The organism is Neobacillus niacini (assembly GCF_031456445.1).
GTDB classification, from domain to species: Bacteria; Bacillota; Bacilli; order Bacillales; family Cytobacillaceae; genus Neobacillus; species Neobacillus niacini_I.
Genome location: NZ_JAVDUQ010000015.1, coordinates 1 through 101,419, shown reverse-complemented (window position 1 = coordinate 101,419; position 101,419 = coordinate 1). Strand labels below are relative to the sequence as shown.

At 39.3% G+C, this 101,419-nt stretch carries 106 protein-coding genes, 1 other RNA gene, 2 pseudogenes and 2 other annotated features; of the genes and pseudogenes, 15 read left to right on the top strand and 94 right to left on the bottom strand.

The window, feature by feature from the left end; translation table 11 throughout:
- Positions 1–325 precede the first annotated feature (325 nt).
- A pseudogene (locus J2Y67_RS14190) lies at positions 326–848 on the top strand (transposase); the annotation flags it as partial.
- Between the two features lie 241 nt (positions 849–1,089).
- Positions 1,090–1,245, top strand: coding sequence for a hypothetical protein (locus tag J2Y67_RS14185; RefSeq protein WP_310175082.1), 156 nt, complete (start codon positions 1,090–1,092; stop codon positions 1,243–1,245).
- 100 nt (positions 1,246–1,345) lie between these two features.
- Here the strand turns inward: J2Y67_RS14185 and J2Y67_RS14180 are convergent, their stop codons facing one another.
- Both J2Y67_RS14180 and J2Y67_RS14175 read right to left on the bottom strand, forming a co-directional pair.
- Positions 1,346–2,239 (bottom strand): deoxyribonuclease IV, encoded by an 894-nt coding sequence (locus tag J2Y67_RS14180; RefSeq protein WP_310175080.1) that lies wholly within the window; start codon positions 2,237–2,239, stop codon positions 1,346–1,348.
- A 21-nt stretch (positions 2,240–2,260) separates the two neighbouring features.
- Entirely contained in the window at positions 2,261–3,577 is a 1,317-nt protein-coding gene (locus J2Y67_RS14175) for a DEAD/DEAH box helicase (RefSeq protein ID WP_310175078.1), read from the bottom strand.
- Between the two features lie 263 nt (positions 3,578–3,840).
- Between J2Y67_RS14175 and vrrA the strand changes: the two genes are divergently transcribed.
- Positions 3,841–4,608, top strand: coding sequence for a VrrA/YqfQ family protein (vrrA, locus tag J2Y67_RS14170; protein ID WP_310175077.1), 768 nt, complete (start codon positions 3,841–3,843; stop codon positions 4,606–4,608).
- 136 nt (positions 4,609–4,744) lie between these two features.
- On the top strand, positions 4,745–5,686 hold the full coding sequence (locus J2Y67_RS14165; RefSeq protein ID WP_310175075.1) for a 4-hydroxy-3-methylbut-2-enyl diphosphate reductase: 942 nt from the start codon (positions 4,745–4,747) through the stop codon (positions 5,684–5,686).
- Positions 5,687–5,720: 34 nt separating this feature from the next.
- On the opposite strand, the gene J2Y67_RS14160 is transcribed toward J2Y67_RS14165, so the two are convergent.
- The 19 genes from J2Y67_RS14160 to yqfC all read right to left on the bottom strand — a co-directional run bounded on the left by J2Y67_RS14160 (position 5,721) and on the right by yqfC (position 23,608).
- Positions 5,721–6,836, bottom strand: a complete 1,116-nt coding sequence (locus J2Y67_RS14160; RefSeq protein WP_310175072.1) for a Nif3-like dinuclear metal center hexameric protein — start codon at positions 6,834–6,836, stop codon at positions 5,721–5,723.
- Complete coding sequence (locus tag J2Y67_RS14155) at positions 6,814–7,545, bottom strand: tRNA (adenine(22)-N(1))-methyltransferase (protein ID WP_310175070.1); 732 nt, start codon at positions 7,543–7,545, stop codon at positions 6,814–6,816. Before J2Y67_RS14155 ends, J2Y67_RS14160 begins: the two co-directional genes overlap by 23 nt.
- Before the next feature lie 78 nt (positions 7,546–7,623).
- Complete coding sequence (gene cccA, locus J2Y67_RS14150) at positions 7,624–7,992, bottom strand: cytochrome c550 (RefSeq protein ID WP_310175068.1); 369 nt, start codon at positions 7,990–7,992, stop codon at positions 7,624–7,626.
- Positions 7,993–8,484: 492 nt separating this feature from the next.
- A complete protein-coding gene (gene rpoD / locus J2Y67_RS14145; protein ID WP_310175066.1) occupies positions 8,485–9,612 on the bottom strand; it encodes an RNA polymerase sigma factor RpoD in 1,128 nt (375 codons plus the stop codon).
- 42 nt (positions 9,613–9,654) lie between these two features.
- Positions 9,655–11,463, bottom strand: a complete 1,809-nt coding sequence (dnaG, locus tag J2Y67_RS14140) for a DNA primase (protein ID WP_310175065.1) — start codon at positions 11,461–11,463, stop codon at positions 9,655–9,657.
- Positions 11,464–11,506: 43 nt separating this feature from the next.
- Positions 11,507–11,710, bottom strand: coding sequence for a hypothetical protein (locus J2Y67_RS14135; RefSeq protein WP_310175063.1), 204 nt, complete (start codon positions 11,708–11,710; stop codon positions 11,507–11,509).
- A 319-nt stretch (positions 11,711–12,029) separates the two neighbouring features.
- A complete protein-coding gene (locus tag J2Y67_RS14130; RefSeq protein ID WP_310175061.1) occupies positions 12,030–12,839 on the bottom strand; it encodes a pyruvate, water dikinase regulatory protein in 810 nt (269 codons plus the stop codon).
- A gap of 35 nt (positions 12,840–12,874) precedes the next feature.
- A complete protein-coding gene (locus J2Y67_RS14125; RefSeq protein WP_310175059.1) occupies positions 12,875–13,504 on the bottom strand; it encodes a helix-turn-helix transcriptional regulator in 630 nt (209 codons plus the stop codon).
- A gap of 126 nt (positions 13,505–13,630) precedes the next feature.
- On the bottom strand, positions 13,631–15,013 hold the full coding sequence (locus J2Y67_RS14120; RefSeq protein ID WP_310175058.1) for a glycine--tRNA ligase: 1,383 nt from the start codon (positions 15,011–15,013) through the stop codon (positions 13,631–13,633).
- Between the two features lie 58 nt (positions 15,014–15,071).
- Positions 15,072–15,261, bottom strand: a binding site (T-box leader).
- A 51-nt stretch (positions 15,262–15,312) separates the two neighbouring features.
- Positions 15,313–16,065, bottom strand: a complete 753-nt coding sequence (recO, locus tag J2Y67_RS14115; RefSeq protein WP_310175056.1) for a DNA repair protein RecO — start codon at positions 16,063–16,065, stop codon at positions 15,313–15,315.
- A gap of 33 nt (positions 16,066–16,098) precedes the next feature.
- Complete coding sequence (locus tag J2Y67_RS14110; protein ID WP_310175055.1) at positions 16,099–16,242, bottom strand: YqzL family protein; 144 nt, start codon at positions 16,240–16,242, stop codon at positions 16,099–16,101.
- Between the two features lie 158 nt (positions 16,243–16,400).
- The gene (gene era / locus J2Y67_RS14105; RefSeq protein WP_310175052.1) at positions 16,401–17,324 is read right to left on the bottom strand and encodes a GTPase Era; all 924 of its coding nucleotides are present in this window, start codon (positions 17,322–17,324) and stop codon (positions 16,401–16,403) included.
- Positions 17,314–17,715 (bottom strand): cytidine deaminase, encoded by a 402-nt coding sequence (locus tag J2Y67_RS14100; RefSeq protein WP_310175050.1) that lies wholly within the window; start codon positions 17,713–17,715, stop codon positions 17,314–17,316. Before J2Y67_RS14100 ends, era begins: the two co-directional genes overlap by 11 nt.
- Positions 17,716–17,891: 176 nt before the next feature.
- Positions 17,892–18,281: a diacylglycerol kinase family protein gene (locus J2Y67_RS14095; protein WP_310175048.1), complete on the bottom strand. Its 390-nt coding sequence runs from the start codon at positions 18,279–18,281 to the stop codon at positions 17,892–17,894.
- Positions 18,259–18,729 carry an rRNA maturation RNase YbeY gene (gene ybeY, locus J2Y67_RS14090; RefSeq protein ID WP_310175047.1) on the bottom strand — a complete coding sequence of 157 codons (471 nt, stop codon included), beginning with the start codon at positions 18,727–18,729 and terminating at the stop codon, positions 18,259–18,261. Before ybeY ends, J2Y67_RS14095 begins: the two co-directional genes overlap by 23 nt.
- The gene (locus tag J2Y67_RS14085) at positions 18,726–20,888 is read right to left on the bottom strand and encodes an HD family phosphohydrolase (protein WP_310175045.1); all 2,163 of its coding nucleotides are present in this window, start codon (positions 20,886–20,888) and stop codon (positions 18,726–18,728) included. The genes ybeY and J2Y67_RS14085 overlap by 4 nt, the downstream gene beginning before the upstream one ends.
- Before the next feature lie 262 nt (positions 20,889–21,150).
- Positions 21,151–22,119 (bottom strand): PhoH family protein, encoded by a 969-nt coding sequence (locus J2Y67_RS14080; RefSeq protein WP_310175043.1) that lies wholly within the window; start codon positions 22,117–22,119, stop codon positions 21,151–21,153.
- The gene (yqfD, locus tag J2Y67_RS14075) at positions 22,116–23,309 is read right to left on the bottom strand and encodes a sporulation protein YqfD (protein WP_310175041.1); all 1,194 of its coding nucleotides are present in this window, start codon (positions 23,307–23,309) and stop codon (positions 22,116–22,118) included. Before yqfD ends, J2Y67_RS14080 begins: the two co-directional genes overlap by 4 nt.
- Positions 23,306–23,608, bottom strand: coding sequence for a sporulation protein YqfC (gene yqfC / locus J2Y67_RS14070; RefSeq protein ID WP_310175040.1), 303 nt, complete (start codon positions 23,606–23,608; stop codon positions 23,306–23,308). Before yqfC ends, yqfD begins: the two co-directional genes overlap by 4 nt.
- 107 nt (positions 23,609–23,715) lie before the next feature.
- On the opposite strand from yqfC, the gene J2Y67_RS14065 reads away from it, so the two are divergent.
- A complete protein-coding gene (locus J2Y67_RS14065; RefSeq protein WP_310175038.1) occupies positions 23,716–25,353 on the top strand; it encodes a recombinase family protein in 1,638 nt (545 codons plus the stop codon).
- A 572-nt stretch (positions 25,354–25,925) separates the two neighbouring features.
- Here the strand turns inward: J2Y67_RS14065 and J2Y67_RS14060 are convergent.
- The 8 genes from J2Y67_RS14060 to rpsU all read right to left on the bottom strand — a co-directional run bounded on the left by J2Y67_RS14060 (position 25,926) and on the right by rpsU (position 30,193).
- Positions 25,926–26,372 carry a hypothetical protein gene (locus J2Y67_RS14060; RefSeq protein ID WP_310175036.1) on the bottom strand — a complete coding sequence of 149 codons (447 nt, stop codon included), beginning with the start codon at positions 26,370–26,372 and terminating at the stop codon, positions 25,926–25,928.
- Between the two features lie 41 nt (positions 26,373–26,413).
- Positions 26,414–27,400 (bottom strand): flotillin-like protein FloA, encoded by a 987-nt coding sequence (gene floA / locus J2Y67_RS14055; protein WP_310175034.1) that lies wholly within the window; start codon positions 27,398–27,400, stop codon positions 26,414–26,416.
- Between the two features lie 18 nt (positions 27,401–27,418).
- The gene (locus J2Y67_RS14050) at positions 27,419–28,054 is read right to left on the bottom strand and encodes an NfeD family protein (RefSeq protein ID WP_310175033.1); all 636 of its coding nucleotides are present in this window, start codon (positions 28,052–28,054) and stop codon (positions 27,419–27,421) included.
- 278 nt (positions 28,055–28,332) lie between these two features.
- On the bottom strand, positions 28,333–28,791 hold the full coding sequence (locus J2Y67_RS14045; protein WP_310175031.1) for a hypothetical protein: 459 nt from the start codon (positions 28,789–28,791) through the stop codon (positions 28,333–28,335).
- A complete protein-coding gene (locus tag J2Y67_RS14040; RefSeq protein WP_310175029.1) occupies positions 28,788–29,117 on the bottom strand; it encodes a hypothetical protein in 330 nt (109 codons plus the stop codon). Before J2Y67_RS14040 ends, J2Y67_RS14045 begins: the two co-directional genes overlap by 4 nt.
- Positions 29,118–29,150: 33 nt before the next feature.
- Positions 29,151–29,414 carry a hypothetical protein gene (locus tag J2Y67_RS14035; RefSeq protein ID WP_310175027.1) on the bottom strand — a complete coding sequence of 88 codons (264 nt, stop codon included), beginning with the start codon at positions 29,412–29,414 and terminating at the stop codon, positions 29,151–29,153.
- Between the two features lie 143 nt (positions 29,415–29,557).
- Entirely contained in the window at positions 29,558–30,004 is a 447-nt protein-coding gene (locus tag J2Y67_RS14030) for a GatB/YqeY domain-containing protein (protein WP_310175025.1), read from the bottom strand.
- A 15-nt stretch (positions 30,005–30,019) separates the two neighbouring features.
- Positions 30,020–30,193, bottom strand: a complete 174-nt coding sequence (gene rpsU / locus J2Y67_RS14025; RefSeq protein ID WP_026572407.1) for a 30S ribosomal protein S21 — start codon at positions 30,191–30,193, stop codon at positions 30,020–30,022.
- A gap of 228 nt (positions 30,194–30,421) precedes the next feature.
- Here rpsU and J2Y67_RS14020 point away from each other — a divergent pair, with 228 nt between their 5' ends.
- Complete coding sequence (locus J2Y67_RS14020) at positions 30,422–31,348, top strand: Na/Pi symporter (protein ID WP_310175020.1); 927 nt, start codon at positions 30,422–30,424, stop codon at positions 31,346–31,348.
- Positions 31,349–31,583: 235 nt separating this feature from the next.
- On the opposite strand, the gene deoC is transcribed toward J2Y67_RS14020, so the two are convergent.
- The 12 genes from deoC to gpr all read right to left on the bottom strand — a co-directional run bounded on the left by deoC (position 31,584) and on the right by gpr (position 45,367).
- Positions 31,584–32,258, bottom strand: coding sequence for a deoxyribose-phosphate aldolase (gene deoC, locus J2Y67_RS14015; protein WP_310175018.1), 675 nt, complete (start codon positions 32,256–32,258; stop codon positions 31,584–31,586).
- 92 nt (positions 32,259–32,350) lie between these two features.
- The gene (mtaB, locus tag J2Y67_RS14010) at positions 32,351–33,721 is read right to left on the bottom strand and encodes a tRNA (N(6)-L-threonylcarbamoyladenosine(37)-C(2))-methylthiotransferase MtaB (RefSeq protein WP_310175016.1); all 1,371 of its coding nucleotides are present in this window, start codon (positions 33,719–33,721) and stop codon (positions 32,351–32,353) included.
- Positions 33,722–33,727: 6 nt separating this feature from the next.
- A complete protein-coding gene (locus J2Y67_RS14005; protein WP_310175014.1) occupies positions 33,728–34,477 on the bottom strand; it encodes a 16S rRNA (uracil(1498)-N(3))-methyltransferase in 750 nt (249 codons plus the stop codon).
- A gap of 108 nt (positions 34,478–34,585) precedes the next feature.
- Positions 34,586–35,527: a 50S ribosomal protein L11 methyltransferase gene (prmA, locus tag J2Y67_RS14000; protein ID WP_310175012.1), complete on the bottom strand. Its 942-nt coding sequence runs from the start codon at positions 35,525–35,527 to the stop codon at positions 34,586–34,588.
- 17 nt (positions 35,528–35,544) lie between these two features.
- On the bottom strand, positions 35,545–36,669 hold the full coding sequence (gene dnaJ, locus J2Y67_RS13995) for a molecular chaperone DnaJ (protein ID WP_310175010.1): 1,125 nt from the start codon (positions 36,667–36,669) through the stop codon (positions 35,545–35,547).
- A gap of 155 nt (positions 36,670–36,824) precedes the next feature.
- Entirely contained in the window at positions 36,825–38,657 is a 1,833-nt protein-coding gene (gene dnaK / locus J2Y67_RS13990) for a molecular chaperone DnaK (RefSeq protein ID WP_310175008.1), read from the bottom strand.
- Positions 38,658–38,687: 30 nt separating this feature from the next.
- The gene (gene grpE, locus J2Y67_RS13985; protein WP_396954078.1) at positions 38,688–39,299 is read right to left on the bottom strand and encodes a nucleotide exchange factor GrpE; all 612 of its coding nucleotides are present in this window, start codon (positions 39,297–39,299) and stop codon (positions 38,688–38,690) included.
- 108 nt (positions 39,300–39,407) lie between these two features.
- A complete protein-coding gene (gene hrcA / locus J2Y67_RS13980; protein WP_310175006.1) occupies positions 39,408–40,439 on the bottom strand; it encodes a heat-inducible transcriptional repressor HrcA in 1,032 nt (343 codons plus the stop codon).
- Positions 40,440–40,553: 114 nt separating this feature from the next.
- Entirely contained in the window at positions 40,554–41,693 is a 1,140-nt protein-coding gene (gene hemW, locus J2Y67_RS13975) for a radical SAM family heme chaperone HemW (protein ID WP_310175084.1), read from the bottom strand.
- 74 nt (positions 41,694–41,767) lie between these two features.
- The gene (gene lepA, locus J2Y67_RS13970; RefSeq protein WP_310175004.1) at positions 41,768–43,603 is read right to left on the bottom strand and encodes a translation elongation factor 4; all 1,836 of its coding nucleotides are present in this window, start codon (positions 43,601–43,603) and stop codon (positions 41,768–41,770) included.
- A gap of 185 nt (positions 43,604–43,788) precedes the next feature.
- A complete protein-coding gene (locus J2Y67_RS13965; protein ID WP_310175000.1) occupies positions 43,789–44,115 on the bottom strand; it encodes a DUF3679 domain-containing protein in 327 nt (108 codons plus the stop codon).
- Between the two features lie 124 nt (positions 44,116–44,239).
- On the bottom strand, positions 44,240–45,367 hold the full coding sequence (gpr, locus tag J2Y67_RS13960; RefSeq protein ID WP_310174998.1) for a GPR endopeptidase: 1,128 nt from the start codon (positions 45,365–45,367) through the stop codon (positions 44,240–44,242).
- 193 nt (positions 45,368–45,560) lie between these two features.
- On the opposite strand from gpr, the gene rpsT reads away from it, so the two are divergent.
- Complete coding sequence (rpsT, locus tag J2Y67_RS13955; RefSeq protein WP_310174997.1) at positions 45,561–45,821, top strand: 30S ribosomal protein S20; 261 nt, start codon at positions 45,561–45,563, stop codon at positions 45,819–45,821.
- Between the two features lie 143 nt (positions 45,822–45,964).
- Here the strand turns inward: rpsT and holA are convergent, their stop codons facing one another.
- Positions 45,965–46,981 (bottom strand): DNA polymerase III subunit delta, encoded by a 1,017-nt coding sequence (holA, locus tag J2Y67_RS13950; protein ID WP_310174995.1) that lies wholly within the window; start codon positions 46,979–46,981, stop codon positions 45,965–45,967.
- A gap of 344 nt (positions 46,982–47,325) precedes the next feature.
- On the opposite strand from holA, the gene J2Y67_RS13945 reads away from it, so the two are divergent.
- Positions 47,326–47,460, top strand: a complete 135-nt coding sequence (locus tag J2Y67_RS13945; RefSeq protein ID WP_310174993.1) for a YqzM family protein — start codon at positions 47,326–47,328, stop codon at positions 47,458–47,460.
- A gap of 85 nt (positions 47,461–47,545) precedes the next feature.
- Here the strand turns inward: J2Y67_RS13945 and J2Y67_RS13940 are convergent, their stop codons facing one another.
- The 3 genes and pseudogenes from J2Y67_RS13940 to J2Y67_RS13930 all read right to left on the bottom strand — a co-directional run bounded on the left by J2Y67_RS13940 (position 47,546) and on the right by J2Y67_RS13930 (position 51,153).
- Positions 47,546–49,873 (bottom strand): DNA internalization-related competence protein ComEC/Rec2, encoded by a 2,328-nt coding sequence (locus tag J2Y67_RS13940; RefSeq protein ID WP_310174991.1) that lies wholly within the window; start codon positions 49,871–49,873, stop codon positions 47,546–47,548.
- Between the two features lie 81 nt (positions 49,874–49,954).
- A pseudogene (locus tag J2Y67_RS13935) lies at positions 49,955–50,395 on the bottom strand (ComE operon protein 2); the annotation flags it as partial.
- 104 nt (positions 50,396–50,499) lie between these two features.
- A complete protein-coding gene (locus tag J2Y67_RS13930; RefSeq protein WP_310174987.1) occupies positions 50,500–51,153 on the bottom strand; it encodes a helix-hairpin-helix domain-containing protein in 654 nt (217 codons plus the stop codon).
- Positions 51,154–51,240: 87 nt separating this feature from the next.
- Here J2Y67_RS13930 and comER point away from each other — a divergent pair, with 87 nt between their 5' ends.
- The gene (gene comER / locus J2Y67_RS13925; RefSeq protein ID WP_310174985.1) at positions 51,241–52,065 is read left to right on the top strand and encodes a late competence protein ComER; all 825 of its coding nucleotides are present in this window, start codon (positions 51,241–51,243) and stop codon (positions 52,063–52,065) included.
- A gap of 66 nt (positions 52,066–52,131) precedes the next feature.
- Here comER and J2Y67_RS13920 read toward each other — a convergent pair whose 3' ends face one another.
- The 8 genes from J2Y67_RS13920 to J2Y67_RS13885 are packed head-to-tail and all read right to left on the bottom strand — an operon-like array spanning position 52,132 to position 57,148.
- The gene (locus J2Y67_RS13920) at positions 52,132–52,872 is read right to left on the bottom strand and encodes a class I SAM-dependent DNA methyltransferase (RefSeq protein ID WP_310174983.1); all 741 of its coding nucleotides are present in this window, start codon (positions 52,870–52,872) and stop codon (positions 52,132–52,134) included.
- Entirely contained in the window at positions 52,869–53,225 is a 357-nt protein-coding gene (rsfS, locus tag J2Y67_RS13915) for a ribosome silencing factor (RefSeq protein WP_310174981.1), read from the bottom strand. Before rsfS ends, J2Y67_RS13920 begins: the two co-directional genes overlap by 4 nt.
- A gap of 3 nt (positions 53,226–53,228) precedes the next feature.
- Positions 53,229–53,795 carry a bis(5'-nucleosyl)-tetraphosphatase (symmetrical) YqeK gene (gene yqeK / locus J2Y67_RS13910; RefSeq protein ID WP_310174979.1) on the bottom strand — a complete coding sequence of 189 codons (567 nt, stop codon included), beginning with the start codon at positions 53,793–53,795 and terminating at the stop codon, positions 53,229–53,231.
- Positions 53,782–54,354: a nicotinate-nucleotide adenylyltransferase gene (locus J2Y67_RS13905; RefSeq protein WP_310174977.1), complete on the bottom strand. Its 573-nt coding sequence runs from the start codon at positions 54,352–54,354 to the stop codon at positions 53,782–53,784. The genes yqeK and J2Y67_RS13905 overlap by 14 nt, the downstream gene beginning before the upstream one ends.
- A 21-nt stretch (positions 54,355–54,375) precedes the next feature.
- On the bottom strand, positions 54,376–54,666 hold the full coding sequence (gene yhbY, locus J2Y67_RS13900) for a ribosome assembly RNA-binding protein YhbY (protein WP_310174975.1): 291 nt from the start codon (positions 54,664–54,666) through the stop codon (positions 54,376–54,378).
- Positions 54,653–55,501, bottom strand: coding sequence for a shikimate dehydrogenase (gene aroE / locus J2Y67_RS13895; protein ID WP_310174974.1), 849 nt, complete (start codon positions 55,499–55,501; stop codon positions 54,653–54,655). The genes yhbY and aroE overlap by 14 nt, the downstream gene beginning before the upstream one ends.
- A 21-nt stretch (positions 55,502–55,522) precedes the next feature.
- Positions 55,523–56,629 carry a ribosome biogenesis GTPase YqeH gene (yqeH, locus tag J2Y67_RS13890; protein ID WP_310174972.1) on the bottom strand — a complete coding sequence of 369 codons (1,107 nt, stop codon included), beginning with the start codon at positions 56,627–56,629 and terminating at the stop codon, positions 55,523–55,525.
- A gap of 3 nt (positions 56,630–56,632) precedes the next feature.
- Positions 56,633–57,148, bottom strand: coding sequence for a YqeG family HAD IIIA-type phosphatase (locus tag J2Y67_RS13885; protein ID WP_310174970.1), 516 nt, complete (start codon positions 57,146–57,148; stop codon positions 56,633–56,635).
- A gap of 382 nt (positions 57,149–57,530) precedes the next feature.
- Here J2Y67_RS13885 and J2Y67_RS13880 point away from each other — a divergent pair, with 382 nt between their 5' ends.
- Entirely contained in the window at positions 57,531–57,671 is a 141-nt protein-coding gene (locus J2Y67_RS13880; protein WP_310174968.1) for a sporulation histidine kinase inhibitor Sda, read from the top strand.
- A 79-nt stretch (positions 57,672–57,750) separates the two neighbouring features.
- Here J2Y67_RS13880 and J2Y67_RS13875 read toward each other — a convergent pair whose 3' ends face one another.
- Positions 57,751–58,533 (bottom strand): phosphatidylserine decarboxylase, encoded by a 783-nt coding sequence (locus J2Y67_RS13875; RefSeq protein ID WP_310174966.1) that lies wholly within the window; start codon positions 58,531–58,533, stop codon positions 57,751–57,753.
- Positions 58,534–58,661: 128 nt separating this feature from the next.
- On the opposite strand from J2Y67_RS13875, the gene pssA reads away from it, so the two are divergent.
- Positions 58,662–59,201, top strand: coding sequence for a CDP-diacylglycerol--serine O-phosphatidyltransferase (pssA, locus tag J2Y67_RS13870; protein ID WP_310174964.1), 540 nt, complete (start codon positions 58,662–58,664; stop codon positions 59,199–59,201).
- 44 nt (positions 59,202–59,245) lie between these two features.
- Here the strand turns inward: pssA and J2Y67_RS13865 are convergent, their stop codons facing one another.
- A complete protein-coding gene (locus J2Y67_RS13865; RefSeq protein ID WP_310174962.1) occupies positions 59,246–61,045 on the bottom strand; it encodes a M3 family oligoendopeptidase in 1,800 nt (599 codons plus the stop codon).
- 183 nt (positions 61,046–61,228) lie between these two features.
- On the opposite strand from J2Y67_RS13865, the gene J2Y67_RS13860 reads away from it, so the two are divergent.
- A complete protein-coding gene (locus tag J2Y67_RS13860) occupies positions 61,229–62,203 on the top strand; it encodes a F510_1955 family glycosylhydrolase (RefSeq protein WP_310174960.1) in 975 nt (324 codons plus the stop codon).
- Positions 62,204–62,409: 206 nt separating this feature from the next.
- On the opposite strand, the gene sigK is transcribed toward J2Y67_RS13860, so the two are convergent.
- The 31 genes from sigK to cymR form a co-directional block, all read right to left on the bottom strand.
- Complete coding sequence (gene sigK, locus J2Y67_RS13855) at positions 62,410–63,126, bottom strand: RNA polymerase sporulation sigma factor SigK (RefSeq protein ID WP_026572373.1); 717 nt, start codon at positions 63,124–63,126, stop codon at positions 62,410–62,412.
- A gap of 673 nt (positions 63,127–63,799) precedes the next feature.
- Complete coding sequence (locus J2Y67_RS13850) at positions 63,800–63,940, bottom strand: YrzI family small protein (protein WP_310174958.1); 141 nt, start codon at positions 63,938–63,940, stop codon at positions 63,800–63,802.
- 201 nt (positions 63,941–64,141) lie between these two features.
- On the bottom strand, positions 64,142–64,279 hold the full coding sequence (locus J2Y67_RS13845) for a hypothetical protein (RefSeq protein ID WP_310174957.1): 138 nt from the start codon (positions 64,277–64,279) through the stop codon (positions 64,142–64,144).
- A 597-nt stretch (positions 64,280–64,876) separates the two neighbouring features.
- Positions 64,877–65,017: a hypothetical protein gene (locus tag J2Y67_RS13840; protein WP_310174955.1), complete on the bottom strand. Its 141-nt coding sequence runs from the start codon at positions 65,015–65,017 to the stop codon at positions 64,877–64,879.
- Positions 65,018–65,187: 170 nt separating this feature from the next.
- Positions 65,188–65,460 (bottom strand): hypothetical protein, encoded by a 273-nt coding sequence (locus J2Y67_RS13835; protein ID WP_310174954.1) that lies wholly within the window; start codon positions 65,458–65,460, stop codon positions 65,188–65,190.
- 135 nt (positions 65,461–65,595) lie between these two features.
- Positions 65,596–65,853 carry a YrhC family protein gene (locus J2Y67_RS13830; protein WP_310174952.1) on the bottom strand — a complete coding sequence of 86 codons (258 nt, stop codon included), beginning with the start codon at positions 65,851–65,853 and terminating at the stop codon, positions 65,596–65,598.
- A gap of 127 nt (positions 65,854–65,980) precedes the next feature.
- On the bottom strand, positions 65,981–67,114 hold the full coding sequence (locus tag J2Y67_RS13825; protein WP_310174950.1) for a bifunctional cystathionine gamma-lyase/homocysteine desulfhydrase: 1,134 nt from the start codon (positions 67,112–67,114) through the stop codon (positions 65,981–65,983).
- A gap of 1 nt (position 67,115) precedes the next feature.
- Entirely contained in the window at positions 67,116–68,039 is a 924-nt protein-coding gene (locus tag J2Y67_RS13820) for a PLP-dependent cysteine synthase family protein (protein WP_310174948.1), read from the bottom strand.
- A gap of 20 nt (positions 68,040–68,059) precedes the next feature.
- Positions 68,060–68,755, bottom strand: a complete 696-nt coding sequence (gene mtnN, locus J2Y67_RS13815; protein ID WP_310174946.1) for a 5'-methylthioadenosine/S-adenosylhomocysteine nucleosidase — start codon at positions 68,753–68,755, stop codon at positions 68,060–68,062.
- A 13-nt stretch (positions 68,756–68,768) separates the two neighbouring features.
- Positions 68,769–69,407: a class I SAM-dependent methyltransferase gene (locus tag J2Y67_RS13810; protein WP_310174944.1), complete on the bottom strand. Its 639-nt coding sequence runs from the start codon at positions 69,405–69,407 to the stop codon at positions 68,769–68,771.
- 124 nt (positions 69,408–69,531) lie between these two features.
- Positions 69,532–70,197, bottom strand: a complete 666-nt coding sequence (locus J2Y67_RS13805) for a YrrS family protein (RefSeq protein ID WP_310174943.1) — start codon at positions 70,195–70,197, stop codon at positions 69,532–69,534.
- A gap of 89 nt (positions 70,198–70,286) precedes the next feature.
- A complete protein-coding gene (locus J2Y67_RS13800) occupies positions 70,287–72,047 on the bottom strand; it encodes a peptidoglycan D,D-transpeptidase FtsI family protein (protein WP_310174941.1) in 1,761 nt (586 codons plus the stop codon).
- Between the two features lie 63 nt (positions 72,048–72,110).
- Positions 72,111–72,587, bottom strand: a complete 477-nt coding sequence (gene greA / locus J2Y67_RS13795; protein WP_310174938.1) for a transcription elongation factor GreA — start codon at positions 72,585–72,587, stop codon at positions 72,111–72,113.
- Positions 72,588–72,754: 167 nt separating this feature from the next.
- Positions 72,755–73,387, bottom strand: a complete 633-nt coding sequence (gene udk / locus J2Y67_RS13790) for a uridine kinase (RefSeq protein WP_310174937.1) — start codon at positions 73,385–73,387, stop codon at positions 72,755–72,757.
- Position 73,388: 1 nt separating this feature from the next.
- On the bottom strand, positions 73,389–74,660 hold the full coding sequence (locus J2Y67_RS13785) for a peptidase U32 family protein (RefSeq protein WP_310174935.1): 1,272 nt from the start codon (positions 74,658–74,660) through the stop codon (positions 73,389–73,391).
- A gap of 17 nt (positions 74,661–74,677) precedes the next feature.
- Positions 74,678–75,607, bottom strand: a complete 930-nt coding sequence (locus J2Y67_RS13780; RefSeq protein ID WP_310174933.1) for a peptidase U32 family protein — start codon at positions 75,605–75,607, stop codon at positions 74,678–74,680.
- Positions 75,604–76,284, bottom strand: coding sequence for an O-methyltransferase (locus J2Y67_RS13775; RefSeq protein WP_310174931.1), 681 nt, complete (start codon positions 76,282–76,284; stop codon positions 75,604–75,606). Before J2Y67_RS13775 ends, J2Y67_RS13780 begins: the two co-directional genes overlap by 4 nt.
- Before the next feature lie 120 nt (positions 76,285–76,404).
- On the bottom strand, positions 76,405–77,541 hold the full coding sequence (gene mltG, locus J2Y67_RS13770; protein WP_310174929.1) for an endolytic transglycosylase MltG: 1,137 nt from the start codon (positions 77,539–77,541) through the stop codon (positions 76,405–76,407).
- 174 nt (positions 77,542–77,715) lie between these two features.
- Positions 77,716–78,006, bottom strand: coding sequence for a DUF1292 domain-containing protein (locus J2Y67_RS13765; protein ID WP_310174927.1), 291 nt, complete (start codon positions 78,004–78,006; stop codon positions 77,716–77,718).
- A gap of 13 nt (positions 78,007–78,019) precedes the next feature.
- The gene (gene ruvX, locus J2Y67_RS13760; protein ID WP_310174925.1) at positions 78,020–78,436 is read right to left on the bottom strand and encodes a Holliday junction resolvase RuvX; all 417 of its coding nucleotides are present in this window, start codon (positions 78,434–78,436) and stop codon (positions 78,020–78,022) included.
- A gap of 3 nt (positions 78,437–78,439) precedes the next feature.
- A complete protein-coding gene (locus tag J2Y67_RS13755; protein ID WP_071354028.1) occupies positions 78,440–78,706 on the bottom strand; it encodes an IreB family regulatory phosphoprotein in 267 nt (88 codons plus the stop codon).
- 75 nt (positions 78,707–78,781) lie between these two features.
- Complete coding sequence (alaS, locus tag J2Y67_RS13750; RefSeq protein WP_310174922.1) at positions 78,782–81,415, bottom strand: alanine--tRNA ligase; 2,634 nt, start codon at positions 81,413–81,415, stop codon at positions 78,782–78,784.
- A gap of 336 nt (positions 81,416–81,751) precedes the next feature.
- Positions 81,752–82,831: an AI-2E family transporter gene (locus J2Y67_RS13745; protein WP_310174921.1), complete on the bottom strand. Its 1,080-nt coding sequence runs from the start codon at positions 82,829–82,831 to the stop codon at positions 81,752–81,754.
- 85 nt (positions 82,832–82,916) lie between these two features.
- On the bottom strand, positions 82,917–83,051 hold the full coding sequence (locus J2Y67_RS13740) for a YrzQ family protein (protein WP_310174919.1): 135 nt from the start codon (positions 83,049–83,051) through the stop codon (positions 82,917–82,919).
- Positions 83,052–83,110: 59 nt separating this feature from the next.
- The gene (locus tag J2Y67_RS13735) at positions 83,111–83,302 is read right to left on the bottom strand and encodes a hypothetical protein (protein ID WP_310174917.1); all 192 of its coding nucleotides are present in this window, start codon (positions 83,300–83,302) and stop codon (positions 83,111–83,113) included.
- Positions 83,303–83,314: 12 nt separating this feature from the next.
- Complete coding sequence (locus J2Y67_RS13730; protein ID WP_310174913.1) at positions 83,315–83,791, bottom strand: PRC-barrel domain-containing protein; 477 nt, start codon at positions 83,789–83,791, stop codon at positions 83,315–83,317.
- 32 nt (positions 83,792–83,823) lie between these two features.
- Positions 83,824–86,235 (bottom strand): SF1B family DNA helicase RecD2, encoded by a 2,412-nt coding sequence (gene recD2, locus J2Y67_RS13725; RefSeq protein ID WP_310174911.1) that lies wholly within the window; start codon positions 86,233–86,235, stop codon positions 83,824–83,826.
- 43 nt (positions 86,236–86,278) lie between these two features.
- On the bottom strand, positions 86,279–86,932 hold the full coding sequence (locus J2Y67_RS13720; RefSeq protein ID WP_310174910.1) for a tetratricopeptide repeat protein: 654 nt from the start codon (positions 86,930–86,932) through the stop codon (positions 86,279–86,281).
- A gap of 94 nt (positions 86,933–87,026) precedes the next feature.
- A complete protein-coding gene (gene mnmA / locus J2Y67_RS13715; protein ID WP_310174908.1) occupies positions 87,027–88,145 on the bottom strand; it encodes a tRNA 2-thiouridine(34) synthase MnmA in 1,119 nt (372 codons plus the stop codon).
- 39 nt (positions 88,146–88,184) lie between these two features.
- On the bottom strand, positions 88,185–89,327 hold the full coding sequence (locus J2Y67_RS13710; protein WP_310174907.1) for a cysteine desulfurase family protein: 1,143 nt from the start codon (positions 89,325–89,327) through the stop codon (positions 88,185–88,187).
- A 45-nt stretch (positions 89,328–89,372) separates the two neighbouring features.
- A complete protein-coding gene (gene cymR / locus J2Y67_RS13705; RefSeq protein ID WP_310174905.1) occupies positions 89,373–89,792 on the bottom strand; it encodes a cysteine metabolism transcriptional regulator CymR in 420 nt (139 codons plus the stop codon).
- A gap of 341 nt (positions 89,793–90,133) precedes the next feature.
- On the opposite strand from cymR, the gene J2Y67_RS13700 reads away from it, so the two are divergent.
- The gene (locus tag J2Y67_RS13700) at positions 90,134–91,408 is read left to right on the top strand and encodes a replication-associated recombination protein A (protein ID WP_310174903.1); all 1,275 of its coding nucleotides are present in this window, start codon (positions 90,134–90,136) and stop codon (positions 91,406–91,408) included.
- 19 nt (positions 91,409–91,427) lie between these two features.
- On the opposite strand, the gene J2Y67_RS13695 is transcribed toward J2Y67_RS13700, so the two are convergent.
- From J2Y67_RS13695 to J2Y67_RS13685, 3 genes are read right to left on the bottom strand one after another with little or no spacing between them, the layout of a single operon-like run.
- Positions 91,428–91,595 (bottom strand): hypothetical protein, encoded by a 168-nt coding sequence (locus J2Y67_RS13695; protein ID WP_310174902.1) that lies wholly within the window; start codon positions 91,593–91,595, stop codon positions 91,428–91,430.
- Complete coding sequence (locus J2Y67_RS13690; RefSeq protein WP_310174900.1) at positions 91,582–92,532, bottom strand: ABC transporter permease; 951 nt, start codon at positions 92,530–92,532, stop codon at positions 91,582–91,584. The genes J2Y67_RS13695 and J2Y67_RS13690 overlap by 14 nt, the downstream gene beginning before the upstream one ends.
- Positions 92,529–93,452, bottom strand: a complete 924-nt coding sequence (locus J2Y67_RS13685) for an ABC transporter ATP-binding protein (RefSeq protein ID WP_310174898.1) — start codon at positions 93,450–93,452, stop codon at positions 92,529–92,531. The genes J2Y67_RS13690 and J2Y67_RS13685 overlap by 4 nt, the downstream gene beginning before the upstream one ends.
- Before the next feature lie 267 nt (positions 93,453–93,719).
- Between J2Y67_RS13685 and J2Y67_RS13680 the strand changes: the two genes are divergently transcribed.
- The gene (locus J2Y67_RS13680; protein ID WP_310174896.1) at positions 93,720–94,250 is read left to right on the top strand and encodes a Gmad2 immunoglobulin-like domain-containing protein; all 531 of its coding nucleotides are present in this window, start codon (positions 93,720–93,722) and stop codon (positions 94,248–94,250) included.
- Positions 94,251–94,375: 125 nt separating this feature from the next.
- Here J2Y67_RS13680 and J2Y67_RS13675 read toward each other — a convergent pair whose 3' ends face one another.
- The 5 genes from J2Y67_RS13675 to J2Y67_RS13655 all read right to left on the bottom strand — a co-directional run bounded on the left by J2Y67_RS13675 (position 94,376) and on the right by J2Y67_RS13655 (position 99,209).
- Positions 94,376–95,143 carry a tRNA threonylcarbamoyladenosine dehydratase gene (locus J2Y67_RS13675; RefSeq protein ID WP_310174894.1) on the bottom strand — a complete coding sequence of 256 codons (768 nt, stop codon included), beginning with the start codon at positions 95,141–95,143 and terminating at the stop codon, positions 94,376–94,378.
- Between the two features lie 156 nt (positions 95,144–95,299).
- A non-coding RNA gene (ssrS, locus tag J2Y67_RS13670) (6S RNA) lies at positions 95,300–95,498 on the bottom strand.
- Positions 95,499–95,564: 66 nt separating this feature from the next.
- The gene (aspS, locus tag J2Y67_RS13665) at positions 95,565–97,334 is read right to left on the bottom strand and encodes an aspartate--tRNA ligase (protein ID WP_310174892.1); all 1,770 of its coding nucleotides are present in this window, start codon (positions 97,332–97,334) and stop codon (positions 95,565–95,567) included.
- Positions 97,335–97,346: 12 nt separating this feature from the next.
- Positions 97,347–98,618, bottom strand: coding sequence for a histidine--tRNA ligase (hisS, locus tag J2Y67_RS13660; protein ID WP_310174890.1), 1,272 nt, complete (start codon positions 98,616–98,618; stop codon positions 97,347–97,349).
- Positions 98,619–98,730: 112 nt separating this feature from the next.
- Positions 98,731–98,971: a binding site (T-box leader), on the bottom strand.
- Between the two features lie 61 nt (positions 98,972–99,032).
- Positions 99,033–99,209, bottom strand: coding sequence for a hypothetical protein (locus J2Y67_RS13655; protein ID WP_310174888.1), 177 nt, complete (start codon positions 99,207–99,209; stop codon positions 99,033–99,035).
- 192 nt (positions 99,210–99,401) lie between these two features.
- On the opposite strand from J2Y67_RS13655, the gene J2Y67_RS13650 reads away from it, so the two are divergent.
- Complete coding sequence (locus tag J2Y67_RS13650; protein WP_310174886.1) at positions 99,402–100,919, top strand: SH3 domain-containing protein; 1,518 nt, start codon at positions 99,402–99,404, stop codon at positions 100,917–100,919.
- Positions 100,920–101,419: the final 500 nt, after the last annotated feature.

Genomic DNA, 101,419 nt, shown 5'->3' with positions numbered 1-101,419 from the left:
GGTTTGGTGTTCCACTAAACATCCTAACCAAATTAACCTACGTATTTACGAGTAGGAGCTAGTTTCGTTCATGATAACTCGTCGCTTCGCTCCTGCGGGGTCTCTCCTGCCCCGTACTCCCGCAGGACATTGAATTGCTTCCTCGAATCCGCCCACGCACGAAGGAAATGCGATAGCATTTCCGAGGAGTCTTCGCGCCTTCCGCTCCAATCAACTCTGCGGTATTCAATAAAGAATTTCCTCTAAACTAATAAAATAAAAATAAGTGGTGAAATTAATGTTTTAGCCAAAAGGGTTTAATCAGAGTGAATATGAATTTGTTTCTATTGATGTACTAGTTCCGGACGATCACCTTCTGCGTTTGATTGATAAATATATAGATTTTTCATTTCTTATAGAAAAAGTTCGTCCTTTTTATAGCGAGGATAACGGCCGACCATCCTATCCCCTCATTCTTTTTTAAAATGATGTTCATTGGATATCTTTTTGGTATTCGTTCTGAAAGACAACTTGGATGAGAAATTAAAATGAAAATTGCCTACCGTTGGTTATTAGGTTTAAAATTCCATGATCCAGTTCCACATCATTCGACGATTAGTTGGAATCGTCGAAACCGTTTTAAAGAAACCGATATTTTTCAGGATATTTTTTATGAAATTGTTCTCCTAGCAATGAATCACCAAATGTTTGGGGGACGTGTTCTATTTACGGACTCTACTCATTTAAAGGCAAACGCCAATAAACATAAGTTTACAAAAGAAGAAGCGGAAATAGAGACTCGCGAATATTTTGATGAATTAAATAAAGCAATAGAAGAGGTTAGAATCAAGTCTGGGAAAAAGCCGTTATAGGAAAGGGACCTCATCTGAATCGAGAAAAATGCTTTATAAATTTAGAAAGGAAAAAATTGAGCGAAGCTTCGCAGACTCAAAAGAGCTATGGGCTTCGCTACTGCTGGTTTACGGGGATTGAAGAATGTAAGTGAACAGGCTCACCTAACTGCAGCCTGCCAAAATATAAAAAAGATTGTCACACACTTAGCCAGGCAAGAAAAAGTGTGTGGCAATTTATTAGGTTGATTCTCCCCTGTTGATTGGAGCGGAGGGTGCGAAGACTCCTGCGGGAGTACGGGGCAGGGGAGACCCCGCAGGAGCAAAGCGACGAGGAGGCTCCCCGGCACGCCCGCGGAAAGCGAAGCACCCGGAGCGGAAATCAACAGGCCAGTTAGCAGGTACAAATATTTAATGAAAAAGCGGTAGTTTAGATTCAGACATAATAAAAAAATTGCCGAGAAAAATACCCTTTCTCGACAATCTGAAGCTTTGTCTGCTGCTCAGCTTTTTCCTTATGCTTGCATGATTTCATCCAGAAGATTGTCATTGAACCTCTGTTCACGAAGCATTGCAATTTCAAATTTATAGGGAGCCTTTTTATTATTTTTGTCCTCACCAACAAATGGGGTTTCTAAGATTTTGGGAATATCGGTAAGCTGTGGATGGTGGATAATGTAGTTCAGTGCATTAAACCCAATATGCCCAAATCCAATATTTTCATGGCGGTCCTTTCTCATCCCGACAGCATTTTTACTGTCATTAATATGCAGAACCTTTAAGCGGTCTATTCCAATCATTTTATCAAATTCATTTAATACACCATCAAAATCCTCAACAATATTATAGCCGGCATCATGGGTATGGCAGGTATCAAAACAAACCGAAAGCTTGTCACTGTAGGTAACCCCATCGATAATCATCGCAAGCTCCTCAAAAGATTTCCCGCATTCAGAGCCTTTCCCTGCCATTGTTTCCAACGCTATTTGCAAGTTTTCTTTTCCTGTTAAGACTTCATTTAATCCTTCAATAATTTTTTTAATTCCTGCTTCCGTTCCTTCGCCGACATGCGCACCAGGATGGAGCACAATTTGTTTTGCTCCGATTGCTTCTGTCCGTTCAATTTCTGATCGAAGGAATCTAACACCTAATTCATAGGTATCGGGATTTGTCGTATTCCCAATATTAATGATATAGGGGGCATGAACAACAATTTCGGAAATGCCGTTCTCTTCCATATGTCTTCTTCCTGCTTCAATGTTCAAATCCTCAATCTTTTTTCTTCTTGTGTTTTGCGGTGCACCTGTATAAATCATGAACGTATTTGCACCATAAGATACAGCTTCTTCACTTGCAGCCAATAGCATTTTCTTTCCGCTCATGGAAACGTGAGATCCAATTTTCAGCATTCTTCCCTCTCCATTCACACGTTATTTTTTTCTCTGATTTAATTTTCGCTGACGTTTTTTAATTTTATCCATTTCCCATTGCATTTTCTTTTTATAGCCCGGTTTAACCTTTTGCGGTTTTTTAATCATTGACTTTGCAATTTTATCCGCCGCGTCCTCTTGTTTTACCCGTGTTTTCCGTCTATTTCTGTCCTCTATCACAACAAATTCATCATTTTTAATGTCTACATATTTAAACTGTATCCCCATTTTTTCTAAACGGTTAAGGGCATCTTCATCAGAAAGGTCGTAGATGGTGAGAGCAATTCCCGAATTTCCGGCTCTTGCCGTTCTCCCTACCCGATGAACATAAAAATCTAAATCTGTTGGCAGTTCATAGTTAATGACATGGCTGACCCCTTCGATATCAATTCCTCTTGCTGCCAAATCGGTAGCAACAATATATTGGAATTCCAGGTCTTGAATCTGCTTCATCATTTTTTTACGCTCACGTGGGTTTAAATCACCATGAACCCTTCCAACCTTTAATCCTTTTTCAATTAAAAAACCGGCAACTTCTTCCGCCATTTTTTTGGTATTCGTAAAAACAATTGCTAAATAAGGATTGTATGTGACCAATGCATCATAAACCAATTGTTTTTTATTTCGATGCCTTGATGGTAAAAGAAAATGCTCTAAATTGACTGCTGCTCTTTGTTTTGAATCGATTTGAATAATCTTAGGATTTTCCATATATTTTTTGAGGAACGGTTTCAGCTTTTCGGGAATAGTTGCAGAAAATACCAACATTTGTAATTTATCCAGCATCTTCGCTGCAACCTGATCCAAATCTTCAATGAAACCCATATCAAGCATCATATCCGCTTCATCGACAACGAGAAGGTCCGCTGTATGAACAAATAAGGCCTGTTCAGTCATAAGATCCTTAATTCTTCCCGGTGTCCCTACCACAATATGAGGCTGGACCTTTAATTTATCAATTGTCCGCTGCTTGTCCGTCCCACCAATGTAGCACCTTGTCATGATTGATTGGTCTGGACTGCAATGTTCAGTCATTTTTAATATTTGATGATAAATTTGCGAGGCCAGTTCCCTTGTAGGGGCCGTAATCACTGCTTGAACCTGTTGAACCTCCGGCTTGATTTTTTCAAGAATAGGTAAAATGAAAGCATGTGTTTTACCGGTCCCAGTTTGTGATTGTCCAATAGCGCTTTCTGATTTTAAAACCAGTGGAATCATCTTTTCTTGAATTTCAGTTGGCTGATAAAAACCGAGTTGATTTAATGCTTCTATTATAAAAGGTTGAAATTTAAAACGATCAAATTGATTTTCCTTCATTTAATTGCTCCTCATAATAAATAATCTGTTTTTTTAGGAATCGTTTTCTTGCTTTTACAAGAGTTTCCGCTTTTCTTCCATCATGCAATTATAGTAAATATTCATCCAAAACTCCAGTAATCTTTTTTCTATTATCATCTTTTACCTTTTATCTGCTTTTAAATCAGAAATTTTCCTGTTCGTCCTGTGCATTAGACCTAAACCAAAATTAGTTATAAGCATATTTTAAAGCATGAAGACGTTTTTGGGGGGGAGGTATAGAGATGCAGCCAGGACCTATGAACGGAATGCAAGGGGGAATGGGACCCCGAATGATGGGACCCGGTTCAAATCCATTTGGCGGAGGCGGCCCCATGATGAACCCGTTTGGCGGCAGAAGCCCTATGGGAGGATCAGGTGCTAATTTGTTTGGCGGCAGAAATCAGATGGCGGGCCCAGGTGCTAATATGTTTGGCGGCGGTAATCCAATGATGGGCGGAGCCGGGCAAATGGGAAGAGGCGGCGGAGGACTGCTTTCAAGGATATTAGGAAGGGGCAATCCGGCAGGCGGAATGGGTGGACTAGGTACCATGCAGGGCGCCGGCAGGGCAGCTTCCGGTGGAGGAGGACTCCTGCAGTCCTTAAGTAATCCGGGTGGTATCAGTGGTTTTTTAAATAACACCCAGCAAGTGTTAAAAACAGCTCAAACCATTGGCCCGATGATTCAACAGTACGGCCCGCTCGTCAAAAATCTGCCCGCGATGTGGAAATTATACAGGGGCTTAAAAAATGCTCCAGATAGCACGGGAGATGCAGCAAAAGTTGACGAGAGCACAGGGAAAAAAGAAACATTGAAGGATGAATCGAGTTCAAGAACTACTTCTAACACTACAAAAAGAAGTAAAAAACGAACTCAGCCAAAAAACCAGCAGACATCCGGAAAACATTCAAGCAGCCATAATTCAGTACAAAAACAAACATCAAGGAAACATTCAAACCGACAAGAAACACATCGTCAGAGGGGTACATCGGTCCCTAAACTCTATATTTAAACCAAGAATGCTGGGAACAGCATTCTTTTTACTTTTCTATTGTGGAAAAAATGTATCTTTGTTTTATTTCTATTAGTTTTATATAATAAATACATAGATTGTGAATTTCATGTTCTTTTTTAGGAGGACTTTGTATATGGAAATAATAAAAATATCGCCACGCGGTTATTGTTACGGTGTTGTCGATGCCATGGTTATCGCTAGAAATGCTGCATTAGATAAAACATTACCACGCCCGATTTATATTCTCGGGATGCTCGTTCATAATAAGCATGTAACTGATGCTTTTGCCGAAGAAGGAATTATTACGCTTGACGGAGAAAATCGCAAAGATATCCTTGATAAAGTTGAATCAGGTACAGTTATTTTTACTGCCCACGGTATTTCTCCAGAGGTTCGGCAGATTGCTAAAGAAAAAGGCCTTGTTACCATTGATGCTACATGTCCCGATGTAACAAGGACCCATGATTTAATACATGAAAAAACAAAGCAGGGATACCAAACCATCTATATTGGAAAAAAAGGACATCCGGAACCAGAAGGTGCTGTCGGCGTTGCCCCTGGACTTGTCCACTTAGTACAGACTCCTGAGGATGTAGAAGCATTAAATATTGACTGTGACAAACTCATTGTTACAAATCAAACAACTATGAGCCAATGGGACGTCGCAGATACAATGAAGAAGGTTCAGGAAAAGTATCCGCATGTGGAAGTCCATAATGAAATCTGTCATGCTACGCAAATTCGTCAAGAAGCGGTAGCTGGGCAAGCGACTGAAGCAGACGTGACGATTGTCGTTGGTGATCCAAAAAGTAATAATTCAAATCGTCTTGCACAGGTTTCAGAGGAAATTGCCGGAACAAAGGCTTATCGTATTGCAAATATCGAGGAATTGGAAATTGATTGGATAAAGGATGCAAAAACGGTTGCAGTCACTTCTGGGGCATCTACACCAACACCGATAACCAAGGAAGTCATTACATTTCTTGAACAATTCGATCCAAATAATGTAACAACCTGGGTTCGGAAAAAAAGTATCCCATTAAACAAGATATTACCAAAAGTGAAAAAAGATTAATAAAAGAACCGGTCACCATGACCGGCTCTTTTGTTTATATAAATTGAAACGGATCAGTATTAATTTCTGAAGGAAAAATCTCAACTTGGTAGCCTGATTCTTTACACATTTTTTGAAGTACGGCGGTAACACCTTTTTTCATTACTTTTTCTACGTTATGACCCGGATCAATCATATTCAATCCCTGCATCATTGCATCATGTGCCGTGTGGTAATATATATCTCCCGTAACATATACATCTGCACCATTAAACTTAGCATGTGTGAAATATTTATTTCCGTCGCCGCCCAACACAGCAACTTTTTTTACTTTAGCGTTTAAATCACCAACAACCCTTACTTTTTCTACCTCAAGTGAGGTCTTAGCCTTCTCGGCAAATTCCTTTAATGTCATCTCTTGAACCGTTCCAATTCTGCCTAATCCAAGTACCTCTCCAGTATTGTCAACCGGATATACATCATAGGCGGCTTCTTCATATGGATGAGCTTTAATTATGGCTGAAAGGGCTTTTTTCAACAGCGGTTCAGGAATAATGGTTTCAATCCGAACTTCTTCAGCTTCTTCTAAATGTCCGGGCTGCCCTAAATACGGATGTGTATTTTCTCCCGGTAAAAACCTTCCTGTGCCTTCTGTTGAAAAGGAACAATGGCTATAGTTTCCAATAAAGCCTGCCCCCGCATTTCCAAGTGCTTGTCTCACCTGTTGTCCATGGCTTTTTGGCACAAAAACAACTATTTTTTTTAACGGGGTTTCATATGTAGGAACCAGAACTTTTGGATTTTCTAATCCAAGAACCTCTGCAAGTAAATCATTAACTCCGCCTGTAGCCACATCAAGGTTTGTATGAGCTGCATAAACGGCAATATCGTGTTTTAGCAATTTTTCAATCATTCTTCCCTGTGTTGTGTCCGTAAGCAGGTTTTTTAGCGGTCGAAAGATAGGAGGATGGTGGGCAATAATGAGCTGCACATTTTTTTCAATTGCCTCGTCAATGACTTCCTCCAGGACATCAAGGGCAATCATCATTCGTTCCACTTTCTTGTTTAACCGACCAATCTGCAAACCGATTTTATCTCCCTCCATTGCTAACTCTTTCGGAGAAAACCGTTCAAATAATTGGATAATTTCATGACCGTTCGCTATTTTCATCCCCTAGCGCCTCCTCTACCATTTTAATTTTCTCTAATAGCTCCTGTTTTTTCAGCTCTGTTTCTTCGGAAGATGTCGCCCCTTCAAGCTGGGAGTATATTCTTTTCCAATTTTCCTTTTCCATTCGCCATTTCTTTTTAAACGTTTCATCTTTTGTTTTTAATAAAAAGGGGCCAACTAAAAGCTCTAATTCTAATTGGGTGTTTCCATATGGTTTATAAGGGTCACCTTTTTCAGCTGCCAAAACCTCGTATATTTTTCCATCTTCCTCGAGAATCTCTTCGGCAATAAGCTCCCATTGATGGTCTAACAGCCATTTCCGAATGGAGGATGCACTTATATTTGGTTGTAAGACGAGGCGCATGACTTTCTGCAGTTTCTCTTTTCCTTTATCCAAAATGGTGGCAATTAATGTCCCCCCCATTCCTGCAATCGTAATGCAATCGACTTCACCAGGCTCAATGACTTCCAATCCGTCACCTAAACGAACAGAAACAATATCCGCTAACCCCTCCGATTGCACATTTCTGGCTGCTGATTTGAACGGTCCTTCCACCACTTCCCCGGCAATAGCCAATGAAATTGTTCCTTTTTTTGCAAGAAAACAAGGTAAATAAGCATGATCAGAGCCAATATCGGCAATCTTTGCTCCATTCTGAACATATTTTGCAACCGTCTCTAAACGGTTAGATAGTTTATCCGTATTCAAAAATTTTCACCACACCTTTTAGATTCCATCTTTATAGTATAAAAAAAGTCCTTTACAGATGCAAAGGACTTTCTCTTTTTATTTAATCTTTGATACCCACTCTGCCATTGCTTCGGCTTGTTCTTGTGGAACTAGGTTTGGCGGCATATTGCCTTTACCTTTTGTGATGATGTGAATAATCTCATCCTTAGATACCTTACTGCCGATACCTTTCAGCGAAGGACCTACTACACCTTGGTATTGGTCACCGTGGCAGCCAACACATGTTTGTTTATAAATATCTTCAGGATTAGTAGCAACTGTTTCTGTCTTTTCGCTGCCCTTACCTCCATTTTTATCCTTCGCAACCTCTTTCATATCGCCGAGGCCTTTAAAGGATAATAAGAATGTTAATCCGATTCCAAAAACAAAGATAAGAATGTAAGGAATGACCGGATTTCGCTTCATGATATAACCTCCCTTATGTAAGTAAATCTGTTAAATAATAGAACGTCTACAAACAACTACTATTTTACTTGAAAATCGACAGAAGGAAAAGTCCTAATCTTACTTTGTCCAATATTCTTTATAAAAAAAGATAAAAGAGACTGAAAATTTTTTCCCGCTCAGCCTCTCTTTATTTTCCCCTATTTCCTTGTTTAAAAGCATATATATGCTTTTTATATTATACAGGGGTATACTTTATTTTCGTAATATTTAAAAATTTCAAATATATAATATTATATGGATATAGGTGGAATGGAGAGGGTTTCCTAACTTCGTTTATAAAAATCCAAATAATTCCTTTTTCAGAAAAACTTTTTACTAATTTTATGTAAAAAGAATTTGAAAGCTTATTTGCAAAATGAAAGACAATTCAGTAAAATAAAAATCAAAAGTCCTATAAAGCTAAAAAAAATAGTTTACTTCAATAAAGAAGTAAACTATTTAAAGGAAGTTTTATTCTAAAAAGTCTTTAAGACGTTTACTGCGGCTAGGATGCCGTAATTTACGCAATGCTTTTGCTTCAATCTGGCGGATACGTTCTCGGGTTACACCGAAAACCTTTCCTACTTCTTCAAGAGTACGGGTTCGTCCATCATCTAATCCGAAGCGGAGGCGAAGAACATTTTCTTCCCGATCGGTTAACGTATCGAGAACATCCTCTAGCTGCTCTTTAAGCAATTCATAAGCCGCATGCTCAGAAGGTGAAGTTGCATCCTGATCTTCGATAAAATCTCCAAGATGGGAATCGTCTTCCTCTCCTATTGGAGTCTCAAGGGAAACAGGTTCCTGAGCAATTTTAAGGATTTCTCTTACCTTATCCGGTGTTAAATCCATATCCTCACCAATTTCTTCAGGAGTTGGTTCGCGGCCAAGATCCTGTAATAATTGACGCTGGACTCGAATTAATTTATTGATGGTTTCAACCATGTGAACGGGAATACGGATTGTACGAGCTTGGTCAGCAATCGCGCGTGTGATAGCTTGCCGAATCCACCATGTTGCGTACGTACTAAACTTAAACCCTTTACGATAGTCAAATTTTTCTACCGCTTTAATCAGACCCATATTTCCTTCCTGAATTAAATCAAGGAATAGCATTCCACGACCGACATAGCGTTTAGCAATACTGACAACAAGTCGCAGATTGGCTTCAGCGAGACGTCGCTTCGCTTCTTCATCCCCCTGTTCAATCCGGTTTGCCAATGAAATTTCCTCTTCAGCTGAAAGTAAATCGACGCGGCCGATTTCCTTCAAGTACATACGAACAGGGTCATTAATCTTAACTCCAGGAGGAACGCTAAGATCATTTAAATCAAATTCGTCATCATCTTCTTTTGCTAATTGATTAACATTTGGGTCTTCCTCGTCACTTTCTCCGACTAATTCGATTCCTTGATCACCCAGGAATTCATAAAACTCATCCATTTGATCAGATTCTAAATCAAAATTAGCCATTTTTTCAGCAATATCATCGTAGGCAAGGACACCAATTTTTTTTCCCAGCTCGGTAATCTGGTCTTTTACTTGTTCAAGGGTTAATTCATTTTCAACCTCTTTTGAACGGGCAGATTTTTCAGCCATATGTCCCCCTCCTTCCAGAAATCAAAGACACTATAATAAGTATTAAAGCGATTTTCGTAATTGAATAATTTCCATTGCAATTTCAGCTGCCTTCTTGTAATCCTTATTTCGATCAGCTTCTCTTTCTTCAAGTTCTTTTTCTTTTATCTTTAACATCTTTTGATAATTCAACACCTGTTTGATATAATCATTTAATTCTTGGCTGCTTAATTCATCATTGATTGACATCATTTCAATGTTTGCAACCAAACTTCTAAGATTATCATCTTGGATATAGGATAAAAAAGCACTTGAGTCGGGCTGGAGATGTTCTTCATAAAATCCAAACAGATAGGTTATTATTGCCTGATGTTCATCCACATTAAACGTTTGTCCCTGCAATAATTCCTGCACTTTATAGGCAATATCTCTATTTTTTAGCATATGGGCTATTAAGTACCGTTCTGCATTGATGTGTGCAGGTTTTAAATCATTCACTTGCATCGGCTTAATAATTGATTTATTAAGCGGTGCATTGGTTGCATTTGCTTTCTTTTTTTCTGCAAAAAAGATTTGTTTTTGCTGTTGCTTTAAAGCATCCAGAGATAATGAAAATTCAGCCGCAAGCTGCCTTAGATAATGATCCCTTTCAACAGCCATTGGTAATTTACTTATTTCCCTAATTATTTCTTCGATATAGGTTAGCCTATCTCCTTCTTGCTGAAGATTTTTTCCTCTTCGAAAATAAAGAAATTTAAAAGACATCCAGGTTAAACTTGCACCAATTACTTCGTTGCGGAACTTTTCAGGACCAAATTTATTAATATATTCATCCGGGTCTTTGCTATCCCGCATCATTGCTACTTTAAGCTGTAGTCCCGAATCACCAAGCAATCGGCCCGCACGATAGGCGGCTTCAATTCCAGCGTTGTCGGAATCATAGCAAATCAAAACGGATTGAACATTTTGCCTTAGCAGAGCTATATGGTCATCTGTCAGCGCAGTCCCCATGGTAGCAATCCCATTTTCAATTTCAGCCCGGTCTGCAGCTATTACATCTGCAAATCCTTCAAATAGAACCGCCTGCTGTGCTTTTTTCATACTTGGCCTTGCCAAATGAAAATTATATAAAATTTTACTCTTATTAAAGATTGCAGTTTCGGGACTATTTAAATACTTGGGCTCGTCGGCCCCGAGAGATCTCCCTGAAAAAGCAATCGTTTTACCATTTCGATCAAAAATTGGAAACATGACCCGATCCCTAAATCGGTCGAAATAGGTCCCGTCTTTTTCACGCTTGATAATCAAACCGGCTTTCTCCATCCATTCCTGTGGAAAATCTCTTTTTGCGAGAAATTTATAAACAAAATCCCAAGAATTTAAAGAATAGCCAATTTGAAACTTATCAATCGATTCCCTGGTAAAGCCTCGTTTAGACAAATACTCTAATGCATGCTGACCCTCTTTTGTGTTTACAAGCAAGTGATGATAAAATTTACGTAAAAGTTCATGAGCATCTTGAATGGATTGAAGTTCTTTTGAAATTCGTTTCTCTTTTCCATCATGAGAGAAATTCACCTGAAGCTCAATATTCACCTTTTCAGCCAGATTCACAGCAGCTTCCTGAAAAGAAATACCTTCAAGCTCCATTAAAAAAGTAAAAACATTTCCACCCGCACCACATCCAAAGCAATGGAAAATTTGTTTATCGGATGAAACGGAAAATGATGGGGTATTTTCTCCATGGAATGGGCATAATCCGAAATAATTTCTACCCTGTTTTTTAAGTTGAACATAATCACTGATTACTTCAACAATATCAACAGCCTGACGAATTTGGTCTATTTTTTCGTCTGCAATTCGGTCAGCCATGAAAACAACTCCATTTGTTAAACAATTATTCTACAAAGAATAATTAAATTCCTGCAATTTTCGACAAAATTTTTGTTAAAGACAACATAAATTTTGCCCTGTCTTGTGAATCTTTTTTCCTAGAATCAACATATTTCCAAGTTGAGTATGTAAAATCCTTTGTTCCATGATGATCATAGGAAGTGACAAAAAGAACTTTAACAGAAAAATCGGAAGCAATTTCGACAATTCCACTTTTACTGGGCATGAGTCTGCATCGGCAAAAATAGTCGGACTGCCGTTAATAGTAGTATAAATTCTACATCACTCCATATATTCCTTCTTTAGCCGATAACTTTTATAAAAAGGATTTATGTCGAATTTTTTCAGAGGGGTTCCCTTGACATCTAACAATAAATAGTTTATTCGTTCAGATGCAAGTCTAAACCTAAAAGATTCATTTTTATCACAATTTTTTATTATAGTATATTCATTCTGATTTTACCATCATTTTTATTTTCTTTTTTCAACCAATTGTTGGGTATCAGTCCTGACAGAAAAAACACATAATCAAAAGAGATTATGTGTCATCGTCTATTTTTATGAAAGTAATTTAAAATGACATTCGCTGTTTCTTCTACTGCTTTATTGGTCACATCAATTACCGGACAGCCGATTTTCTGTACAACATGATCAAAAAAAGATAATTCTTCCTTAATCCGCTCAATATTTGCATAGCTGGCGCTATCATTTAACCCTAATGCTATCAAGCGTTCTCTTCTGATATTATTCAATTTTTCAGGGCTAATTTTTAGTCCAAAGCATTTTTCGGCCGGAACCTTATATAATTCTTCAGGAGGGTCAACTTCTGGCACTAAAGGAACATTGGCAACCTTTAACCGTTTATGCGCAAGATACTGGGATAAAGGAGTTTTTGAAGTTCTAGATACTCCAATTAAGACAATATCCGCCTTTAGTATCCCTCTTGGATCCCTTCCGTCATCATATTTTACAGCAAATTCAATAGCCTCAACCTTTTTAAAATAATCTTCATCTAGTTTCCTTACTAACCCTGGTTCGCATAAAGGTGTTTTGCCGCTAAAGACCTGAATTTGATCCATTAATGGACCCATTAAATCAACCGTGTGGATTCCCGACTCATCTGCCTTTTTCATCATATATGTACGCATTTCCGGTTTTACCAGTGTAAAGGCAATCATCGCTTGATCCATTAATACGAGCGAAATCACTTCATCAATATGTTCCTGATCTTCCACATAGGGATATCTTTTCAAGACCATCCCTGAACCATTAAATTGGCTAATTGCTGCTTTGGTTACCAACTCAGCTGTTTCACCCACTGAATCAGATACAACATAAATAATCGGTATATTCATTCCCCTTAAACAGCTCCTCTGCAAAAATCTTTACCTTATTCATTCCCAAGAGCAACAAAAGCTTTTGCAATATTTGTTTTCGTAACTCTGCCAATCACTTCGAAACCTTTGTCAGTCCTTCTTACAACCGGTAAAGCGTCAATTTGTTTATCAATTAATTTTTGGGCAATATCAATTAACAGGTCTTCTTTTTCACACATTGTAATATTGGGCATTCTTGTCATGATGATGTTTACAGGTATGGATGTAAGCTCTTGTTTTCCTATACTTGCCCGCAGTAAATCTTTCCTTGACAAAACCCCAACCAATAAAGAGTTTTGGTCTACTACAAATAATGTACCCACATCCTCTAGGAACATTGTACAAATTGCATCATACACTGAAACATTTTCATTGACTACTACAGGAATAGACTGATAATCTTTTACGTAAAACTTTTTTAAATTTTCCGTTAAAAGCTGGGAACCTGATTTGCCTGTATAAAAATACCCGACACGCGGCCGTGCATCTAAATATCCGGCCATCGTAAGGATGGCTAGGTCCGGTCTAAGTGTAGCTCTTGTTAGATTTAATTGTTCAGCAATATGCTCCCCCGTTATCGGACCATTTTCCTGGACGATTTGCAAAATTTGCTCTTGCCTTTTTGTCAGTTCGATTTTCCTCACCGCCTTACAAGCTCATGAATATAGCCACAATTTAATCTTTGTTAGCATTATTATATACGATTTTTATTTTAAGTTAAAAAGATATCATTTCAAAAAGGTGCGGAATCCCGCACCTTTTTAATTTTTTTAAAATACCATCTTTTCTTGTAAAAAGCTTACTAGTTCAGCGATTGGAATACGTGTTTGTTCCATTGTATCCCGGTCTCTTACTGTAACCATTTGATCTTCTTTTGAATCAAAGTCATAGGTAATGCAGTAAGGTGTTCCAATTTCATCATGGCGGCGGTATCTTTTACCAATTGAACCTGCTTCATCATAATCCACTGTAAAATATTTTGCTAATGTGCTAAACACTTCTCTTGCTTCCTCAGAAAGTTTTTTCGATAAAGGAAGTACTGCAGCCTTAATAGGAGCTAACGCAGGGTGGAAATGCATCACGGTACGTGATGTTCCATCTTCAAGCTGTTCCTCATCGTAAGCATCGATTAGGAAAGCAAGGGTTACACGATCGGCTCCCAAGGATGGTTCGATACAGAACGGGATATACCTTTCATTTGTTTCCGGATCAATATAATTAAAGTCTTCACCAGAAAATTGCATATGTTGTTTCAAATCATAATCTGTTCTTGAAGCAACACCCCATAGTTCTCCCCAGCCGAACGGGAATTTATATTCAAAATCAGTTGTCGCATTACTGTAATGTGAAAGCTCATCCTCCGAGTGATCGCGAAGACGCAGGTTTTCTTTATTTAAACCTAATGAATGGAGCCATTTTTCAGCATATTCCTTCCAATAATCATGCCATTTTAGTTCTTCACCTGGTTTACAGAAGAACTCCAATTCCATTTGTTCAAATTCTCTTGTACGGAAAGTAAAATTACCTGGTGTAATTTCATTCCGGAAGCTTTTTCCAATTTGAGCAATACCAAACGGAAGTTTTTTCCTCATCGTCCGCTGTACATTTTTAAAGTTAACAAAAATACCTTGGGCGGTTTCCGGACGAAGGAAAATTTCATTCGTACTCGTTTCGGTTACCCCTTGGAAAGTTTTAAACATTAAATTAAATTGACGGATTCCGGTAAAATCGTGGCTTCCACAGTCAGGACAGGCAATGTTATGCTCTTTAATAAGTTCTTCCATTTTATCAAATGAAAGACCGTCTACAATCATCTCAATACCCTTTTCTTCAAGAGCATTTTCAATTAATTTATCGGCACGGTGTCTTGCTTTACAATTCTTACAGTCAATCATTGGGTCATTAAAGTTACCGATATGGCCGGAAGCTTCCCATGTTCTAGGGTTCATTAAAATACTTGCATCTAAGCCTACATTAAAGGGAGATTCCTGTACAAATTTTTTCCACCAAGCTTGTTTAATATTGTTTTTAAATTCAACACCTAATGGACCGTAATCCCATGTATTCGCAAGTCCCCCGTAAATTTCAGACCCTGGAAAAATAAAGCCTCTATGTTTAGCGTGGGAAACAATTTGTTCCATTGTGACACTCATTTTTTTCGCTCCTTTTTTTAATAAACTAAAAAACTCCCATCCCTATGCTTTCAATAAGCATAGGGACGAGAGTTAACCCGCGGTTCCACCCTATTTGCTGAAAATTAAGTCAGCCTCTTTCATTTGTGCATTTCAACACAAGATTGCTCAGGAACGCCCTTCCTTGGAATTCTAAACCCTAGCTTTCACCATCCTAGGTTCGCTTTTATAGAGATATTCTAAGTACTCTTTTCCATCATAGCAACTATTTATTTTAAAGAAAATATTACCTAAAACAAGTTAAAAAGTCAACAAAACAATTATAAAAGATTTCGAAACTGATCCATAGAATTTAAAAATTTTTTTGTTTTTAAATGAAGTCCCGAATATTCATCATAATAAGTTGAAATAACCTTTTTTAACTCTGCCTTTGTTTCCGGCTTTACTGATATATTGCCAAGCCTTGATAAATCAAAAAAATAAAATAAACGAAATAATTTAACCGTAGCCTGTGAAATTTTCAAATGATACGGATCTTTTTCCAGACATCGATGGCAGATAAGCCCGCCCTCTCGAATCGAAAAAGAAAAAAGTCCGTCTGTACTGCCGCAAACGGAACATTGATTTAATGTTGGATATAATCCCAAGACATTTAACATTTTCATCTCGTAAATATGCATTAAAACATCTGGGTCGTAGCCTTCATTTAAATAATTTAACGTTTGAAATAACAATTCAAAATGAAAAGGATTAGGCTTGCGATCCTCTGTACATTTATCTGTTAATTCAACAATATAACTCGCATAGGCCGTTAAAAAAATATCTTCACCAATTGAACGCATTGAGGTAATCAACTCGCCCTGTTGCAAACTGCCGAGACCGTTACCTTTTTGAATAAGAAAATATCCATGTGTAAAAAGCTGGGTGATGGAGGAAAGGCGGCTGTTGGGCTTTTTTGCTCCCCTAGCCATAACGCCTACCTTCCCCCATTCCCTGGTATATATGGTTACAATTTTATTCGTTTCACTGTAATCTGTCGTTCTAATGATGATGCCTTCACATTTCTGAAGCATGATATCACCATCCAATGGATGCGAAAGACTTGCTTATGAAATGGGAAAATCAAGTTCCGCTAGATCTTCATTCTGATTTCCGGGTATTTCTTGGTTTTCCTTCTCAAGCTCTTTAAAGAGAAGATATGTGTTAATATTACCTGTTTGGGTAAATACTTTCCACGTAAAATCCATCATCGAAAACCCCACCTTTCATTATTTAGACTAGCCTTTCATATCCCAAACCTTACAATTATCATAGCCTGCCTTTGCCAAAATCATAAGACGAAAAATTTGTTAATGTTGTCCATGCATAATTTGATTGAAAGGATAATATTTTAGTTAGGGTGATTAGTTCAATATTCATCTTCATTAAAGCCAAAATCGCGAAGCTGGGACATTTTATTCCGCCAATCTTTTTGGACTTTTACCCATAGCTCTAAAAATACCTTTGACCCAAGGAGATTTTCAATATCGACCCGGGCACGTTTACCAATTTCCTTAAGCATACTGCCTTGTTTTCCAATAATAATCCCTTTTTGCGAGTCCCTTTCAACAATAACGGTTGCCATTACATTAATAATATCCTTCCCTGCCGGCCGTTCAATTTTATCTAAAACCACGGCGATGGAGTGAGGGATTTCTTCTCTTGTTAAATGAAGCGCTTTCTCCCTAATCAACTCTGTAATAATAAACCTCTCCGGATGGTCCGTTACCTGGTCCGCAGGATAATATTGCGGTCCTTCTGGCAAGTAAGTCTTAATTTGATCCAAAAGGCGTTCGACATTATTTCCTTCAAGGGCTGAAATTGGAACAATCTCTTTAAACGGATATTTTTCTTTATAAGACTCAATAATCGGTAATAAATCATCAGGGTGTATTTGATCAATTTTATTTATCACAAGAAAGATCGGTGTGTTAACGGTTTGGAATTTTTCAAGAATAAATTCTTCGCCACGGCCAAATCCTTCTTCCGCATTTACCATAAATAAAACTAAATCCACTTCTTTTAGCGTATTTTGAGCAACCTTCATCATAAAGTCGCCTAATTTGTGTTTTGGTTTATGAATACCAGGTGTATCAATAAAAACCATCTGGGTATCATCGAGTGTGAGCACACCTTGAATTTTATTTCGAGTCGTTTGAGGTTTGTCACTCATAATAGCAATTTTTTGACCAATAACTCTATTTAGAAAAGTTGATTTTCCTACATTTGGCCTTCCAATGATGGAAATAAACCCTGATTTATAGCCTTTGTTTTCGTTCCAATTATTCTGCATGCAGATCCTCCTGCGAAAAAGCACCAGGCAGTAAGTCTTCTACGGTAATCTCTAAAGTATCACCTTTTAGATTTGTTAATATGACTTTCATGTCCCTAGGGCATAACTCAGAAATTACTTGGCGGCATGCACCACAAGGAGAGCAAGGTCGCTCGGTATCTGCAACAACTGCCAGCAATTGAAAATCATGATCTCCTAACGCATAGGCACTAAAGAGGGCCGTACGCTCAGCGCAATTACACATGCTATAAGCAGCGTTTTCGATATTACAGCCATGATAGACTTTCCCATCCTTTGTTAACAACGCTGCGCCAACACCAAATTTTGAATAAGGAACATAGGCTTTTTCTCTTGCTTTTTTTGATTCTTCTATTAGTTGCTGAATGTTCACAAATCTTCTTCCTTTCAAGCAGAAAATTTCTGCTTACTTTATTTTACCTCATTTTCCAATTAAAATCATTACTTGTAGCAAAAACGTAATAAAAAAATTTTGAATTTTCCCAAAAGTTAATTATCTGTAAGAACCTTCATATTCCTCTTATATTTTCTCAAAGAAGTTGAAAAAATCTACAAAAATAACGCTTGGATGTAAGGCAAAAAAACAATAATTCCAATGATAACGGAAAAAATTGCATAAATGAATACAGCGCCTGCAGCAAGGTCTTTAGCTTGTTTGGCCAGCGAGTGATATTCCTCCGTAACGAGGTCAACAACACGCTCAATTGCTGAATTGATTAATTCTAATGCCATCATACCGCCAATGGCTATTATTACAAACAACCACTCTACTTTCGTTATCGAAAAGAAAAACGACACTCCCACTACAAGGAAAGAAATAAGGAGATGGATCCGCATATTTCTTTCCGCTATTACAGAGGTCCTAATCCCTTCGATTGCGTAGGCAAATGAACGTAGTAATGGAACCGGTTTACCCTTACCTTGTGAGTCCATATTCATCTAAAATTCCCTTTTGCAGCGTAAACATTTCCTTTTCATCTTCCTGCGTCATATGATCATAGCCCAATAAATGCAAAAATCCATGAACGGAGAGAAAACCAAGTTCTCTTAAAAAGGAATGCCCATATTCCTCCGCTTGTTCCTTCGCTTTTGGAATCGAGATGATAATATCACCTAAAATCCGCGGCATTTCCATTCCTGCCAATTCAATTTCTCCTTCCCCAAGCTCTTCCAATGCAAAGGAAATCACATCTGTTGGGGAATCTTTATGGCGGTATTCACGATTTATTTCTTGAATCCTGTCATTTGAAACAAAGGTTACAGAAACTTCGCTTCCGTCTTCAATCTTCTCTTTTTCAGCAGCAAAGTTTAACAGATTTTCAACTTCTTTAATTTGCTCATCAGACAATTCATTTGTTTCATCTAAAAAATCAATCACTAAATTCATGCTTGCTTCACCTTCTTGGTCATTTCTGGATATTCAATTCTCGAGTGAAAAATCCCTTTCAATGTTTCACAAAGAGTATGGGTTACGGTTTCAAGTTCTTTTAAAGTTAAATCACATTCATTTAACTGCCCATCCTGGAGGCGATCCGCTACTATCTTTTTAACAAGGGATTCGATTAATAATGGAGTGGGCTGTGTAAGAGAGCGGACAGCAGCCTCGACACTGTCGGCAATTCCAACGACCGCCGACTCCTTTGTTTGTGCTTTTGGACCCGGATAGCGAAAATCCTCTTCCTTAGGCTCCCCCTCATTTTGCAAGGCCTTATGATAAAAGAACTTCAGTAATGTTGTCCCATGATGCTGTTCTGCAATATCGATAATTTCCTGTGGCATATGGTATTTCTTTAATTCATCTCCTCCATCCGTTACATGGGCAATAATAATATTCGTACTTTTTTCTGGTGGCAGTCTGTCATGCGGGTTATCAAGATGCATTTGATTTTCAATAAAAAAGTTTGGTCTCCGTGTTTTTCCAATATCATGATAATAACTGCCCACTCGTGCTAACAAGCCATTTGCCCCAATCGCTTCACAGGCTGATTCCGATAGATTGGCAACCATGACACTATGATGATAGGTACCAGGTGCTTCCATTAATATTTTTCTTAAGAGCGGATGATTCGGGTTTGATAATTCAATCAGTTTCATGGTCGTTAAAATTCCAAAACTTGCTTCAAATAAAGGTAGCAAACCAATGGTTAACACTGCAGAGGCGATTCCGGAAACAAGTGCTGTTAAGAAATAATACCCATACTCCAGACCGGAAAATTGACCGTTCGGCAGAAACATCAATGCCCATATGGTAATAAGATTGACACCTGCTGTTATCGAACCGGCTTGTAATATTTTTGATCTCTGATTATGGTTGCTTAAGAACAGAATTCCAGCAAGCGAACTAAAAAGGATATAGATTCCTTCTGAGAAATTCAAAGTTCCTGTTACGCCTTCATTAAAGACAATACTGCCGCATACAGCCATGATGATCGATGTTAAAATTCCAAGCTTTTCATCAATTAAAATCTTAATGAGCATCCCGCCCATTGCTGCTGGGAAAAGATAGCCAATCCCAGAATAATTAAAGATTTGCAGCATGCTAATAACCTTTAAAATAAAGATGGACAGGATAAAAATAATTCCAAATAAAAGCAGGTTTGTTTGCCGTTTTTCCGACTGTGCTTTTGTTTGATAAAAATAATAGTTAACAGCTAAGAGGATAATCGTAATCAGAATAAACAATCCCAGGAATGGTTTATATGATTTTTCATTATCTAATAAACCAACAAGCTTTAACTGCCGAAAGATTTCCTGATTAATTAATTCCCCTTCCTCCACAATGATTTGCCCTTGAAGAATTTTAACAGGTTCGACACTTTCCGCTGCCTGCTTTCTTAAATCCTCGGTAGCTACCGGATCATAAAATTCATTCTGAACAACTGCATATCTGCCTAATTCTATCGCCGCACTTTTGAGGTCATCATTCAATGTAGTAAATTTTAATTCCTCTTCAACCCTTTTTTTGGCATTCTCTACATCATTTGTAGAAATTCTTTTGGTCATTACATTATTAATAGCGGTAACGGTTAGATCCTTGGTGATGGAAAGTTCATCTCTGCCAGCCTGTACAAGTGCAGAAAATACAAAATCAGGCAGATCCTTTGTAACATTTTCAGTTAGATTATCCTTTAACTTCGATACCTTTTCAGAAACACTGGGCTGTTCCACCTTAGGGGTTTTTTCCTCGGTATCTGTCTTTGGACTCTTACTTTCCTCAACATTAATTTCTGCCGCTGCATTAAAGATGGAGGTAATTAAATCCACCCGGTTTTGCGTATATTCCTTCTTAAGCGTATAGACATCCTGAACCTGGTCAACTGCTTCTTGCCGCTTAATTTCCGTACTTTTTTTATCCTCAATGGTCGCCGGTGAACGGATTGTTTTTTCAGCAACGGAAAACAAACTTAAATCCAGTTTTTCAGGTTTTACATTACTGTACATTGAAGCATATAAAGCTAATCCTAAAACAAGAAAAAACAATACACGAAAAAACGTATAATCTAACAGCTTACGTATTCGAATAAAATGTTGCTGCATTTTTTCCATCTTTATCCTCCCTAGAAGACCCAAATGCAAATTTACTTTACCAACATTATGGGTTTTTAAAACCACAAAAATCAAATCGTTATGTACGTTTCAATTTAATCGGATAAAAATTGATCAATAACTAGCTGTTTTTCAGGAAGTAGGCATTATGTAAAATGATAACAGTTTTTAAGATAAGTTTCATCTGCAAAATAGGATGGATTAATCATTATAACAAAATAAGAAAAAGGGATAAACCCATTTTAGATTTATCCCCCATTTTTTAATGATTAACTGTTTTCTTTTCATACGCTTCAATAATTCTGCCTACCAGCGGATGGCGGACAACATCACTTTGTTCTAAGAAAATAAATGAAATGCCTTTAACATTTAATAAAATTTCCTCTGCAACAATTAAACCTGATTTAACCCCTTTGGGTAAATCAACCTGTGTTTGATCGCCGGTAATAACCATTTTCGAACCAAAACCAAGACGGGTTAAGAACATTTTCATTTGAGCATGCGTCGTATTTTGCGCTTCATCTAAAATAACGAACGCATCCTCCAATGTCCGCCCTCTCATATAAGCAAGCGGGGCGATTTCGATTGTACCGCGCTCAATCAGTCTTCCCGTATGCTCAGCTCCCAAGATATCATGGAGCGCATCATACAGCGGCCTTAAATACGGATCTACCTTCTCTTTTAAGTCACCAGGCAAAAAACCTAAACTTTCTCCTGCTTCAACGGCTGGCCTGGTTAAAATAATTTTATTTACTTGACCATTTTTTAGCGCATTGACAGCCATAACAACAGCTAAATAAGTTTTACCTGTTCCAGCCGGACCAATTCCAAACACCAGGTCATTCTTCTTAATGGCTGTTACATACTGCATCTGCCCAATTGTTTTAATTCGAATGGATTTTCCTTTTACGGTCTTGGCAATTTCTTCATCATATATATTGACAAAGTACTCAAGCGTTCCTTTTTCAGCCATTCGAAGGGCATATAATACATCCCTCTGGTTAATGTTTATTCCTTTACGGATTAATACAACCAATTTATCAAGAACCTGTCCGGCAATTATAACCTTCTCCTCGTCCCCCGATAAGCTGACAGATTCCCCTCTTGTTACAATTGAAACATTTAACTCTTGTTCAATAATTTTAATGTTTGCATCTGCGTTACCTAAAAGCGCAATCGCCTCATTTGGATTTTCAAGCTGCATATTGATTGTTTTTAGCTCTACTGTCATTCATGTATCTCCTTGGTTATTGGTTGTCCGATAGCAATATTTTCGATTATCTTAAAATGGATATCTAGTATAACTTTACCATTCTTAATTGACTTGTGTAAAATTTTTTCGTCCTTTATAATAGCATCTTCATCTATATGGCTTTTTATTTTATTTCTTGCCAAATCAATTGCATTTTGTGTTGCCTCTTTTTCTGTATACGTTCGTGTAATTTCTTCCCTTTCCCTAAGGGTTTTATTAACAAAGGAAATAGGTAATTTCCATTTTAAAAAATGAATTTTATTTTCATTTGTCTCTGTTTCATATTCCTTAAATTTCGGCTTTCCAAATCCCCATACCGGAAGTTCAAATTTCCCCAACTTTACAAAATGTTTTTGTTTTTCTTTCCCGTTAAATACTTTAAAGTTCGTTTTAAATGGAAGTTCAACATGCCCCATATACCAGGTCTCTCCCAACACTTCCCCTTTTGCAGCAACCGCTTTTGTTTTGCCTTCCATCCCAATTTCACCTGAAACCAGTAATTGTCCTGGTTCAACATGGTCATTGAGATTGACAACTGGCTGTCCATCTTCAACATACATACTGTAAATAATTGCTTTCTTTTTTGCTACTAAATTTCTAGGGGATAATTTCTCAGGCTTTTTTGGCTCATTTTTTTCTACTACTTGAAAATGATAGGTTGTCCCGTTTAACTCCACACCGACCCATGTAAGATCGCCAATATTGTTTGTCAGCTTTCTTTGAATCCCTTCCACATTATCGACAAAGAACTGAAGCTTGCCGATTTTTACACCCATCTTGTCCAATTCTTTGCGAATTTTATACTCTGTTGCCGGCTTTGCCCCTTTGATTTCAATTCCCCAAATTACATTTGATAACACTAAAATCATCAGGAAAAATAAAACAGCCCCTGCCAAAAAGCCGCTGTTTTTTAATAATCTTTTAAATAAAAACGGGACACCGCTCCGCTGTAAGAAGCTGATGGAGCATTCACTTTTACGGGCAAAACGTCTTATTTTTAGTGCATCCTGAAGTCGCATTTTAAATGTGATCGTTTCTGTTCCATGCCGTTTGACATTCCAAACGAGTAAGCCATTTCTGGTTAACACATTTAAAAATCGTTCGATTCCTCTCCCCGAAACCTTTACCGTTACCCTGCCAAATAAAAATTCAATCCATTGGTTTTTCATTTTGTTCCTCCCGGATTTTCAGTTATATATATGACCTGATCAATTTTTCCTTCCAATAAAATCTCTTCAGGTAAGATGGTTTTAATCACGAAGGACTTACCTTTTATCAAAAGCTGCCCTTGCTTTAAGAGCAACCGGAGTTCTTTATCTGTAAAGGTTAATAAACCCTTATGGTTCTCGATGTAGATATGAATCTGGCCAATCATCGTGATTCGGGGTAAATCCATCATGACATCTTGAGGAAGATCCATATTCTTTGTCATCCAATACCGGACAAGTTGCCCCCATTTTTTTGCCATAAAAAAAGAACCCCCTTTCATCTCATATTATGAGATTCTTTATATACCGTTATCTAATTCCTTGATATAATGATTCCAATAAATTGTATGAAAGAGGTCAAGGTATTATGACGACTACAACCGAGATAAAGAACGTCGGTATACTATTACGTATATCAAGGGATGCGGGGGAAGGCAAAAACACCTTACTGTCACATAGAACGATTGCTGAACGCTACTGTAATGAACGTGGCTACAAATACAAAATATATGAGGAAATTATTTCTGGCGGTAAGAGTATTATTGAACGTACTGAATTAACCAATTTACTAACCGATGTTATGGCAGGTTTATGGGATGCAGTATTTGTTGTTTCCACTGACCGGCTATCACGTAAACTAGGTGCATCACAAGCGATTGCCGACACTTTAGCTGAATATGAAATACCCTTACTTACTCCTGAACGTGCATACGATTTAAATTCAGATGATAGGTTAATGTTTGATTTCCAAGGTGTAATAGCATCACAGGAATTAATGTTGATTACAAAGCGTTATAAAAGAGGAAAGAGAGAAGGTGTGTTAAGAGGTGAATGGATTCAAGGGGTAACACCATATGGTTATACACGAAACCCTAGGACTAAGAAACTAGTCAAAGTTGATGAGGAAGCCAAAGTCGTTAGAATTATCTTTGATTATGCCTTAGCTGGTTATGGAATCCATACTATCGTAAATAAACTTGTCGGTTTTCGTACACGTTCTTATGAAGTTAAAGGCGGGAAAAATGCGGGAACAATCCATACTGGCAAACCGTTTGGAATTAGTCATATAGATACCATTCTAAAAAATCCTGTATATAAAGGAACTATTTCATATCAGCCTAAAAATAAGCAGAAGAAAGTTATCGAAACAATAATTGTACATGATGCCCATGAAGGTATAGTAACACCCGATGAGTTTCAACAAGTTCAGGAAGCTGTTAATAGTCGTATTAGTGGCGGTAGTGAGGGATTGGCTAAACGTACACGGTCCAAAGGTCAGGTAATAACAATCTTAAAGGACTTAGTTTATTGTCACTGTGGACTAAAGATGCAATTTAAAAAGGATAGTAAACAGAAAAATACAGTTTACCTTAAAGGATGCCAATGCGGTAATAAAGGTGTCGCTGAATACAAGTTACTTGAAACATTTTGGGACAAGTTATCCAATATTGAAAGGCAATTCCGTAAGAATTGGGATAAATTGTTAAGTGATACCAATAACGCTAACAATAATATTGAGGATTTACGAAACCAATTAACTAAGTTAGTATCACAAAAGAATATATTAAACAAAGCTTTGAAAAATACGAGAAAAAATTTGAACCTAGGTGTTATTACACGAGAAGAATATCTCGAATATAAAGAGGAATTTGATAGGGACTTAAACGATGTTAATACTGCTATTCTGGGGTTGGAAGAACAGATCGAATTATCTAATAAGGATACGTTATCCAAACGATATGAAACAAAGTTAAAATGGTTATCTGATATAAGAAAACTTACGCATATGAATAACGGTAAACTTTTCGTTATGGGTAACGACTTAAAGAACGCCCCAAAACTTAAAATAGAAACAAAAGACATTGAAGAAGTTAATCGTTTGTTAAAACTAGTTTTAGATAAGATACATTACAGACGTGACGATAAACACACCTGGATTGATGAAGATGGAAAAGTCGAAGGTGAAAAAGGTCCATTCATTCATCTCAACATTAAAACTAAATAATCAATGTACAAGGATTCCTATCGGGGTCCTTTTTTATTGGCAAGGCCCGCCCGCTGTTAAAGGCTTTAATAAAGCTATTATTCAGACTTAAAATACCCTAGAATTGATCCTCTAAGTATTAGATTGATCCTGGAGGAAGTCTTTGATCATGCTGAATTTTTTGGAGCGTTCCGGAAAGGCCGCCGCTGCCTGAAGGTTACAAAGGATAAAAAAGCAGCCGGGAAAGAGACCCAGGCTGCTTAACTTTTTAGTTATCCAAGGGTTTAATACCGTTATAGTTGGCTCCTTATATTAGGCTTGAAAAATCCTTATTTATCAAGGGTCGCAACGTTTGACTTTTTCGTTGTTTCCTGGTGCCTGTATTGTATTTTCTATGGCTTTGCTTGTTAGCACTTTTTTACATTCACTAGAACAAAGAGTCTTATTTTTAACGTCATTCTTGGACCATTTATTACAATATTTGCAAGTCTTATTGTTTTTGCCTTTTTGATCCGGCAGGCTGTTCTCCTTCTTCCCTAATACGTAAGAGGGTTCTAGCACTTCTTTTTCCTTCTCAAAACCGGTTTATTATTTTATCTTCTTCTTGAAAAATATGGTCTTCTTGCTCGTGGTTCACCGAGAATCTCCGACCAGATGATTCCATTTATTAAAGATTTTGCATCAGTACTATCCGAAAGTATTTCATTCTTATCTTCCCTTTCCAACACCTGTGGCTTAACGTCTTCAGCTTTAGCGTTCTCAAACACTCGGCTGACTCGAGTTGTGATGGATTCTGCTTCATGCTTTACTTGTTGGTATTTTATTTCAATATTTTGCTGCTGGACAGCATGTGTCTGTCTCTCCACTGGTTTGATAGGGCGTTCTTGTTTTGGAAGGGCTTTTTCGGAAAAAAGTTCACGAAATTCTTCAAATTGATTAAACGAAAAAGGCTTATTTTTAGATGGTGTCCTATTTCCTTTTGCCTTTCCGAAAACGGCTGACAGAACACCTATAATAATCAAAAAAATGATTGTTTCCATGACCGGTCCTCCTTAGATTATTTCTATTTGGATGGCGGCCGTTAGCGATCGTCTTTTTTATCGCCCGTTATCTTGCCTATTGATCCTCTCATATCCGTATCCGCAGAGATATTTTTAATATTCATATAGTCCATAACACCTATGTTTCCAGACTTAAGCGCCTCGGCCATTGCAAGTGGCACTTCCGCCTCAGCTTCGACAACCTTAGCCCTCATTTCCTGCACTTTTGCCTTCATTTCTTGTTCTTGTGCAACAGCCATGGCACGGCGTTCTTCCGCTTTTGCCTGGGCAATTTTCTTATCTGCTTCCGCTTGTTCCATCTGTAGTTCTGCACCAATATTTTTACCGATATCAACATCCGCAATATCAATGGAAAGAATCTCAAAAGCTGTTCCAGCATCAAGTCCTTTAGATAAAACGGTTTGTGAAATAGAATCAGGGTTTTCTAACACTTTGCTATGGCTTTCAGAGGAACCAATCGTCGATACGACCCCTTCCCCTACACGCGCAACGACGGTTGCCTCTCCAGCACCCCCGACAAGACGCTCGATATTGGCCCGAACGGTAATTCTTGCTTTCGCCTTTACCTCAATCCCATTCATTGCGACACCCGCGATAAAGGGGGTCTCAATAACTTTAGGGTTTACACTCATTTGCACAGCCTCTAAAACGTCACGACCTGCAAGATCGATGGCAGCACAGCGCTCAAAAGATAATTCAATATTGGCCCTGTGAGCGGCAATAAGTGCGTTTACAACCCTGTCTACGTTTCCTCCGGCCAGGTAATGACTTTCAAGCTGATTCGTGGTGACGTTTAACCCCGCTTTATGAGCCTTAATTAACGGATTAATTACCTTGCTTGGTGTTACCCTTCTAAGCCGCATTCCTACCAATGTAAAGATGCTTACGCGCACACCTGCAGCAAGCGCTGAAATCCAAAGCATTACAGGAACAAAGGATAATAAAATCCCTAAGAAAATTAGCGCGACAATGACAATCGCAATGACAAAAATGGTTCCGCTTGGCATAATGAAACAACCTCCTACTTATTTTATTTCTCTAACTACAATACGTACTCCTTCTACCTTAATGACCTTTATTTTAGCATTTTGATCAATAAAGCCGCCTTCACTGACCACATCCACCCGTTCATTGTTAAAAATGGCTGTACCGGCCGGGCGTAAAATGGTTAAAGCTGTCCCTTCCACGCCTAAAAGGTCTGTTCGATTGATATTCGAAACATACCCATCCTCTTTCCTTGCTGAATCAAAGAGAATCATTTTATTAAAAAGAACAAGCTTTTTGCCAAAGATTTTAATCATGACGAAAAACATTAAAATTGAAAAAAATAAAGCGATTAATATTGAGATACCCATTTGAAGAGTGTCTCCGCCAGCTAAGAAGAGACTGAAGATAAGCGCTGCTAAACCAAGGGTTCCAGAGATGGCCCCCGGTAGAAAAAGCTCTAAAAAAATGAGGATGATTCCTGCAATAAAAAGGGCAAAGGCTCCAAATCCGGCCAGTCCAGCAAGATAATGCCCGTAAAAAAATAAACAAAGAGCAAACACACCAATAAAACCCGGTATTCCAAATTTAGGAGAAAAAAGCTCCATGACAATACCAATACCAGCGATGGTTAATAGAACGGTAATGACAATTGGATCCGTAAGAAAAGCAACCAACTAATATCCCCCCTTCTCTATCTATTGCTATATTTACGTTCGACATTAGTGAAAGTTTCACCTTCTAATGTTTTTCTCGTATTGAAACAGGGTTTCTTTTCCCATGAGGTGTAAATAACTGCTCCTGCGAGCAATGAAAACCCGTTTCTTTTCTCTTTTTGTCAAAATATCCTCTCCATCGGGCAATGAAAACCTGTTTCTTTTCCCTTTTGGGCGAAAAATCTTCTCCAACGGGCATTGAAAACCCGTTTCTTTTCCCTTTTGGGCGAAAAATTCTCTCAAATGGGCAATGAAAACCCGTTTCTTTTCCCTTTTGGGCGAAAAATTCTCTCAAATGGGCAATGAAAACCCGTTTCTTTTCCCTTTTTGTCAAAATATCCTCTCCAACGGGCAATGAAAACCCGTTTCTTTTCCCTTTTGGGCGAAAAATCTTCTCCATCGGGCATTGAAAACCCGTTTCTTTTCCCTTTTGGGCGAAAAATCTTCTCCATCGGGCATTGAAAACCCGTTTCTTTTCCCTTTTGGGCGAAAAATCTCCTCCATCGGGCAATGGAACCTCGTTTCTTTTCCCTTTTTGTCAAAATATCCACTCCATCGGGCAATGAAAACCTGTTTCTTTTCCCTTTTTGTGAAAATATCCTCTCCAACGGGCAATGAGAACCTGTTTCTTTTCCCTTTTGGGCGAAAAATCTTCTCCATCGGGCAATGAAAACCCGTTTCTTTTCCCTTTTTGTCAAAATATCCTCTCCATCGGGCAATGAAAACCCGTTTCTTTTCCCTTTTTGTCAAAATATCTTCTCCATCGGGCAATGAAAACCCGTTTCTTTTCCCTTTTTGTCAAAATATTTTCTCCATCGGGCAATGAAACCTCGTTTCTTTTCCCTTTTGGGCGAAAAATCTCCTCCATCGGGCAATGAAAACCCGTTTCTTTTCCCTTTTGGGCGAAAAATCTTCTCCATCGGGCAATGAAAACCCGTTTCTTTTCCCTTTTTGTCAAAATATCCTCTCCAACGGGCATTGAAACCTCGTTTCTTTTCCCTTTTGGGCGAAAAATTCTCTCCATCGGGCAATGAAAACCGTTTCTTTTCCCTTTTTGTCAAAATATCTTCTCCATCGGGCAATGAAAACCCGTTTCTTTTCCCTTTTTGTCAAAATATCTTCTCCATCGGGCAATGAAAACCCGTTTCTTTTCCCTTTTGGGCGAAAAATATTCTTCATCGGGCAATGAAAACCCGTTTCTTTTCCCTTTTGGGCGAAAAATATTCTCCATCGGGCAATGAAAACCTGTTTCTTTTCCCTTTTGGGCGAAAAATCTTCTCCAACGGGCAATGAAAACCCGTTTCTTTTCCCTTTTTGTCAAAATATCCTCTCCATCGGGCAATGAAACCTCGTTTCTTTTCCCTTAAGCAAGCAAAACGCGTTTCTAGGGTTACTCAACCAATTATTTAGTTATAAAATAAAAACCGCAGGCACTTAATGCCTGCGGCTTTGATGTCAGAATACTTATGAAAGGTGTTGTTGTACAAGTTTATTTACAAGTGATCCATCTGCTTTACCTTTTACCTTCGGCATAATCGCAGCCATCACTTTTCCCATATCCGCTTTTGATGTTGCACCGGTTTCAGCGATTGTTTCTTTTACAATTTCCGATACTTCTTCGTCAGACAGCTGTTTTGGCATATACAACTCAACGATAGAGAGCTCCGTGCGCAATTTATCAACAAGGTCTTCGCGACCTGCTTTATCAAATTCATGGAGGGAGTCTTTGCGTTGTTTTACTTCGCGAGAAAGTACTGTTAACTCTTGTTCTTCGGACAGCTCATTTGAACCGAGCTTAATCGCTTCATTTTGCAAGGAAGCTTTAACCATCCGAATCACACTGAGTTTGTCTTTTTCCTTGTTTTTCATTGCTTGTTTCATGTCATTATTTAAACGCTCGAGAAGACTCATAAATTACACCCTCTCTTAGAACTTACGTTTTCTTGCTGCTTCAGACTTTTTCTTACGCCTTACACTTGGCTTTTCGTAGAATTCGCGCTTTCTTGCCTCTTGCAAAGTACCTGTTTTTGATACAGTACGTTTGAAGCGACGAAGAGCATCTTCAAGCGATTCGTTTTTACGAACGACGGTTTTAGACATTCTCTTTCCCTCCCTCCGAAACACAACACACTTACATTCAATCCATGTACCTTGCAATTATAATATAACCTTGAAACAAGGTCAATATTAATTACGATTGCTCATACAAGCTTTTTTATTTTTTATTCATAAATAACAAGAATAATTACGAAGCATGTGTTATTTTTCCTTAAAAGTGGCATGTCCTAACAATAGAGGCCATACAATGAAGCGAGGGGGCCTAGAGACATGCTGTACATCCTATTATTTGTTCTTTGTATATTATTATTTATATTTGGAATGACCATTATTAGGTTTGGACTATTTAATTTATCCGCAGAAAAATTGAGGACATGGCTGATTAAATTAACGAGTACCCCATTAAAAGGGATGGTAACCGGGACATTTATCACAGCCCTTCTCCAAAGCAGCTCTGCCGTAATGGTCATCACAATCGGATTGATTTCTGCTAGGATTATGACCTTCCCGCAATCGATTGGGATCATTTTGGGAACCAATATTGGAACAACCTTTAAGACTGAGCTAATAACTTTTGATATAGATGCTATTTTAGCACCGTTAGCTATCTTAGGTGCCTTTCTAATCATTCTCAAAAATCGAAAGGCGAAAAGCATTGGGATGCTCTTATTGGGAATTGCCTCTGTATTCACGGCAATGAAAGGTTTTGAATTATTGGCACACCCATTAACTTCGCTTAGTTATATAAACAAATTTATTCTTTCGATTAATGACCATATTTTTCTCAGTCTGCTTACAGGAACAATCATTACTGCAATTATTCAATCAAGCACGGCTATGACAGGGATTGCAATGGGGTTTTTAACGGCTGGACTCCTTCAGCTGAACGCCGGAATTGCCATCATGCTTGGAGCCAATATTGGGACATGTATAACAGCAATTATTGCTTCAATTGGCGGGGGAAAAGAGTCAAGGCTTGCGGCATATGCCCATGTTTGGCTGAATGTCTTTGGGGTTGCACTATTTATCCCGCTCATCCCCTACCTATCCGAACATGCAGACCTGTTAGCCCACCAGAAAGATGTTCAACTAGCTCATATAAGCGTAATATTTAACGTGGTTACTTCCATTATCATTCTCCCATTTGCCACAAAATTTGGTGAAATGATTTTATATTTACATGGAAAAAAAGCTTAAAAAGACGGCATTAGCCGTCTTTAGTTTGTCGAGAAAGTGTATTTTTCTTAGCAATTTTTCACTTTGTCAAATCTAAATACCAATTTTATTGATTGTCTCTGCAAATGGGCCTGTTGCACAGACAAACTCTCATAATTTTTTAAAAATTAACGCGGTTAATTATTAAATAGAGCGAATAAAATAAAAGGTTATCGAAAAATTTTCGACAGCCTGAAGACGGCTTAAGCCGTCTTTTTTAATATGAGCTTGTTACTGTTAGCCCTTTAAGAATGGCAACACCTGAGCTCGCTCCAATTCTTGTTGCGCCCGCCTCAGTCATTTTAAGTGCATCCTCAGTGCTTCTAACCCCACCGGAGGCTTTAACACCTATTTCCGGACCAACAGCCTGTCTCATCAACGCAATATCCTCTACTGTAGCCCCACCAGAAGAAAAGCCTGTAGAAGTTTTTACATAGTCTGCACCTGCTTGAACAGCTAGCTGGCAGGCACGAATCTTTTCTTCCTGTGTTAACAAACTCGTTTCGATAATTACTTTTGTTAATGCCTTTCCTTTTGCAGCATCCACAACAGCACGAATATCACTTTCCACTAATTGGTCGTTATAATCCTTTAAAGCCCCAATATTAATGACCATATCCACTTCATCAGCACCCTGGTCAATCGCATTTTTTGTTTCAAAGGCCTTTGTTTCGGATGTTGTCGCTCCTAATGGGAAACCAATAACTGTACAAACCTTAACACCACTTCCATTTAATAAATCTCTACATGTTTTTACCCATGTTGGATTTACACAAACGGAAAAAAATTTATATTCTTTTGCCTCTTGGCAAAGGGTTTCAATTTGTTGCTTGGTTGCATCCGGTTTTAACAATGTATGATCAATCATTGCAGCGATATTGGCAGTTGTCATTTGTTTGCTCCTTTCACGAATCAATAAAATAAACCTGCTCTAAAATATAGGATACCCTTTTCAAAGAAAAAAAGGACCCAAAAATAGGATCCTTAGATGACAGCTTCTTCTTCCATAAACACTTCTTCTTTTACCGGTGTATCCTCTACAACCCGGACGAATTGACCTTGATTATAAGGGTATCCGGCTTTGGTAATTTTAACTTTTACAATTTTTCCAACCATTTCTTCCGTTGCAGGGAGAACCACTTTTAAATAATTATCTGTATAACCAATATATAATCCTGAATTTAGCTCTTCCTTATATTCCTCTTCCGGAATCACTTCTAGAACATCGTTTTCAAATTGTGAAGCATATTCTTTCGCCAATTGATCGGAGAGACTAATAAGACGATGCACACGGTCATTTTTAACCTCTTCATCGATTTGGTCTTCCATACGGGCTGCAGGAGTACCGGTCCGTTTAGAATAAGGGAAGACATGAAGCTCGGAGAATTTATGCTCCTTTATAAAATTATAGGTTTCCATAAATTCTTCTTCGGTTTCTCCCGGGAAACCAACGATTACATCGGATGTAACCGCAAGACCTGGAAGAACTTCCTTTAAACGCTCCAATCTTTCAGCGAAAAATTCCATCGTATATTTCCGGCGCATCCGCTTTAAGACTGAATTCGATCCAGATTGAATCGGAATGTGCAAATGGCGAACAATAATATTCGAATGTTTGATTACTTCAATGACTTCATCCGTAATTTGACTTGCCTCAATCGAAGAAATACGAAGACGTTTTAAACCTTTCACCTGTGCTTCTAAATCACGAAGGAGCCCTGCAAGGTTATATTCCTTCATGTCTTCTCCGTAACCGCCAGTATGAATACCAGTCAGCACAATCTCTTTATAACCGGCATCCACCAATTGCTGTGCTTGATGGATGACTTCTTTTGGATCACGGGATCGCATTAAGCCGCGTGCCCATGGAATAATACAGAAGGTACAAAAATTATTGCAGCCTTCTTGAATTTTTAATGAAGCGCGTGTTCGATCTGTGAAGGAAGGTACATCTAGTTCTTCATATACACGGCTTTTCATAATATTCCCGACACCATTAATTGGCTGACGCTCTTTTTTATACTGCTCGATGTAATCAAGCATTTTAATCCGGTCCTGTGTTCCTACGACAATATCCACCCCGGGAATAGCCATAATTTCTGCCGGGGATGTTTGTGCATAACACCCAGTGACACAAATGACAGCATCCGGATTTTTCCTTACAGCTCGTCTGATCACTTGCCGGCTTTTTTTGTCACCTGTGTTTGTTACCGTACAAGTATTAATTACATATACATCGGAAATCGCTTCAAAATCGACCCGTTCGTAGCCTTCTTGTTTAAACAACTGCCAAATGGCCTCAGTTTCATAATGGTTGACCTTACATCCAAGTGTATGAAACGCGACTGTTGCCATTAGAACTCACCTCATTAATTCAAAATGATAGGAAATCGCCGCAAGTGAATATAAAGGCGCAGTTTCCGTTCTTAAAATTCGCGGACCCAATCCGCAAATGGAAAAACCATTCTCCTTTAAAAGCCGGACCTCTTCCTCTGTTAATCCGCCTTCCGGTCCAAAAACCAATAAAAGTGATTCACCGTTTTCCATTTTTTGAAGAGTTGAAGAGAAAATCGAAGTTTCCCCGCTTCGGCTTTCCTCCTCATATGCAACTAATTTATAGTCAAAGTTTTTGCTTTCCCCAAGCAAATTTTTAAAGCTTACCAAATTTGCTACTTCTGGTAAAATAGCACGATGGGACTGTTCCGCAGCTTCTTTGGCAATTTTTTGCCATCTCTCTATTTTTTTTGCTGCTTTCTTTTCATCCCATTTCACAACGGACCTAGCCGCTGAAAAGGGCAGAAATTTATGGGCACCAAGTTCAGTCCCCTTTTGAATAATCCATTCCAACTTGTCTCCTTTTGGAAGACCGCTGGCGATTGTAATGGAAATCGGAAGCTCCGAATTTTCTTCTTCCCATTGTACAACGTCTGCAACGACTTGTTCATCGGTAATTTCTGCAATTTTACATACAGCCATTTTCCCCTGTGGGTCCACACAAATAATTTGGTCACCAATATGCATGCGCATGACCTTTAAAATATGATGCCGATCTTCGGAATCAATCAAAAAACGATTCTCTTTTGCTCGGTCTTTAACAAAGTAGCGTTGCATACGATGCACCCTCTTTAAAAACATTTTACTCTTTATTTTACTAAAAAAATTTTTTTAATAAAAGACTGGAAATAAAAAAAGGGAACCTTATCCCCTTTTTTTCAACCATTATATCCTTTTTGCAATAAGTGCAACCCAATCTTCCATTAAAATGGTTTCCACTATTTCAAAACCTGATGCAGCAAGTGCTTCTTTCACTTGGTCTTTCTTTTGCTGAATGATGCCGGATGCTATAAAACACCCACCCGGCTTTAAGACCTTTGCCACATCATCGGTAAACCTTAAAATCACTTCAGCTAAAATATTGGCCACTACAACATCTGCAGATGTTTCTTCCACACCATCAAGCAAATTATTCTGCGAAATGGAGATCACTTCATTTACTTTATTCAGCTTGATATTCAGCCTAGCTTGTGTAACCGCTACTTCATCTAGATCGTACGCCCTCACGTCCTCAGCACCAAGCATGGCTGCTGCAATGCTTAAAACGCCAGAACCTGTTCCAACATCAATCACTCTGTCACCGCGCTTAACGGTTCGTTCCAGAGCCTGTATACACATAACCGTTGTCGGGTGTGTCCCTGTTCCAAATGCCATTCCCGGATCCAATTCAATGATCAGCTCATCACTACTCACCGGAGTGTAAATTTCCCATGTTGGGACAATCGTGAATTTCTCAGAAATTTTCACAGGATTATAATACTTCTTCCACGCGGTTGCCCATTCTTCTTCATTCACTTCACTGATGGTCACCTTGTTTAGGCCGATATCAATATTATAAATAATTAAGTTATTAATTGATTCCTTGATCGCATCCACCGTTTCCCCTAAAAAACTATTTACTGGCAAATAGGCTTTGACAATGACCCCTTCCTCCGGGTAATCGTCAGGATTAAGTTGGTAGATTTCCCCGAATTGGTCTTCCCTTTCCTTTGTCAGCTCAAATGGATCTTCAATAACTACACCGCTTGCTCCGGCCTCATGTAAAATATGAGAAATAGGTTCGACTGCCTCATTTGTTGTATGGATACTAATTTCGGACCATTTCATACTACCAACTCCAATCCCTATTCACCTTTAAAGGCACGTTTTACTTTAGAGAAAAAGCTTTCTTCATGCTCACCAATTGGTGCATTTCCGCTAATTTCAGCAAACTCGCGAAGAAGCTGCTTTTGCTTATCATTCAACTTGGTCGGCGTAATGATTTTGACAATGATATGCTGATCGCCGACACCGTATCCGCGAACATTTGGAACACCTTTTCCTTTTAAGCGGAATTGGGTTCCTGTTTGTGTTCCTGCAGGCACTTTTAGCTTAACCTTTCCATGCAGGGTAGGAACTTCAATTTCATCCCCTAATGTAGATTGAACAAAGGTGATTGGCATTTCGCAATAAATGTCATCGCCATCTCTTTCAAAAAACTCGTGTTCACGCACATGGAAGACTACATAAAGATCTCCTGCAGGACCTCCATTAATCCCTGCTTCCCCTTGACCAGCCATCCTTAATTGCTGACCATCATCAATACCCGCAGGAATTCTCACATGGATTTTTTTCCGTTTCTGCACTTTTCCTGAACCGCCGCAGGTTGAACATTTCTGCTTTATTTCTTTCCCTGTCCCATTACAGTAGTGACATGTCCGGCGATTAACAATCCGGCCGAACGGAGTATTTTGTTCAACATTTAACTGGCCTGTCCCATGACAGTGGTTACATGTTTCCGGCTTTGTTCCCGGTTTTGCACCAGAACCGCTGCAGGTTCCGCACGTTTCTTCACGAGGAATTTCAATATCTGTTTCTTTACCAAACGCTGCTTCCTCAAAAGTTACCGTCATAGTGTACTGAAGGTCAGCACCCTGCCTTGGAGCATTTGGATCTCGTCTTCTCGAACCGCCGCCGCCAAAGAAGGTATTAAAAATATCCTCAAAACCGCCAAAGCCGCCGAAATCAGCACCTCCGCCAAAGCCTTGATTTGGATCTGTATGACCGAATTGATCATAGTGCGCCTTTTTTTGATCATCACTTAATACTTCATAAGCTTCAGCTATTTCCTTAAATTTATCCGCTGCATCCGGCTCTTTATTAATATCTGGATGATATTTTTTAGAGAGCTTACGGTAAGCTTTTTTTATTTCATCCTTTGAAGCGCTCTTACTAATCCCCAGCACCTCATAGTAATCCCGTTTACTCATGATTACCACTCCCGAATCATTCACATAAAGATTATTTTAACACTGTAAAGATTTATAATGCAAGAATAAATAGCTTAATATCCCTATAATAAATCAAAGAAAAAGCCAAAGCCGTTCGCCTGACTTTGACTTTTCCTTATTTTGTCTTTTATTTATTACTTATCATCTTTAACTTCTTCAAATTCTGCATCTACAACATTGTCATCTTTACCGCCTGCACCCGCGTCCTGCGCTCCTTGCTGTGCCTGCGCCTGCTTCGCAGCTTCTTCGTAAAGCTTAACAGATAAAGCCTGCACAATTTCTTGCAATGCATCTTTTTTGCTGCGGATTTCATCTAAATCATTTTTTTCAATGGCTTGTTTTAATGCATCCTTCGCATCATTCGCTTTTGCAACTTCAGCTGCATCTACTTTGCCTTCAAGATCTTTTAACGTTTTTTCCGTTGTAAAGACAAGTTGATCTGCTTCATTACGAAGCTCCACTTCTTCTTTACGTGTCTTATCCGCTTCCGCGTTTTCTTCTGCTTCTCTTACCATTTTTTGAATTTCTTCATCAGAAAGACCGGTAGAAGATTTAATCGTAATTTGCTGTTCTTTATTTGTACCAAGGTCCTTTGCACGAACATTTACGATACCATTTTTGTCGATATCGAAGGTAACCTCAATTTGTGGAATTCCACGTGGTGCCGGTGGAATATCGGACAACTGGAATCTGCCCAATGTTTTATTATTTGCTGCCATTGGACGCTCCCCTTGAAGAACATGAATATCAACAGCGGTTTGATTGTCAGCAGCAGTAGAGAATACTTGAGATTTAGATGTCGGGATTGTTGTGTTACGATCGATTAACTTCGTAAACACTCCGCCCATCGTTTCAATCCCTAGGGATAAAGGAGTTACGTCTAGTAATACAACGTCTTTAACATCCCCAGTAATAACTCCACCCTGGATAGCAGCCCCCATTGCCACGACTTCATCAGGATTAACACCGCGGTGCGGCTCTTGTCCAGTTGCTTTTTTAATCGCTTCCTGAACAGCTGGAATTCTTGTTGAACCCCCAACTAGGATGACTTTATCAATTTCAGATGGCGTGAGACCAGCATCACTAAGTGCTTGACGAGTAGGCCCCATTGTCCGCTCTACAAGTGATGCAGACAATTCTTCAAATTTTGCTCTGGACATTGTTACTTCTAAATGGAGCGGTCCAGCAGCACCAGCCGTAATGAATGGCAAGGAAATTTGGGTTGAAGTTACACCTGATAGATCCTTCTTCGCTTTTTCTGCAGCATCTTTTAGACGCTGTAGAGCCATTTTATCTTGAGATAGATCAATTCCATTTTCTTTTTTGAATTGTTCTACAAGATAATCAATAATAACTTGGTCAAAATCATCTCCGCCAAGGCGGTTATCACCGGCTGTTGCTTTTACTTCAAACACACCATCGCCAAGTTCAAGAATGGAAACGTCAAATGTACCGCCGCCAAGGTCATAAACTAGAATGGTTTGGTCTTGATCCGTTTTGTCTAATCCGTAAGCAAGCGCAGCAGCAGTAGGTTCGTTGATAATACGTTCAACCTCTAAACCGGCAATTTTTCCAGCATCCTTTGTTGCTTGGCGCTCTGCATCATTAAAATATGCAGGAACAGTAATAACCGCTTTTGTTACCGGCTCACCAAGATAATCTTCTGCATAGGATTTTAAATATTGAAGGATGATGGCAGAAATTTCTTGTGGAGTATAACCCTTTCCTTCCACTTCTACTTTATGGGCAGTACCCATATGGCGTTTAATCGAAATAATCGTATTAGGGTTTGTAATCGCTTGGCGTTTTGCGACTTCCCCTACTTGGCGTTCGCCATTTTTAAATGCTACAACAGATGGAGTCGTACGGTTTCCTTCTGGATTTGGAATAACTTTTGGCTCGCCGCCTTCAAGTACTGCCACACATGAGTTGGTTGTACCAAGGTCAATACCAATAATTTTACTCATTGCCTTTTCCTCCTAAGATAATATGTAGGCTTATTGATTCACCTTTACCATTGATGCCCGAATCACTCGGTCTTTTAATAAATAACCTTTTTGGAATTCCTCAATGATAATATTTGGACCGAAGTTTTCATTTGATTCCTGCATCACAGCCTGATGCAAATGTGGATCAAACTCTTTCCCTACTGCTTCAATTGGTTCCACACCTTCTTTTTTCAAGGCGTCCGCTATACCGCGGTAAACCATATCCATACCTTGAAGCAGTGACTTTGCCTGGTCATTGTCCACTTCCACTTTCATGGCTCTTTCAAAATTATCCAATGCAGGCAATAAATCTGTGATTAGCTTTTGTGCTCTATATTTTTCGCTTGCTTCTAGATCCAACCTAGAGCGACGGCGGAAATTATCAAAATCAGCTTGAAGCCTTAGATAACGGTTATCAGCCTCATCTAATTTGTTTTTCAATCCCTCAATTTCTTTTAAAAGGTCCTGAACATTCGGTTCAACATTCGCTTCACCCGCTGTTTCCTCTTCAGCAAACACAGTCTCCGCTGTATTTTCCTCAGTAAGTTCTACCTTTTCATTTGCTTCTTGTGCCTGTTCAGCCATTTCTTCATTGATTGTATTTTGTTTCTCGTTCGTCAACTTACTCACCTCCCTTAAAGCATTCAAAGTTATTTATTAAAAATCTCAAATTCATAGTAAGAGGGGCGAAACCTAAGTACATTTCACCCTTACTCAATATTACCAGTGCTAATTGTTTTGATACAGTTTCGTAAGGACAGAACTTAAATCCTTACTAAGTAATTGAAGTAAACTAATGACACGTGAGTACTCCATGCGTGTTGGACCAAGGATAGCAATGGTCCCTAATTTTTCAGTCCCTACGGAGTAAGTAGCCGTAATCAGGCTGCAATTTTCCATCGCACTAATTTCATTTTCCCGACCGATTTTGACATTTAGACCTTCTGAGTCTTTTCTGATTAAGTTATAAAGCCAATCCTCTTGATCAATCATCATTAACAAGCTGCGAATTTTGGAAAGATCGTGAAATTCAGGCTGACTTAGCATATTGGTTTTGCCGCCTAAGAATAGTTTTTCATTCACAGGCATTTTCAAGGACTCTGTTATGGTCTTCATCATAAAATCATAATTATGAATATGCTGTTTAAGCAATAGGGCGACTTCTTTATACATTTTACCGGTTAATTCCTCAAGAGGAACGTTCGTCAGCCGTTCATTCAGAATGTTAACGGTTTTTTCTAAATCGCTCGCATCCACGGAAGGAGGCAAATAAAAAGTACGATTTTCTACATGACCTGTATCCGTAACAAAGATAGCAATAGCTGTTTCTTTATTTAATGGGATAATTTGAATCTTTTTAAGCTTATTTATGCTTGCAGCCGGTCCTAGGACAATCGCCGTATAATTTGTTAATTCAGACAGGATTTTTGCTGATTTTTGAATAATTTTTTCAAACTCAAAAATTCTTTCTGCAAAAATCGATTGAATAATGGAAACATCATGCCGATTTAGCTTTTGTGGTGAAAGTAAGTGATCGACGTAATACCGATAACCTTTTTCCGATGGAACTCTGCCTGATGAAGTGTGAGTTTTTTCTAGAAAGCCTAAATCCTCAAGGTCAGCCATTTCATTTCGAATCGTTGCCGAACTAAACGAAATTTCTTCCTTTTTCGATAAACTTCTTGAGCCAACAGGTAGTGCAGATCGAATAAAGTCATCAACAATCACCTTAAGAATCAACAATTGACGATCTGTTAACACACGCATCACCTCTGTTAGCACTCATAACCATCGAGTGCTAATTCTATTAATAAATTATCAAAAAGGGGGGAAAGTGTCAATCATTTGCAACCGAAAAGAAGAAACACCTTAGGACTAAACTACTCCCAGAAAAGATTGAAAAACCTCATTTCCTAAAAAGCGACCAGCTTTTGTTAAAAAGATATATTCGTCGTTAATTTCCAGCCACTTTTTATTTATTAAATCCTCTATTTCTTTCCGAAACAACTCAAGAGGGTGCTTTCCAAACTTAGAAGTGAATTTAGAAATGGAAACACCTTCCGTTTTTCTTAAGCCTAAAAACATTTCCTCTTCCATTTCTTCCGCCCTCGATACAGAATGTTCATCAAAGACCGGGAGATTTCCATTGTTTATTTGCTCAATATATTTTTTCAAAGGTCCTATATTGGATCGCCTAACCCCATTTACATAGCTATGCGCTCCTGCTCCGAACCCATAATAATGGTCATTATTCCAATAGGTAAGATTGTGCCTACTCTCAAAGCCCGGTTTTGAAAAATTACTGATTTCATATTGCTTAAAACCGTGTTTATCCATTTCCTCCATCATCAACTCATACATAGTGGCTTCCGTATCTTCTCCCGGAGTCGGCAGCTTGCCTTTTTTTAACAAGTTATAAAAAACAGTCTTTGGTTCAATGATTAAGGAATACGCTGAGTAATGAGAAATATCTAAAGAAAATGCATCCTTTAAAGTTTCTTTTAAATCCGTAAGGGTCTGTGTCGGCAAACTAAAGATTAAGTCAATGCTGATATTCTCAAAGCCAACCTCTTTTGCATTCGCAACGGATTGAAAAACATCCTTTGCCTGATGCACCCTGCCGATTTTTTTTAACAAATCATTATTAAATGTTTGAACACCAAGGCTAATTCGATTTATCCCAGCATTCTTTAATATTTGTAATTTTTCCCTTGTTAAGTCCCCTGGATTAGCCTCAAAGGTAAACTCATAATTTCCACTTTTTGGCAGGCACTGATTTATATTTTCACAAAATCGGTAAAGCTGCTCCTCGTTTAATGAAGTAGGTGTTCCTCCCCCAACAAAAATCGTGTCTATTTTTTTCGTTGGAAATTGTTTTAATGTTAAAATCATTTCTTTATGAAGGGCATCCAAATATTCATCTACTGGCTGGCCTTTTAAAAACACTTTATTAAAATCACAATAATGACAGATATGCTCACAAAATGGGATATGGAGATAGGCTGCATGAATCATTTTTACACCTCTGTTCGGTAACAAAAAGAGGTTAGACTTGCCTGATATCAGACAGATCCTAACCTCCTGTTCATTTATTTTTTTGTATTGTTGTCGTCCATTTTTAGTACCGCCATAAAAGCTTCTTGCGGAACTTCAACGGATCCAACCTGTTTCATCCGTTTTTTACCTTCTTTTTGTTTCTCTAACAGTTTACGTTTACGAGAAATGTCGCCGCCATAACATTTTGCTAATACGTTTTTACGCATCGCTTTGATCGTGGAACGGGCAACAATTTTTTGACCAATTGCCGCTTGAATAGGCACTTCAAATTGCTGTCTTGGAATTAACTCCTTCAGCTTTTCAACAATGACTTTCCCACGTTCATAGGCAAAATCTTTATGGACGATAAAGCTTAATGCATCGACTTTTTCCGTATTTAATAATATGTCCATTTTTACCAGACTGGATGGTTTATAGCCAATCAGTTCATAATCAAAGGACGCATAACCTCTTGTACTCGATTTCAATTGATCAAAGAAATCATAAACAATTTCGGCCAAAGGAATTTCATAAATGATGCTGACCCGATTTTCTCCCTGGTATTGCATATCAACGAAAATTCCGCGCTTTAACTGGCAAAGTTCCATAATCGCGCCAACATAATCGTTAGGAGCCATCATCGTTGCTTTTACATACGGCTCCTCAACACGGTCAAGTTTTTGCGGTTCCGGCATGTTGGACGGATTATCTACATTCAATTGTGTTCCATCTGTCATATAAACATGATAGATAACACTTGGTGCAGTTGTAATCAAATCAATTTTAAATTCGCGCTCTATCCGTTCCTGAATGATTTCCATATGAAGTAGTCCTAAAAATCCGCAGCGGAAGCCAAAGCCCAAAGCCTGCGAGGTTTCAGGTTCGAATTGAAGGGCAGAGTCATTTAATTGAAGCTTTTCAAGTGCTTCCCTTAGGTCATTAAATCTGGCCGTATCGATTGGATAAAGTCCACAATACACCATTGGATTTAGTTTACGGTAACCTGGAAGCGGTTCAACAGCGCCATTTTTAGCATTTGTGATAGTATCCCCGACACGGGTATCGCCAACATTTTTAATCGATGCAGTCAAAAAGCCAACATCGCCGACGGTTAATTCATCCAGCATCATAGCCTTTGGAGTAAACACACCTACTTCATTTACTTCAAATTCTTTTCCGGTGGCCATCATTTTAATTTTATCGCCAACCTTGACAGAACCTTCGACCACACGAATATAGGCAACAACTCCGCGATAGGCATCATAAAGAGAGTCAAAAATCAGGGCTTTTAAGGGCGCTTCAGGGTCACCTGTAGGTGCAGGCACGGTTTTTACTACTTGTTCAAGGATTTCTTCGATTCCGATTCCTGCTTTTGCAGAGGCTAAAACAGCCTCAGACGCATCCAAACCGATGACTTCCTCAATTTCATTACGAACTCTTTCCGGCTCTGCACTCGGTAAATCAATTTTATTAATAACAGGTAAAATTTCAAGATTGTTATCCAAAGCAAGGTATACGTTTGCAAGTGTCTGTGCTTCAATTCCCTGGGCAGCATCAACGACTAAAACCGCACCCTCACAGGCAGCAAGGCTTCTTGATACCTCATAAGTAAAGTCGACATGTCCCGGTGTATCGATTAAATGGAAAATGTACTCTTCCCCATCTTTTGCTTTGTATTTTAATTGTACTGCGTTTAACTTTATCGTAATTCCGCGTTCACGTTCGAGATCCATTGAATCCAAAAGCTGATCTTTCATTTCGCGGGATGAAAGTGCATTTGTTTTCTCCAAAATACGGTCTGCTAGTGTTGATTTCCCATGGTCAATATGGGCAATAATTGAAAAATTTCTAATCTTTGATTGTCGTTTGAGCTTGTCATCTCTGTTCATGGTCGTTCACTCCTACTATACTCGCACATGTACACTATTTTTGATTATATCAGTAGGATAATCAAGATTCAATGAAAAGTGAAAGAGAAAAGCGCAAGCGCCTTGTCCAGGGGCGACACCTCGAGCCCCTAGGCGCTTGAGCTAGACATTAGAAAAGGCGGCACCCCGTCTGGTCCGCTCTCGTGTTACTTAGAAATGCTTTCCACTAATTTTTTGGATGCACCGGATATCCCATCAGACATTTTCTTGCCCATTGAAGAGAATAGATTAAAGGCATTCATCTCTTCTAGCTTTTTCTTTTTCGTTTCGATATCATAGCTGGTCATTTGATTTCCCAACACCGAGGCATGGAAATCATTACCTTTATCATTTATCGTAATGGTCTTTTGAAAATTAGGATCATCATAGCCCTTCATTCTATGAATTCCATCATTCGCAAGCTGCATTCCTGCTAAAACAGAGATAAACATTAAAGCTGCAATCCCTATGCTCTTAAGCATAAATAATTTCATACAGCCGCTTCCTTTCTTCTATTTTTTCTACTAAATATTATGTCGATGCTAGAGTTAATAGAACTTTTTTTCAAAATAGATACTTAAAGGGCTCCTAGAAGAAAAAGGAACCCTAAAAGTGAAACTACCTCGTGTAATATCCTGCATTTTCCTGATTTATCGCTCCGTGAAGCGAAGAATTCAAACCGTTGGCAATCAGATTAGCCATGTCTTCAATAAAAACATCTACTTCCTTTGGCGTGACCATCAAGTTATGTCCGATTGGCGACAGAACTTCGTAGATTAACTTTCTTTTTTCTTCATCTGATAATGTACCAATTATTCCCAAAAAGGTTTTTCGATGCTTTTCTTCCGGTAAATCGTCATCTTTCAGCTTTCGTTTTTCCCCAAAACTCATTCCCGCGGGTGCAAGCGCTCTTGACGGACGATTTCCTTCTTTCAATTCTTTTCCAAAATGTTTGAGGATAAAATCAATCGTATCACTCGTAATCGAAACCGCATCAACGACAGTTGGCACGCCAATTGCAAAAACAGGAATTCCCAAAGTTTCTTTACTTAATTCCTTTCTTTTATTGCCAACCCCTGATCCGGGATGGATGCCAGTATCTGAAATTTGAATCGTCGAGTTTACCCGCTCAATTGATCGGGATGCCAAGGCATCGATGGCAACCACAAAATCAGGTTTGGTTTTTTCAACCACACCAAAAATGATGTCACTCGTCTCAATTCCTGTTAATCCCATAACACCCGGTGCCAGTGCACTGACAGAGCGATATCCTTCTTCCACATTCTCAGGCTGAAGTTGAAATAAATGTCTTGTAACCAACAGATTTTCACAGACCATGGGTCCGAGTGCATCAGGGGTAACATTCCAATTCCCCAGTCCCACCACAAGACAGGAGTCCGTTTTTTTTATTCCAGACCCTTCTAAAAAGCGAGAGAATTCATGTGCAAAAATCTCTTCTACTTTCTTTTGCAATTCTGTGTCTTGACCGCGGATTCCCTGCACTTCTACAGTTAAGTATCTCCCTTCCTTTTTACCTAATTGTTTTTCTCCCTCTTTGGTAACTTCTACTAATGAAATTTTTATATCATCAACATCTTTTTCTTTAATTATGACGCCTTCAATTTGCGATAGATTTTCCTCCTGCTGGACTGAGTCCCCTCGTCCGGCAAGCACCATCTCCCTGGCCTCAATAGCAAGGTCTGTCCGAACTGAATATTTACTTAAATCAATTGATTGTTCTTTCATAGTAGGCAACGCTCCCATCCAAAAGATAAACTATTTCCTATTTTTTCCCCTTTTACTTAAAAACATGCAAGCGATAATTCTAGTATTGCAATATAGTCGCTCGTTTGATAAAATATCACTTGTTCTGAATAATTGTGAATGAATGTTAAAGTCGAGTTCATATAGTCTCGATTCTCTTTAGGAGGTGAATGTAATGCCTAACATTAAATCTGCTATTAAGCGTGTGAAAACAAGCGAAGCACGTAACGCTCAAAATACAACTGCAAAATCTGCAATGCGTACGGCTGTGAAAAAAGTAGAAGCTGCTGTTACAACTAATGACGCTGCTGTTGCAAAAGAAGCTTTTGTATCTGCTGCAAGTAAATTAGACAAGGCTGCTGCAAAAGGTCTTATCCATAAGAATGCTGCGGCTCGTAAAAAATCTCGCCTTGCTAAAAAAGCGAACGCTCTATAATTAGCCAAAAAAACGATTCCACATTGGAATCGTTTTTTTTTTGGCCGATAGGAAAGTATAACTTTCCTATCAGGCATAATAACTACGCCTCTGTCTTCGCCCTTAGGGGCTCGCCAGTCGGCAGATTTCTTTAAGCAATTCGCCTACTTTTTCAGACGGAACAGCAACATTTCAATCAGCAGTGATTTATTCATTCCGCCAGTCTTCATCTGATAATCTGCCTCAGCAAGCAAATTCATTAAGTTTGTCAATTCCTCATCCATAAATTTGTCTGCCTGGCCTGCAGCTAATTTAACCCTGAATGGGTGGGTCTTTAAGAAGCCCGCAATTTGCTGCTGCCCGTAACCTCTTCTCGACAGCTCCTTTACCTGGTAAATCAAGCGAAACTGTCCGGATAGTAAAGCCAAAATTTTAATCGGCTCTTCATTTTGTTTTAATAAATCAAAATAAATCCTTAGAGCTTCATCCAATTTTCGGGCCACTACTTTTTCAATCAAGGTAAAAATATTTTGCTCTAATGTTCTCGATACCAGCTTTTCTACCAAATCGGCATGAATTATTTTTTCATCCTGGGCAAATAAAGCCAGTTTATCCATTTCACTTGACAGCATAAACATATTGGTACCGGCGAGTGTTAGTAATAATTCGAGAGCACTCGGTTCGATGTTAATTCCATACCCTTTTGCACGTTCATTCACCCATAATTTTAATTCATGTTCATTCAGTTTTTTGGCCTCGACAACTGCCGCCGTTCGTTTTAATTCCTTCGTAATTTTTTTCCGTTCGTCCAGCTTTTCATACGGTGCAGAAATGACCATCACCGTGTAAGGAGCAGGTTCCTTCAAATAGGCTTCTAAACGGTTCAAATTATGGTCCATCTTTTCTTTTGTTTTTTCGGATGTTAAAAATTGCGGGTTATGTAGAAAAATTACTTTTTTATCGCCTAAAAAAGGAAAGGTTTCGGCATCTTCTAATGCCACCTCGATTGGTGTTTCTTCTAAATCATAGGCGGTGTAATTAAAATCCTTCTCATCCTCTTGTAAAAGCCGGTCAAGTAAGAGCTGCTTTGTTTCATTAATCAAAAAAGCCTCTTTCCCATACAATAAATAAACGGGAGCAAAATCCCCTTTTTTTATTTTTTTCCAAATATCCAATACCATATCTTTACGCTCCCCGAAAAAAAATCTCCTTTCTTATCGTAAAGAAGCTTGGAGAATTTGACAAGTAGTTAAAGGGAATTGGCAGCTTTTAGAACCAGTGCCAATTCCCGATCTATATTGAACGCCTGCAACATTAGCCCTAGGATCTACATTTGCGCGGCGGAGTTTCTTTTGTAATGTTATTTTGAACGGAACAGGACAAACTATTTGTGTTAACTCTTGTCAGTTTAGAAAAGCAAATTGCCGTTTTTTAAAGCTTTTGACAGTTTGGTTAACTTTCTAAGTACGCTGGATTTTTTTACTTAAATATCATATACTATATGTTGAAATAGGAGGGGTAGACTGTGAATGAATTTGAAAAAGATGTTCAAAGTAAACGAAACGATGCAATCGATTCTGGCGTAGGCTTTGGGGTTTCATTTGGTTTTTTTGCCGTTATGTTTATTATTGCAACAGTCATCAAGTTAATCGGATCCTAATAAATTTGCTACATACTTTTTTTCGAGAGACTGCAGTGTACTGCAGTCTCTTTGCTGTTTTTTAGCTTATTAAATATGTTTTATCCTATGGCAGAAAGGTTGAAAAGGTTCCATTTCCATGAGAAAAATGGTAGGTAATTGCCCCTTGTTGATCCGTACGATAAATAAACACATGATACTTTTTTAAAATATCCAATGTTTCCTTATGAGGGTGGCCAAATCGATTTTTTTCACCGGCGGAAATGAGTGCCACTTTAGGCTTAATGTGTTGAATAAAGGCTTCCGCACTAGAGGTTTTACTGCCGTGGTGACCGGCTTTTAATATATCTACTGTTATTTTTGGATAGTGATGAATAACCCTTTCCTCTCCTTCTTTGTCTAAATCCCCGCCAAAAAACCAGGTTAGACCGCCAATTTTAGCAAATAGGGTAATGGAACCGCTGTTCCGCTCTCCTTCAAAGTTTTTATCAGGAGATAAAACATAAAAAAAATGATCCCCATTTGTCCACTGCATCCCTCTTGAAACCTTAATAACGGAAATACCTTTTTTCTCTGCTTCATGAATGATTTCCAATTCAGTATGGGATGGTTCTTTTACTGAAGGCATTAAAATTTGTCCAAACTTCATTTCCTTAAGGATCGAGAATGTCCCGCCAATATGGTCCATGTCTCCATGGGTCAGAATAAGCTTGTCAATCTTTGTAATTCCTTTTCCTTTTAAGAATGGGACAACGACATCCCTTCCTACTTCATATGGTCGGGCCCTTTTCCTCCAGTTTTCTTCTGCAAAGGAGACAGTACCGCCCGTATCAATCAGATAATTTCCTTTCCCGGATGGGAGATGAATCAAAATGCTATCCCCCTGCCCCACATCAATCATCGTCACCTCTCCAACTGGATTGATCCAATTCCATATGGATTGAAAACTCAATAAAAAGCAAGTTAATAAACCAATATGGAGTTTCTTTTTATGATAGGATGGAGCTTCCCATACGAAAAACACAACAAGAATGGCTGCAATATAAATAATGAGGAAAAGGATTACGGGTCTGCCAGGAACAAAAAGGGCAATTGAAAAATCTGAAAGAGAATCGATAAGCCGATTAGAAAGCGTGATGATTTTTATAAAAAAGGCAAGCAGGATGGAAGGAGTTGATTGAAAAATCATTTGAATAAAAAATAATACATATAATCCCGGCATAAAAACAAATAAAAATAAGGGGATATACAGCATGTTGGCGGCAATGCTAATCAACGAAACCCCAAAATAATGGTACAGCAATAAAGGAAGAGCAGCAAATTGGGCAATAATCGAGGTTACCAGCATTTTAATTAAATTATTTTGATATTGCTTAAGGATTATTTTAGAAGACACGATAATCGCAAAACTAACTGTAAATGATAACTGAAAGCCAACATCAAAAAGGACCATGGGACGGTAGAATAAATAGAGGATAAAGGCAAGGCTGATAGCATCAATCGGGAGCAATTTTATTTTACTTTTCCACTTTACCGTTATAAGTACGAAAAAAATCATTATAACGGAACGATTAACCGATGGGGATCCGCCTGTTAAAATCGCATATATCGGTAGTAAAAAGAGTAGCAAATGGGTCATAAATTGTCTTGTAAGACCGCTTCGAATCCCAAGGTAATAAACAATCCCAATCAAAAGAGAGACATGTAAACCGGATATAGCGAGCAGGTGAATAATCCCTGTTTTTTGATACCCCGCTAAAACTTCCGGATCAAGCAGGCTTTGGTCTCCAAAGATTAAGGCTGCTGAAAGCGAGGAAATTTCTGGTGGAAAATGAGTCTCAAGGTAATGGATGCCCAAAAAACGGAGCTCTTTAATGAAAATTAACGGTGTAATTTTTTGAGGGATACAGTTTGTGAGTGGATTTTTCTGAATCTCAACAATCCAATAAATTTTTTTAATCGCTAAATACTCACGATAGTTAAAGGCATTCGGATTTTTAGCAATGGATGGCTTTGACATTTTTCCTGACACCTTACATATTCCCCCATAAAAGCTTTTATTATTTAAGACTTCCTTTTCCGTCTTCGAATGAATCTGATAACGAATTAAGAGTTTTTCCTTATAGGCTTTTTCCTTAGCTACCACCTGTAATAAATCTCCATCTATTTTCGGTTCATCAGTATACTCTAGGTAAAAAACATTCTTATTAGATGGAATAACCGTTCGGTTTTCTATTTTTGAATGCTGGGCAGATAGGAAAAAAAGCAGGAAAACACCAATCAAGAGGAATAACTGTGGAGGAGAATACTTTTTATATGTAAATAGTAAAAAAAAGAAAACAATGGCGGTCAAACTAAATGGAACAAACATAATAAGCGATGATAAAACACCCAGTAAGGCAGAAATAGCAAAATATAAATATTTTCCTTTCATTATTTTTCTCCATTCTTGAATTAAGGAAAGGAACGCCGGTTGGAATGCCGGCGTAATGATCTATCGATTTATCGTACTAAAATCAATGCTTCTTTCCTTTAATTCCACTTTTTCGATGCGAACATTTGCTTGTTGAAAAAGCTCGATTGCATATGGATGATTTTTATAATCCTCAGCATAATAAACCGTTTTAATGCCTGCCTGAATGATTGACTTACAGCATTGCAGGCAAGGAAAATGGGTCACATAAATTTCTGCATCCGCAGTTGGGACACCAAATTTCGCACACTGCAGCAATGCATTCATTTCAGCGTGAATCGTTCTTACGCAGTGATTATCAATGACATAGCATCCCTTGTCGATACAATGGTCACCTCCCGCAATTGAACCATTGTAACCGCCGGCAATAATCCGTTTATCACGAACAATCGTTGCCCCTACCATTAGGCGGGTGCATGTACTTCTTAAAGCAAGCAGATGGCTCTGAGCCATAAAATATTGATCCCACGAAATTCTCTCCATACTCCACTCCCCCAAAACTTCTTAAAATTCACTGATTTAAGTGTAATGGGGAAGTTACATTTGGTCAAACCAAAGAAGTCAGTGAACTTCTACCAAGGTTGAAGTCAATGTACTTCAACCAAATCCTTTAGTTTTTCAAATGTTTTATCGCCAATTCCACTAATATTCTTTAAATCTTCAACTGCTTTAAATCCCCCGGATGTTTCTCGATATTCAAGGATAGCAGCAGCTTTTGCTGGACCAATTCCCGGTAAAGTTTGAAATTGAGTAACATCTGCTTTATTTAAATCCACTTTAGCGTTGTTAGGAGTACTACCAGATGGACCTGCTGCGCCATTTACCGCAATGCCGGAAGGAGAAGAATCTGTTTCCCCTTTCGCAGGAATATTAATAACCATTTCGTCCTGAACATGTTCAGCAAAATTTACTTGGCTTTCGTCTGCTTTTTTCGCTAAACCGCCTGCACGTTCAATGAGATCAATTACCCGTTCCCCTTGAGTGGCTGGATACACTCCCGGGTGCTTAATTTGTCCTTTCACATCCACCATAATCGTTTCTGTTTTTTGTTCCTCCTTCGCCGGCTTTTCCGGTTCCTTGACCGTTGTTTCTCCTTGTAGCTCACTTTCCATGTCATTCAGTTGTGTTTCGGTTACAGGGGCAGGAGTTTCATGATAGATAAAAAAATAATAAATCCCTCCAGTGGCAATCAATACGGCAATAACAATAAAGAGTTTATGTTCCTTAAACCAGTCTTTCACAAGAAACCATCCTTTCTAAAGGTATATTTCGCTATTGATTTTCATATTGTTAAAAGAGAAACTCGTATGCGAAGGAGGGTCGGAACAATGAATATAGGTTTCATCGGTACCGGAAATATGGGGAGGATTTTGGTGGAGGCTTTCATCGATGGAAAAGCCATTTCCCCTTCTTCAATGTTGATTACAAATAGAACTAAATCAAAAGCGATGCAGCTTAAAGATAAATATAAAAAATTAAAGGTTGGGAACAATGCAGCAGAGGTTGCGGCTGAATCCGATCTCATATTTATTTGTGTAAAGCCACTGGATGTGTACAAAATTCTCGAAGAAATCAATCCCTATTTAAATGAAGAAAAATGCGTGATCTCGATTACAAGTCCTATTAGTGCCGTACAAATCGAACAGAAGGTCACTTGTTCTGCAGCACGAGTGATTCCAAGTATCACCAATCGAGCGCTGTCGGGAGTTTCATTAATCACCTATGGAGTCCATTGTAATAATGATTGGAAGAAAAAAGTGGAGGATTTATTTGCAAAGATTTCTGTTCCGGTGTTTATCGATGAAAAAGTAACAAGAGTTGCCTCCGATATCGTTAGCTGTGGTCCTGCGTTTTTTAGCTACTTACTCCAACGCTTTGTCATAGCTGCTGTAAAAGAAACGGATATTGATGAAGAAACGGCAACCATTTTAGCGAGTGAAATGATTGTTGGGCTGGGAGAGCTAATTAAACAGGGACATTATACATTACCATCATTACAAGAAAAAGTTTGTGTAAAAGGCGGCATAACAGGCGAGGGAATCAAGGTGTTGGAAAACGAAATAGGAGAAATTTTCGAGCATGTGTTTCAAGCCACACACACAAAGTTTGATGAGGACCTTGAGAAGGTCGGTCTGCAGTTCTTTAATCATTAATTCGCCATTAAAAGACAAAATCCTCTTTAAAAAGCCATCTTTTTTAAAAAAGATGGCTTTTATTTTTTACCTGACCACAAAAAAGATTCTTTCTGATTGTGGTCCCGGAGCTGTATTTTCAAAATCGGCATATATTTTGATTCCTTCAAAACCAGCTTGAATTAACCAATTTTTATAGTCTTCCATAGGATAGGTCCGTTGAAAGTGAAGCTCATCAAATCGGTCATACATTCCTATTTTTTCATCTAAGACAAAAAAGCTGAGGTCATGCTCGACACTATTTGGAAACTCGCCCGGAAAGCTATTCCATATATAGGAGACATGTTCATCATTTAATGCAAAGGTTTGATTAATAAAAATTTGAGATATTTTAAAAATCGAATGAACATCAAAAATGAATAATCCACCTGGTTTTAAATGTTGATGCACAGAAGAAAAGGTTTGAATAACATCCTCTTCCGTTTTCAGGTAATTAAGCGAGTCGCAAAAGATGCCGATTATATCAAATTGGCCATGACCTTCCAATTTGGTCATATCCTGCTGATAAAAAGAAATGGACATCCCCTGTTCTTCTGATTTTGCCCGGGCCACTGCGAGCATATCTTCGGATAAATCGACTCCTGTAACATCAAAACCCTCCTTGGCGAACCGAATGGACAGTTCCCCTGTCCCGCACGCCAAATCAAGAAAACGAATCCTGTTTCCACCGTTTTCTTTTAGCCTATCCTTAACAAATCTGACCCACTCATCATACGGAGCATCCTTCATCAGTTCATCATACAAATAGGCAAATTGTTCGTAACTCATGAATTTAACTCACTGAGAACATCTTCATGCGGAGCGTCTCCCCACAACCGTTCCAGATTATAATAACTGCGTTCTTCCCGATGGAAAACATGAGCAACCACATCACCGAGATCAATCAAAATCCATCTTGCCTCGTCAAAGCCTTCCACTCTTCTTACATCATAACCCTGCTCCTCAGCCTTTTCCTTCATTTCTTTGGCAATGGCCTGTACTTGCTTATCAGAGTTCCCGTGGCAAATAATAAAATAGTCAGCAATTAAAGAAATGCCTTTCATATTAAGGGCAATAATATCTTCCGCTCTTTTGTCATCGGCAGCTTTAACCGCAATTTTAAGTAATTCTAGATTGTTCATCCATCAATCCTCCAGTTTTTTAACAAGATCATTATAGGCTTGAAACGTTTCGGGGTAAATCGGCTGATTTTTTTTCATTAAAAAAGTAATGGTGTTTTGAACCGATTTTATTAAAGCCTTTTCTAAATTTTCTTTTGCCATCTGTCTTACTTCTTCTACACCGGGAAAATGTCTTCCTGGTTCAATATAATCCGCTAAGTAGATTACCTTTTCAAGTAAAGACATTCCAGGTCTGCCGGAGGTATGATAGCGAATAGCTGTTAGCACTTCAGTGTCAGTAATTCCTGCTTCCTTTTCCACTAAATAAGCTCCTGCCGGCGCATGCCATAATTCCGCATTATATTCTAATAAATCCTGGGGAAACCCCTGGGTGCGAATAATTTCTTTCATTTCATCCTTCGGGCGAAATTTTGCATAATCATGAAAAATCGCAGCCAACTCTGCTTTTTGTTCATCCGCACTAACCTGTTTGGCAAGGATAATCGCTGTTTCCATAACCCCAAGCGTATGCTGATAACGATGATCTGTCAATTGTTCCTTTACAATTTTAAGTGCTTCATTTCGTTCCATATAACTGTTTCTCCTCAATATAACGAATTACCGAGTCAGGCAATAAATAACGTATCGTCCTTCCATTCTTGAGCCGATCTCGAATCATACTTGACGAAACATCAACAGCCGGTACATCAACATAGTGAATCGGGTATTCTGTCAGATGACTATAGTTGGGTCTCTCCACTCCCACAAATTGTACAAGGTTAATCAGTTCGTCTATTTTATTCCATTTCGGCAGGTATTCAATCATATCAGCGCCAATTATAAAGTAAAATTGATCGTCAGGGTCCCGGGAATTTAAAATTTTCATTGTATCAATGGTATAGGAAGGACCTGTTCTTTCAAGTTCAATCGTTTCAATTTTAAAAGCGCTGTTCCCTTCAATGGCGAGATGCAGCATATTTATTCGATCATGATTATCAATTGATTGTGTTTTCTTTTTATGAGGAGGCTCTTGATTCGGCATAAACCGAATCTCATCAAGCTGAAGTGCGGAAAGGACCTCATTTGCAATTAAAAGATGCCCGTAATGCGGTGGATCAAATGTTCCTCCCATTATCCCAACCTTCTTCATGAAAACCGCCTCCCTAATTGGTTATGGTAGTATAATTTGCTTTTTTTCGACGGATTCCTTATAAAGGACAATGGTATGACCGATAATTTGAACAATTTCAGCCCCTGTTCCTTCAGCAAGCTGCTCAGCCACTACGTTTTTATCTTCATCACAGTTTTGCAAAATGCTAACCTTAAACAGTTCCCTTGCCTCTAAGGCATCCGAAATTTGTTTAATCATATTTTCATTCACGCCACCCTTACCTACTTGAAAAATGGGGTCTAAGTGGTGTGCTTTGGATCGTAAAAACCTTTTTTGTTTACCTGTTAACATATGATGTGCCTCCCAGCTGTTGTAAAACATTCTCTCTCATTCTTTTGACGTCAGGGAAAATACCTGTCCATTTTTCAAATGCAAGTGCCCCCTGATACACAAACATCTCTATTCCATTTTGAATCCTTGCACTCTTTTGATTTGCTTCTTGTAAAAGCTTTGTTTCAAGCGGGTTGTATATTATATCACAAACAAGTGCCTGCTGTTGAATATTTTCCAGGCTTAATGGCTGTTCATCAAGGTTTGGAGACATACCGCTCATCGTCGTTTGAATGATTAAGTCATATTCTCCCATTTGTTCAGCTGCTTCGGTTAACGAAATCGCCTTTGATGAGATTTGAAATGGACATTCCTCAACTAATTTCGCAGCCTTTTCTACCGTCCGATTGGCTATATCCACCGCCTTTGGTCCATTTTTCGCAATCGTAAAGTAAATCGCCCTTGCTGCACCGCCGGCTCCAATGATTAATACCTTCCGTTCAGTTATAGAAAGTCCATCATCAGCCAATCCTTTTAAAAACCCCAGCCCATCTGTATTATAGCCAATGAGCTTACCATTTTCATTTACAACCGTATTAACGGCTCCAATCTGAAGAGCTAATTCATCCACTTCATCCAAAAAAGGGATAATCGCACTTTTATGCGGTACAGTGACATTAAATCCCCCAATACCGATGGCCTTTAACCCTGTTACAGCATCCCCTAAATTCTGCGGTTTCACTTGAAAAGGGAGATAATGCGCATCAATGTTATAAAAAGAAAATAAGTCATTATGCATGACCGGGGACATTGAGTGCTCAATTGGATCTCCTAACACTGCAAAAAGCTTTTTCACCTGTTTCTCCCCAATCTTTTTTTATATTAAGGATTTCCTTAATAATGTTTGTACTCCCTTTGGTGCGTATGCGACTACGGTTACACCGGGTTCGTTCACGGTAACCCAGCCGAGTCCGGAAAAAACAATATCTGTTTTTCCTTCTTTAATCATAAATTCTTGTTTGACCAGCTCCGGAAACGAATCTAACTGCTCCTGTCTCGGAGGAGTCAGCATCTCCCCTACATGATTTTGATAAAGGTCAGCCGCGTTTTCTGTCTTCGTTCGGTGAATATTTAATTCATTGGAGACGTAACAAACAAATGATTTTCTACCCCCGCTGATATAATCAAATCTTGCCAGCCCGCCAAAAAATAAAGTTTGTCCCTCATTTAATTGGAATACCTTTGGTTTGATTTCTTTTTTCGGTGTAATGACTTTTAAATCACGTTTATCAACAAAATGGGCCATTTGATGATGATTGATAATTCCAGGTGTGTCAGTTAATGATTTCCCATCATCAAGTGGGATTTGAATAATATCCAAAGTAGTCCCCGGAAAATGTGAGGTCGTAATGACATCCTCTTCACCAGTCACTTCTTTAATAATGCGATTTATAAAAGTGGATTTTCCTACATTCGTACAGCCGACCACATATACATCCTTCCCGCCACGCATTTCATCAATAACGGCTGCTGCCTCTTTAATATACTGCCCTTTGGCCGCACTAACGAGGAGAATTTCCTCCGGTCTTAAGCCTAGTTCTCGTGATTCGTGTTTCATCCAATTGATTAATTTATGATGCTTGACCGACTTCGGTAATAAATCCACCTTATTTCCAACAAGTAACACCTTATTATTCCCGACAAATCGGTGTAAACCCGGAAGCCAGCTGCCATTAAAATCAAATATATCAACCAGCATGACAATCAGGGCATCTGTACTACCAAGTCCATTTAATATTTTTAAAAAGTCATCATCAGTCAAGCTGACATCTTGCACTTCATTATAATGCTTTAACCGAAAGCATCTTTGGCAAATTAAAATTTCCTTATCTAAAGCAGCTTTTGGTGCATAACCTATTTCACTTGGGTTCTCTGTCTGAACCTTTACACCACAGCCCATGCAAATATTTTGCTGTTCACTCACACATTAATCCTCCCATTGAATTAAGCCTCTTTTACGAAACCAATTCATAATTCTACGTTCGGCAAAACGGTTGAATTTTGTAAAAAAACCATCGGTTTGCGCAACAGGCACAACTAGGATGGTATATAATCCGCTCCGATTCCCACCTAGTACATCTGTTAATAACTGATCCCCAATCACGACTGTTTCTTCTTTTTTAATGCCCATTTGGGAAATCGCCTTCTGAAAAGCCGGTCCCATCGGCTTACGCGCCCGGAATATAAAAGGAATTTTTAATGGGTCAGAAAACGCCTTTACACGGTCTTCATTATTATTTGAAACAATCGTGACTAGAATATTATATTTTTTCATTTCGTCAAACCAAGAAATTAATTGAGGGGTGGCATTGGGACGATCCCACTCGACAAGAGTATTATCTAAATCCGTAATAATTCCCTTGATCCCTCGTTTTTTTAATTCTTTTGGATTTATGTCTAGAATGCTTTTCACATGCTCATCCGGTAAAAATTGCTTTAACACTAAGCTTACACCTCATTAAATTAGAAACTTAGAGAATTGTCCAGCGGAAGCATCTGCTCAAGATACTTCCGCTTTTCCTTGTATCATCATAACCAATTTTACCCTTTGTTTCAAAGTATATTATTTATTTAAAAATATTTTTCGACAAAATCCTCGTTTCTGAGCTATTGTGGATAACATTATTAACATTATACCCATTGAATTATCCAGATTTTGAAAATTTATAAACAAATTAATCACAAGTTATCCACCCATGAATGTGGATAACTAGAACGGTTGTTCTAACTAAATAAATTTGGTAGATTTAGGGTACACCAAACGAATCTACATTATATGATTGTTTTGATCTTTTTAGAACAATTAATTGGAGGTGAATTCTGCCATGCGTAAACTTTCAGATGAATTACTGATTGAATCCTATTTTAAAGCCAGAGAATTAAATTTAAGTGATGATTTTATTTGCCTCATTGAAACGGAAATTCACCGGCGCTCCCTTTTAAATAAAATTAGAATTTCTTCTTAACAAATTTTGAATATGCCCGTTTTCGGGCTTTTTTCTTTGCATTTTAAAACGGCACTTTTAAGTGCCGTAAATTGCAAGTTCATTTACTGATGGTTCCTATTTTTTCTCCAACCTTGATTTCTTTTGGCGGATGGATAGAGGAATCTATTTCAAACATCCCCTTTTCAAATAATAAAACTACCGTTGAGCCAAAACTAAAATAAGCCATTTCTTCACCTTTCTTCAATTGACTCCCTTTGTGAGTGGTTTCAATTGAATTAACAAACATTGCCCCTACTTTTACAACAGCAGCGTGTCCATATTGGGTTTTAAGCTCCGTGATCATCCGGTAGTTTTTAGCAAGTGTTCTTACACCATATTTAAGTCCCCATTTGTTCACCGGGTAAGATTTTCTTCCTAACGTCCATTGTTTTGTTATGGTACCATCAACAGGACTATGAATCCGATGATAATGACTTGGACTCAGATATAGAATGATGTACTTTCCATTTAAATACTTTGTTAACACAGAACGATCGCCCAGCATTTCTTCAATTGAATAAATTTTACCCTTCACAACAATTTCACTTGTCTCTTTAATGGGTCCGATATCTTCAATCACGGCATCCACCGGGCTTACAACCGCGTTTGAACTTATATCCACCGGTCTCGCCTCTTTCCGGAGCTTCCGAATAAAAAGGTCATGAAGAGTTGGAAAATCCCGAAAAGAGTTTTCGATATCTTCTTGATTTAATTGATAAACCCTTGCAAAGGAAGGAACAGCAATACGGCTGATTCGAGAACGGGCAAACCGCTTTAACAGGACTGATGTCCACCTTCCATTTGTTAATTCGATCAATAGCCGATATAAAGGCTGTAGCATTGAATTACCCCCAAATAGTGTAAAAATACTCTTTACGATTAGTCATAAAACCCTTAATATTAAATATTATAGAATAAACACCCAGTTATTTGATTCCCTTCCGGCTTGTTAAAAAGGAGTGAGCGGAAATGTTTTTATTGGACGTTTTTGATCAAACAATAAAAAAACTAAAAACCCAAACAGCGAATGTTATCACCTTAACAAACCTTTCATTAGGCGGCTTTGCAATTGTTTTAGGAATTCATGGAAACTTAAGATTAAGCTTGCTATTAATATTTATTGCAGCATTAGCCGACCGATTTGATGGAATGATTGCACGAAAATTTAACATTGAATCAGAACTGGGTAAACAATTGGATTCCATGAGTGATATTATATCATTCGGAGTCGCTCCGGCACTATTATTGTATCAAGGAATCTTACATGATTTCGGTGGTCCCGGTTCTTTTTTCACGGTTTTTTACATTGGATGCGGTGCTTTCCGATTAGCACGTTTTAACATTACCGAAAGCAATGGCTATTTCATAGGCTTGCCGATTACAGCAGCAGGCTGTTTAGTCACCCTTAGCTTTCTTGCTATTCCCTATCTGCCGCCGCAAACCTTCTTATTCATTATCATTATTTTATCATTTCTAATGGTCAGTTCCTTTAAACTAAAAAAGGTATAATTTAATCAACAAAGCCCGGCAATCATCTCTGCCGGGCTTTTCCATTACTTATCTTTCGTTAATTCAAGGAATTCCTCAATATCATCTAAGCATGGTTTTACTGCCTGTTTCCAGAAATCTTTTTGAGACAAATCAACCTGTAAATGTTTCTCTGCCAGATCTTCTACGGTCATGGAAGCGGTATCCCTTAATAAGGCAATGTATTTTTCCTCGTATCCTTTTCCTTCTGCAAGAGCCTTTGCATAAATCCCCAATGAGAATAGATATCCAAAAGTATACGGGAAGTTATAAAAAGGTACACCGGTAATAAAGAAATGGAGCTTTGAAGCCCAGAATAACGGATGGTATTCATCCAATGCATGGCAATACGCCTCTTTTTGCGCTGAGAGCATCAGCTCATTTAACCTTGCAGTTGCAACAGGACCCTGTTTTCTTTCTTCATAAAAACTTGTTTCAAACAGGAACCTTGCGTGGATATTCATTAATAGGGCAACCGTTCTTTGAATTTTATCATCAAGAAGAATAAGCCTTTCTTCTTCATCTTTTGCATTTTTTACGGCTGCATCCGCGACAATCATCTCAGCAAAGGTAGAGGCTGTTTCCGCGACATTCATCGCATAATTACGGTTTAAATAATGGACGCCTTTCATCGCAAACGAATGGAAGCCATGCCCCAGCTCATGTGCAAGGGTGGAAATATTGGATGGAGTTCCGGAGTAGGTCATGAAAATCCGCGATTGATTACTTTCCGGAAAAAAGGTACAGAAACCACCTGGTGCTTTCCCTGGACGATCCTCTCCTTCAATCCATTGTTCTTCAAAAGCTTTTTGGGCAAATGCCGACAGTTTTTCGCCAAAAAGAGAAAACTGCTGTTGAATAAATTCCGCACCTTCCTGGTAGGAAACCTTCGACCCTGCCTTGCCATAAGGGGCATCTAAATCATACCAGCTAAGCTTTTCTAAGCCTAACAGCTTTGCTTTTCGGTTTAAATATTGAACGAGCAGATCTTTACTCTCCGTTATTACTGTCCACATGGTTTCAAGGGTTGCTTTTTCCATGCGGCTGATGCTAAGCGGTTCCTTAAGAACATCGTCCCAACCTCTTTTTTTGTAAACACTTAAACGGAAACCGGAGAGGTGATTCAAGGTTTTGGCTAAAAAGTCTGCCTGCTCACCCCAAGCATGCTCCCAATTTTTAAATACTTCAGCACGAATCTCCCGGTTGGGGTTTGAAAATTTATTAGATGCCTGACCGACGGATAACAGTTTTTCTTCACCATTTTCCGTAAATGGAATTTTCATTTTCCCTACAATTAAGTCATATAGCTGCCCCCAGCTATGATAGCCATCCACCCCGAGTGCATTGATTAATGCCTCTTCTTCCTTAGATAATTTATCCTTCGCCCGTTCACGGCGTTCGTTTAATACAAATGAAAGTTCCTTCAATGACTCATCCTTTAGCAGTTGTATCCAAATCGAATCCTCAATTGAGGTTAACAGGTTGTCAAAGCCTGTAAGTGCCGTCTGAAAAGAAGCACTTAAACTCGTTACTTTCGAATCAAGCTGGTTTGCCTTACGGTCCTCCGTGTTTTGTGCTTGAAGGCAGCCAACAAATGCTCCTGCCTGACGCAGCTTCTTGGCAGCGGTCTCAAAATCTACTAATAACTCATGTAAGACGACTTTATCCTCTATTTGATTTTGGGGTACCCACTGATTGACCTTTGTTTGAAAAAGCTGAATGAATTCCTCTGTTTTTTGTAGGTGATTTGCAAATTCAGGAGAATCACTTCCCCCTTTAAATATCGCCGCAAGATTCCAAACATCTGAATATGTAATGGCTGTCAATGTTACGCCCCCTTTATCTTGTACAAATTTATTATATGTTTATTTTTCAAATAATTCTATTTTAAGGAAAAGGAATTAGAAATTTGACAACTTTGCTGGGACTGGGGTATAAGTGGAAGGAAAAGGATTCATCAATGAATCATGGAGGAGTATGAATTTTTTGTTCGTTCAGGAGGAGAAAAAGTGAAGATTCAAAAGATTATTTTTACTATTTTATTAGGAATGGTGATGGTGGCAGCAGGCTGCTCAAATAAAAATCAAAACCAGAAGCCGCAAGAAAAAGCAAAAAGTTCTAAAACCAACATTCAATATAAGATGATTGAAGCAAAAACTCTGAAATTAGACCATATCCACGGGATTGGTTATCCAGGTAATGATGACCATGCCCTTTATCTTGCCGCCCATGATGGTCTGAAAATGTATAAGGATTCAAAATGGTTTGAAACTACCTCTAATCTCCATGATTATATGGGATTTCAAGCAATCGAAAAGGGATTTTTAGCAAGCGGTCATCCTCAAAAAGGAACGGATTTAAAGAATCCGCTTGGGTTAGTTCAAAGTATTGATAAAGGGAAAACAATTGATCAATTGGCTTTTTACGGTCAAATGGATTTTCATTTTATGGCCGCAAGTTTTTCAGGAAATGGCATTTATGTTATTAATGAAGAACAAAACGACAAATTGGCTCCTGGTGTTAATTATTCAAAAGATAACGGAAAGACCTGGAAAAAAAGTGAATTCAAAAATTTTAATGCCGATTCCCTTGGCATGATAGCCGTCCACCCTGTGAATGGGGATTTCATGGCGATGTCAACAAGATCAGGTATTTATTACTCACAGGACAACGGAAATACGATGAAGCTGATTACAAACCCAGTGATGGTAACAGCCCTTACCTTTATCGGGGATGAGCTTTTATACTCAAGTGTTGAAAATGGCAGCATCCTTTTAAAAACAATCAACCCTAAAACGGGCAGCCAGAAAAATTGGAATATTCCTTTCTTGGATTACGACAATCCGATTACTTATTTAGCCGTTAATCCAAAAGACAAGAGGCAAATTGCTTTTTCAACCTATAAGAATGGTGTTTATGAAACAACGGATGGCGGAAATAATTGGAAGATTCTCTTAAAGAGCGGAAAAATGGAGCAGGATTAATTCCCGCTCCATTTTTTATTTAACCATAAGAATTTATAAATTGCTCTGAGAATTGTCCAGCTCCAGCGCCTAGCCCCTCTAGGGAAAAAATGAACTGCTTTTTTCCTAGGTCGCTTCGGTCCTGCCGATGAAGTCAAAAAACGACTTCACCTTCAGGCCCTCCAGCTCTTGTCGGGGCTGACCAAGGCGCTTACGCTTTTCTTATCTTAACGATTTTTCTTTCGCTCTTTTTCCGCACGGTAAAATTCATGGAACATTTTCATAAGTGCGCGTTTTTCAATTCTTGAGACATAGCTTCTTGAGATTCCAAGTTCTTTGGCAATTTCCCGCTGGGTTTTTTCTTTTTGCAAATCAAGCCCAAAGCGTCCGATGATGACTTCTTTTTCCCGATCATCGAGCACATCAATGTATTTTCTGATTTTCTCTAGCTCCATGTTCAATTGAATCGTGTCGATTACATCCTCTGACTCTGATTTGAGAACATCAATGAGAGAGATTTCATTTCCTTCTTTATCCTGCCCAATCGGGTCATGAAGGGAAACATCCTTTTTCGTTTTCTTAAGAGCCCTTAAATGCATGAGTATTTCATTTTCAATACATCTTGCGGCATAAGTGGCAAGCTTTGTTCCTTTTCCTTCAGAATAGCTCTCGATTGCTTTAATTAACCCAATGGTGCCTATTGAAATTAAATCCTCTGAATCCTCACCGGTATTTTCAAATTTTTTGACGATATGGGCGACAAGACGCAAATTGTGTTCAATCAGCATATTGCGTGCATGTGAATCCCCTTCTGCCATTAAACGAAGATATTTTCTTTCCTCAGCCGCAGATAAAGGCTGTGGAAAGGCATTATTTTTTACATACGAAACAAGAAAGAGAAATTCCTTAACTAAATAACCGAGAGCCGTAAAGATTCCAGACACACACATCCACCCCCGAGCCATATTAGACTAGAGCCTATAACTAATTCCTATGTAGAAAACAGGGAGATTGTGTCTGTCCATTATTTTTTATTTACTAAAAGAAATGCGGAAGCGCCTTGTTCAGCCCCGACAAGTGCTGGAGGCCCTGACAGTGAAGTCGTTCTTTGACTTCATCGGCAGGGCCGAAGCAACCTCGAGGGGCTAGGCGCTGGAGCTGGACAATTCTCGAAGTTGAATTAAAAAAGCACCAACCATTGAAACGGTTGATGCTTGTGCTTAATAATTATGCTGATACCTCTGCAGCGATATAACAGCCAATTGCCCCTGTAACTACAAGAGAAAGTGCAACAATAAACAACATATTCCCCACCCCTTTAAGAATGATTCTGTTATGTCTAATTAGAATTTATCATATTTTCACAGTATCTATCTTCAAAGGATGTGAACATTTTGTTAACAATCCAAAGCATAGGATAAACAAGATTTTATGAGGGCTTCTTTTTCTTAACCTTTAGAAAAAGTGATAAGAAAACAATATGCAACGGCATTTTAATAACCTCCTATTTAACCTTCGTTAGGTGGTATCTTTCATAACCCATAAACTAGCTTCTCTTCCTTGAATGAAATAAATCATATTTAAAACCACCTTTCTTTTTTAGCGAATTTTTGATACTTACATCCAATAATGCATAGAAATTTGACGATCTTTATTTTCCTCGTAAAGCTTCTCTACCATTTCTTGATGCAATGCTTCTTCAACACTAATCCGGCGTTTTTTAATGGTAATCGAAAGGAATAAAATATTCAGGGTCATTTGGTTTCACCTCCTTTAGAGAAGTTTTCACAACCTCTACACAATATGCAGTCCATATCCAGATGGAGAGTAAAAAGGGCACAAAAAGGCCGCAAGAAGCAACTCCTTCTGCGGCTTTTTAAGTACCAGCTAATTTTAGGCACAAAAATACCGCAAGGCGTCATTCTCCCTGCGGCATGGATATGTATTGTGAATAATTAGTTAAGCAATCCATTCCAGTCTGGTCGAATGCACATTATTTAGATTTTCAATTTTCGCTGCTTTTGAAATTAACATCATCATCATCATTTGATCCGACCCCCTTTGGATTTTTTTACTAACTACGGTAATTATATCCACAACGCATTATTTTGTAAACCTTTTTCAGGAATTATTTTAAAAATGGGCACAAAAATAAGCGCCCCTATTGGGAAACGCTCAGGCTGTCGAAAAACTTTCTTTAACAATTCACCGCGTTAATTTATTATAATAAGGTTGCGATTTTTTTGAGCGGTACTTCGGACTACTTTTCTTTTCCCTTTTAACAGGAAAACCGGCTTGTTCGGGCAATGAAACCACTTTTCTTTTCCCTTTTAACAGGAAAACCGGCTTGTTCAGGCAATGAAACCACTTTTCTTTTCCCTTTTAACGGGAAAATCGGCTCGTTCGGGCAATGAAACCACTTTTCTTTTCCCTTTTAACGGGAAAACCGGCTTGTTCGGGCAATGAAACCACTTTTCTTTTCCCTTTTAACAGGAAAACCGGCTTGTTCGGGCAATGAAACCACTTTTCTTTTCCCTTTTAACGGGAAAACCAGATCGTTCGGGCAATGAAACCACTTTTCTTTTCCCTTTTAACGGGAAAACCGGCTTGTTCGGGCAATGAAACCACTTTTCTTTTCCCTTTTAACGGGAAAACCGGCTCGTTCGGGCAATGAAACCACTTTTCTTTTCCCTTTTAACGGGCATTCCAGCTCATTCGGGCAATGAAACCACTTTTCTTTTCCCTTTTAACGGAAAACCAGATCGTTCGGGCAATGAAACCACTTTTCTTTTCCCTTTTAACGAGAAAACCAGATCGTTCGGGCAATGAAACCACTTTTCTTTTCCCTTTTAACGAGAAAACCGGCTCGTTCGGGCAATGAAACCACTTTTCTTTTCCCTTTTAACGGGAAAATCGGCTCGTTCGGGCAATGAAACCACTTTTCTTTTCCCTTTTAACGGGAAAAACGGCTTGTTCGGGCAATGAAACCACTTTTCTTTTCCCTTTTAACGAGAAAACCGGCTCGTTCGGGCAATGAAACTACTTTTCTTTTCCCTTTTAACAGGAAAACCGGCTTGTTCGGGCAATGAAACCACTTTTCTTTTCCCTTTTAACGAGAAAACCGGCTCGTTCGGGCAATGACTGCCAAAATATAAAAAAATTGCAACACACTTAGTCAGATTGGAAAAGGTGTGTTGCAATTCTTTAGGTTGATTCGCTCCCTGTTGATTGGAGCGGAAGGTACGAAGCTCCCCGGCACGCCCGCGAACCGCACGCACCTGGAGCGGAAATCAACAGGCCCATTAGCATGGGCAATCTTTTAATAAAGATCGGTATTTTAGATAGACAAATGGAAGATTGCCGAGAAAAATAATCTTTCTCGACAATCTGAGCGTCACTTTTAGGAAAGCTTATTAATTTGAGAAATGTTCATGGTTGTCTTCCATTTCCAATAACTTTATTTTGCACAATTTAGACTTAGAAAAAAATAGAATCGAAACGGCTAAAAAACTTGCCGATACAAGCATCATAATATTTACATCCATTGGATCTTTTGATCCGGACGGAATGATTACACCAAGGTAAAAAAAGACACCGACAGCTAACAAGACAATGGCAAAACGTTTAAAATCAACCATCTTTTCATAAAGATTTTTTGATTGTGTTTTCAATGCTGTTCACCTGCTTTTCTTAAAATCTACTAACCTACTTTATCACATAATTAGTGATACGGGAGGATGTAAATTTTAGAAAAATACGCACTGAAAAGCCCGGCTGCTCCTGAACCGGGCCAAAAGATTATTGTAATGCTTGTGTTAAATCATCAATTAAATCTTCAACATCCTCAAGCCCAACGGAAATGCGGACTAACCCATCTACGATTCCTAATTCTGCCCGACGTTCAGCTGGTATCGATGCGTGCGTCATTCTAGCAGGTACAGAAATTAAACTTTCTACTGCACCGAGACTTTCCGCTAGTGTAAAGTATTTTACCTTGCTTAATAATTTATCGGCATTTTCCGCACTGCCAACATCAAATGAAACCATACCGCCAAAACCGCGAGCTTGCTTTTTTGCAATGGCATGATTTGGATGGGTTTCAAGCCCCGGATAATATACCTTTTTTACATTAGGGTGTGACTGTAGAAATTCAACAATTGCCTTTGTATTCGCTTCTGTTTCTTCCATACGTATTCCTAAAGTTTTAATTCCTCTAATCAACAGCCAGGAATCTTGAGGTCCCAAAATCCCTCCGGTCGAATTTTGAACAAAATGGAGATCTTGCGCAAGCTGGTCATCATTCACAACCACTAAGCCTGCAACTACATCACTGTGACCACCAATATATTTAGTAGCACTATGAAGTACAATATCCGCTCCAAGCTCAAGCGGGTTTTGCCAATATGGTGTTGAGAAGGTATTATCAACAATCGTTAACAGATTATGTTCTTTTGCCAGCTTTGCAGCTGCCTCGATATCCGTTACCTTTAATAGCGGATTGGTTGGTGTTTCTAAGTAAATGGCTTTTGTATTTGGTCTAATTTCTTTTTTAATATTATCTAAATTACTTGTATCAACAAAAGTGGAATCTATTCCAACACGGTTTAAGACCTTGGTCATTACCCGGAAGGTGCCGCCATATACATCATCCGTTAAAATGACATGATCTCCACTGTTAAACAGCATGAAAACGGCAGTAATCGCCGCCATTCCGGAACCAAAGGCAAAGCCAGCTTTCCCACTCTCGATATCTTTAATTAGCTCCTCAAGCGCATGTCTAGTTGGATTCCCGGTTCGAGAGTACTCAAAGCCTTTATGCCCTCCTACACCCTCCTGTTTATACGTACTTACTTGATAAATCGGAAACGATACTGCACCTGTTGCCGGATCCTCACTAATGCCGCCATGAATTAATTTTGTTTTCCTCTTCAACTCAAATTCCCCCTTCAAAAATCTTTTTACTCAAGTATCGTTCACTGCCATCAGGGAAGATAACGACAATATTTGTCCCCGGCTTTGCTGTTTCTCCTTCTTTTAAGGCCGCATAAAATGCCGCACCTGAAGAGCTCCCCACAAGAAGACCTTCTTTTGCTGCTAACTCTTTCACAAGGGCAAAAGAATCGTCATCTGAAACGGTATGAATCGAATCAAAATAAGTCGGATCCATATACCCCGGAAGGAACTCCATTCCAATTCCCTCTGTTTTATGCGGACCCGATTCACCGCCATTTAAAATCGACCCCTCCGGTTCAACAATGACCGTTTTTATTTCTTTTTTCTGGTCTTTTAAAAACCGGGCCGTTCCCATGAAAGTCCCGCCAGTTCCTGCTCCAGCTATAAATACATCCACCTGGCCATCCAGCTGCTCCCAAATTTCCGGACCGAGCGTTTTATAATACGTCTCGGGGTTTGCCGGATTACCGAATTGCTGCGGACAATAAGAATTCGAAATTTCTTTTAGAAGTTCCTCCGCTCTGGCAATAGCCCCCTTCATTCCTTTTTCCGTCGGAGTGTGAACAATTTTTGCACCAAGTGCCTTCATTAACTCCTGTTTTTCAATGCTGAATTTTTCCGGAACACACAGTAGGACCTGGACGCCTTTATTGATAGCGGCAAGTGCCAGACCAATCCCCGTATTTCCTGCAGTTGGTTCAATGACGGTGCTGCCTTCATGGATTTTTCCACTTGCAAAGGCCTCGTTTAATAATTCAATACCGAGCCGGTCCTTTACACTGCCGCCAGGATTCATGAACTCCAACTTCGCAAATAAACGAACACCCTCTGGTAATGGAAACTGCGTAATTTCTACCATCGGTGTATGACCAATTAATTCATGAACATTTTTGTAAATATTCATTTTTCCACCGCTTTCTAAGTCTATCTTAATGCTGCTACCATCTTCATTACTAAAGTGGCCGAATGACGTGCTGCCTGATCAATAAACTGGTCGAATGAAACTTCTGATTCTTTTCCTGCAATATCTGAAAGGGAACGGATGATAACAAATGGAACACCAAATCGATGAGCTACTTGGGCGATTGCAGCAGCTTCCATTTCAACAGCTTGTAAATCATTAAATTTAGATCGGACAAAATCAACCCGTGCTGGGTCTTCCATGAAAGAATCTCCTGTGGCAATTAAGCCTTTTACAATTTGAAAATTTTCAAGCTCTTTTGCGGCCTTTTCTGCCACTTCCATTAACTTTTGATCCGCTGCAAATGCTGCAGGGAGCTGAGGTACTTGCCCATACTCATAGCCAAATGCAGTTACATCCACATCATGATGACGAACTTCGGTTGAAATCACTGCATCCCCAACATTAAGCGACGGATTAAATCCCCCAGCTGACCCTGTATTGATAATATAATCAGGCTTATATTTTTCAAGGAGAATGGTCGTGGACATAGCCGCATTTACTTTTCCAATTCCGGAACGCAGCAAAATCACATCTGCTCCATGCATTTGCCCGAAAGTAAATTCACAGCCTGCCACTGTTTCTTGACTTCTTCCATCAATATTGTCCCTTAGTAAGGTTACTTCTTCTTCCATTGCTCCAATGATTGCGATTTTCATTTTTACCCTCTTTCTAGCGTTTTACTCCTTCCATTAACCAAACAAACTCGTTACACTTTTTAAATGAAACACTAAATCCGTTATTTTCCAATATATTTTTTAACACAGGAATTGTTGTATAGTATTCAGTTTCTAGATCGTTTGCCAGGTTATGAAAGCCTTCGCTTTTTGCTTTTTTTATTGCATTATTATAATCTTCCTCGGATTCATACATCGTATCCGCGAACACTATTTTACCACCTTTTGAAAGAAGCTTGCTATATTTTTCAATTGCATCTGCTTTTTCATCGTCTGTCAGGTGATGAAAGGCATAGGTACTGACAAATGAATCAATGTTTTTTATTTCCGGAAACTGCAGAAAATCGCCATCAAGAATGACCGCCTTACCCATAAGTTTTCCCTCAGCAATTTGTCTCATTGAAGGAGAAGGCTCAATTCCGGTTACCCTTAAGCCATTTGCTAAAAGATTATTGGTTAAATTACCGGTTCCAACGCCAAACTCTACCACATGTCCATAAGAATGGGAAGCAACCAGCGCTAATATTTCCTCATAACCCGAAAATACTTCTTTATATTCTTGATCACGGCCAATGACCGTTTCATCATACGATTCTGCCCATTGCTCGAATAAATCTAAAAATTCTCTCCCCATATTTCCCACGCTCCTGTTGTTAACTTATAATTCCTATAAGTATACTATGGTTTGGACAAAGCTATGTTAACATAATATTTTATTTTACACAATAAAAAGGGATGGAGCCGTTCAGCCCCACCCTTTAGTTTGTTTCGACTTTTGTCGGTTTCCAGCCTTGGCCGTCCACCCATTCAATATAAACCGTATAATTTTGCTTTTTGTCTTTTGAAGATACCGTTCCTACGGATGCATTCTGCTTACTTTGGTCCCTGCCGAGATGCCAAACGATCATGTTACTCTGGTCCAAACCGGTTGCAGAGGAAATCGCATTAAGCATTTCCTGCCAGTCCTTTGAGCTTGTGTCATAGACAGGAGTATGCTCCCCTGTTTGCGTAGTTCCGACTGGTTTCCCATCTTTGTTTTCAGTCGTTTTTTCATCATTTGTTGTACTACCGTCATCTGTAGCCTCTGTTTGTGAATCATCCGAACCATCTGTAGAAGTATCGCCGCTTTGTTGATTTTCAACCGTTGTACCGTCTGTTGAGGTATCAGACGAACCTGTATCATTTTCAGTAGTTGTGCTTGTTTCCTTAGCCGCTTCCGTTTGATCCTTTTTTTGTTCCGTTTGTTTTTCAGCTGTATGTTGAACATCTTTTTTCGGTGATGCACTGTCACCACCTGATGCAAAGATTTTGATAGCAACAAAAACAATTAAGACGATTACAATAACAATCAAACTATTTAAAATAAGATTCGTCTTTTTTCGTTTAGCACGGTATCCCGAACGTGACTCGTAATCGTTATTCAAGTTGATCCCTCCTAAAAATAAAGCTGTCAACATTCTAACATGATTTGCCTTGAACTTGAAGAGATATCCCTTAAACCAATCGAAAAGTACTATTCACCCCCATGATCGTGTGCATACAGCATTTTGACCATGTCGGCAAATAGTAAGTTAACCCCTCCCTCATTGTCAAACACATCTAAATTTACAGCAACAAGAGCATATTTGGGGCTCTCATAAGGAAAATAGCCGGCAAACCATTTATTATGAAGCTGCTTTCCGTCCTGAAATTTTCCCGTTTCAGCCGTACCTGATTTCCCTGCAACCTCATAGGGAAGGTCCTGAAACCATTTTCCCGTACCGTTCGGATTTTGAACAACGCCCCTTAACAATTTTTGCAGCTTCATGGCGGTATAGGGGGAAATCGTATGCCCCGGCAAATCTTGCAGAGGAAAATTCACCATGGTTGTCCCATTTTTATATTGAATCTTAGACGCCGCCCTGACCATTTCTTTTTGACCGCCCCTTGCAATGGTTGCCATCATATTGGCGACAGCTAGGGGAGTGGCTCTTACTTCATGCTGGCCAATGCCGGACATCGCAGCATAGTTAGGGTCCTTTCTAGCCGCATCAGATAGAAATACCCTGCCGTTCTCTTCTTCAGCCAGCTGTTTAAAATCATTCGTATGGTAGATATCCCCCGTCCAGCCAACTTGACCTAATAAAGATAATTTCGCAGCGTATTGCTCTAAAAGAGTTGAATCCATTTTCTGTATTTCTTTTGCAAGTTCACCGAATGTACGATTACAGCTTCTGGCAAAGCTGTCTGAAAAATTCAATTCTCCATAATCATATTTCAACTCAGGTTCACCATTAATTTTCTTGCTGCAATTAAATAACCTTGCCGGATTATCAAGATTATGGTCAATGGCAGCTGCTGCCACCACTGTTTTAAAAACGGAGCCCATTATTTGCTGCTTTAGCATACGATTGGTGACTCCTGAACCACTGTATGGGTCTTGTTTATTTACATTTGGACGAGAAACCATAGCTAGAATACTGCTATCCTTTATATCTAAAAGCACGAGACCGCCCTTTTTAATTTGATATTGATCCACTAATTTTTCTGCTTTTTGCTGGATCGTTTTATCAATGGTGGTTCTTACGTTAACGGGATAAAACGGATTGGCTGGATCCACATACTTTACATTAATCCCGAATAATGGAGCACCATCTCCGTCAACATGATAAACAAGCTTGGATTTTCCTTCAGGAAGCAAAAATTCATCAAAGCTCTTCTCTAAGCCGGACACCCCGATTAAGGTTTCCCTCGTAAGATCCTTTGTAGGATAACGCTCCATGAGCACCTTTGGATTCTCACCTGTAAGACCAATTAATTGCTCTGCGGGAACAGTTGCCCTTTCAAACTTTTTATCAATGGCAAAAACACCTGGTATGTCTAGTGCATTGATTCTATCCACCTGTGAATGGGTTAATTCAACCGGTTCCGGATTCCCATAGGCAAATGGTTTTTTCGCTGTTTCAATTGCCTGTTGAAGAGATTCTTGCGGAATACCGGAAATCGAGGAAACCATTTTTACATCCCAAACCATTTTTTTCAAAAAAGGAAAAAGAACAAGAACAGATTCCCTTTTATGGGTCAGCATTTTCCCATTCCGGTCAAGAAAATCCCCTCTGCCATTGTCAATCACTAATTCTTGAGTTCTTTGTTTAACACTTTCCTCAAGCAAATTGATGTGATGCTTGGAAAATGACTCAGTATCCAATAATTGAATCTGCATAAGGCGGAATAATAAAAACGTTAAACAGAAAATACAGATGAACAGCCAACTTTTTGCCCGTCTTCTCCACATAAAAAACACCTCGTCAAAAGTTTTGACGAGGTTTGGAAATTTCAAACAATTTATCCAATTTAATTATTTAATGGTGATAATTCTGACGCTCATATCGCCGCCTGGAGTTTGCACAGATACTTCATCTCCAACTTTTTTTCCTAAAAGACTTTTCGCAATCGGAGAATCATTTGAGATTTTCCCTTCAAAAGGATCTGCCTCGGCGCTGCCTACAATCGTATAAGTTTCTTCTTCACCATCGGGAAGTTCAATAAATGTTACCGATCTCCCTAAGGTTACGGAATCACTTGCCGTTTCGCCTTCTTCAATAATCTTTGCATTGCGGATCATATTTTCTAATGTGGTAATACGGCCTTCAACGAATGCTTGCTCTTCTTTCGCTGAATCATACTCGGAGTTTTCAGATAAATCGCCAAAACTTCTGGCAATTTTAATTCGCTCCACAACCTCTTTCCGTTTAACGGATTTTAGGTATTCGAGCTCCTGTTCGAGTTTTTCTTTACCTGCCTGTGTCATTGGAAATACTTTTTCTCCTGCCAAAACTTCTCACTCCTTCTAGTATCACAATCCCCCAAAAGATTGTGTTTAAAATATATGTAGGTTGTATGCATCTTTTATAAATGCATAGGAGCGCGTCCTTTTATCAGGGCGCGCCGCAATATTATTTTTCCAAATTGGAATCAATTAGGCTATTCTTAGCTATTGTTTCATAAAAATGACTTTTGTTCAAGAATTGTTTGAATTTTTGTGACCATTAAATCGATTGCTACATGATTATGTCCGCCTTCAGGGATTATAACATCCGCATAACGTTTAGTTGGTTCGATAAATTGATTGTGCATGGGCCTGACCACGTTCACATATTGATCAATGACCGAATCCAGTGTCCGGCCGCGTTCTTTAATATCACGCTGCATTCTGCGGATAATTCTTAAGTCGGCATCGGTGTCCACATAGAGTTTCATATCCATTAAATTACGGAGACGTTCATCCTCGAGAACCAAGATCCCTTCCAAGATAATAACATCCTTTGGTTCGACTGGAATGACCTCATCTGAACGAGTATGAAGCGAATAATCATAAACTGGCTTATCAATTGGTTCATAGCGTAAAAGTTTTTCAATATGGTCAATCAGCAAATCATTATCAAAGGCTAACGGATGATCATAGTTCGTTTTCAGCCGTTCTTCAAAAGGAAGGTTACTTTGATCCTTATAGTAATAGTCTTGCTCTAGCATAAGGATGGAATGCCCTTGAAAGCTCTCGTAAATGGCTTTTGTTACACTGGTTTTTCCGGAGCCGGAGCCGCCGGTTACACCAATAACAACCGGTTTGCGCATCTTAGTTCTCCTTTCGCATCATGTTGTTAGGGTAAACCGGTTTGTCCAATTTGAATTGTACAATTTGAAGCGGATGTCTTGCAGCATCCAATTCTTGACCTTTTTCATCCCATATTTTATCAATAACATGCGTAAAGTTTTGAATTTCCGGACCGAAGAATTCGACTTCGTCTCCTGGTTTAAAATGGTTACGCTGCTGGAGGGTAACCATTTGCGTTTCCTCATTATAATCCAATACAAGACCGACAAAATCAAACGTTGTCTTCTTGCTATGATTACCAAACATTTGCTCTTTATACCCTGGAACGCCTTCAAAAAATGCCGGTGCTGTTTCACGGTTTGCACATTTATCAAGCTCTTCTAACCATTCCCGCTTGATGACGAAATTCTCAGGATCGGCACAGTACGCATCAATGACTTTTCGATACACACTTACCACCGTTGCAATATAGTGAATTGATTTCATCCGTCCCTCAATTTTTAAGCTGTCAATTCCTAGCTCAATCATTTGAGGGATAGATTGGATTAAATTGAGATCTTTCGGACTCATCGCAAATGGTGAATCATTTTCAGCAAATTGCGGAATTTCCGTTTGTCCGCCTTCGAGCTGATATAAATCATAATCCCAGCGGCATGATTGGCAGCAGCCGCCGCGGTTGGAATCCCGTGCCGTCATATGGTTACTTAACGTACAACGTCCTGAATAGGCGATACACATGGCGCCGTGAATAAAGGTTTCAATTTCGATATCCACTTTTTCTTTCATTTCTTTAATTTCTTCGGCACTTGTTTCGCGTGCCAATACAACGCGCTCCAAACCTTCTTCCTTCCAAAATTGGACGGCTTTCCAGTTGGAAAGAGATTGCTGGGTACTTAGATGGATCTCGATGCCAGGCGCCACTCTTTTGCAGGTTTCAATAATCAGGGGGTCTGCGACGATAATTCCGGCAACACCAGCTTCTTTTAAGCCCATTAAATATTCTTCTAATCCATCTATATTTTCGTTGTGAGCGTAAATATTAGTGGTTACATATATTTTCGCGTCATATTTTTTAGCAAATTCTACGCCCTCTTTCATTTCCTCAAATGTAAAGTTATCAGCATTTGAGCGGAGACCGTATTCCTGACCACCGATAAATACAGCGTCAGCACCATATTGAACAGCGATTTTTAATTTTTCAAGATTTCCTGCAGGAGCAAGCAGTTCCGGCTTTTTAACAATGACACGCTTGCCATCAACAATCTCTGATATTTTATCTTTTACAATACTCATGTTCTATTTCCCTCCTTTTAATAAACCGTTTCTTTGAAAAAGAACCCTGTATCTAAAGGACGATCAGAAGGTTGAATTTCTTCAATAGCCGCTAATAACTCTTCTTTTTTATCTTCGTAATGCTCTTCATCTTTAAAATATAAATCAATAGCTTCCCGATAGGCTTTTGTCACAGCTAGGATATATTCAGAACTTTTTAGGATTCCGTCAATTTTAAAGGAATCGACACCAGCCTCTAACATATCCTGCAATTCATCAATGATACAAATATCATTTGGACTCATAATATGCGTACCGTTTTCATCTTCGAAAATCGGATATTTGTTGCCTCGTTCTTTGTCATGTAAGAACATGTTCTTTTGCATTTTACGATTTTCAATCTCCATGACTTCTCCTTGATACTCATAATAGTTACCAAGTAAAGAACGCTTCGATTGGAACATGCAGCTCATTCCATGAACGAGAACTTCAATTTCCACTTCCGCTTTTTCTTTGATTTCAACAATCGCATCCATATTAATTTCACGGGCGAGAACGGCCCGTTTTGCGCCCTTTCTCCCCCAATAATTACATGTATACCAGTTCGTTCCGGTTGTCTCTGTGCTCCAATGTAATTTCATATTTGGAGCAGTTTCCCGAGCTGCCATTAATACAGCAGGGTCACCGAAAATAATCGCATCAGCATTTGCCTCTTCAGCAAAACGGATATAATCATTTAATTCATCCACTTTTTCATTATGAAAAATAGCATTCATGGCAACATAAACTTTTTTTCCTTGAGAATGGGCAACTTCAATCGCCTTTTGGACCTGTTCGCGGTTAAATTCACCAGCTAACCGCAGACCGTATCGTTGTTCTCCAACTACAAATGCATCTGCACCGGCTTCTGCAAACGGGAGAATATCTTCTACTGACAAAGGAGTCACTAAAATTTCCGGTTTTTTCATTCTTTTTCACCTCTTCTTTTGCTAATGGCCACACCATCACCAACTGGGAGTATTACTGTATCATAGTCAGGATGGGACATGAGCCAGCGATTAAAATCATCTATTTTCTTTACAAGATTTCTTGTTCGTTTCGATTCAATTTCCGGTTCACACACTAGTCCTTTAAACAGAACATTATCGGTAATAATCATTCCATTGGGACTAAGGAATTTTGAATAAAGTTCAAAAAACCTTTTATATTGACCTTTCGCCGCATCAATAAATATGGCATCAAAAGGAGCATGTCCAGCGACAAGACCTTCTACCTCAAGCGCATCACCTTTAATAAGTAAAATCTGCTCACTTTTTCCGGAGCGGCTGATATATGCTTCTGCTATTGCATAGCGCTCTTCATCTCGTTCAATTGTAACTATTTTCGCCTCTGGCAGGGCATTAACCATACGCAGTGCCGAGTAACCAATTGCAGTGCCGATCTCGAGGATTTTTTTGGAATCCTGTAACCTAAGAAGTTGAAGCATTGTTTCAATTCCTGCGAGTTCCATAATCGGAACATGGTGGTTTTTTGCAAAATCCTCCATTTCCTGTAGCAATAGGTTGCGGTCCGGAATTAAATTTTCTATATAAGAATGTAGCTTTTCATTTTGCAAGCTACTCACCTCTATTTCTTTAAAAAGCATGCATCTCTTTAGACATGAAAAAATAGCGTTCACGGAAACGCTATGGGTTGCTTTATTAAAACACTTGAATTATTTTATCATAAAACGAGGGGAAAAGCTAATTCCCCCCCTGGATTATACCTATTTTTTATTGGAAATGTGCTTGGCCTTTTCCTTATTGTGCTCGGCAAGTGTTTTTGTAAAGATAACCGAACCATCAGCAGTGGCTAGAAAATAGTAATAATCAGTTTTATCCGGGCGCAGTGCTGCCTCTATTGAGATTTTCCCTGCGTTTGAAATAGGTCCTGGAGGTAAACCAGTATTTATATACGTATTATATGGAGAACTTACTTCTAAATCTGCATAATAGACCTTCTTCTTGTGCTTCCCCTGTGCATAAAGTACGGTCGGGTCTGTTTGCAGAGGCATTCCCTTTTTTAACCGATTATAAAAAACACTTGAGATTTTTTTACGGTCAGCTTTTTCTGTTGCCTCTTCCTCAATTAATGATGCCATTGTTAACAGCTGATGAGGAGATAGTTTTTTCTTTTCACTTTCTGCTGTATATTGAGACAATACTGTTTTTGTTTTATCCAGCATCGCAGATACCATTTCGTCGACGGAAGGGTTTTTCTTATAAAAGGAATAGGTTGCCGGATACAAGTATCCTTCAAGCGGATATTTAATATTGTAATTCAGAATCTCAGTTGTTAAAAGTGTTGGGTATTTTTCCATCATCGCTTTAATAAAATTCTTGTCATTTAATTGATTGAACACGTCTTGATCCTTTTTATGAACATCCTTTGCCATGAGATGGGCAATCTCTTTTAACTGCTTTCCTTCCGGAATGGTTAGTTTAAAGGCAGCCTGTTGAAGAACTCTGCCTGTTTTTAAACGGCCAACAATTTCCGGGATATCCATCGCAGGGCTCAGCTCATAATTACCGGCCATAAATCCGCCCTCGTTTTTTAATTTTACATAATACTTAAAAACCTTTGCATTTTTAATAATTCCATTGGACTCCAATCTTTCGGCAATTCCCGTGACCGTGGAACCGATTGGAATATCAACTTTTTTATACATCTTACTTTTGGGGTCAACAGGTTTGAGTGCTGATTGTACGTAAAGATAGCCGCCGCCGCCAATCACAATAATGAATAAAACAATGATGATCGATATCATTAAGACAATACGTCTTACTATTTTTGCTTCATTTTGATGTTCTAATAATTTTTTTCTAATTGCTTCTTTATTTGGTCCTTTATCTTCAGTTGCCAATAGACTCCCCCCTGTACCAGTGAAACATTAACAATTTAACCAAAAATATACAAAATATTTTAAAAAGATATCGTAGTAATTTCATCATAAACAGCGAAAAATGTCAATTTTTCAGTTAAATTGACGGAAATAAGGATAAAAAAAATCGGCCATTTTTGGCCGATTTTCTCAAGCTTATTCTTCGTCCTCTTGTTCTTCCAAGAAGGTATTGAGCATTTCTTCAATCATATCCCATTCTTCATCAGTTTCGATTGGCATTAATTCGCCATCTTCCCCGTCCTCGGTTGGGGTAAAGGCGGAAGCATGAATTTCGATGTCATCTGCATCATCTTCTTCAGTACCTACTGGGTAATAAAGAACATATGATTTACCGAATTCTTCTGAATCGAAGGTAAATAATACTTCACATAATTGTTCATTACCGTTCTCATCTACTACTGTAATATTGTTTTCTCCGTGATCCATTTTTTTCACCTCATTAATTTTTGCTATTAAGATAGCCTTGCAAAATCATCACTGCAGCCATTTTATCAATTACTTTTTTCCGTTTCTTTCGGCTAACATCTGCTTCCAGAAGCACCCGCTCGGCAGCCATAGTCGTAAGCCGCTCGTCCCACAAAATGGTCGGAACGGCAAAGCAGCTTTCAAGCTCCGAAGCATATTTTTGACTCGCTTCTCCGCGCGGGCCGATTGTGCCATTCATATTTTTCGGGAAACCAATAACCACCTGGCTGACTTGATACTCTTTTATTAATTGACCAATTTCCTCAAAACCAAACTCATTCTTTTCTTCATTGATTTTGAGTGTTTTTAAGCCCTGTGCAGTCCAGCCCAGTTCATCACTTAAGGCAACCCCGACTGTCTTTGAGCCTACATCTAATCCCATGATGCGCATTCATTAACCCTCACGCTGTTTTTTTAAATATGATTTAACCAATTCTTCAATAATTTCGTCCCGTTCAAGCTTGCGAATAATGTTGCGGGCATCCCGATGCCTTGGAATATACGCTGGATCACCGGATAAAAGGTAGCCGACAATTTGATTGATTGGATTGTACCCCTTTTCCTGCAAGGCTTCATATACTTGGAAAAGAACATCGTTTACATCGTGTTCAAAAGGCTCTTCAGGAAAACTGAACCTCATCGTTTTGTCAAATGAGCTCATATTATTGCACCTCGCATTCATGATAAGGAGAGAATTGTCTCGATTACCTTCATTTTACACTACTTTGTCCCATTATCAAATGGATTTTACCCATTCTTCAACAAATTGGAGAGCAGAGTCAAGTTTTTCAGGATCCTTACCGCCTGCTTGTGCCATATCAGGACGTCCGCCGCCGCCGCCGCCGCATCGTGTTGCCACTTCTTTTATTAGTTTTCCGGCATGATAGCCCTTTTCATTTAAATCTTTTGTAACAGCTGAAATTAAATTCACTTTTCCTTCATGAACACTTCCTAAAAGAATAACAGCTGATCCAAGTTTTTGTTTTAGATCATCCGCCATATTCCTTAAGTTATTCATATCAGCTGCTTGAACTTTTGCAGATAATACGTTAACACCATCAATTTCTTTTACTTTAGAAACAAGATTACCCGCTTCAATGTTTCCAAGCTTAGCTGCCAATGATTCATTTTCGCGCTGCAGCTGTTTAATCTCAGCAGAAAGACCCTCAATACGGGTTAAGATGTCCTTTGGACTGGTTTTTAATTTATCAGCTGCTTCTTTTAACAATCCAACCTGTTCATTTAAAAGCAGGTATGCTGCTTCACCGGTAACAGCTTCAATTCTTCTTGTACCAGCGCCAATACCGCCTTCTGAGACAATCTTAAATAAGCCAATAACTGAAGTATTCGGAACATGGCACCCGCCGCAAAGCTCGAGACTGTAGCCGCCAACTTTTACGACTCGGACAACATCACCATATTTTTCACCAAAAAGAGCCATGGCTCCCATTGCCTTTGCTTCAGCAATTGGTTTTAAAGTGATATCTACATCCATGTTTCGCCAAATCTTTTCATTCACAATTTGCTCTACCTGCTCTAGTTCTTCTGGCTTTACCTGACCAAAATGAGAGAAGTCAAAACGAAGGCGATCAGGTTCAACTAAAGAGCCTGCCTGGTTAACATGTGTTCCCAGCACATCTTTTAATGCTTGATGAAGCAAATGGGTTGCCGTATGATTCTTCGTAATTTTAACGCGGTTTTCTTGGTCTACTATAGCAGTAACAGTCTGCCCGGTCTTTAAGGTTCCTGCCTCTACAACTGCCTTATGAAGGTTTTGTCCATTTGGCGCCTTTTGAACATCTTTGATTTTTACAGAAACACCGTCCGCTTGAAGGACACCGCGATCAGCAATCTGTCCTCCGCTTTCAGCGTAGAACGGAGTAGCATCTAAAATAAACTGAATTTCTTCACCGCTAGCTGCCTCTTCAACTAATTCACCGTCTTTAATGATTGCAGCCACTTTAGCGTTTGTTTTTAGATTTCCGTAACCAATAAATTGACTTTCGACTTTCAGATTTCCAAGCACGCTGCCTTGAACCTGCATGGAATCAACATCTTGACGGGCAGCGCGGGCACGTTCACGCTGTTGTTCCATTTCCTCTTCAAATCCATCATGGTCAATTTTCATCCCGTCTTCTAAAGCGTACTCCTCCGTTAATTCAACAGGGAAACCGTATGTGTCATAAAGTCGGAAAACATCAGCACCCGGAATCGTGTCACTGCCTTTTTCCTTTTCTTTTTTAATCACACTTGATAAAATCGTTAGACCTTCATGAAGTGTTTCATGGAAACGCTCTTCCTCATTTTTAATGACCTTTTGAATAAAGTCTTCCTTCTCTTTTACTTGTGGATAGAAGTCATGCATGACTTCACCAACAACTGCAACAAGCTCATACATAAATGGGCGGTTAATGTTAATTTGTTTTGCATAGCGAACTGCACGGCGAAGCAGGCGTCGCAATACATAACCGCGGCCTTCGTTTGAAGGCAGCGCACCGTCACCAACAGCGAAAGCGACAGTTCGAATATGGTCGGCAATGACCTTAAAAGCAACATCTTTTTCTTTATCTGAACCGTATTTTACTCCCGAAATTTCTTCGGTTGCACGAATGATTGGCATAAATAAATCGGTATCAAAGTTTGTTGGTACATTTTGAACGACAGATGCCATTCTCTCCAAGCCCATGCCAGTATCAATATTTTTCTTTGGCAGCGGGGTGTAGGTTCCGTCCGGATTATGGTTAAATTGCGAAAATACTAAATTCCATACTTCAAGGAAGCGTTCATTTTCGCCGCCAGGATAAAGCTCAGGATCCGTCGGGTCATCCCCATACTCAGGACCGCGATCATAGAAAATCTCCGAGTTTGGACCGCTTGGGCCTTCCCCGATATCCCAGAAGTTCCCTTCAAGACGGATAATTCGTTCCTCAGGAACTCCGATTTTTTTACTCCAGATTTCATATGCTTCATCGTCTTCCGGATGAATGGTTACTGAAAGTAATTCCGGCTCGAAACCAATCCATTTGTTGTCGGTTAAAAATTCCCATGCCCATTCAATGGCTTCTTCTTTGAAATAATCACCAATGGAGAAATTCCCAAGCATTTCAAAAAATGTTTGGTGGCGGGCTGTTTTTCCGACATTTTCAATATCATTGGTACGAATCGATTTTTGCGCATTCGTAATTCTTGGATTTTCCGGAATGACACGGCCGTCGAAGTATTTCTTTAATGTTGCAACACCACTGTTTATCCAAAGCAGGGATGGATCTTCAATCGGTACAAGTGATGCGCTTGGTTCAACTGAATGACCTTTTTCTTTAAAAAAGTCTAAAAACATTTTACGGATTTGAGAACCTGTTAAATTTTTCATGCTAATCTAGACCTCCTATTTATTTTTAAATACAAAAAAGCCCTCATCCCTAAAACAGGGACGAGGACTTGACTCGCGGTACCACCCTGATTATGAATACAATTAGAAGTATTCATCTCTCAGCTGCCTTAACGCTGCAATACGGCAGGGATTAGCTGCACTCTGGATTAGCTTTCTGTTATCCTTCATTTAGAGCTTCTTTCAGCCTAGGAAGCTCCTCTCTTCACGCCCTATAGGCGTTACAAATGGTCTACAACATACTCGATCCTTCAACATTTTACATACACATATACATACTATATGACGAATTATAGCCACTCTCAAATTGTTTGTCAATTAGGACGGGGAATCCTTTGTATTTTTTTGCATAAAATGATTTTTTGCATGAATGGCTCCAACCTTTAAGACAACAAGGACAGGGACAGCCAAAATGAGCCCGATTACTCCGCCAATTTCCCCGCCGGCCGTGATGGCGAGAATAATGAGGAGCGGATGCATATGTAGACTTCTTCCAACAATATATGGTGATAAAATATTCCCTTCAAGAAACTGTAGAACTAAAATAATCACGATTGTAATGATCACAAGTTTGACCGAAAGGGTAGCAGCAATAACAACTGCAGGAACCGCTCCTAATATGGGACCAAAATAAGGGATGACATCGGTAATCCCAACAATGAATCCTAAAAGGAGTGGATAACGCAAATGAAAAAACCAGAATAAAAGTGATGCAGCACTTCCGATAATGATACAAACAAGAAGCTGCCCTCTTATGTAGCTCCCTAGTGACTCGTCCACATCTCTTAAAAATCTCTTCCCCTGTCTACGCCATTTCCTCGGGGTTAAATACCACACCACTCGTTTAATTAAAGGAAAATCCTTTAACATATAGAAGGCAATGAATGGAATAATCATCACGAGCAAGGCAGAATTGAGAAAGTTTAAGAGAATCTCAACGATGATAGTGAGCAGAGAATTTAATTTTTCTTCAAAGGCATCGATTCCATCATTCATTTTTCCTTGAAGTCCGTCCGGCCATTCCCGCGTGTGGGATTGGAGGGTATGAATCCAGCCGCGGTATTGCTCCGCTAAAATTGGAGCACTTTCTGACAGGTCTTTTAACTGATGAATAAAGGCAGGGATTCCCTTGTATAAGGCAAAACCGATTCCTCCAAAGAATAAACAATAGATAAGAAAGATTGCAAAACCCCGATGAAGTCCTTTTTCATGAAGTTTTTCAACAATGGGGTGGAGTAAATATGTAATAAAACCCGCAATCAAAAAAGGGAGTAAAATATAAAATACAACCTTTAGAATAGGCAGCCAGACAAACCGGATTTTGAAAAAAATATAAATAGCTGCTAATAAAAGGAGCAAGAACCCGATTCGGTAATACCATTTCACACGAATATCCAACCCTCTCCCCCCTTTTGGTTAGTGTTGGAGGGGGAGGGTTGAATTATACATCAAAAACCCCCTCGAATTAGGAGGGGGCTTCAATTTAAAAGATCGCTCGTTTAACTTTCCTCTGCATTTTTTTCATATTATTGGCTGACATAACATTGTTTCGCTGCGCCCAGTTATAAGCTGCCATCCCTGCGCCAAAAGCCACAACAGTCGTCATCATTTTATTCATACGTATCACCTCTTCTTTAAAATAGGGAAATTCTACGAACAGGTGCTAGCTGATGAAAATTAAATGCTGTAACGACGCTCTTCCTCTTCAAACAAATCATCTAAGGAACTAAGAGTACCATCTTCCTCGACTTGATGGGTATTAATAATGCCTTTAGAAAGGGACAATTCAATAAAACAATTCCAACAATAATATTGGTTAATACCAATTTTTCCGATATCCTTGCTCTGGCAATTGGGACACTTTAACATGAAAAAGACACCTCACGTTTGGTTAACATCTACGATGATGGCATCCCTTCCAATCGCCGGGGGCTTTTCGGATTGAATAACTTGTTTCCCTTCAGTGATTTCTGAAAAGAAGCCATCCGTAATTTCATACCCTACGATTGTGCCCAATTCTTCCAGAAAGTATACATCCTTTAATAGGCCGATTGAGTCGCCGCTCTTTGTCACAACCATGTGCCCATTTAAGGGATGTTGATGCGAAAACGTATATTCCGGAGGTGTTTTAAGCTTTTCTAAATGGTCAGGATCTTCAATCATAATTCCATCAGCACCGAAGGAAGCAATCTTCTGAATGTCCAAAAATACAGTTTGTTTGAAGAAAACGCCTTTTTTGACCAATAAACCTTTTACTACTCCATCGCTTGTGATAAATAAATCACATACTTCACCGATTTTTGTTCCTGATTTCACGTCAAATACCGGTTGTTTTTTCAATAAAGAAAATGTCCGCAAAAAGTGTCCCACCTTTCCGAACATTTATAGTTTCAGTCATTCACCATAAAATCATAAGGTGTAACGTTTTCCATTCCAATCATCGGGTCGACTTGCATTAATGCTTCTTCCACTGTCAGCCCTTCAGTAATCCCTTCAGTTTTAATCTCATTTTCCTTGGCGTGGATGATATCTTGAAGCTTTTGGCACAGGCTGGTTAGTCTGCTTAATTCATCCGCTCTTTCGACGCCCATCCTTAAAGCATCCTCTTCACCACAGAGAATTAACGATTGTTTACTGCGGGTAATCGCCGTATAAATTAAATTTCGACGAAGCATTCGGTAGTAGCTTCTTGTAATGGGGAGAATGACAATCGGAAATTCGCTTCCTTGCGATTTATGGACAGAGCAGCAATAGGCATGGGTGATTTGCGTTAAATCCTGCTTTGTATACTCGACCTCATGGCCCTCAAAGGAAATATAAATCATATCTTGTTTTTCAGTATTTTCTTTGGCGTAAATAATCGAAATAATTTCACCGATATCGCCATTAAACACATTGTTTTCTGGCTGATTAACAAGCTGGAGCACTTTATCACCGATTCGATATTTTACGTCTCCAAAAATAATTTCTTTACGAGAACCATCCGGGTTTGGATTAAAAATTTCCTGCAGCAAAACATTTAAGCGATCAATCCCAGCAGGACCGCGGTACATAGGTGCCAACACCTGAATATCCTTTGCTGAATACCCTTTGTTTTTTGCATTTAACGCAACTTTTTCAACTACCTGTGCCACCTGGGGAGTTGAACAGCGGATAAAGGACCTGTCTGGTTGCTTAAGGGTTACATTAGCAGGCAAAAATCCCTTTTTAATATCATGAGCAAGTTCGATAATCGAAGATCCCTCTGCCTGACGATAGATATCGATTAAACGAACAGTAGGAATTCTATTTGAGTTCAGCAGGTCTTTCAATACCTGCCCAGGTCCGACAGACGGCAGCTGATCCTCATCACCAACTAAAATCACTTGTATATGTTCCGGAAGTGCCTTAAACAATTGATTGGCCAGCCAAATATCAAGCATGGACGTTTCATCTACGATTAAAATTTTTCCTTCAAGCGGTGTTGCTTCATCACGGTCAAAGCCTTCTGTTCCATTAAATCCAAGTAAACGGTGTATCGTAACGGCAGGCAGTCCTGTCGACTCACTCATCCTTTTTGCCGCTCTTCCCGTCGGTGCGGCAAGTAAAAATGGAAAAGGTTCATCTTTCTTTTGATAATCCTTTGGCTCCAATGAGCACCCATGCAGCTCCGCATATAGTTCAACAATCCCTTTAATGACGGTCGTCTTACCGGTTCCGGGACCTCCTGTTAAAATCAGCATCGGGGACATTAACGCCGTTTGGATTGCTTCTTTTTGCGAGGGGGCATATTCAACGCTGAGTCGTTCTTCCAGGTTTCCAAGTGCAAGTAAAAACTCTGACTCAGGAAATTGGTCTTTGTACTCGGACTGCTCTAAAATTCGATTAATATTGGTCACGAGACCCTTTTCAGCAAAATACAATGAGGGGAGATAGACTCGCTTCTCTTCGCCGATTATTTTCCCCTCTTCCTCAAGCTTAATGACCTCATTCGAGATATCCAAAAATTCAATTCGGTCTCGTTTGTTTTCTTCAAGAAGGAATTTAACTTTTTCTAATAAGTCTTTTGTATGTATGTAAACATGTCCTGTTTGCATGCTTTCATTTTCTAGCGTATACAGACAAGCAGCTTTAATTCGATCCGGATGATTTCCGGAGATGCCAAGCTGATACCCGAGCTCGTCTGCCCGACCAAAGCCGATTCCTTCGATATCTTCAACCAATTTATAAGGATTTTTTTGGATAGTACTGAGAGTTTCCTCCTTATAAGCTTGGTAGATACGCATTGAAAGCTGCGGACCAAAGCCATATTGATTTAATGCCACCATGACTTGTTCAAGTCCCTGATGTTCCATTAACGTATCATAAAGCATTTTCGCCTTATCAGGAGGCAGCTTTGGAATAGAATCGAGCAATGACGGCTGATTAAGAATTTTTGAAATCGCATTTTCTCCTAATGTTTTTACAATATTCTCCGCCGTCTTTTTACCAATCCCTTTAAACATCTCACTTGATAAATAAGCGATAACGCCCTGTTCCGTTTGCGGAATATCTTTTCTGAAATGATTTGTGTGAAATTGAAGACCAAATTTCGGATGCTCCTTAAATTCACCGTAAAAGATATAGGTTTCCTGTTCGTGAATTTTCGGGAAATAACCAGTAACCACCGCTTCTTTATCCTCATATTGGTCATTGGTTTCTTCCACACGTATTCTAAGGACTGTATAAAGGTTTTGCTCATTGTGAAAAATCGTTACAAGATGTTTTCCTTTCACAAATTTCCCTTGTTCTGCGAATAAATCAAGTGAGTCCTGCTTTTCCATTGTGCTCCCTCCTTCCATAGCTCTGTAAACTTAAGGTTAAAAATTATTTTTTAGTCTCAATTAATTTTTTTCCGTAGCTGGCAAGTAGATGATCCGGCTGAATTTCAAGTGCTTTATCAAACATTTCTGCCGCTTTTGCTGAATTTTCTTTAAAGCCATAGGCAACGCCTAAATTATAACAGGCATCCGCATGCTGTGGATCCAATTCCAAACATTTTTCAAGTTGGACGATTGACTCATCAATTAGTTGTAATTGTGCCAGACACAATCCATATTGAAAGCGTGCCTCAGCATCTTCTCCATTCAATTCTACACTTCTTTGTAAATATGGCAGGGCAAATTTACCTTGATCTAGCTGAATCAGAGTTATACCAAGCATAAAAAAGTTATCACTGGATTCAAGCCCTTTTTTCAACGCCATTTCAAACATATTTTTCGCCTGCTCAAAACGATCCTTACAGAAATAAAGGTTTCCTGCGCTATAATAAGCTGCCGCAGCATTCTCATCAAGCTCAATCGCCTTTTCATAAAACTTTAATGCCTTCTCATCATCCCCGACAGCAGAAAGCACATTCCCAAAATTAATATAAGCAACCGGATCCTGCGGATTCTCAAGTATAGCCTCATTAAAAGCCTTCGCCGCTTCCTCCCAATTACCTTCCTGCATATATTGAACACCCAACTGGTTCTTATCCAAACTAGTCAACCCCATTCTAATGAGAGTATATCATATTTTTTTCTTTGATTCGGTCGAAAAAATCCCCAATTCCGGAGTGGAATCAGGGATATCTTTACCCAACGTAAGTGAGGCGTTCGTTATTTTTGTAGACTTCGTCGATTGTTCCGCCGCCAAGGCATTCGTCTCCGTTGTAGAAGACGACGGCTTGTCCTGGGGTGACGGCACGGATTGGTGCATGAAAGACTACTTTTGCTTTGTTACCTTCAAGAAGATGAACGGTTACTTTATGGTCTTCTTGCCGGTAGCGGAATTTTGCAGTACATTCAAATTCAGCAGGTATTTCCTTATTGGAAACCCAGCTGACGGCATCTGCAATAATGGAGTCGGAATAAAGCATTTCATTATGAAAGCCTTGTCCAACATAAAGGACATTTCGCTTTAAATCTTTTCCAATGGCAAACCACGGCTCACCTGCTCCGCCAATTCCAAGACCATGGCGCTGACCGATGGTGTGATACATAAGACCCTCATGCCTTCCCATTACTTTGCCTTCAAAGGTTTCCATATTCCCCGGTTGTGCCGGTAGATATTGACCAAGGAATTCTTTAAAATTCCGTTCCCCAATAAAGCAAATTCCGGTACTATCCTTTTTCGTTGCAGTCGCAAGACCCGCATCCTTGGCAAATTCCCTTACCCTTGATTTTTCAAGATTACCAATCGGGAACATGACCTTGCTAAGCTGATCCTGTGTCAATTGGTTTAAGAAATAGGTTTGATCCTTATTTTCGTCCAAACCGCGAAGCATTTTGTATTCTCCATCGCGGTACTCCACACGAGCATAGTGACCTGTTGCAAGATAATCAGCACCAAGGTTCATCGCATGCTCAAGAAAGGCTTTAAATTTTATTTCTTTATTGCACATAACATCCGGATTCGGTGTTCGGCCTGCCTTATATTCTTCTAAAAAGTAGGTAAACACTTTATCCCAATATTGTTTTTCAAAATTAACGGCATAATACGGAATACCAATTTGATTACAAACACGGATCACATCATCATAATCCTCTGTCGCTGTACAAACGCCAAATTCATTCGTATCATCCCAGTTTTTCATAAAGATGCCGATGACATCATAGCCCTGCTGCTTTAGGAGTAATGCCGCTACTGAAGAATCGACTCCGCCGGACATGCCGACAACAACCCGGATATCCTTAGGTTCTCTAGTCTCCATCAAATTCCACCTCACTTTTCGCTTAAATCCTTCTTGCATCTATTTTTTCAAGCGCGTTACAATTCTTGCTGTTTCTTCAGCAACTCTCTCAATTTGCTCAGTTGTCGTATTATAACCGAAGCTAAAGCGAATGGAATTAATTAAGCGCTCAGATCCTTTTCCAAACATGGCAACCAGCACATGGGAAGGTTCAATCGAACCCGCCGTACAGGCTGAACCGCTAGAGACCGCTATTCCCGCTAAATCGAGATTCACTAGCATTTGCTCGACATTTGTCCCTGGAAAGCTTAAGTTTAATACATGTGGCAGCGAATGTTCAAGTGTTCCGTTTAGAGCAAATTCGATCCTGTGCTCCCGGAGTTTCTGAATAAACGTCTCTTTAAACCCCATATACCTATTCCTTTTTTTAGACAGCTCTTCAGCCGAAATTAAGACCGCTTCGTGAAAACCGACAATCGAGGCAACATTTTCTGTACCTGCCCGTCTTTTTCGTTCTTGCTCCCCGCCAAATTGACGAGGGGCGAGTTTAACATTTTCGCGGGCATATAAAAAACCGATTCCTTTCGGTCCATTGATTTTATGAGCGGAAACGGACAACAAGTCAATATTGCATTCGTTCACATCGATTTTTTCAATCCCATAGGCTTGTACTGCATCAGTATGAAATTTTGCTTGATGGTTCTTTAAGAGTTCTCCGATTTCAGCAATCGGCTGGAGAGTTCCTACTTCATTGTTACCGTACATGATGGAGACAAGAATGGTATCTTCACGTAATGCGGCTTTCAGTTCAGAAACAGATACCATACCAGTTTCATCCACAGGTAAATAGGTGACCTCATACCCCATTTTTTCTAATTTATGGCCGGCATGAAGGACAGCATGGTGTTCAATTTGTGAGGTTATAATATGCTTCCCTTTTGCTTGATTACTTTCGGTAACCCCAAATAGGGCCATATTATCTGCTTCCGTTCCGCCGCTTGTAAATATAATCTCTACCTCTTTTGCACCAATACTTTTTGCCAAGCTTTCACGTGCGAGATCGATTCTATGCCGTGCTTCTCTTCCAAAAGAATGAATACTCGAAGGATTCCCGAATGTTTCATTCATTGCTTCAAGCATTTTCTCCATTACTCTTGGATGGATCGGGGTTGTAGCGGCATGGTCGAGATAAATTCGTTCCATAATTCCACCTTCATTCAAATTAAATCCATATAAATATTTTTGACATCAAATATAAAACATATAAGCTTCTGATTCACCATCATCACTATGGCTCGCTAAATCTTCAAGTGTTGTATTATCCAATACACCCTTAATCGCATCGCGAATGCGAATCCATAGCTCACGTTTAGCTGGCTCTTCATCCTCGATACCCTCTACCGGTGTTATGGGTCCTTCAAGAACGCGAATCACATCACCAGAAGTGATTTTAGATGGAAGATCAGCAAGAATATAACCGCCATATGCTCCACGAATACTTTTTACCAATCCAGCATTCCGAAGCGGCGAAATTAATTGTTCCAAGTAATGTTCCGATAAATCATTCGCTTGGGCAATTGTTTTTAGCGAAATCGGACCTTCCCCGTATTTTTTAGCCAGTTCAATCATAATGGTAAGACCATATCTACCCTTCGTCGATATTTTCATAAAATCCGCACCTCAATTCAACATTTTTCTATTTTAAAATTACTTTTTATTATGTCAATAGGATTCAAATCCATAGTAACTTGATAGGCATTTATCTATTATATCATATTGTTCTTTAATATGCTTTTTGCAGAAAAAATGATATCGTAATAAGAAAAGCGGAAGCGCCTTGATCAGCCCCGACAAGCGCTTGAGGGCCTGACGGTGAAGTCGTTTTTTGACTTCATCGGCGGGACCGAAGCGACCTAGGAAAAAAGCAGTTCATTTTTTCCCTCGAGGGGCTAGGTGCTGGAGCTAGACAATTTTCAAGGAAAACCAAGTAAATAGTTGGAGAGATGAATATGCAGCAAAAGCCTCTAGCATTTCGGATGCGTCCAAGAACCATTGAAGAGGTTGTCGGGCAGCAGCATCTTGTTGCTGATGGAAAAATTATTGCCAGAATGGTAAAAGCTAAACAACTGACATCGATGATTTTATACGGACCGCCCGGAATTGGCAAAACTTCGATTGCCAGTGCCATTGCCGGAAGCACTAAATATGCCTTTCGCACCCTTAATGCCGTAACGAATAATAAAAAAGACATGGAGATTGTCGCCGCCGAAGCGAAAATGTCTGGTAAAGTCATTCTTTTATTAGATGAGGTCCATCGCCTTGATAAAGCGAAGCAGGATTTTTTGTTACCTTATTTAGAAAATGGATTAATTACCTTAATCGGAGCAACGACGAGCAATCCCTACCATGCGATTAATCCAGCCATTCGCAGCCGATGCCAAATTTTCGAACTGAAGCCCCCTGAGCCAGACGAAGTAAAAATAGCATTGATTAGGGCTTTAGAAGACGAGGAAAGAGGCTTTGGTAACTTAAAGGTTATCCTGAACGATGATGCCTTGAATCATTTTGCAATCGGATCGAATGGGGATGTGAGAAGCTCCTTAAATGCCCTGGAATTAGCTGTTCTCTCAAGCGACAAGAACGAGGACGGCGTCATTCATATTGACTTGGCAACAGCAGAAGAATGTTTACAAAAGAAAAGCTTTGCCGCTGATAAGGATGGTGACGGTCATTATGATGTATTGTCCGCCTTCCAAAAATCAATTCGCGGCAGTGACACGGATGCTGCACTTCACTATCTGGGTAGGTTAATTGAAGCAGGGGACCTGGTCAGCATTAGTAGACGCTTGCTTGTCATCGCTTATGAAGACGTCGGTCTTGCCAGTCCCCAAGCAGGGGCACGAATCCTGGCTGCTATTGAAACGGCAGAACGGATCGGTTTCCCGGAAGCAAGAATCCCTCTTGCAAATGCAGTTATTGAATTATGTTTATCGCCAAAATCAAATTCAGCGGTTCTAGCGATTCAAGCAGCACTTGAGGATATTCAAAAAGGCCATGTCGGCGAAGTTCCCGACCATCTGCGCGATGCCCATTATAAAGGAGCAAAAGATCTCGGCAGAGGAATTGACTATAAATACCCTCACGACTATGAAAATGGATGGGTCCCACAGCAATATTTGCCGAATCGTTTAAAAAATAAACAATACTATGTACCAAAGAAGACAGGAAAATTTGAACAAGCATTAGCCACGGTCTATGAAAAACTAACAGGCAGAAAAAAATAGCCTTCGCGTTATGCGGAGCCTACTTTTTTCTGCAGATATTAACACTTTTTAAAAGGATATCGACACTTTTGGGATGGATATCAACACTTTTTGGGTGGATATCGACACTTTTGGGACCGATATCAACACTTTTTGGTGTGATATCAACACTTTTTAAGCAAATATCAACAATTTTATGCCGCCACATCTCTCTTTTTAAAAATAAAGAAGGCCAGAAATTGGAAAACAACAAAATAAACAATCAGCATAATGATGGAAAATGATAAGGTCATCCCCTCCACCATCGGTGATCCTTCGAAATATTGCATGAGATCCGTATTGGCAAACAAGATATATTTTGCCCAATCAAATTTCAACGCTAATAATTGAGTTAAGTTTCCTCCAGAAAACATTAGAAAGATGGAGATACCAATGGCAAGCGAACTGTTTCGAAACACCGAAGAAATCATAAACGCCATCGTTGCCAGCATAATCATTCCAATCGAGCTTAAACCATAATAAATCATTAAATGAACGACCATATTCTGCTCGGACACAGTCCCATTATTATAGTTCAAATAAGGCACAGCCTGATCCGGCATTCCAAAAAGAACCGCGCCTAGGACGGTTGAATACACAAAAAGTATAGCCAACAGGAAAAGAGCAAAAAGTAACACGGTCAAATATTTAGAGAGCAGTATTTTCGTGCGATTAATCGGTCGGATTAACAGCAGTTTAATCGTGCCCCAATTAAATTCGCTCGCGACAATCCCTGCCGAAACAATAATGGTAAACAGCCCCGCTAATGCAATTAATTGTGAAGCATCCTTCACAAAGGTCCAAACATCATAGCTTTCCTGCGGGGGAATATCATGTTTGATTCGGTAATCATTGACAGCAATTTCTCTTTTAAGGAATTGTTTTTCGATTTTAGTGCCACTTCTGTCATACTGCTTCTTTAAAGCATCATTTTCCTTCTTTAAGTTTTGCTCCCACTTTTGATCAACAGTTGCTTTACTCCCTGACTCCTGGTATTTAAAAAAGCCGGCCACAATCGACGCCGCAACAAGAATGATCGCAATCATGACAAACGTTCCCGGGCGTTTAAATATTTTCATCCATTCATTTTTCATCAAATTAATCATACTCTAACCCCCTCCTTTTCTCCTGTTACCTCAAGGAAGCGGTCCTCTAATGTTTTTGCTACTTCTTTAACTCCAAACACTTGAATATCGCCCTCAACCAATAATTTTATCAGGTTCGGTATTTCTTCTTTGGCCAGTTCCACTGAAACTCCATTTCTTGAATGAGACACTCTCACGTCTGAATAATGGTTTTGGATGATGGAGCGTGCCTTTTCACTTGGGATGACCTCAAGCTCATAAGTGACTTCATTTCCTTGGACAAATTCTTGGACAAGCTGTACATCAATCAAACGGCCGTTTTGAATGATTCCGATTCGGTCGCACATCATTTCCATCTCAGAAAGTAAGTGGCTGGAAACGATGACCGCCATATTTTTTTCCCTGGCAAGCAGACGTAAATAGTCACGGATTTCCCTAATTCCTGCCGGGTCCAGTCCGTTTGTCGGCTCATCGAGGATCAAGACCTCAGGATCATGTAAAAGGCATTGCGCCAAGCCTAATCTTTGCCGCATTCCCAGTGAGTACGTTTTTACCTTGTCGTGGATTCTGTCTGTTAACCCGACCAGCTTCACTACTTCATCAATTTTTTCTTTCGTAATTCCTTTTGACATTCTTGCATAATGAACAAGATTTTTATATCCGCTCAAGAATTTATACATTTCCGGATTCTCAACAATGGCACCAATATGACGGACGGCATCCTCAAAATTACTTTTGATACTGGATCCGCCAATGGCAATATCTCCAGAAGTGATACCCATTAAGCCAACAATCATTCGGATGGTAGTGGTCTTTCCGGCCCCGTTTGGACCCAAAAAGCCAAAGACCTCCCCTTTATTCACTTGGAAGCTAATTTGATCGATGATCTTTCTCCCTTTGATGATTTTCGTCACATCTTTTAATTCCACAATGGATTCCAATTCATCTTCTCCTCTCTCTATCTCTGTTTAAAAAAATATCACCAGACAAGTTTAACGTAAATTTGGAATTTCTTCCAGTTTTTGATGTCATTCAATTCATTATTATTATAAAGTAGGTCCTTTCTCAAATAAAACGGCTTGAGAATGAAGTATTCCTAGGACCTGAGACGTACGAAAAGTTTTTCGTTTTAGTGTAGAAATGGAGGGGCTGATGAATATAATAGGGGTAAGATTGATAGAAAACGAGCGGTTTTGGGGGTAAAGCGAATGAAACTAACAAACTTGTTCATGCTGTGTATCATTCTGATTTTAGGAGTTATTGCGTACAGTTTAGGTGTCAGGGTCCACGTGGATGTTAAACAGGAACCAAATGTAATAGAACACGAAACCACCATGCCTCCAAAAAATGAAACAACAAAGCCGGCCAGTGAAACAACCGCACCACCGACTGATACCAATAAGCCTTCTCCTGAGATGCCAAAACCTCCAAAAAAGACTGACCCAAAGGTATACCAAAACAATTCTTTCAAAAAAGTAGTTCTATCTGAAAAAGACGGTAAAATCATTGTTAAAGGACAGGCAAGGGTATTTGAGGGTGTTTTTCAATATGCAGTAACTGCAGAAAATAAGATCATTCTTCAAGATCACTATCAAACTGAAGGAGCTCCCACATGGGGAGATTTTGAGATTTCCTTTGATAAATCCCTTGCAAAAAAAACAGGAGCAGCATTCGAACTATTTGTTTATTCAGCGAAGGACGGATCCAAAACGGATGTTTTAACCATACCGTTAAAATAATCGATGAGGGTGTCCCAAAAGGGGCACCCTCTTTTAATATGATTAGGCTGATCCCTGCCGTTTTTTAATAAAGGCAGTTTAAGAAAAGAAAATAGACCCAGAACACAAAGTTCAGGGCCATAAGGTTATTTCTCATCCGATACGCGTTGAATTTTAATATCTTTTAATAATTCTCTTACGACATAACTCGCCATGATTAAACCGCAGGCAGACGGAACAAAAGCATTGGAAGCGGGCGGCATTTTGGCCTTTCGAATTTCCGCTTTATCGTTTCCAACAACCTGGCGGACATCCTCACGAATCACGATTGGACTCTCATCGGAAAAAACAACAGGAATTCCCTTGCGAATCCCTTCCTTGCGAAGCTTTGTTCGAATGACCTTCGCAATTGGATCGGTATGGGTTTTAGAAATATCAGCAATTTGGAAACGGGTTGGATCCATTTTATTCGCTGCACCCATACTCGAAATAATGGGAATATTTCTCTTTAAACATTCCTTCGCTAAATGGATTTTATAAATAATCGTATCCGAGGCATCCACAAAAAAATCGATTTTGTGGCTGAAAATTTCTTCATACGTTTCTTCTGTATAGAACATTTTTAATGAAATCACTTCACAATCCGGATTAATATCCTTAATCCTTTCCTCCATGATTTCCACTTTAGGTCTTCCAATGGTTGATAACAAGGCAACAAGCTGACGATTGACATTGGTAATGTCTACATCGTCTTTGTCGATCAAAATAAGACGGCCGACACCTGAACGAGCAAGTGCCTCAGCAGCAAAAGAACCAACTCCCCCGATTCCTAAAACAGCGACCGTGCTGCTCTTCATGATATCCATTCCTTCTTTACCAACCGCCAGTTCATTACGAGAAAATTGATGCAGCATGTATTTCACTCCAATTATGTTAATTTCATTAAGTATCTTTTTCCGTTTAAAAATATATCATACCTCTGTTTAAAAACAAGTATTCTGATAAGATTTCTTAAAAATAAAGGAAAATAAAAACCTCCTGTTTAGGAGGTTGATCAAAGTCAATTTGAAAAGAGTCCCAATCGTGCCGTCGCTTTTGGCTTCCTTCATATTGATCCCGCACTTAGCAGGTGGGTGTCCTATTCTCAGGTTTGCAAGTCCCCTTATCCGCTATGGGTCGAGGCATTTGCGCTGCCGAAAAACTCTGGACTCCCGAAGAAATAATGTTCGGTCAATATTTCAGGTTATACAACGTACACTTCAGGACTCTTTTGGATTGATTTTATAATAGCATAAAATAAATCAGCATACAAGGGTTCATGAAAGCGTTTTATTGTTATTTATTTACATTTAGTGATAAATATAGCTCTTTCAATTGCGCCTTGGAAACTTCACCCGGTGCATCCGTTAACAAGTCGCTTGCACTTGCGGTTTTCGGAAAAGCGATCGTGTCCCGAAGGTTAGAGCTGCCTGCTAAAAGCATGACTAAACGGTCTAATCCGAGGGCAATTCCACCGTGCGGCGGTGTTCCATATTCAAAGGCATTTAGCAGGAATCCGAATTGCTCGTTCGCTTCTTCAGGTGTAAAGCCCAGGACCTTGAACATTTTTTCCTGAATGGAACGTTCAAAAATTCTTAAAGAACCTCCGCCAAGCTCATATCCATTAAGAACGATGTCATAGGCTTGAGCACGAACCCTTCCTGGATCAGAATCTAAATATTCAAGGTCTTCCCTAAACGGCATTGTAAATGGATGATGGGCAGCAAAATAGCGGCCTTCCTCTTCGTCATACTCAAGTAATGGCCAATCAGTAACCCATAGGAAATTAAACTTGCTTTGGTCAATTAATCCTAATTCTTTACCAAGTTTAATTCTTAGTGCACCCAATGCATCAGCAACAACCCTCTTTTTATCAGCAACAAATAGAATTAAATCGCCCGCGCTTGCTTCAAGCGTTGCTTTCATCGCATTTACTTCATCTTCAGAGAAGAATTTTGCAATTGGACCATTTATACCCTCAGCTTCAACCTTAAACCAGGCAAGTCCTTTTGCACCGTATACAGCAACAAATTCTGTTAAGGCATCAATATCTTTACGGGAATATTTTTCCGCAGCAGCTTTTACATTAATAGCCTTTACTTGGCCGCCATTTGCCACAGCAGCTGAAAAGACTTTGAATCCTGAATCCTTTACAATTTCGGAAAGATCAACAAGCTCTAATCCAAAACGGGTATCCGGTTTATCTGAACCAAAGCGGCTCATAGCTTCATCATACGTCATCCGCGGGAATGGAGTAGGAATCTCAATCCCTTTAACTTCTTTCATGACTTGGGTCATCATTTTTTCCATTAAGCCCATAATATCTTCTTGGCTTAAAAAGCTTGTTTCAATATCGACCTGAGTAAATTCAGGCTGACGGTCTGCACGAAGGTCTTCGTCACGGAAACAGCGGGCAATTTGATAATATCGCTCAACTCCGCCAACCATTAACAATTGCTTAAACAACTGCGGTGATTGCGGAAGCGCATAGAATTCCCCTGGATGAACACGGCTTGGTACTAGATAATCACGGGCACCTTCAGGCGTGCTTTTTGTTAAAATCGGTGTTTCAATATCTAGAAATCCCTCAGCATCCAGGAAGTCTCGAATTTGTTTTGTCACCTGATGGCGCATTTTTAATGTTTCGAAAATAACCGGACGGCGAAAATCTAAATAGCGATATTTCAAACGGACATCCTCAGATGCATCTGTTCGATCGGAAATCATAAATGGAGGTGTTTTTGCCTCATTAATGATGGTTACTTTTTCAACTTGTACTTCAATTTTTCCGGTTTTAATATTATCGTTAACGGTTGAAGCCTCGCGGGCAACGACAGTGCCTTCTATATCAAGGACATATTCACTACGGATTTTTTCTGCTATTTCAAGTGCTTCTTTTGATAAATCCGGATTAAATACGACCTGTACAATCCCAGTACGATCACGAAGGTCAATAAAAATGACCCCGCCCAAATCGCGTCGTGTTTGCACCCATCCTTTTAATGTTACTTTCTCTCCTACAGCTGTTTCCGGAACTTCACTGCAAAAATACGATCTGCCAAACATTGTTTTTCCCCCTTATTGTTGCAACCTTTGAAAGTGTTGAATAAATGAATCTAAATCTATTTCTCCCTGTTCACCCGTCGCCATATTTTTTACATTGATTTTATTATTTTTTAACTCATCGTCGCCAAGAATGGCAACAAAGCGGGCATTTAAGCGGTCAGCTGCTTTAAATTGAGCTTTGATTTTTCGGTCCAAGTAATCTCTTTCAGCTGAAAAGCCTGCCATTCTTAATTGCTGTAAGAGTCCAACCGTATAATCCTTTGCCTCTTCGCCAAGTGCAGCCAGATAGCAGTCAATGCCTTGATTGATTTCCAGCTCGACACCTTCAGCATTTAGGGCGGCAATGAATCGTTCGATACTAAGTGCAAAGCCAATTCCCGGAGTTTCAGGTCCGCCAATTTCCTCCGCCAAACCGTTGTATCGTCCTCCGCCGCACAAGGTCGTAATCGCACCAAATCCTTCGGCATTACTCATGATTTCAAAAGCCGTATGATTATAATAATCCAAGCCGCGGACAAGGTTCGCATCTACCTCAAATGGAATATCCAATTGAGAAAGATATTGCTGCAGCTTTTCAAAATACGCTTTTGAATAATCATTTAAATAATCGAGAATCGACGGAGCCGTTTTCATAAGTTCGTGATCACGGTCCTGTTTGCAATCAAGAATCCGTAACGGGTTTTTTTCGAGACGATTTTGACAATCATGGCAAAACTCTCCGATTCGTGGCTGGAAGTGATTCACTAATGCATTCCGATGAGCAATCCGGCTTTCTTTATCGCCAAGACTGTTAATAATCAGCTTTAGCTTCTTTAAACCCATTTCTTTATATAAGTTCATCGCAAGCGAAATAACTTCTGCATCAATTGCGGGATCATTACTTCCAAGTGCTTCAATGCCAAATTGAACAAATTGACGGAAACGTCCGGCCTGCGGGCGCTCATAACGAAACATTGGTCCCATATAATAGAGCTTTACAGGTTGATTGGCATAGCCAAACATTTTTTTCTCAACAAAAGATCTTACTACCGCAGCAGTTCCTTCCGGTCTAAGTGTGATGCTGCGGCCGCCACGATCTTCAAAGGTGTACATTTCCTTTTGAACGATATCGGTCGTATCGCCTACCCCTCTCGAAAAGAGATCGGTATGTTCAAAAATCGGTGTACGAATTTCATGGTATTGATATTTCTCACAAAGCTCACGCGCTTTTGCTTCAATCATTTGCCATTTTTCAATTTCGCCGGGCAAAATATCCTGCGTTCCCCTAGGAATGCTAATCGACATTTCCATTTTCCTCCTAACAATATGTATATGAAAAGAAAAACGGAAGAGGCTTAATCAGCTCCGGCAAACGCTGGAGCTGGACAATAAAAAAACTCCCGTCCCTTGTATAAATACAAGGGACGAGAGTTGTAGTCCCGTGGTGCCACCCTAGTTGAAAAGTCCAAACTTAAGACTCTTCCGCTTTTACAGTTAACGCCTGCTAACGTTCTACTCCTACTAGAGTATGCCTTTTTCAGAGAGAAACCTACGGAGTGTTCCTTCATTAAGATTCATGCAGAAATGCTTTCAGCCCAGGGCATTTCCTCTCTTTACATGCTTTATGCTTAACTACTGTGCTCCATCATTAGTTATGACCAATTATGACATTTTATTTATATAATAATACGGAGCATCAGGAAGATTGTCAAGTGAGTTTTAAGACCTTCCAAGATGTTTTTTTAACCTTCTGACATCTCTTATATTCAATCCGAATTCGGAAGCAAGTTCAATTGTACCTGCATGCTGCTCTTTTTGAATAAAATCATGGAAATCAACCCCAAAAATCCGCCCATCCATCGATTGGACGTTCATTCCCTTTTCACTCGCTCTCATAAACCGATCACCTCAAATCTTTCATCTATATTCTCTATTATTTCCAACCAATAGAGAAAAATTGCAGGAATTAAGAAAGAATTATGAACTTCCAATTGAGGGATAGTGGTCTTTTTTAACAAGAAAGGAATGATTTTCAACGCCCTTTACGATAAAATAATAGAAAAGTGCAAAAGTCTGAGGGGAGACAGGATGGTCAAAAAATTAATGATTCTCGTATTTTGTTTTACTTTGATAGCAGGATTTCTGCCTCAAGGAAATAGTATTGCTGCAAGTGGAACTATCTCCATATCCTCTGTTGTTAACATCAGAGAAGGTCCGGGATTAAGCTATCCATTGGTGAAACAGGCAAATATAGGGGAAAAATACACGATCATTAAGGAACAAGGAGATTGGATCGAGATTAAACTATCGACCGGCCAATCCGGGTGGGTAGCGAATTGGGTGGTTTCCAATGTAAATAACGATACAAGAATTCCAACCAACAAAACCAGTGTGGGGGTTGTCAACGTACCGTCCTTAAATGTTCGTACTTCCCCGTCAACAGCAAGTTCTTCGGTCGGGAAACTATCAAAGGGAATGACGGTTACCATCTTGGGCAGCCAAAATAATTGGACCCAAATCCAATTTAACGGACAAGCTGCTTGGGTCAGCAGTCAATATCTTGAAAATCAAAATATTCCCCAAAAGAGCAATAATGCTACTTCAAGCAATTCGGGGACGATTGGAACAGTGACAGCAGGCAGCCTCAGTATTCGCAGTGGGGCATCGTTAAATTCAGCGATTGTTGGTTCCGTACATAAAGGTCAGAGATTTTCCCTTTTAAGGAAAAAAAATGAATGGATTAAGATAGAATACGAGCCAAATCGGTATGGATGGGTAGCCGGTTGGTACATGGATGTCTCGACTCCTAATGCCAGTTCCGGACCGATTGCAAAAGCAAGCAACGTCACGATTGTAAATAATGGAACCAATATTCGCAAGGGACCGAATGTCCAATCAGATGTTCTACTAAGAGCAAAAAAGGGGGATACTTTTGCTGTAAAAAAAGAGGAAAACGATTGGTATGCCATTAAGCTTCCTAACGGTTCTATCGGCTATATCGCAGGCTGGCTAGTCTCAAATAACGGTACTTCCCCTTCAATTAATAAAAAAGGGGCTGGTTCGTACTTGAGGGATAAAACGATTGTCCTTGACCCCGGCCATGGCGGAGTAGACAATGGGACAACTGGCGCGAGCGGAACACTTGAAAAGAATCTAACCATTCGAACAGCAAGACTTTTGTATAATAAATTAAAAACAAGTGGTGCAAATGTGATCCTTACGAGAAATAGCGATACGTATATTTCCCTTCCTGAGAGAGTCAGTATTGCTCGTTTCTATCAAGCTGATGCCTTTGTCAGCTTACATTATGATGCAAATGGGAATAGAAGTGTCCGCGGTGTGACCGGCTACTACTACCATTCCTATCAAAAAACGCTTGCTGAATATCTATACTCTTCGACCATTAGTCAAACCAAGCTCCGGGATCGGGGAGTTCGATTTGGAGACTATCATGTGATCCGTGAAAATAGTCAAAATGCGGCTTTAATGGAGCTTGGATACTTAAGCAATCCTGAAGAAGAAATGACCTTAAACTCAGACCAGTTTCAGGAAAATGCCGCAACAGGCCTTTATAACGGACTGGCTCGTTACTTTAAAGACAACTAAAAAACTTGGCACTAAATTAGTGCCAAGTTTTTCTATTGAAAATCCGAAGCAAAAAATGTCGCTGATAACCTCTATACGCGACAATATCCATTGGATTCTCTCTCAAACTGTCGCCTATAACCTTCATACGCCGCAATATCCATTGGATTCTCTTTCAAACTGTCGCCTATACCCTTTATACGCGACAATATCTATTGGATTCTCTTTCAAACTGTCGCCTATAACCTTCATACGCGACAATATCTATTGGATTCTCTCTCACACTGTCGCCTATAACCTTCATACGCGACAATATCTATTTGATTCTCTTTCAAACTGTCGCCTATAACCTCTATACGCGACAATATCTATTGGATTCTCTCTCACACTGTCGCCTATAACCTTCATAGGCGACAATATCTATTGGATTCTCTTTCAAACTGTCGCCTATAACCTCTATACGCGACAATATCTATTGGATTCTCTCTCACACTGTCGCCTATAACCTTCATAGGCGACAA

Coding starts and splice junctions, on each gene's coding strand:
- J2Y67_RS14180 (WP_310175080.1), bottom strand. CDS start 2,239: ATGCTGAAAATTGGATCTCACGTTTCCATGAGCGGAAAGAAAATGCTA.
- J2Y67_RS14175 (WP_310175078.1), bottom strand. CDS start 3,577: ATGAAGGAAAATCAATTTGATCGTTTTAAATTTCAACCTTTTATAATA.
- vrrA (WP_310175077.1), top strand. CDS start 3,841: ATGCAGCCAGGACCTATGAACGGAATGCAAGGGGGAATGGGACCCCGA.
- J2Y67_RS14165 (WP_310175075.1), top strand. CDS start 4,745: ATGGAAATAATAAAAATATCGCCACGCGGTTATTGTTACGGTGTTGTC.
- J2Y67_RS14160 (WP_310175072.1), bottom strand. CDS start 6,836: ATGAAAATAGCGAACGGTCATGAAATTATCCAATTATTTGAACGGTTT.
- cccA (WP_310175068.1), bottom strand. CDS start 7,992: ATGAAGCGAAATCCGGTCATTCCTTACATTCTTATCTTTGTTTTTGGA.
- rpoD (WP_310175066.1), bottom strand. CDS start 9,612: ATGGCTGAAAAATCTGCCCGTTCAAAAGAGGTTGAAAATGAATTAACC.
- dnaG (WP_310175065.1), bottom strand. CDS start 11,463: ATGGCTGACCGAATTGCAGACGAAAAAATAGACCAAATTCGTCAGGCT.
- J2Y67_RS14135 (WP_310175063.1), bottom strand. CDS start 11,710: ATGCCCAGTAAAAGTGGAATTGTCGAAATTGCTTCCGATTTTTCTGTT.
- J2Y67_RS14130 (WP_310175061.1), bottom strand. CDS start 12,839: ATGAATATACCGATTATTTATGTTGTATCTGATTCAGTGGGTGAAACA.
- J2Y67_RS14120 (WP_310175058.1), bottom strand. CDS start 15,013: ATGAGTGTCACAATGGAACAAATTGTTTCCCACGCTAAACATAGAGGC.
- recO (WP_310175056.1), bottom strand. CDS start 16,065: ATGCTTCAGAAATGTGAAGGCATCATCATTAGAACGACAGATTACAGT.
- J2Y67_RS14110 (WP_310175055.1), bottom strand. CDS start 16,242: ATGATGGATTTTACGTGGAAAGTATTTACCCAAACAGGTAATATTAAC.
- era (WP_310175052.1), bottom strand. CDS start 17,324: ATGCAGAATAATTGGAACGAAAACAAAGGCTATAAATCAGGGTTTATT.
- J2Y67_RS14095 (WP_310175048.1), bottom strand. CDS start 18,281: ATGAATATGGACTCACAAGGTAAGGGTAAACCGGTTCCATTACTACGT.
- ybeY (WP_310175047.1), bottom strand. CDS start 18,729: ATGAATTTAGTGATTGATTTTTTAGATGAAACAAATGAATTGTCTGAT.
- J2Y67_RS14085 (WP_310175045.1), bottom strand. CDS start 20,888: ATGGAAAAAATGCAGCAACATTTTATTCGAATACGTAAGCTGTTAGAT.
- J2Y67_RS14080 (WP_310175043.1), bottom strand. CDS start 22,119: ATGACAGTAGAGCTAAAAACAATCAATATGCAGCTTGAAAATCCAAAT.
- yqfD (WP_310175041.1), bottom strand. CDS start 23,309: ATGAAAAACCAATGGATTGAATTTTTATTTGGCAGGGTAACGGTAAAG.
- yqfC (WP_310175040.1), bottom strand. CDS start 23,608: ATGGCAAAAAAATGGGGGCAACTTGTCCGGTATTGGATGACAAAGAAT.
- J2Y67_RS14065 (WP_310175038.1), top strand. CDS start 23,716: ATGACGACTACAACCGAGATAAAGAACGTCGGTATACTATTACGTATA.
- J2Y67_RS14060 (WP_310175036.1), bottom strand. CDS start 26,372: ATGGAAACAATCATTTTTTTGATTATTATAGGTGTTCTGTCAGCCGTT.
- floA (WP_310175034.1), bottom strand. CDS start 27,400: ATGCCAAGCGGAACCATTTTTGTCATTGCGATTGTCATTGTCGCGCTA.
- J2Y67_RS14040 (WP_310175029.1), bottom strand. CDS start 29,117: ATGGAGAGAATTTTTCGCCCAAAAGGGAAAAGAAACGAGGTTTCAATG.
- J2Y67_RS14030 (WP_310175025.1), bottom strand. CDS start 30,004: ATGAGTCTTCTCGAGCGTTTAAATAATGACATGAAACAAGCAATGAAA.
- rpsU (WP_026572407.1), bottom strand. CDS start 30,193: ATGTCTAAAACCGTCGTTCGTAAAAACGAATCGCTTGAAGATGCTCTT.
- J2Y67_RS14020 (WP_310175020.1), top strand. CDS start 30,422: ATGCTGTACATCCTATTATTTGTTCTTTGTATATTATTATTTATATTT.
- deoC (WP_310175018.1), bottom strand. CDS start 32,258: ATGACAACTGCCAATATCGCTGCAATGATTGATCATACATTGTTAAAA.
- mtaB (WP_310175016.1), bottom strand. CDS start 33,721: ATGGCAACAGTCGCGTTTCATACACTTGGATGTAAGGTCAACCATTAT.
- J2Y67_RS14005 (WP_310175014.1), bottom strand. CDS start 34,477: ATGCAACGCTACTTTGTTAAAGACCGAGCAAAAGAGAATCGTTTTTTG.
- prmA (WP_310175012.1), bottom strand. CDS start 35,527: ATGAAATGGTCCGAAATTAGTATCCATACAACAAATGAGGCAGTCGAA.
- dnaJ (WP_310175010.1), bottom strand. CDS start 36,669: ATGAGTAAACGGGATTACTATGAGGTGCTGGGGATTAGTAAGAGCGCT.
- dnaK (WP_310175008.1), bottom strand. CDS start 38,657: ATGAGTAAAATTATTGGTATTGACCTTGGTACAACCAACTCATGTGTG.
- hemW (WP_310175084.1), bottom strand. CDS start 41,693: ATGATTCATGCAGCCTATCTCCATATCCCATTTTGTGAGCATATCTGT.
- lepA (WP_310175004.1), bottom strand. CDS start 43,603: ATGAACAGAGATGACAAGCTCAAACGACAATCAAAGATTAGAAATTTT.
- J2Y67_RS13965 (WP_310175000.1), bottom strand. CDS start 44,115: ATGAAATTATTTATGCTTAAGAGCATAGGGATTGCAGCTTTAATGTTT.
- gpr (WP_310174998.1), bottom strand. CDS start 45,367: ATGAAAGAACAATCAATTGATTTAAGTAAATATTCAGTTCGGACAGAC.
- rpsT (WP_310174997.1), top strand. CDS start 45,561: ATGCCTAACATTAAATCTGCTATTAAGCGTGTGAAAACAAGCGAAGCA.
- holA (WP_310174995.1), bottom strand. CDS start 46,981: ATGGTATTGGATATTTGGAAAAAAATAAAAAAAGGGGATTTTGCTCCC.
- J2Y67_RS13940 (WP_310174991.1), bottom strand. CDS start 49,873: ATGAAAGGAAAATATTTATATTTTGCTATTTCTGCCTTACTGGGTGTT.
- comER (WP_310174985.1), top strand. CDS start 51,241: ATGAATATAGGTTTCATCGGTACCGGAAATATGGGGAGGATTTTGGTG.
- J2Y67_RS13920 (WP_310174983.1), bottom strand. CDS start 52,872: ATGAGTTACGAACAATTTGCCTATTTGTATGATGAACTGATGAAGGAT.
- rsfS (WP_310174981.1), bottom strand. CDS start 53,225: ATGAACAATCTAGAATTACTTAAAATTGCGGTTAAAGCTGCCGATGAC.
- yqeK (WP_310174979.1), bottom strand. CDS start 53,795: ATGGAACGAAATGAAGCACTTAAAATTGTAAAGGAACAATTGACAGAT.
- J2Y67_RS13905 (WP_310174977.1), bottom strand. CDS start 54,354: ATGAAGAAGGTTGGGATAATGGGAGGAACATTTGATCCACCGCATTAC.
- yhbY (WP_310174975.1), bottom strand. CDS start 54,666: ATGTTAACAGGTAAACAAAAAAGGTTTTTACGATCCAAAGCACACCAC.
- J2Y67_RS13880 (WP_310174968.1), top strand. CDS start 57,531: ATGCGTAAACTTTCAGATGAATTACTGATTGAATCCTATTTTAAAGCC.
- J2Y67_RS13875 (WP_310174966.1), bottom strand. CDS start 58,533: ATGCTACAGCCTTTATATCGGCTATTGATCGAATTAACAAATGGAAGG.
- pssA (WP_310174964.1), top strand. CDS start 58,662: ATGTTTTTATTGGACGTTTTTGATCAAACAATAAAAAAACTAAAAACC.
- J2Y67_RS13850 (WP_310174958.1), bottom strand. CDS start 63,940: ATGACCCTGAATATTTTATTCCTTTCGATTACCATTAAAAAACGCCGG.
- J2Y67_RS13820 (WP_310174948.1), bottom strand. CDS start 68,039: ATGAATATTTACAAAAATGTTCATGAATTAATTGGTCATACACCGATG.
- mtnN (WP_310174946.1), bottom strand. CDS start 68,755: ATGAAAATCGCAATCATTGGAGCAATGGAAGAAGAAGTAACCTTACTA.
- J2Y67_RS13810 (WP_310174944.1), bottom strand. CDS start 69,407: ATGGGGAGAGAATTTTTAGATTTATTCGAGCAATGGGCAGAATCGTAT.
- J2Y67_RS13800 (WP_310174941.1), bottom strand. CDS start 72,047: ATGTGGAGAAGACGGGCAAAAAGTTGGCTGTTCATCTGTATTTTCTGT.
- udk (WP_310174937.1), bottom strand. CDS start 73,387: ATGCGCAAACCGGTTGTTATTGGTGTAACCGGCGGCTCCGGCTCCGGA.
- J2Y67_RS13785 (WP_310174935.1), bottom strand. CDS start 74,660: ATGAGTATTGTAAAAGATAAAATATCAGAGATTGTTGATGGCAAGCGT.
- J2Y67_RS13780 (WP_310174933.1), bottom strand. CDS start 75,607: ATGAAAAAACCGGAAATTTTAGTGACTCCTTTGTCAGTAGAAGATATT.
- J2Y67_RS13775 (WP_310174931.1), bottom strand. CDS start 76,284: ATGCTTTTTAAAGAAATAGAGGTGAGTAGCTTGCAAAATGAAAAGCTA.
- J2Y67_RS13765 (WP_310174927.1), bottom strand. CDS start 78,006: ATGGATCACGGAGAAAACAATATTACAGTAGTAGATGAGAACGGTAAT.
- ruvX (WP_310174925.1), bottom strand. CDS start 78,436: ATGCGCATCATGGGATTAGATGTAGGCTCAAAGACAGTCGGGGTTGCC.
- J2Y67_RS13755 (WP_071354028.1), bottom strand. CDS start 78,706: ATGAGCTCATTTGACAAAACGATGAGGTTCAGTTTTCCTGAAGAGCCT.
- alaS (WP_310174922.1), bottom strand. CDS start 81,415: ATGAAAAATTTAACAGGTTCTCAAATCCGTAAAATGTTTTTAGACTTT.
- J2Y67_RS13740 (WP_310174919.1), bottom strand. CDS start 83,051: ATGAATAAAATGATGACGACTGTTGTGGCTTTTGGCGCAGGGATGGCA.
- J2Y67_RS13735 (WP_310174917.1), bottom strand. CDS start 83,302: ATGTTAAAGTGTCCCAATTGCCAGAGCAAGGATATCGGAAAAATTGGT.
- recD2 (WP_310174911.1), bottom strand. CDS start 86,235: ATGGAAAAGCAGGACTCACTTGATTTATTCGCAGAACAAGGGAAATTT.
- mnmA (WP_310174908.1), bottom strand. CDS start 88,145: ATGGAGACTAGAGAACCTAAGGATATCCGGGTTGTTGTCGGCATGTCC.
- J2Y67_RS13710 (WP_310174907.1), bottom strand. CDS start 89,327: ATGGAACGAATTTATCTCGACCATGCCGCTACAACCCCGATCCATCCA.
- cymR (WP_310174905.1), bottom strand. CDS start 89,792: ATGAAAATATCGACGAAGGGTAGATATGGTCTTACCATTATGATTGAA.
- J2Y67_RS13700 (WP_310174903.1), top strand. CDS start 90,134: ATGCAGCAAAAGCCTCTAGCATTTCGGATGCGTCCAAGAACCATTGAA.
- J2Y67_RS13695 (WP_310174902.1), bottom strand. CDS start 91,595: ATGTGGCGGCATAAAATTGTTGATATTTGCTTAAAAAGTGTTGATATC.
- J2Y67_RS13690 (WP_310174900.1), bottom strand. CDS start 92,532: ATGATTAATTTGATGAAAAATGAATGGATGAAAATATTTAAACGCCCG.
- J2Y67_RS13680 (WP_310174896.1), top strand. CDS start 93,720: ATGAAACTAACAAACTTGTTCATGCTGTGTATCATTCTGATTTTAGGA.
- J2Y67_RS13675 (WP_310174894.1), bottom strand. CDS start 95,143: ATGCTGCATCAATTTTCTCGTAATGAACTGGCGGTTGGTAAAGAAGGA.
- aspS (WP_310174892.1), bottom strand. CDS start 97,334: ATGTTTGGCAGATCGTATTTTTGCAGTGAAGTTCCGGAAACAGCTGTA.
- hisS (WP_310174890.1), bottom strand. CDS start 98,618: ATGTCGATTAGCATTCCTAGGGGAACGCAGGATATTTTGCCCGGCGAA.
- J2Y67_RS13655 (WP_310174888.1), bottom strand. CDS start 99,209: ATGAGAGCGAGTGAAAAGGGAATGAACGTCCAATCGATGGATGGGCGG.
- J2Y67_RS13650 (WP_310174886.1), top strand. CDS start 99,402: ATGGTCAAAAAATTAATGATTCTCGTATTTTGTTTTACTTTGATAGCA.